The organism is Rhodoferax sp., from assembly GCF_034520025.1.
Lineage (GTDB): Bacteria > Pseudomonadota > Gammaproteobacteria > Burkholderiales > Burkholderiaceae_C > Allorhodoferax.
Window position 1 is genome coordinate 56,153 of sequence record NZ_JAXHNZ010000002.1, and the last position, 114,256, is coordinate 170,408.

Below are 114,256 nucleotides of genomic sequence, written 5' to 3' on the forward strand. Positions count from 1 at the left end.
CAGGTCGACAAACACCACGTCGCCCAGCGCATCTTGCGCGTGGTGGGTGATGCCGACAGTGGCGATATCGCCTTCGATCTTCAGCCATTCGTGATCGGCTGTGTATTTGATGGACATAACGTTCTCCTGAAAACTATTGCAATGAGGGATTGAGGGGGTAAACCACCGGAACTTGAACCTGCCAGCCCAGACTGTAGCGGCTGAAACTACGGTTTTCGGCTCCGGGGTGTCTCGTATCAGCCGCGGTAGTAGTTCGTGGGCACAAAGGGCATGGCGCTCACCACCATGGGCACCGGTTTGCCACGGACGATAGCTACTACCTGAGTCCCTGGAGCCGCTAGCGATGCGTCAACGTAGCCCATGGCCACGCATTGGTTGATGGTGGGGCCGAGCAGGCCGCTGGTGACTTCGCCGATACGGTTGCCGGCGCTGTCTTGTAGCTCGGTGTGCTCGCGCACCGGAATGCGCTCCTGCGCAATCAGGCCCACCCGCTTTTTGCTGCCTTTTGTGCCGCTAGCGCCCGTGGATTCTGCGAGAGCAGCTAGGATTTTTGTAGCGCCAGGGAATCCGCCTGCACGCGCACCACCGGTGCGGCGCACTTTCTGGATGGCCCAGTTCAGGCTCGCTTCGACCGGTGTGGTGGTGGTGTCAATGTCGTTGCCATACAGGCACAGGCCCGCTTCCAGACGCAGGGAGTTGCGGGCGCCCAGGCCGATAGGCTGCACCTCGGGCTGCGCCAAGAGTGCGCGGGCCAGGGCTTCGGCATGATTGTTGTGGACCGAGATCTCGAAGCCGTCTTCGCCGGTGTAGCCGCTGCGGGTGAGGAACACCTCGATTTTTTGGGTGCCGGTGTCGACCGTGAAGTCGCCACCGGTCATGAACACCAGCTTTTCCACGCCGGGCGCCAAGCGAGCCAGCGCCGTCACCGCTTGGGGGCCTTGCAGGGCCAGCAGAGCATAGTCGGGCAGGGGGGTGACCTGACAGCGGCTGCCAATCTGGGCTTGGATGTGGGCGATATCCCCCGCCTTGCAGGCACCGTTGACGATGACCAAGAGTTCGTCTTGCGCCTTTTTGAAGAACATCAGGTCATCGATGATGGTGCCTTCTTCGGTCAGCAACAGGCCGTAGCGCTGCTTGCCCACGGGCAGGTCGATCACGTCCACCGGCATCAGGCTCTCAAACGCCGCGCAGGCGTCCAGGCCGCTCAGGCGCAGCTGGCCCATGTGGGACACGTCAAACAGGCCGGCGGCATTGCGGGTGTGGTGGTGTTCGGCCATCAGGCCGGCGGGGTACTGAACCGGCATGGAGTAACCGGCGAACGGCACCATGCGGGCGCCCAGCTCTAGGTGAAGTGCATTGAGCGGCGTGGTCAACAAGGTCGTGTCAAAAGCGGACATGGCGGCGATCCAAACAATCCCGGCGCGAGGCGCCGGAGGGGCAATCCAAACCCGGATGTACGCAAACTTGCGCCCATCCGGTGCTGCCCCCGCTGTCCGCTTTACCTGAGAGATTCGCCGGGTCTGCGTGCACCGTGTGGGGTGCGCAGACTGCGGGTTGCTCCTTCGGTGGTTTGCAGGCCGCTGTGCGGTGCAAACTCTCTCCAGTGGGGTGTCGTCAATGGCCAAGCCACTAACGGATGTCAGTCCTTTTGCCTGAGCGTTCAGACCGCTGCAATCAGCCGTCCTGCGCCTTCGGCGGCCCCGTGAAAGGGCTCTCTCCTGAACGGGGTGGATTCTAAACCAGCCATGGTCATCGGGAAACGACTTGTTACCATTCGCTAGGCATTTGCCACATTTCACCTCCTTCGCATGCTCTATCTTTTACGGCTGGTGCTCATCAGCATTCAGTTTTTATTGGCCTCTGTGGTCAACCTGCTGATCTGTTTTTCGCGGCCTTTCAATCCCGACAATTCGCGGCTCTCCGGATACACGTTTTCAGTCCCGGCGCTGAAGATACTGGGCCTGAAGATGCGGCTGGAGACCGCAGACTTTCAATCCCAGCCCAACCCGTTTGTTGTGGTGGCCAACCACCAGTCCAACTGGGACTTGTTTGTATTGGGTTGCTCCGTGCCGCGCCGAACGGTGTCGCTAGGAAAGAAGAGCCTGAAGTGGATTCCCTTTTTCGGCCAGATTTACTGGCTGGCCGGCAACATCCTGATCGACCGGGGCAATGCCGTGAAGGCCAAAGCCGCCATGCTGCACACCACCAAGGTTATGCAGGAGCAGGACACTTCGATCTGGGTGTTTGCCGAAGGCACCCGCAACCTCGGCCGGGGCATGCTGCCGTTCAAAAAGGGCGCCTTCCAGATGGCCATTAACGCTGGCGTGCCCATCGTGCCGCTGTGTTGCAGCAACTACAAAAGCACCATGCGGCTTAACCACTGGAACAGCGGCAACATCATTATCAAGACGCTGGAACCCATTCCCACCACTGGCATGAGGCTAGACGATATGCCTGCCCTGATGGATCTGTGCCGGTCGCGCATGGAAGCTTGCATCGCCGAGCTGGACGCCCGCGCCGCCGCTCTGTGAATTCAGCGGGCAGTCTGGTGTTCGCCGAACCAGGTCAGCACGTCGTCCCATAAAGGCCGTGCCTGTCTGCGGAAGTAGCCCATATGGCCGATGGGTCCCATGCCCAGCTGACCGGGGTGGATGTCTACCTTGCGCACCGTGGTGTTGCTATAGCCGGCCATAAAGGCATTGCGCGAAGCGGGTGGCGCCCAGAGGTCGTCGGTCGCATTGGCCGCGATGATGGGGGTGCGCACCCGCCCGAACAAACCGGCTACATGCGGCAAACCGGGGTCGTCAAAGAAATAGCGTGGAAACTTGCACCAGCGCTTCCAGTCCCGGTACACGCCCAAGGGCAAGTCCTCGCCCATCTGGAGCTTGCTCCAGGCCAGGTAGCCTTTCCAGCGGGTGAGCAGCGGGCCGATCACGTGCCACATCAGCAGCACCTTGAGTTGCTCGGCGCGTGGCATCCAGCCGTGCCAGCCCGCCCCGGTGGCAAAGGTATAAAACCGCGCGACCTTGTCGTGGTTGGGGAGCAGGCCGAAAGCATGGCCGCCGAACGAGTGCCCCACCATGAAAAGAGGAACGGTGTCATCAGCCATCGCGTCCACTGCGGCCGCAACATCATGAAAAGCCCAATCCAGGAAGTTCATCTCAAAGCCGCGCAGCTCTGCGGGTTTAGAGAGACCAATGCCGCGGTAATCCACCGTGAGGGTGGTGTAGCCGTGTTGCGCGGCAAAGAGTGCGAAGTATTTGTAAAACAGCTGCGGCACACCGGTGGCACCCGCCACCACCAAATGCCCGCGCAGAGGACCTGTTGCGGGGTAGCGCAAGGCCTGCAAGGCGTAACCGTCTCGGGTCGTGAGGGTCAGGGCCTCTGGAATATTCATGGGCTGCCTCGAGGTCTAAAAAAACGGGACCCTGAGGTCCCGTTCGTACTTGCCAGCGTGTCTTACATGCCCGCGTAGTTGGGGCCGCCGCCGCCTTCGGGCGTGACCCAGACGATATTCTGGGTCGGATCCTTGATGTCGCACGTCTTGCAGTGCACGCAGTTCTGGGCGTTGATCTGCAAGCGGTCGGTGTTGTCTTCGTTCTTCACGTACTCATACACGCCTGCGGGGCAGTAGCGAGCTTCGGGGCCAGCGTACGTGGCGAGGTTGATGCTCACCGGCACCGAGGCGTCCTTGAGCGTCAAGTGGGCGGGTTGCTGCTCTTCGTGGTTGGTGTTGCTGATGAACACGCTGCTCAAGCGGTCGAAAGTGAGCTTGCCATCCGGCTTAGGGTAGACAATGGGTTTGCACTCAGCCGCAGGCTTCAGGTAGGCGTGGTCGGGCTTGTCACGGCGCAGGGTCCAGGGGATGTGTCCGCGCAGCACGAATTGCTCGAAACCGTTCATCAGCGTGGCGGTGGTCAGGCCGTACTTGAACCAGTTTTTGAAGTTGCGGTCTTTGTTCAGCTCGGTGTGCAGCCAGCTCTTCTCAAAGGCTTCGGGGTAGGCGCTCAGCTCGTCATGCTGGCGGCCGCCCACTACGGCATCAAAAGCAGCCTCAGCGGCCAACATGCCAGTTTTGATAGCGGCGTGGCTGCCTTTGATACGGCCCACGTTCAGGTAACCGGCGTTGCAACCAATCAGACAGCCGCCGGGGAATACGGTTTTGGGCAGGGCGTTGATGCCGCTCGCATTGATCGCGCGCGCGCCGTAGCCCAAGCGCTTGGCCGTGATTTCACCTTTCTCGTTTTCGAAGTAGTAGCGCACGTTCGGGTGGGTCTTCCAGCGCTGGAACTCTTCAAACGGGCTGAGGTAGGGGTTGCTGTAGCCCAAGCCGGTGACAAAGCCCAAGGCTACTTTGTTGTCTTCCAGGTGGTACAAAAACGCGCCACCGTAGGTGTCCGATTCCATGGGCCAGCCGGCGGTGTGCATCACAAAGCCGGGTTTGTGGCGGCTGGGGTCGATTTCCCACAGCTCTTTGATGCCGATGCCGAAGCTCTGCGGATCGCGGCCCTCGTCAAGCTTGTACTTGGCGATGACCTGTTTACCCAAGTGACCGCGAGCGCCTTCAGCAAACACGGTGTATTTGCCCAGCAGTTCCATCCCGAGCTGGAAGCTGTCCATCGGCTCGCCGTCTTTGCCCACACCCATGTTGCCGGTGGCCACACCTTTGACTGATCCGTCGTCGTTGTACAGCACTTCAGCGGCGGTAAAGCCCGGGAAAATTTCTACGCCCAAGCTCTCTGCTTGCTCGGCTAACCATTTGGTGACAGCGCCCAGGCTGATGATGTAGTTGCCATCGTTGTGCGCGAAGGGCGGCAGCACCATGTTGGGCACACGGAAGCCGGATTTTTCACTCAGAAAAATATAAGCGTCGTCGGTCACCGGCTGGTGCAGCGGGGCACCCAATGCCTTCCAGTCGGGAATCAGTTCGGTCAGCGCTTTGGGGTCCATGATGGCGCCGGACAAAATGTGTGCGCCGGGCTCAGAGCCTTTTTCGAGCACAACTACCGAAACATCGGTGCCTTTTTCCGCGGCGAGTTGCTTGAGGCGGATCGCCGTTGCCAAGCCGCCGGGGCCGCCGCCAACGACGACCACGTCGTATTCCATGGATTCACGGGGGCCGAATTGAGCCAGTATTTCCTGGTTTGTCATGGGGTGTCTCGCTTAATAATGGGTGGTCTTCTTGTCAGCGTTCGCGCGCCAGAGCGCACGCGAGCGGCACCAGATTTTATTCGCTGATTTTACAAAAAAGAACGACCGTTCTTTTTTAATTTGTGGAGGCACTCTAAATGGCTTACAGCATCGATCTTTCCGGGCGAATTGCATTCATCACCGGTGCATCTGGCGGGCTGGGGGCTCAGTTTGCCCGCACCTTGTCGGCCGCAGGTGCGGCGGTGGTGCTGGCCAGCCGCCGCATCGACAAGCTCAAGGACTTGCGTGCCGAAATCGAAGGGCAGGGCGGCGATGCCCATGTGATTGAACTGGATGTGACAGACCACGACTCGATCAAGTCGGCAGTAGCCCACGCCGAGACCGAGGTGGGATCCATCGACATCCTGATCAACAACTCTGGAGTGAGCACCACGCAGCGACTTCAAGACGTTAGCCCTGAGGATTACGACTTCATTTTTGACACCAACGTCAAAGGTTCGTTTTTTGTAGCCCAAGAGGTCGGCAAGCGGATGATTGCGCGCGCCAAAGGTGCTGCACCCGGCAGTTACACCGGTGGGCGCATCATCAACATCGCCTCGATGGCAGGCCTGCGGGTCTTGCCCCAAATCGGGGCCTATTGCATGAGCAAGGCTGCCGTGATCCAAATGACCAAAGCGCAGGCGCTGGAGTGGGGCAAGTTTGGTATCAATGTCAACGCACTCTGCCCGGGCTATATCGATACCGAGATCAATCACGAGCATTGGCATACCGATGCAGGGCAAAAACTGGTGCAGATGTTGCCGCGCAAGCGGATTGGTCGCCCGGCAGATCTGGATGCCATTTTGGTGACCTTGTGCTCTGATCAGAGTCACTTTATCAATGGAGCAGTCATCGCGGCTGACGATGGTTTTGGAATTTGAGCGGCGTTTGACAAGTGGGTTTGGGTTGCCGGTTTTGGTGAAGTTTTGCTGAGCGGGGTGATGGCCGGCCTGGCGGCGGGCGCCTTGTGGGGTTTGGTCTTCGTAGCGCCGGCTTTGGCGCCCGGGTTGTTGCCTGTTGATCTCGCAGCGGGCAGGTTTGCGGTTTTTGGACTGGTTTCGCTCTTGATCGTCAGCGTGGGCTATTTCCGGGGCCGCTCTCGGATGCCAACGTGGCGCCAAGCCGGAACCGCAGCCTTGCTCAGTGCACTCGGCTTTTCCGGCTATTACTTGCTGTTGGTTTATGCCATCCGTGATGCAGGTGTAGCAGTGCCCACCATGATCATTGGCACCGTTCCGGTGTGGGTGATGTTGCTGGGCAAGCCGGTTGGTCTGCGGTGGCGGGGGTTGGTTCCGGGTTTGTTGCTCACACTGATGGGCGTTGCTTTGATGATGGTGGCTGATAGCGCAAGCAGCACTGACGCGCGGCCACATGGCTGGGTGTTTTGGCGTGGGGTGTTGTACGGCTTGCTGGCTATGGCGAGTTGGGTCGTTTTCGCGATTCTCAACTCCGCTTGGTTGAAGCGGCATACCGGGGTCCCGCTTGCTGATTGGACCAGTTGGATGGGGGTGAGCTCAGGTGTCGCCGCGGTGGCCCTCTGGGGGCTGATGGGTACCCCGCTGGAATTGCTTCTGGCCCACACGGATATTGTGCGAGCAGCTATGGTTTGTATAGCAACGGGAGTCGGCTCCGCATGGGTTGCAACCATGCTGTGGAACTTTGCGAGTCGTCGCTTGAGCGCGGGCTTGTGCGGTCAACTCATCGTGTCGGAAACGCTTTTCGCACTCTTTTACGCATTTCTCGTGCACGGTGACTGGCCGCACACTTTGCAGTGGTGGGCCAGTGGTATTTTCTTGTTGGGTCTGGTGGCTTCGGTACGTGCGCATCGCTAAGGTGCGGCGCCCTTTGGACGTCGCACCCGTTTGAGTGATGGGCTGGCTTTACTTCGGAGCGAGTCGGATCGCGCCGTCCAAGCGGATCACCTCGCCGTTGAGCATGTCGTTCTCAAAAATATGAACGGCTAATTTGGCGTAATCCTGCGGAGTGCCCAAGCGCGAAGGAAATGGAACACCTGCTGCCAGCGCGTCTTGCACATCTTGGGGCATGCTGAACAACATCGGCGTGCCGAAAATCCCGGGGGCAATGGTCATGTTTCGGATGCCGTTGCGGGCGAGGTCGCGTGCAATGGGCAATGTCATACCCACCACGCCGCCTTTGGAGGCACTGTAGGCTGCTTGACCGATCTGTCCGTCATAGGCGGCCACGGAGGCGGTAGAAATCATGACGCCGCGCTCGCCGGTTGCTTCAGGTTCGTTTTTGCTCATGGCCTCGGCGGCGAGGCGGATCATGTTGAAGCTGCCGATCAAATTGACGGTGATCGTTTTGCTGAAAGATGCCAGCGCATGCGCGCCGTTCTTTCCCACCGTCTTTTCGGCAGGAGCAATGCCCGCGCAGTTCACCAAGCCCATGAGCTTGCCCATGGAGACTGCTTGGGCCACGACGGCTTGCCCATCAGCTTCGTTACTGACGTCGCACTTGACGAATGCGCCGCCCAGTTCCCGGGCAATGGCCTCGCCTTTTTCTGCCTGCATGTCTGCTATGACGACTTTGCCGCCTTTGGCTGTCAGCATGCGGGCAGTGCCCTCGCCGAGGCCAGATGCGCCGCCGGTCACGATAAAGACTTTTCCTGCGATTTCCATGGAGTGCTCCTTGTAAGGGGATGGATTGACGTTTACGTAAACGTCAATTATGGCGCAGCGGTCTTTTGATCTATTTGAACTTTTTTCGGGCTTTTTCAAAAGAAGCGCATTTTTATGCTGCTATACTTTGGCCTCTAGGATAAATGTAGGCGCATAGCTCAGCTGGTTAGAGCACCACCTTGACATGGTGGGGGTCGTTGGTTCGAGTCCAATTGCGCCTACCACATTTCTCCTCCAAGGCTTCATCTAGGGTATTCCTAGGTCGGCGCCAAGCGGTCTCTCTCTAGAATGTGCTGCACTGCAACACTTACTTGGCTCACACACCCGGTGCAGAGCGATCGACATGCAAAAAACTTCCAGTAAAGACTCCAGGGCTTCTCAGCGGGTCATCAAAAAATACCCCAACCGCCGTTTGTACGATACCGACACGTCGACGTACATTACGCTGGCGGAAATCAAGCAGCTGGTGATGGACAGCGAGTCTTTTGCAGTGGTCGATGCGAAATCGGGTGAAGACCTGACGCGAAGCATCTTGCTGCAAATCATTCTGGAAGAGGAGGCCAATGGGTCTCCAATGTTCACCGCGCCCGTGCTATCCAACATCATCCGTTTTTATGGACATGCCATGCAGGGAATGATGGGTGGTTACCTTGAAAAAAACATGCAAGCGCTGATGGATATGCAGGCGCCCATGGTGCAGGGCGTAATGGGCAACAACATGTTCCAGCAGATGCAGGAACATATGCAAAAACAAACTGAGCAATTCCTCGGTAACTTCGGAATCAAGCGTTAAGCTGGTTGGCGGCTCTCTGAGGGGCGGGCTCTGGAACTTCACACTATGACTGAAATTTTGAACTCCGTCTCGGCCACGAATGCCGCCCCCAAGGTAGGTTTTGTGAGTTTGGGTTGCCCCAAGGCGCTGACAGACTCCGAGCTCATCCTGACCCAATTGAGTGCCGAGGGGTATCAAACTTCAAAGACCTTCCAGGGCGCTGACTTGGTCATCGTCAATACCTGCGGATTTATCGATGATGCGGTGAAAGAGAGCCTGGACACCATCGGAGAGGCGCTGGCGGAAAACGGGCGCGTCATCGTGACGGGTTGCCTCGGTGCCAAGACCACTGAAGGTGGTGAGAACATGGTGCGCCAGATGCACCCGAAAGTGCTCGCGGTGACCGGTCCCCATGCGACCCAGGAGGTGATGGATGCTGTGCATACCAATCTGCCAAAACCGCACGACCCATTTTTGGATCTGGTTCCGCAATCTTTTGGTGTGGCGGGCATCAAGCTTACGCCGCGCCATTACGCGTATTTGAAAATCAGCGAGGGTTGCAATCACCGTTGCACCTTCTGCATCATCCCCAGTATGCGCGGCGACTTAGTGTCCCGCCCGATTGGCGATGTTCTGAATGAAGCGCGCGCCTTGTTTGAGGGGGGCGTGAAAGAGCTGTTGGTGATCAGTCAAGACACTTCGGCGTATGGTGTTGACGTCAAGTACCGCACCGGATTTTGGGCTGGCAAGCCCGTGAAGACCCGTATGTTGGAGCTGGTGCAGGCGCTTGGTGACATTGCGGAGCCTTATGGCGCCTGGGTCCGGTTGCACTATGTCTACCCATACCCCAGTGTGGATGAAATTGTGCCTTTAATGGCGACAGGCCGTGTGCTGCCTTACCTGGATGTTCCTTTGCAACATAGCCACCCTGATGTGCTGCGCCGGATGAAGCGGCCTGCCAGTGGTGAAAAAAACCTAGAGCGTTTGCAGCAGTGGCGCGAAGCTTGCCCGGAGTTGGTGGTGCGCAGTACCTTTATTGCAGGCTTCCCTGGTGAGACTGAAGAAGAGTTTGAGCACCTGCTCGACTTTGTGCGAGAAGCCCAGATTGACCGTGCAGGTTGCTTTGCATACAGCGCAGTAAATGGCGCAACCGCCAATGACTTGCCCGGCATGTTGCCAGTGGAAGTTCGCGAGGAGCGTCGCGCCCGATTCATGCAGGTTGCTGAAGAGGTATCTGCAGCTCGTTTGCAGCGCCGTGTCGGCTCTGTGATGCACGTGCTAGTGGATTCTGCGCCAGCGTTGGGTCGCAAGGGTGGGGTGGGGCGCAGTTACGCGGATGCTCCAGAAATTGATGGCGTGGTGCGTTTGTTGCCACCCGAGAAAATCAGCAAGACACTGAAAGTGGGTGAGTTCACCAAGGCGCGAATTGTGAGTGCGCAAGGTCACGACTTGGTTGCACTTCCCATCTGATTTTTAGCCACTGACCGATGCATCTAGCGGTCAGTGGCACGAATCACACAGGCAAAAAAAAGCCGCTGTTTTCACAGCGGCTTTTCATTAACTACATTACCATTATTGGTGCCCAGAAGAGGACTCGAACCTCCACGATGTTACTCGCTAGTACCTGAAACTAGTGCGTCTACCAATTCCGCCATCTGGGCATCTCAGGAAAGGGAGTAGTATATCAAACATTTAGGCCAAAACAGCAATTTGCTGGAAGAAGTTGAAGGAATTGTTCAAGGGCATCGGGATGGACATGGTTTTGTGTCCCGCGACGACGGTGCTCCTGATATTTATCTTCCCCCTAACGAGATGCGGGCTGTGCTGCACAAAGACCACGTCAAGGTTCGTATCGTGCGCAGTGACCGCAAAGGTCGCCCCGAGGGGCGTGTTGTTGAAATCACCGAGCGCTCTAACCAACCGATCATTGGCCGCCTGTTGCAGGAAAGCGGTGTTTGGCTGGTTGCGCCAGAAGACAAACGCTACGGTCAGGATGTTTTGATTCCGAGGGGTGCTACCGGTGTGGCAAAACCCGGCCAGGTGGTGGTCGTTGAACTAATTGAGCCGCCTGCGCTGTTCGGACAGCCTGTGGGGCGCATCAAAGAAGTACTGGGTGAAGTTGATGACCCCGGTATGGAAATTGAAATCGCCGTGCGCAAATACAGCGTGCCGCATGAGTTTTCTGATGCTTGTGTTGCGATGGCGCGCACATTACCGGACAAGGTGCGTCCGCAAGACAAGCTGCAACGTATTGATTTGACAGACATTCCGTTGGTCACCATCGATGGTGAAGATGCCCGAGATTTTGATGATGCGGTGTATTGCGAACCCGCAACCAAAGGGCGTGGCAAGACGGCGCTCAAAGGTTGGCGTTTGTTGGTGGCAATTGCCGACGTTAGTCACTACGTGGAAACGGGCAATGCCATCGATGTGGATGCCTATGACCGAGCCACCAGCGTGTACTTTCCGCGCCGTGTCATTCCTATGCTGCCGGAAAAACTGTCTAACGGGCTGTGCTCGCTGAATCCGGAAGTCGAACGGCTGTGCATGGTGTGCGATATGTTCGTCACCGAGGATGGCGAGGTTGATGCCTACCAGTTTTACCCTGCAGTCATGTGGAGTCACGCTCGGTTTACTTACACCGAAGTGGCGGCCATTCTTGGCAATACACGGGGGCCTGAAGCTAGCAAGCGCAAAGAGCGTGTGCAGGATCTCTTGAACTTGCATGGTGTTTACCAGGCATTACTCAAATCCCGCCACAAGCGGGGTGCGGTGGATTTCGAGACTACGGAGACACAGATTGTTTGTGATGAAAACGGTCGGATCGAAAAGATCGTGCCGCGTACTCGCAACACAGCGCATCGGTTGATTGAAGAGGCCATGCTCGCAGCGAACGTCTGCAGTGCAGATTTCATTGCCCAGAACAAGCATCAAGGTCTGTTCCGTGTGCACGAAGGCCCAACGCCTGAGAAGCAGGAAATATTGCGTAGCTATTTGAAGGCTAGTGGCATTGGCATGACGATCAGTGACAACCCCGCACCGGGGGAGTTTCAGACGATTGCTGAGGCGACTAAAGACCGACCCGACGCGCAGCAGATCCACTCGATGCTGTTGCGCTCCATGTCTCAGGCCATTTACACGCCGATCAATAGCGGACATTTCGGCTTGTCGTTCGATGCCTACACTCACTTCACCAGCCCGATCCGGCGCTACCCGGATTTGTTGGTGCACCGTGTGATCAAGGCCATTCTTGCCAAGACCAAATACCAACTCCCGGCACTACCTACGCCCGGTGAGGCGCATGCCAAGCTTGCAAGACGTCTGGAAAAAAATCTGGCTTCGAGGGTGAGCAATCCGGAAACCAAGCCCAAGAAGCTTAATGCGGAGGGTACCGCTTGGCAGGCGGCTGGTCTGCATTGCAGTGCCAATGAGCGCCGGGCGGATGAGGCTAGTCGAGATGTGGAGGCGTGGCTCAAGTGCAAGTACATGCGCGAGCACCTGGGTGAGGAGTATTCAGGGGTTGTGTCATCGGCGACCACGTTTGGTTTGTTTGTGACGCTCGATGCTATGTATGTAGAGGGCTTGGTTCATATCACCGAGTTGGGTGGAGAGTATTTCCGTTTCGATGAAGCCCGGCAGGAGCTGCGCGGCGAGCGGACAGGTATTCGCTATGCGATCGGTACCCGGGTTCGTATCCAAGTGAGTCGTGTGGATTTGGACGGTCGCAAGATCGATTTCCGATTGGTCCAAGAAGGTCAGGGTCCTCTCCCCAAGGTGCCCGCCGACAAAGGGCATTCCCGTGATTCAAAATCGGGACGCGCTGAATTCGGTGATCGCCCAGATCTGGATCCGCCGCACTCGCCGATCTTCAACGGCAAAGTCAGGCAGCAACGGTCAGCGGCAAAAGCGACCAAGAGTAGCCGTTCTGCAGACAAAACAGCACCCTCGGTAAAAAAGACAGCGAAGAAACGGCGATAAGAGCTGCAATCAAAACTGCTATAAAAATGAGAGCTGCTAGTCCCTGTTAAATGGGGGCTAGCAGCTTTTTTTATAGGTGTTCGATCAGGCGACTGGCAGTCAAGGTTGTTTGCTGTGGCCATTGGTCTGCCAACAGCCCATGGATATAACAAGCTTCTGACGCAGCTTCCCAAATTGTGCTGCGCTGTGACCAGAGTGTGCCGGTCAGGCCCGCAAGTACATCGCCCGTTCCACCGATGGCGAGACGGCCATTTCCTGTGGGGTTGATGCGTGGCTTTCGACCAGGGGTTGCGATCACACTGCCAGACCCTTTCAGTATGACCGTGCATTGAAACGTTTCCGCCAATCTCTGGGCCGCGTCGAGCCGGTTGGCTTGAATCTGGGTGGTCTTGCACCCAAGCAAGCGCGCTGCTTCCAGCGGGTGTGGCGTTATCACCGTGGTGTCGGCGCGGCGCTGGACAAGTGCCTGTGCAAGGTCTGGTCTGATTGCAATAGCATTCAGTGCGTCAGCATCGATGACCAAGCGCTCTGCAAGCTCTAGCCAGTGGGGTAACTGGTGGCTGATGTCGTGCCCACCCCCGCAGCCCGCAACGACGGTAAGGCCTTGGTGTGGCAGCGTGTCGGGGCTGCGCAGCATGATATCGGGCGGAATACATAGGCCTTGCAGTCCTTGGCTGTTCAAGAAAGCGAGAAAGACCCGGCCGGCACCCGCGTGCAAGGCGGTGCAAGCCGCCAACACTGCGGCACCTTGCATGCCAAGTGCCCCGCCCACGATCGCGACATCTCCAAAGCTTCCCTTGTGACTTGCGTGGGGTCTGGGGAGGGGCTTGGGTGTCGGGTTCAATGTGCACCGGATGTGTTCAGTCGTGCTCTCCGTCCCTAGTTTGTGCAGCCAGATGTCACCACATACATCCCGACCTTGGTGGGTAAACAGTCCCGGTTTCAACCCAACGAGGCTCAAAGTGGCAGACGCTTGCACCACCGGTTCGAACGTAGAACCGGTGTCGGCATTCAGGCCGCTCGGGACGTCAATCGCAAAGGTGGGCTTTGCTGCTTGATTGATGCGTTTGATCCACTCCGCATAAGGTGGCTCAGGGGGGCGTTGAAGTCCGATGCCGAGGAGGGCGTCTATACAAACATCCCAGCTGTCTGGCGCCTCATGGTGCACTGCGATGCCTTCAGCGACCAAACGGGTCCAAGCCCTGGACGCATCGGCAGGAGCGCTTTTTGGGCTTTTGACAGCACTTACATAGACGGTTTTGCCCCAGCGATGGAGATGGATGGCAGCTTCAGCGCCATCTCCACCGTTATTGCCGTTGCCGCATGCGATCCAAAAAAATTGCGCGTGTGGGGCTTGAGCGAGCACCCAGCGCGCAATCGCTAGTCCGGCTTGCTCCATCAAGCCGGGTTGGCCGATGACCGGCTCGGCAGATGCTTCGATAGCGCGTATACCCGCGCTGGAGAGCAGAGGTATTTCTGTGGTCGGTTTGGCGCTTTGGTGGCTTGCGATCCACTCAAAACTCATAGGTATCACCTTCGCGAGCCAATCGTATGTCAAGCCCTTGTTGGGGTGCGCCGTGTTGGCTCAGTGCTTTTGCGAAGGCGCTTTCCAGCGCATCATCGCTACGAGTGGGTTCGTGATGGGTACAGAAAAGCACTTGGACGCCAGCCTGCTGGGCGAGTTCAATGCTCGTGGCGAAGGTGCCATGCCCCCAGCCTTTTTTTGCAGGGTATTCCTCTGCGGTGTACGAGGTGTCTGCGATCAGCACATCGACGCCGCGAATGGCCTCGACGATTGCACGGTTCTTTTCGTCCACAAGGCTCTGATAGGCCGCATAGCCTTCATCTTGAGGGTCGTAGATGTTGTAGGGGGGTTCGTGGTCACCGGTAAAAAAAACCGATTTACCGTTGCAGTCGATTCGATAGCCGAAATCCACTACCGGGTGATTGAGAAGACAAGGCGTTACCGTCGCGCTGCCGACTTGTACCGGCTCCCCCGGGGACAGGGTCACGTATTCAATCCGCCCTTTCATTTCCTCCTCACGGACAGGAAAATAGCTGTATTGCAGCTGAACAGACATCACTTGCTCAATGCCTTTGCCCGATACGGGGTCAAAGCCGCCGTGAAGGCGCAGTGTGTTCCCGGGGATGAAATTCGGGATAAAGAAGGGCAGCCCCTGGATGTGATCCCAGTGTGAGTGGGTAATCAGCACGTTGGCCGTTATCGGCATTTCGGCTAGCAGGGTTTGGGACAAGGGGAAGATACCGGTGCCCGCATCCAGAATGATCAGCTCATTGTTGTCGGTGCGAATTTCAATGCAGGTGGTATTCCCGCCGTAGCGCACTGTGTGAGGACCCGGCGAGGCAATGCTTCCCCGCACGCCCCAAAACCTGACTTTCATACGCGAGTCCTTTTACAACGTTGCGAACACTTGCGCTTCTTCGAAGATCACCCTCGGGTCGCCTAATGACGCTATGACTTCATCCAGTGTTCCACCCAGACGCTCTTGCAGCGCTATGGGAAGTTCATCGATACGGTGGTTTCCTGCAAATCCAAAGGCCAAGCACTTGCTGATCTGGTTGGCAGCAAATACACAAGCAATCATGTCAGTGTCTTTGAAGTCGTGGGGCGACAAATGCCTGATTGTTTCAACCAGCTCCGGGGCGAAGCGCCATTTCTCTGCCAGCATGGCGCCTACGATGGAATGGTCTGCCCCGATCGTGGCTTGCAATGCGGTATGCAATGAAGAGCCATCATTTGCACTTCGCTCCAAACCGAGTTTGAATTCTTCGGGCATAAACTGCGCAAAAACCACTTTCCCAAAATCGTGCAGCAGGCCGGCGATAAAGCAATCCATAGGATCAGCGTCCTGAACCCTGCTGGCGAGTTTCTTTGCGAGACCTGCCGTCGCAAGTGAATGGAGCAGGTAAGCCTGCGCATCAAACCCCGCCTTATTTTCTTGTGGAAGCATTCCGATGGCCGCAATGCTGAGGGCAAGGTTCTTGATCGTGTTGAAGCCTAAGTAGACGACCGCATGCCCGATGGAGGTCACTTGACGAGGCAGGCTGTAGTACACCGAGTTCACAACCTTCAGGACCTTAACGGTAACAACCGGGTCTTTGTCGATGACATCAACCAGATCCTTCGGTGTGCTGTCCACGTTGCGCGTAAGCACCAGGATTTTTTCTACGCTTTTTGGGAATGCGGGCATTTTGTCCACAGCCGCAGTGAGCTTTTGCGTAAGTTCCGGGCTCATGCGTTTCCCCTATGGTGTCTGTCTTGTTTAGAGAATGGAGGCAATCGATTACCGGTTGAACCTCAGCGGGTGAAGGAAATCGCCCGAAAGGCTGGCTGGACGCCCCTCTATTTGTTCGCATAGTAATCGAGCGGAACCGCTTGCCATTCCCCAGCCATTGGCACCGTGCCCCAGGTTGATCCAGAGTCCCGGTGCACCTGCGTCCCCAACCAAGGGGAGACCGTCTGGTGTGTATCCGCAACTTCCGCGCCATACCTGACTGCCACCCGCATAGTTTGCGGCTCCAGGGAAGTATTGGTCCAGCGCGTTAAAAAGTCGTGCAATCACCCGTTTGTCATGGTCGCCCGCGCTGCCCCGATTGAGCTCTGCACCACCGCAAACGCGCAAGCGTTTGCCGAGTCTGCTGATGGTGATTCCCGTCTTATGGTCCTGTACCGCACTTTTCGGCGCGTTCAGTGGCTCTCGAATGCCAACGCTCAGGGCGTAGGCACTGAGCTCTGCAATGGCGCTGATTGCTGGTGTTCTCAGCGTGATCTTGTTTCGCGCAGTGGACGTGCACAACACCACCTGATCGAACGCATGCTGCTCACCACTAGCCAGCCGGACTATCGGTTGGGCTCCTGCGACTACTCCCGTGACCTCGCTTTGGAATGCGAGTTTGCCACCAGCTTGGGTGAATTGCTGCTTGATGGCCAAGACAAACTGCCGACAGTTCATGACGCGGTCTGTGGGCAAGCGGATGGCTTTGCGGATGTGGCCGTGGTTCTGTAGCGAGGGCTCGGCAACCTCAAGTTCAGATACCTCTAGCACTTGGAACGGCATCTCCAGCGCTTTCATGCTGTCCAAAACTCGGTGGAATGTGTTGAGCTCTTCGTCATTGCGCAGAAGAATCAATTGCCCATCACTTTGTTCCAGCTCTAGCATGCCGTCTTTGATCGTGGCGTCGTTGATTTCAATGCTGCTTTGAATCAATTGTTGAGCGAACCGGATGCGACTGGTAACCGTTTCTTCGGACCCATGGCTGGAGGCCTGCCACAACCAGCGCAAGTCCGGTAATGAACCTTTGCGGAGTCGGGTGAGCTTTCGGGTGAGTTGGCTAAACCTGCTCAAGTGGTTCCCCGAAACTCGCACGCCTGAAAAAGGAAGCGCGTACGCCGGACTGCAAATGCCGCCATTCGCAAAGGTGCTGCCTTCACCCGCGGCTCCGCTTTTGTCAAAAACGGTAACTTCGTGTCCCCGATTGCAGAGCTCATGCGCTGCTGCGAGGCCAACCACACCTGCTCCCACTACCGCAATTTTCATTTCAGCTTTCGACTTGTAAATCTCTTGTCCAGATCCTGTATTTTTTCATAGCTTTACTGAATTTTCCGCTGCAAATGCCGCCAAATTACGATCGTTCTCACTGCTGTTCGCACAGGGCGCGCAGGCTATTCATGGGTGCTGCATGCTATACTCGTCAGCCTTAAGGGGTAAGTGCCCACTAAGTAATCACAAATCGCCCCCCAAAGGTGTTGTGCCAGCGAGTAGCTGCGCAATCAGCGGGGCGGATTTCAGACCCAACCTTCGGAGTTAAATATGGCAGTCACAATGCGCGAAATGTTGGAAGCAGGCGTCCACTTTGGTCACCAAACCCGCTTCTGGAACCCCAAGATGGCACCGTTCATCTTCGGTCACCGTAACAAAATTCACATCATCAACCTGGAAAAGTCTTTGCCGATGTTCCAGGAGGCAGCGAAGTTCGTTCGCCAATTGTCCGCAAAGCGTGGCACCATTTTGATGGTTGGCACAAAGCGTCAAGCTCGTGAAATTGTCTCCGCAGAAGCTCAGCGCGCTGGCGTTCCCTTTGTGGACCAGCGTTGGTTGGGCGGTATGTTGACGAACTTCAAAACCGTCAAGACTTCCATTAAGCGCCTGAAGGACATGAAAGTCCAGCAAGAAGCCGGTTTGGACAGCATGAGCAAAAAAGAGCAGTTGATGTTTGCTCGTGAGCTGGAAAAATTGGAAAAAGACATTGGCGGTATTCAAGAAATGAATACCTTGCCAGATGCGATTTTTGTGATCGACGTTGGTTACCACAAGATTGCTATCGCGGAAGCTCGCAAGTTGGGCATTCCTTTGATCGGCGTTGTGGACTCCAACCACTCCCCCGAAGGCATCGACTACGTGATTCCCGGTAACGACGACTCTTCGAAGGCGGTCACTTTGTACGCCCGCGGAATCGCTGACGCGATTCTGGAAGGCCGTGCAAATGCCGTGGACGACGTGGTCAAGGCCGTTGCCGCTGAAGGCAATGATGAGTTCGTTGAAGTGAGCGAAGCTTCCGCTTAAGCCCTTCTGCACCCGGAAAAGGGGGCTTTGTTGCCCCTTTTTTTTAGCCTTCATTTAAACTGTTTAGATTCGGAGAATACAAATGGCAGCAATTACAGCGAGCATGGTGGCAGAACTGCGCGGCAAGACCGATGCTCCAATGATGGAGTGCAAAAAAGCACTGACTGAAGCCGAAGGCGATATGGCCAAGGCGGAAGAAATTTTGCGCGTCAAGTTGGGTAGCAAGGCTGGTAAAGCCGCTGCCCGCGTGACAGCTGAAGGCGTTGTTGCCTCCAGCATTGCCAATGGCGTTGGCGCGTTGATCGAAGTGAACTGCGAAACTGACTTTGTGACCAAGAACGACAGCTTCTTGGCATTGGCTTCGGCCGCAGCGGCACTCGTTGCTCAGCATAACCCGGTTGACGTGGCTGCATTGAGCGCTTTGGCTTACGAGCAAGACGGCTTTGGCCCCACACTCGAAGACGTCCGCAAAGGCTTGATCGGCAAGATCGGCGAAAACATGACCTTCCGTCGTTTCAAGCGATTCGACGGCTCTGCTAAGCTAGCTTCCTACCTGCACGGCACCCGTATCGGTGTGGTTGTTGAGTTCGATGGCGACGAATCCGCCGCGAAAGATGTGGCGATGCACGTAGCTGCCATGAAGCCCGTGTCCTTGTCTGCAGACCAAGTTCCTGCTGAGCTGGTGGAGCGTGAGCGTTCCGTGGCAGCTGCGAAGGCTGCAGAAGATGCTGCAGTCGCAACTGCAGCAGGCAAACCTGTTCAATCTGCAGAAATCGTGGCCAAGCGCATCGAGGGTGGTGTTCAGAAGTACCTGAAAGAGGTCTCTTTGTTCAACCAGCCTTTTGTCAAAAACGACAAGCAAACTGTGGAGCAGATGTTGAAGTCCATCAATACAACTGTGAAGGGTTTCACGCTGTACGTAGTGGGCGAAGGCATTGAGAAGAAGGTCGATGACTTTGCTGCAGAAGTTGCAGCGCAAGTTGCGGCTGCCAAGCAGTCCACTTAATTCCACAACACGAATCGTCCACCGAACGGGAGTCATCTATGAGTCAATCCAAACCTGCTTACAAGAGAATTTTGCTTAAGCTGTCAGGCGAGGCCTTGATGGGTGACGACCAGTTCGGTATCAATCGCGACACCATCGTCCGCATGGTGGATGAGATTGCGGAAGTGACGCGCTTGGGTGTTGAAGTGGCCGTTGTGATTGGCGGGGGTAATATTTTCCGTGGGGTAGCTGGTGGTTCGGTCGGCATGGACCGCGCAACAGCTGATTACATGGGGATGCTTGCTACAGTGATGAATGCATTGGCCTTGGGCGATACCATGAACAAAGCGGGTTTGACGGCGCGCGTGATGTCTGCGATCGGGATCGAGCAGGTTGTTGAGCCTTACGTTCGTCCAAAGGCGTTGCAATATCTCGAAGAGGGCAAAGTCGTCATTTTTGCTGCTGGTACAGGTAATCCCTTCTTCACAACCGATACTGCGGCTGCGTTGCGCGGCGCGGAGATCGGAGCTGAAATGGTCTTGAAGGCGACGAAAGTGGATGGTGTTTACACCGCCGATCCGAAAAAGGATCCGGCCGCAACGCGCTATTCCAAAATCACCTTTAACGACGCGATGACCCAAAATCTAGGGATTATGGATGCTGCAGCGTTTGCCCTGTGCCGTGATCAAAAACTGCCAATCAAAGTCTTCTCAATCTTCAAGCATGGCGCGCTTAAGCGTGTTGTGATGGGCGAAGACGAAGGCACCTTGGTGCACGTTTGAGCATCGGGTTGTAGATAGATACTGAGCGAGGAAAAAATGTCCGTTGCTGAAATCAAGAAAACGCTGGATACCAAGATGGAGCAGTCCATCGCAGCTTTGAAAAACAACTTGACCAAAATTCGCACCGGGCGTGCGAATCCTGCGTTGTTGGATACGGTCCATGTGGACTACTACGGCTCCATGGTGCCGCTGAGCCAAGTTGCCAACTTGTCTCTCATTGATGCTCGGACTATCAGCGTGCAGCCTTGGGAAAAGAACATGGCCCAGAAGATCGAGAAGGCGATTCGTGACAGCGATCTCGGATTGAACCCTTCCAGTTTGGGTGAGTTGATTCGCGTTCCCTTGCCGGCGATGACGGAGGAGCGGCGCAAGGAACTCACCAAGGTCGTGCGCGGAGAAGGCGAGGCGAGCAAAGTTGCTATCCGCAATCTGCGCCGTGACGCCAACGAAGCAGTGAAAAAGCTAGTGAAAGACAAACTTGCTTCCGAAGATGATCAAAAGCGTTGCGAAGCCGATGTTCAAAAGGTGACAGACAAGCACATCACGGAAGTCGACCGTTTGGTAGCATCCAAAGAGCAAGATTTGATGGCCGTTTAAGGCCTTGCAGATGTCATCACCCGGAAATCCATCTGGACTCCATGTCGCCATCGTGATGGATGGAAACGGCAGATGGGCATCGAAGCGTTTTTTGCCGCGTTTAGCAGGCCACAAGCAAGGGGTAGAGGCGTTGAAGCGCATAGTCCGGGCTTGTCCATCACGAGGCATCGCGGCACTGACAGTGTTTGCGTTTTCCTCAGAGAACTGGAGTCGACCCGCTGATGAGGTTTCCGGCTTGATGGACATTCTCGTCGGTGCGCTCACCCGCGAGGTCGCTCAGCTGAGTGCAGAGGGCGTTCGAATCCGTTTTGTTGGAAGTCGCGCTGGTCTCTCTGAGAAGGTTCAGCACGGCTTGAGCCAAGCGGAATCGGACACCTCGGGCAACAACTCACTGGACCTCAACATTTGCTTCAACTACGGCGGGCGATGGGATATCGTGCAAGCGGCGAATGCCTTGGTTGCCCGTGGTGCCGCAATTACGGAGCAAACTCTGGGCGAGGCCATGGCATTGGCTCCGTCAACTGACCCGGACTTGCTTATTCGGACCGGCGGTGAATTCAGGATTAGTAATTTCTTGTTGTGGCAGTCCGCCTACTCCGAGCTCATCTTCAGCCCGAAGTTATGGCCTGATTATGCGGAAGCGGATTTGGACGTCGCGCTGGAGGAGTTTGCCTCCAGAGAGCGTCGTTTCGGCAAAACCTCGGCTCAGATTGCGTAGTCTCTAAGCCTCTCTTACCAGGGTACCTATGTTGCGCCTACGCATTTTTACGGCAGTAGCGTTACTTGCTGTGCTTCTCCCTGCGGTTTTTTATCCTAATCCCGCAGCGTTTGCCGGGGTCGCAGGTGTCCTGATGGCCTGTGGGGCATGGGAATGGTTTCGGCTGAATCAATCTTCTGATTCGGGGGCTCTTGTAGCGGGCGTCGTCTTTGCTGCGGTTTGTTTCTTATTCTGGTCCTTTCCATTGCCGGCAAAGACCATGAGCGTTATTTGGTCGGTGTCGGCGCTTGCATGGGTGGTCGGTGGTGGCATTTTGCTGATGGCGGGTGTTCCTGCGTGGCCTTTGATCCCATCGGCATTGCGTCAGCTGTTGGGTTTCGTGCTTTTGTGGTTTGCATGGCTGGCTGTCGTCAATGCCAGGGCTCTTGGCATCAACTTCTTGTTTTCTGCAATGGCTCTCGTTTGGGTCGCTGACATTGCTGCTTACTTCGCGGGCCGCAGATTCGGTGGACGTTTCTTGTCCGATAAGTTGGCACCAGGCATCAGTCCCGGGAAAACGCGCGAAGGTGCTATCGGTGGCTTGATTGGTGTGGTGCTCCTCGCCTTCGGCTGGTGCATGGCTGACCAGCATTTCTTGATGGACTCCAAAAGCATCTTTTCGATATTGGCCGAGCGTCATTGGCTGTTTATGCTGCTGGGCGCTATTTTCTTGGGGTTGATGAGTATCTGTGGTGACTTGTTGGAGTCGCTGGTCAAGCGTTCTGCAGGTGCCAAAGACAGCAGTCAGCTGTTGCCTGGCCACGGAGGAGTTCTGGACAGAGTCGACGCACTTCTGCCAGTCATTCCACTTGCCATGCTTTTGCAAGCGTTTTAGTTCGGGGCTTCCATGCAACAGGTTTCAGTTTTGGGGTCGACCGGTTCAATTGGTGTCAATACATTGGACGTTTTGCGCAGACACACTGACCGGTTTCAGGTTTTTGCGTTAACAGCATCCACGCGCGTAGACCAGATGGTGGAGCAGTGTCTGGAATTCCGGCCGCGCTACGCTGTGATGGTGAATTCCTTGAGTGCCACTACTTTGCAGTCACGCTTAAGGGCTGAGGGCATGAGCACGGAGGTGTTATCAGGCGCCCATGCTTTGAGTGAAGTGGCATCTCACCCAGACGTTCACATAGTCATGGCCGCAATTGTGGGGGCGGCAGGACTAGAGTCTTGCATTGCTGCTGCGCTTGCTGGTAAGCGGCTGTTGCTGGCGAACAAAGAGGCCTTGGTAGTTGGCGGCAACGTCTTTATGTCAGCGGTAGAGCGAGGCGGCGCCACATTACTACCGATTGACAGCGAACACTCCGCGATTTTCCAGTCCTTGCCGGCTGACAAAAGCCTCTGGAAAGCGTCGGTGGACAAACTCATATTGACAGCGTCAGGTGGTCCTTTCAGAACATGGTCACCCTCACAGATCGCAGCAGCAAGCCCTGAGCAGGCCTGCGCGCACCCCAACTGGGTGATGGGGCGCAAAATTTCGGTGGACTCCGCCACCATGATGAACAAAGCCCTAGAGGTGATCGAGGCTAAATATTTGTTCAATGTCTCGCTTCGTCAAATTGATGTCTTGATTCATCCTCAAAGCGTAATCCATTCCATGGTTCAGTATGTGGACCACTCCGTGGTTGCCCAGTTGGGTACTCCGGATATGCGCGGGCCGATAGCCTACGGTTTGTCGTGGCCAAAGCGCGTGGAGTCGGGAGCGGCGCCCTTGGACTTTTCGACCATGTCGTCGTGGACGTTCGAATCGATTCGTGATGAACAGCACCAAAGCCGCTTTCCCGGACTTTTCTTGGCCTGGGAAACTTTAGAGGGGCAAAGTGGCTCAACAGCTGTACTGAATGCTGCCAATGAAGTCGCCGTCGCTGCATTTTTGAACCGTGAAATACGCTTTGATCAGATTTATACGGTAAATCGTGCAACCCTTAACACTTTGTCGTACACATCACCAGACGATTTGGCTGCGCTTTTGGCGCTTGATGCTGAAGCACGTGCGGTGGCTACCCAGCACTGCCGCGCAGTCTCGACCTGAAATAAGAGGAAATCCATGCAAACCATAGTCGCCTTCCTTGTTGCGATAGGCCTATTGGTTGCGGTGCACGAGTGGGGACACTACATTGTTGCGCGGGCCTGTGGGGTCAAGGTTTTGCGGTTTTCAATCGGCTTCGGTCCCAAGCTCTGGAGCAGAGTGAGTTCTCACAGCGGTACGGAATTCGCTGTGAGCCTCATTCCTTTGGGCGGATACGTAAAAATGCTCGACGAGCGCGAAGCAGAAGTGGATGCAGTGGATCGCCATCGAGCATTCAACACCCAGTCCCTCAGCAGGCGAAGCGCCATCGTGGCTGCAGGTCCGTTGGTTAATCTGGCCTTCGCAGTATTGCTGTACTCCCTGCTGAATTGGCAAGCGACTCCGGCAGCTGCGCCTGTCTTGCCAGTCCCGGTCACGGGTTCTCAAGCAGAGATGGGGGGGTGGACTGGCGGCGAGCGCGTATTACGTGTTGGGGCCTCACCGGATGCGTTAGAACCAGTTCAAACTTTTGATGAATTTCGCTGGCAGCTGACATCGGCGGCACTGGGGCAATCGACGCTTTATATTGAAACCGTACCGGGTCAAGAAAAAACATCTGGCTCACCTGTTGTCCGGTCGCTCAGTTTTGCGCAAACATCGACCAACGCAGCAGATGCGTCTATGTTTCAGAGAATTGGGTGGGTATCTCCTTTTTCCAAGCCGGTATTGGGGGATGTGGCGCCTGATTCGCGCGCAGCTTTGGCGGGTTTGCAGTCCAATGATTTGGTCACATCGGTCAATGGCGCTTCCATTGCTGATGCATCTACCTTGCGTGCAATGATTCGGTCCTCGCCTGAAAAGCCGATGGAGTGGGTCGTCGTCCGAGGCTCTGAAAGCTTGCGCCTGTCCGTTACTCCTGCGTTTGATCGCTCAGGCGGGCAAACCATCGGGAGGGTGGGGGCCTTTGTGGGCTCGATACCTGAAATGGTGGAGGTACAGTACGGGCTCTTCGAGGGCATATGGCGCGCCGTAAGAAAGACCGGCGATATCGCATGGATGTCGCTCACAACCATGGGTCAAATGCTGACGGGGCAGGTATCGCTGACCAACCTGAACGGCCCCCTGGCAATTGCGGACTATGCGGGTAAGTCAGCTGCATTGGGTTTTGTCTCTTTTGTAGGCTTTCTCGCTTTGGTGAGCATCAGCTTGGGGGTGCTCAACCTACTACCCCTGCCTGTCTTGGATGGTGGTCACCTGATGTATTATCTTTGGGAAGGCGTCACCGGTCGTCCGGTGCCTGAAAAGTGGTGGGAACGACTGCAACGACTCGGAATTGCGTTGTTGTTGGTGATGATGTCGGTTGCCTTGTACAACGACATCCAACATATCTTGGGTTAGGCCACCTTCATGGCAACCTAGACCCTCGGAGATTCAAATTGAAATTAATGAAAACAAGCAGTCGCAAGGTCCGTTTTGCGGCCGTTGGTGGTCTTTTGACGTTCCTGATTCAGAATACATGGGCCATCAACCCTTTTCCCGTGAAAGACATTCGTGTCGAGGGCTTGCAGCGTGTTGAGGCCGGTACCGTTTTTGCGTCTATCCCGGTCCGAGTGGGGGACACCTACACTGATGAAAAGGCAGCGGCGTCCATCAGGGCGTTGTTCGCCTTGGGCTTGTTTAAGGATGTCCGCATCGAGAGCGACAACGGCGTAGTCGTTGTGATTGTCGAAGAGCGTCCCAATGTGGCGGACGTCGATTTCTCTGGGAATCGGGAGTTCGACAAGGATGTACTCAAACGCGCCTTGCGCGATATTGGGTTGTCGGATGGTCGCCCCTTTGACAAGGCGCTTGTTGACCGCGCAGAGCAGGAGTTGAAACGGCAGTACATCAGCAAAAGCATGTATGCCGTAGAAATTGTCACCACAGTCACGCCGATTGAGCGCAACCGGGTAAACGTGAGCTTCGCTGTCACTGAAGGTGAAGTTGCCAAAATCAGCGAGATTTCGTTCGTTGGCAATAAATCGTTTTCTTCGAGCACGCTGCGTGGTCTGTTTGATTCAGACACGGGTAATTGGCTGAGTTGGTATACCAAATCCAACCGCTACACGCGCACCAAATTGAACGCGGATGTAGAGACACTCCGTTCATATTATTTGGCGCGTGGTTTTTTGGAGTTCAAGGTGGACTCTACCCAGGTGGCCATCTCGCCGGACAAAAAAGACATTGCGATCACGCTCAGCATGACCGAAGGAGAGCAATTCGCGGTATCCAACATCAAGTTGGCGGGTAATTTTTTGGGTAAGGAAGCCGAATTTCAGTCCTTGGTAACGATCAAGGCGGGTGAGCCTTACAACGCCACAGACGTGGCTCAGACAACAAAGGCGTTTACTGATTATTTCGCGAATTTTGGCTATGCCTTCGCGCGCGCTGAGGCTCGCACAGAGATCGATCGCACCACGAATCGCGTGGAAATCACCCTCGTGGGCGAGCCATCACGCCGTGTATACGTGCGGCGTATCAATGTTGCGGGTAACGACCGGACTCGCGACGAAGTGATTCGCCGCGAATTCCGCCAGCTCGAAGCTGCTTGGTACGACGGTGAAAAAATTCGCTTGTCCCGAAACCGCGTAGATCGGTTGGGCTACTTCACTAATGTCGGCATCGAAACCCAAGAGGTAGCCGGCGCTCCCGATCAGGTCGACCTCACCATTTCTGTGGTGGAAAAGCCCACTGGGAGTATCAGTCTTGGGGCAGGTATTTCAAGCGCTGAGGGCCTAGGATTTTCCTTCGGATTTAAGCAAGATAACGCCTTCGGGTCGGGTAATTCTCTCGGAATTGAGGTAAATACCAGCAAAGCCAACCGTACCGTAGTCCTGAGTACTTCAGATCCGTACTTTACGGAAGATGGCGTATCTCGAACTTTTGATCTTTATCAGCGAACCACTCGTCCTTTTGACGATGTGAATACCTACGCGATTGAAACGATGGGCGTAGGCGTTCGTTTCGGAGTGCCGTTTTCTGACTCAGACACGGTGTTTTTCGGGGCTGGCGCAGACAAGACACGAATCATCCCGGGTACACTTTTGCCCGTAGTCTATGAGGACTACGCTCGAGAATTCGGTTTTACCGCAACAGCTATTCCGCTGACGATCGGTTGGTCCCGCGATACCCGTGACAGTGCCCTTGTACCTAGCACGGGTCGAGTGATCCGTGCCAATGGCGAATGGAGCGTCGGCGGCGATATGCGATACGTTCGAGGAACAGCACAGTATCAGCAGTTTGTTCCTATCAATCGCAAAGTTACAGCGGCTTTCAACAGCGAGTTATCAATTGGAGCTGCGACCGGTTCCAGTTCTTATCCGATTTTTAAAAATTACTACCTGGGTGGACTCGGCTCGGTCCGTGGCTTCGAGCAGGGAAGTCTCACTACCGCAGCTCAACGTGCCGCATCCCTGACTGCAACAGGCGGTGCGAAGAAAGTAGTGTTCAACGCGGAGCTATTGTCTCCCTTGCCCGGTGGCGGGAATGACCGTACCTTGCGCGGCTTTGCCTTCGTCGACGCGGGTGGCATCTACGCGCCTAATGAGGCTATTCAGCTCTCTGAAATGCGTTCTTCTTTCGGTGTGGGTATCAGTTGGATTTCCCCGGTTGGACCTTTGCGTTTGGCTTTTGCCCGGCCATTATCCAAATTTGACGCAGATAAAATGCAGTCTATTCAATTTCAAATTGGAACCACTTTTTAATGAAAACAGCACAAATCAAATGGGCGTTGGTGGCTGCGATGGCTTTGACGGCCACCAGCGGTTTTGCCCAAGAGTCCAAGGTCGGTTACATCAATACACAACGTATCACGACAGAGTCTGCGCCAGCGAAGGCCGCACAGGCGAAGTTGGAGGCGGAGTTTTCCAAGCGTCAGAAAGATCTCGCGGACGTTCAGCAATCGCTGAAGTCCATGAGCGACAAGTTCGAGCGTGACGCGCCCGCGATGTCCGAAGCTCAGCGGACCACACGTCAGAAAGAATTCGCAGAGCAAAATCGCGACTTCCAGCGCAAGCAGCGTGAATTCCAAGAAGACTTGAATGGCCGTCGTAATGAAGAGTTGCAACAAGTCTTGGACAAGGCGAATAAGGCAGTGAAACAAGTTGCCACGGACGAAAAGTACGACATCGTGATCCAAGAGGTGGTCTACAGCAGCCCACGTCATGACATCACCGAAAAGGTACTGAAAATCCTCAACCAAAGCGCCAAGTAAACTTTGTCGCAAGCGTTATCTCATGTGAGTTCCCATTCGCTTTCCTCCTTGGTATTGAACCTTGGTGGAGAGCTTATCGGTCCAGGCGATGTCATGATTTCAGGCCTTGCGCCTCTGGAGTCAGCCACGGCGCAAGACATCAGCTTTCTTAGTAATCCGAAATACCAGCAACAGCTGTCTGTGAGTCAAGCAGGCTGCGTGATCGTGAGCCCGGCCATGGCGGCTGACGGCGCCCGTCGTGGCCCCTGTATCGTCACGCCCAATCCTTATCTGTATTTCGCGCGATTAACGCAGCTTTGGCGGCAGTTAAAAGCGCGCCCAACCGGTATTGAGCCGCTGGTTCACCCCAGCGCAGTAGTGCACCCAGAGGCCTGCATTGCAGCAACAGCCCGCATCGGCCCTTTGTGCGTTATTGAGGCGGGTGCTCGTGTCGGCGAACACACAGTGTTGAAGTCCCGCGTCACAGTAGGCGAGGATTGTCAGATTGGTGATCGTTGTATCGTGCATTCGGGCGTGGTCATTGGTGCTGATGGTTTTGGCTTTGCTCCTGACGGTGCTCGCTGGGAAAAAATTGAGCAGTTGGGCGCGGTGAGAATCGGCAATGACGTTGAAATCGGCGCCAACACCTGTATTGACCGTGGCGCCCTGCAAGACACGGTGATTGAGGATGGTGTCAAGCTGGATAACCTGATTCAGATTGGCCACAACGTCCGTATCGGCGCACACACAGCTATGGCGGGTTGCGTTGGCGTCGCTGGCTCAGCCACTATCGGCTCGGGCTGCACGGTGGGTGGAGGGGCGATCATCCTCGGCCATTTGTCTTTGGCTTCGGGCGTACATGTTTCTGCAGCCACTGTAGTGAGCAAGTCGATTCACAAGCCGGGCCAATACACGGGGATATTCCCGCTAGATGAAAACGCGAATTGGGAGCGCAATGCGGCTTCATTGAAGCAACTGCACAGCCTGCGCGATCGAATTAAAACCCTGGAAAAAGAGAAGAAGCCATGATGGATATCCATAAAATTTTGAAGCAATTGCCGCACCGCTATCCCTTTTTGTTGGTGGATCGCGTGCTGGAGTTGGACAAAGGTAAAACCATCAAGGCGCTGAAGAACGTCACGATCAACGAGCCGTTTTTTGAGGGGCATTTCCCTCACCGCCCCGTGATGCCGGGTGTGTTGATGTTGGAGGCACTGGCCCAAGCTGCTGCCTTGCTGGCTTTCGATGCGCTGGATACCTCTCCTAACGACCAGATGGTCTACTACTTTGCAGGGATTGACGGCGCACGCTTCAAGCGCCCGGTAGAGCCGGGCGACCAGCTCACGCTCAACGTGGAAATGCTGCGTATGAAAGCCGGAATCTTTAAATTCAAAGCCAGTGCCATGGTCGGGAATGAGTTGGCCTGTGAGGCCGAGTTGACCTGCGCCATGCGCGCCATCAGCTAAGGGCCTGACGTGTCAAACGTACATCCCACTGCCATCGTTTCGACCGGTGCTGAGCTCGATAGTTCGGTGACGGTAGGTCCCTACACCGTCATCGGACCGCATGTGCGTATTGGTGCTGGCACGACGGTCGGCCCGCATTGCGTGATTGAGGGGCACACCACGATCGGGCAGGACAACCGGATCTTCCAGTTCAATTCCTTGGGCGCGATACCGCAAGACAAGAAATATGCGGGTGAGCCTTGCGAACTGGTGATCGGTGACCGCAACACGATTCGCGAGTTCTGCACCTTCAATATCGGTTCTCCGGGTGATGCCGGTGTGACCCGCGTGGGCAATGACAACTGGATCATGGCCTATGTGCACCTTGCGCACGACTGTGCGGTGGGCAATCACGTGATCTTCGCCAACAACTCCCAGCTGGCAGGTCATGTGCACGTAGACGATTGGGTCATCTTGGGCGGGTTTACCGTGGTCCACCAGTTTGTGCGTTTGGGTGCTCATAGCATGAGCGCTATGTGCTCGTTGTTGTTTGCCGATTTGCCGCCTTTCGTAATGTGCCAAGGGCAACCGGCCGCGGCGCGTTCGATGAACTTTGAAGGTTTGCGCCGCCGGGGTTGGACACCGGAGCGTATCTCCGGGATCAAAGCGATCCACAAAGCGCTCTACCGCGATGACCTCACGCTAGAGCACGCCAAGGAACGTATTGCGCTCATGGCCGCAGAACGCCCTGAAACGGCCCCTGACGTCGCCATGATGAACACCTTCCTCGCTGGCGTGTCCGCGCAGCGCGGTATCGTGCGCTGAGCGCGTTTTTTGCTGGATGGCCATGGCGAGGAGTGCGTCCCCCGGTTCAGAGCCATCCCTCGCGCTCGTCGCGGGCGAGGCTTCCGGCGATCTGCTAGCAGGCCTGCTGCTTGCCGGCATGCGTGCGCGCTGGCCTGACGCCACGTCGAGTGGAATTGGTGGCCCGCAGATGGCTAAGCAAGGCTTCGACGCCTGGTGGCCGCACCACAAGTTGGCGGTACACGGATTCAGCTGGGAGTTGCTGCGGCGCTACCGCGAGATCGTGGGGTTTCGTGCAGCTTTGGGTGATCGATTGCTGGCGGACAAGCCGGATGTATTCATCGGTGTCGATGCCCCCGATTTCAACCTGGCCCTCGAAGCCCGGCTCAAACAGCACGGTGTCAAAACGGTGCATTTCGTTTGTCCCTCGATCTGGGCCTGGCGGCCGGAGCGGGTGGAAAAGCTGCGCCAGAGCACAGACCATGTGCTGTGCATCTTTCCGTTCGAGCCTGCACTGTTGGCGTCCCACGGCATAGCATCTACCTATGTGGGGCACCCGCTGGCGAACGTCATTCCCATGGAGCCTGACAAGGCCGCCGCACGACACGCCTTGGGTTTGCTGCCGGAAGATGAGGTGGTGGCTATCTTGCCGGGTAGCCGTCAATCCGAGATCCGCCACCTCGCCTTGCGGTTCTTTAAAGCTGCGGCCCTTATGCTGAATGCGCGAGCTGCTATTAAATTCATAGTACCTGCGGTACCCGGCTTATTACCTGAAATCACAGCTATTGCAGAGCGCAGCGGCATCGGCAGCCGCTTGCAGTTGTTGACCGGTCAGAGCCACATCGCGCTGGCTGCATGCGACGTCACCTTGATTGCCAGCGGTACCGCCACCCTCGAGGCCGCTCTGTTCAAGCGGCCCATGGTGATCGGCTACCACATGTCCTGGTTGTCGTGGCAAATCATGCGGCGCAAACGCCTGCAGCCATGGGTGGGTCTGCCCAATATTTTGTGCCGGGATTTCGTGGTGCCAGAGCTCCTGCAAGACGACGCAACCCCGGCTGCATTGGCGCAGGCCACGCTGCAGTGGCTGGACGCAGCCCGCAGCGAGCCTGCCAAAATAGCGGCCCTCCAATCCACTTTCCACACGCTGCACACTGAATTGCGGCGTGACACCGCCGCCCTTGCGACCGATGCCATCCAAAAAGTCCTCCAAAGCTAAAGTTGCTGTGCCCGGGGTGCAGCAAGTAGCCTTCAGTTGGGACCTCCCCGGGCTTATGGCGGGTGTGGATGAGGCCGGCCGCGGTCCGCTGGCAGGGCCCGTGGTCGCTGCTGCCGTTATCCTGGACGACTTGCGTCCTATCGCGGGGTTGAATGACTCCAAAAAACTGACCGCAGCGCGCCGCGAAAAGCTGTTTGACGAAATCCGCGCCAAGGCGCTGTGCTGCTCGATTGCACAGGCCTCCGTCGAGGAGATCGATGAAATCAATATCCTGCAAGCCACCTTGCTGGCCATGCGCCGAGCGGTAGAGGGCTTGCGCTTGAAGCCTGCCAAAGTGCTGGTCGATGGCAACCGCTTGCCGGTCCTTGACGTGTTGGCTGAAGCGATTGTGAAGGGGGATGCAACTGTGCCCGCGATTTCAGCCGCCTCCATCCTCGCCAAAGTGACCCGTGACCGTTGGTGCGCTGAGCTGGACGCACAGTATCCCCAGTACGGTTTCGCCGCCCATAAAGGGTACGGGACTGCGGTGCATCTTGCCGCTCTTGAGGCCCATGGTGCGTGTCCCGCGCACCGTAAAACTTTTGCGCCGGTCACCCTGGTGCTGTAAACCGCTATGACCGAACCTGTATTCATTAGCTCCCGTGAGAACGCACTTCTTAAAGAATTGCGCAAACTCAGCACCGACAACACCACCTATCGCAAAGCCGGGCGATTCTGGATCGAGGGAGACCACCTGTGCGGAGCCGCCTTGACCCGTGGTGTGAAGCCTGCAGTGTTGGTGGCTTCTGAGTCATTTTGGCCTCTAGCCCCCGTCGAATATGCGCGAGCAGCTATCAAAATCGTAGTGATTCCGGATGGGCTGTTCCGCGAAATCAGTGGCTTGGAGTCGCCGGCCCGTGTTAGCTTTGTGGTCGATTTGCCGGCCGCTGCCGTGATAGACCCCGATGCCGCTACCGTCATCCTCGACCGGGTGCAAGACGCCGGTAATGTGGGCTCCATCTTGCGGAGCGCGGGCGCATTCGGCTTTCGCCAAGTGTTGGCGCTCAAAGGGGCGGCCGCTTTATGGAGCCCCAAAGTTTTGCGTGCTGGCATGGGTGCGCATTTCGGACTCCAATTGCACGAAGGCTTGGAATTGGCAGCCTTGGATTCCCTGCGTGTGCCCTTGGTGGTGACCAGCTCACACCAAGGGGATTTGGTGCAGCGCCTTGATTTGCCGCATCCCTGTGCTTGGGCCATGGGGCATGAAGGGCAGGGCGTTTCTGAGGCTCTGATGGCGCGCGCCAGCGTGTTTGCCCGCATTGGCCAGCCGGGGGGCGAGGAGTCTCTCAATGTGGCTGCAGCAGCAGCCATTTGCCTGCATGCCAGCAGTTTGAAGCTTGCCTGAAACTGAATTCGGGTTTGCCCTCGGTTATACTCAGAGGCTTTCCAGAAAACAGCCGTCCCAAGCGCAACTCTGCACATTCCCTCGTAAAAAGCATCCGCAAGGACTCACCTCCTGCGCGGCACCCGCCAAGAGCCTGTCTTGAGCGCGTTTGGGCGTACCCGTAAAACATTCGGAGAAACCAGTGCTTTTGTCTCTCAAGGGAACTACCCCACCCGCCATCCTGGCGCTCGCAGACGGCACGGTCTATGTTGGCAATTCCATTGGGGCCGCAGGCTCCACGGTCGGCGAGGTTGTGTTTAACACCTCCATGACCGGCTATCAGGAAATCCTCACGGATCCTAGCTACTGCCAGCAGATCGTCACCCTCACTTACCCCCACATCGGCAACTCCGGTGTCAACCCCGAAGACGTGGAGTCCCACAAAGTCTTTGCGGCGGGTTTGATCATCAAAGACCTGCCCCTGGTGGCCAGCAACTTCCGCAAGACCCAGACGCTGACCGAGTACTTGGTGGCAGAGGGTACGGTGGCGATTGCCAATATCGATACCCGTCAGTTGACCCGTCAACTGCGCACCCAGGGTGCGCAAAACGGCTGTATCATGGCGCTGGCGGCCGGCGAATCGGTCACCAAAGAGGCCATCGAAAAAGCCGTCGCTGCGGCCAAAGGCGCGCCCAGCATGGCTGGCTTGGATTTGGCCAAAGTGGTCTCCAGCCAAGTGAGCTATGGCTGGACCGAAGCCGAGTGGACGCTGGGCCAAGGCTATGGCCAGCAAACCGCCCCCAAATTCCATGTGGTGGCCTACGACTTTGGCGTCAAGAAAAACATTCTGCGTATGTTGGCCCAGCGGGGTTGCAAGGTCACGGTCGTGCCGGCGCAAACGCCAGCAGCCGATGTGCTCAAACTCAACCCCAACGGCATTTTCCTGTCCAACGGCCCCGGTGATCCGGAGCCTTGCGACTACGCGATCGCAGCAGCCAAAGAGTTGATCGAAACCGGCACGCCGACCTTCGGTATCTGCTTGGGCCACCAGATCATGGCGTTGGCCAGCGGTGCCAAAACCTTCAAGATGAAGTTTGGTCACCATGGCGCTAACCATCCGGTCAAAGACATTGATAGCGGGCAAGTCTCTATCACCAGTCAAAACCACGGTTTTGCGGTGGATGAAAAAACCCTGCCTGCCAACCTGCGTGCCACCCACGTCAGCCTGTTTGACGGAACCTTGCAAGGCTTGGAGCGCACCGACAAACCAGCATTCTGTTTCCAAGGGCACCCCGAGGCCTCTCCAGGTCCGCACGACATCGGGTACCTGTTTGACCGCTTCATTCGCGAGATGGAAAAGAAAGCAGCCTAAGCACCATGACTTTCTACGGCGTGACTGACCTCTGGACCTATGTGGTGGGCGCTTTGGGCATTATTTTGTTGCCCGGGCCTAACTCATTGTTTGTCTTGTCAGTCGCGACCGTGCGGGGCATCAAAGCCGGTTATCAGGGCGCCATGGGCGTTTTCGTGGGCGACACCATATTGCTGTTGCTCACGGCGCTTGGCGCTGCGAGTTTGTTGCGTACTTATCCCGCGCTGTTCATGGTGGGGAAATACGCCGGTGCCGCGTATCTCACTTGGGTCGGGGTGAATCTGGTGATCGCCGCGATCCGCAAGTGGCGCAGCCACCAGCCGATGCAAGCGGCTGCCGATGGTGCTGTGGCAGAGGCCGCGGCCCATTTGCAGCAGCCGTTCAAGCGGGCGTTGGTCATCAGCCTGCTGAATCCCAAGGCGATTCTTTTTCTGCTGTCGTTTTTTGTGCAGTTCATCGACCCCGCTTACGAAACGCCTGCAGTGCCTTTCTTGATATTGAGCGCCATCATCATGGTGTTCAGTGCTGTGTATCTTTCTGCCCTGATTTTTGCAGGTGCCCGACTGGCCCAGAGTTTCAGCCGCCGCAAGCGGCTGAGTGCCACCCTGTCCAGTGCCGTGGGCGGCCTGTTTGTCTGGTTCGGTGCCAAGCTGGCGACAGCCAGCCTGAACTGAATCCGATTGATTTGATTAAAAACTAAAAAGCCCTAAAGCTAAGAGTCCACCATGCCAAAACGTACCGACATTAAAAGCATTCTCATCATCGGCGCCGGTCCCATCATCATCGGGCAAGCCTGTGAGTTCGACTACTCCGGCGTGCAAGCGTGTAAAGCTTTGCGTGAAGAGGGCTACAAAGTCATTCTGATCAACAGCAACCCCGCGACGATCATGACCGACCCTGCCACCGCCGATGTGACCTATATCGAGCCCATCACTTGGCAGACGGTCGAAAAAATCATCGCCAAGGAAAAGCCCGACGCGATTCTGCCCACCATGGGTGGCCAGACTGCGCTGAACTGTGCGCTGGACCTTTGGCACCACGGCGTGCTGGACAAATACAAGGTTGAGCTGATCGGTGCAACGCCCGAGGCTATCGACAAGGCGGAAGACCGCTTGAAGTTTAAGGACGCCATGACCAAGATCGGCTTGGGCTCTGCGCGCTCCGGCATTGCCCACAGCATGGACGAAGCCTGGGCCGTGCAAAAGACGTTGGGTTTTCCCACTGTGATCCGCCCCAGCTTCACCTTGGGCGGCACCGGCGGCGGTATCGCCTACAACTCCGAGGAGTTTGAGACTATTTGCAAGCGCGGCTTAGAGGCCTCGCCCACCAACGAGCTGCTGATCGAAGAATCGCTTTTGGGCTGGAAAGAGTACGAGATGGAAGTAGTGCGCGACAAGGCGGACAACTGCATCATCGTGTGCTCGATCGAAAACTTGGACCCTATGGGCGTGCACACCGGTGACTCCATCACTGTTGCACCAGCACAGACCCTGACCGATAAGGAATATCAGATCCTGCGTAACGCCTCTTTGGCGGTGTTGCGTGAAATTGGCGTGGACACTGGCGGCTCTAACGTGCAGTTCTCCATCAATCCCAAAGACGGCCGCATGGTCGTTATCGAGATGAACCCGCGTGTGTCGCGTTCTTCCGCTTTGGCCTCCAAAGCCACAGGTTTCCCGATTGCCAAGGTCGCAGCCAAGCTGGCCGTGGGCTTCACTCTGGACGAACTGCGCAACGACATCACCGGTGGTGCTACCCCTGCGTCGTTCGAGCCTTCCATCGATTACGTGGTCACCAAGATTCCGCGTTTCGCGTTCGAAAAATTCCCCGCAGCCGACAGCCGCTTGACCACCCAAATGAAGAGTGTGGGCGAGGTGATGGCCATGGGTCGTACCTTCCAGGAGTCTTTCCAGAAAGCCTTGCGCGGCCTGGAAGTGGGTGTGGACGGCATGAACGAGAAGACCCAGGACCGCGAAGTGCTGGAAAAAGAGCTGGGCGAGCCCGGCCCCGAGCGTATCTGGTACGTGGGTGACGCGTTCGCCCAAGGCATGAGCGTGGACGAAGTGTTTGCGCTGACCAAAATCGACCCTTGGTTCTTGGTGCAGATCGAGCAGATCGTGAAGCTCGAGCTCGAAATCGAGCGCCTGCCCCAACCCGCCAGCGGCTCTGCGCTGGACAAGATCGATGCGCCCACATTGCGCGCATTGAAGCAAAAAGGCTTCTCCGACCGCCGCTTGGCGCGCCAGTTCAAGACCACCGACAAGGCGGTACGTGAGAAGCGCCGCGCCCTGGGTGTGCGTCCGGTCTACAAGCGCGTGGACACGTGCGCCGCCGAATTTGCGACCAACACGGCTTACATGTATTCCACCTACGAGGCCGATGGCTCCGAGTGCGAAGCTGCGCCAACCGATAAGAAAAAGATCATGGTGCTGGGCGGTGGCCCCAACCGTATCGGCCAGGGTATTGAATTCGACTACTGCTGTGTTCACGCCGCCTTGGCCATGCGCGAAGACGGCTACGAGACCATCATGGTCAACTGCAACCCTGAGACCGTGTCGACCGACTACGACACCTCTGACCGCCTGTACTTCGAACCCCTGACGCTCGAAGACGTGCTGGAAATTGTCGACAAAGAAAAGCCGGTCGGCGTGATCGTGCAGTACGGTGGCCAAACGCCTTTGAAGTTGGCGCTCGACCTCGAGGCCAACGGCGTGCCCATCATTGGCACCACGCCTGACATGATCGATGCAGCTGAAGATCGTGAGCGCTTCCAAAAGCTGCTGCACGCCCTGAACCTGCGTCAGCCGCCGAACGCGACCGCCCGCACAGAGCCTGAGGCGCTGGAAAAGGCCGCTGCCTTGGGTTACCCCCTCGTAGTGCGCCCCAGCTATGTGTTGGGTGGCCGTGCGATGGAAATCGTGCACGAGCAGCGCGACCTGGAGCGCTACATGCGCGAGGCCGTCAAGGTCAGCAACGACAGTCCTGTTCTGCTTGATCGCTTCTTGAACGATGCGATCGAGTGCGATGTGGACTGCATTCGCGATAACACCGATGACACCTTCATTGGTGGTGTGATGGAGCACATTGAGCAAGCCGGCGTGCACAGCGGGGACTCTGCCTGCTCGCTGCCGCCTTTCAGTCTGCATGCGGACACGGTCGCCGAGATCAAGCGTCAGACCAAGGCTATGGCGGGTGCTCTGAATGTGGTCGGCTTGATGAACGTGCAATTCGCCATCCAAAACGTAGACGGCAAGGATGTCATCTACGTGCTGGAAGTGAACCCCCGCGCCAGCCGCACCGTGCCATTTGTTTCCAAGGCCACCGGCATTCAGTTGGCCAAGGTCGCTGCGCGCTGCATGGCCGGCCAGTTACTGGCAAGCCAAGGCATCAGCAAGGAAGTGACTCCGCCTTACTTCAGCGTCAAAGAAGCGGTATTCCCCTTCGTGAAGTTCCCCGGTGTGGACACCATCCTCGGACCTGAGATGAAGTCCACCGGCGAAGTCATGGGCGTGGGCAAGACCTTTGGCGAAGCTTTTGTGAAGAGCCAACTCGGCGCAGGCGCCAAGCTTCCACGCGGCGGCAAAGCGTTTATCTCGGTAAAACAAGCGGACAAGCCCCGTGCGGTGGAAGTGGCGCGCAAGCTGGTCGGCCTGGGCTTTGAAGTCGTGGCAACTAAAGGCACCGCAGCGGCTATCAACGCCGCGGGTGTGGCCTGTGGCGTGGTGAACAAGGTCACCGAAGGTCGCCCGCATATTGTGGACACCATCAAAAACGAAGAAATTTCGATGGTGGTGAACACGGTGGAAGAGCGCCGCAATGCAATTGCAGACTCTCGCCTGATCCGCACCTCTGCCTTGCTGGCCCGTGTCACCACGTACACCACGATTGCCGGTGCAGAAGCAGCCGTCGAAGGCATGAAGTACCTCGACAGCCTGGGTGTGATTTCTGTGCAGGAGATGCACGCAGAACTCCTGGCCTAAAAGCCCCCAATCGTTGGCATAATCGTGCCAACCGTATAGGACAGTGCCGCGCGCAAGCGCCGCACTGTCCTTGTACTTTGAGGCTCTGTAAAACCTAGCTAGAGACACCATGGCAACCTATCCCATTACCAAGCGCGGCGCTGAAATGCTCAAAGCCGAACTGCACAAGCTCAAAACCGTGGAGCGTCCTTCGGTGATCCAAGCCATCGCTGAGGCCCGTGCCCAAGGCGATTTGAGCGAAAACGCCGACTACGACGCTGCCAAAGAGCGCCAGGGCTTTATTGAAGGTCGTATCCAGGAAGTGGAGGGCAAATTGTCCGCCGCGCAGGTGATTGACCCCGCATCGATCCAGGCGGATGGTCGTGTCGTTTTCGGTGCGACCGTGAAGTTGGAAGATGAAGAAAGTGGCCAGCAGGTCAAGTACCAGATCGTGGGTGAAGACGAGGCGGACCTCAAGCAGGGCCTTATCAACATCAGCAGCCCTATTGCCCGTGCCTTAATCGGCAAAGAGGTGGGTGACACCGCAGTAGTACTCGCACCCGGTGGTGAGCGTGCTTACGAGGTCGTGGCCGTCGACTACATCTGATGCTGCAACTCCCTGTCTGGTTGGCGGCTGCGTGGGCCATGAGCCTGAGCATGTTGGGCTTGCTGGTGGTGCCCATGCTATTTGTGCACTTGCCCACTCCCGCCATGGCCGGGCAAATGGCGGCTAAGTTATTCAGCGCCCAGACATGGATCTCCGTGGCCTGTGGTGCGATGTTGCTGATTGCATTTCGGTCAAATCGGCGCCTGGTGCCCGTGGAGTCTGCGCAGGTTGCTACGCTTTTTGTAGTGGGCGGTATTCTCTTGGCACTCATGGTCGAACTGGCGATTGCCCCGCGCATCGTGGCTCGGGAGAACCTTGCCCTGTGGCACCGGTTGGGCACTGGGCTGTTTGTGGTCCAGTGGCTTTGCGCCTTGGTCGTCTTGCGCCAAATGGTCTCTGCACTGTCGAGCAGCAACGATACACGGGACGCGCAGGTATAAAAAAACCGGAGCTTGAGGCTCCGGTTGTCAGTTTTTCTTTCGGTATCAGGTCTGGCTGCGTTTTTTGACGCTGGTCTGTGGCTTCGGCTTGGCGCGCTTGATATTGCCGCCGGGCGTGAGGCGCTGGTTGCCCAGAACGCGCAAGGTTTTGACTTCAGGGCGGGTGCCGGGACGGCCCAACTTCAACACCTTGAAGTCCCGTGGACCGGGCATGCGGTCTTCGTCAACCGCTTTTTCCTTGGTGGCCTTGGGGCGCCAGAGCACCAGCAATTTGCCGATGTGCTGGATGGGTGCAGCATTGAGCTCATCCGCTAGGGTTTTGAACATCTCGTCGCGGGCTACGCGGTCGTCCGAGAACACGCGGACTTTGATCAGTCCGTGGGCATTCAAGGCGGCATCGATTTCTTTTTTTACGTTGGCAGTCAGGCCATCGCCACCGACCATAACAACAGGGTCAAGGTGGTGGGCTTCAGCGCGGTGATCTTTGCGCTGAGCGGGTGTCAATTGGATTTGAGGCATGTAGGTATTATCAACGCAATGAAAACGCAGAGCAAAAGTAACAAGCCCGATAACAAGGCCGGCAACAAAAAGGTCAATAAAGCGTGGTTGCACGACCATATTAACGACCCCTATGTGAAATTGGCCAACAAAGAGGGCTACCGCGCTCGCGCAGCCTACAAGCTCAAAGAGATTGATGAAACCCTGCATCTGGTCAAACCGGGGCAGCTGGTGGTCGACCTCGGGTGCACGCCGGGCGCTTGGAGCCAGTACTTGCGGCGGCGTATGTCGCCTCAGGGTGCGGCGGCAGGGGCACTGAACGGCACCTTGATCGGCTTGGATTTGCTTCCGATGGAGCCGATCGAAGGGGTGACCTTCATTCAAGGCGATTTCCGGGAAGCCGAGACTTTGACGCAGCTGGAAGCCGCCTTGGGCGGGCACAAGGCGGATCTCGTGGTATCGGACATGGCTCCCAACCTGTCGGGCATTTCATCTGCGGACGCAGCCCGTATCGAGTACCTCGTTGAACTGGCGATTGAATTTGCCCAAAACCACATGAAACCCCAAGGCGCACTCGTCGCCAAAGTGTTCCATGGCGGGAGCTATAACGCCGTGGTTCAAAAGTTCAAGGAGGCTTTTGTCACCGTGAAGCCTCTGAAACCCAAAGCATCAAGGGACCGGTCTTCTGAAACCTTCCTGATCGGGATGGGCCTGAAAGGCTTTTGAGACTCAGTTGATCAAACCCATGCTCTTTCTATGGATGTCCGCAAGCAAAAAAGCATGCGGCATCCTTGAAAGGCCTAAAATGATCTACATGTATGCGGGGCAAGGGCCCACGCGTCCTGAATGGAGCTTCGCTTGAATAATCAGTGGTTTTCTAAAGTGGCAGTTTGGTTGGTGATCGCCCTGGTGCTGTTCACCGTGTTCAAGCAATTTGACACGCGCGCCTCTGCGTCTGGCATGGTCGGCTATTCCGACTTCCTGGAGCAGGTCCGCAACAACCAGATCAAAAGCGCCATCATCCAAGAGGGGCAGGGCGGCACAGAAATTCTGGCCATCACCTCTGACGATCGCAAAGTCCGCGCAACTGCGACTTATCTTGACCGCGGCCTGGTGGGCGATCTGATTGCCAACAACGTCAAGTTCGATGTCAAGCCCCGCGAAGAAGGCTCCCTGCTTATGACTTTGCTGGTCAGCTGGGGCCCCATGCTGCTGTTGATCGGCGTGTGGGTGTACTTCATGCGCCAGATGCAAGGTGGCGGCAAGGGCGGAGCGTTCAGCTTCGGCAAGAGCAAAGCCCGTTTGCTCGACGAGAACACCAACACTGTGACCTTTGCCGACGTGGCAGGTTGCGACGAAGCCAAAGAAGAAGTCAAGGAAGTAGTTGACTTCTTGAAAGACCCCAGCAAGTTTCAGAAGCTAGGTGGTCGTATTCCCCGCGGTTTGCTGCTGGTCGGCCCTCCGGGAACCGGTAAAACGCTCTTGGCTAAGTCGATCGCCGGCGAAGCCAAGGTGCCGTTCTTCAGTATTTCCGGTTCCGACTTTGTCGAAATGTTCGTGGGCGTGGGTGCATCCCGCGTGCGCGACATGTTCGAGAACGCCAAAAAGAACGCGCCTTGCATCATCTTTATCGATGAAATTGACGCTGTAGGCCGCCAACGCGGTGCGGGCTTGGGCGGCGGTAACGACGAGCGCGAACAGACCCTGAACCAGATGCTGGTTGAGATGGACGGCTTTGAGACCAATGTCGGCGTGATCGTGGTAGCGGCTACCAACCGCCCAGACATTCTGGATGCTGCTTTGCTGCGCCCCGGCCGTTTTGACCGCCAGGTGTATGTGACACTGCCCGATATTCGTGGTCGTGAGCAGATCCTGAACGTGCACATGCGCAAAGTGCCCTTGGGCCAAGACGTCAGCGCCAGCGTTATCGCTCGTGGCACTCCCGGCATGAGCGGTGCGGATCTGGCTAACTTGTGCAACGAAGCGGCCCTGATGGCAGCCCGCCGGAATGCGCGTTTGGTGGAAATGCAGGACTTTGAGAAGGCCAAGGACAAGATCATCATGGGGCCAGAGCGCAAGTCCATGGTCATGCCCGAGGAAGAGCGCAAGAACACGGCCTACCACGAAGCCGGCCACGCCCTGATCGGCAAAATGCTGCCCAAATGCGATCCGGTGCACAAAGTGACCATCATTCCCCGCGGCCGGGCCTTGGGTGTGACCATGAGCCTGCCCTCGCAAGACCGCTACTCGTATGACAGCGAATTCATGCTGAATCAAATCAGCATGTTGTTCGGTGGCCGTATTGCCGAAGAAGTGTTCATGAATCAAATGACCACCGGCGCGTCGAACGACTTTGAGCGCGCTACCTCGATCGCCCGTGACATGGTGACCCGTTACGGTATGACCGACGCCTTGGGCCCGATGGTGTATGCCGAGAACGAAGGCGAAGTGTTTCTGGGTCGCAGCGTCACCAAGACCACCAGCATGAGCGAGCAGACCATGCAAAAGGTGGACTCTGAGGTGCGCCGCATCATCGACCAGCAATACACCCTGGCACGCAAGCTGATTGAAGACAACCAGGACAAGATGCACGCTATGGCCAAGGCGTTGTTGGAGTGGGAAACCATCGATAGCGACCAGCTGGACGACATCATGGCCGGGCGCGAACCCCGTCCACCGAAGGACTGGACCCCTCGCACTCCGCCCAACAGCGGCGGTGGCGGTGGTGCAGCAGCAGTTGCTACGGAACCAGCGCCAAACGCGGCGTAACTAAATCGCGTTTGTGTGAAAAACAGGGCCCTCTGAACTGCACCCCAAAGGTTGGACATCAATCCAACCGATGGGGTGTTTTTCATGACGAAACACAGTGAGAGCTTCAAGCTCGAAGTTGTTCAAAAGTATCTGGACGGACCGCTGGGCCACAAGGCTTTGGCCAAGCAGTACGGGATAGGTCGTAACAGCATCGCGAACTGGGTGCACCGCTATAAGGCCCATGGTCTGAATGGACTGCACAGAAAGCCGGGGGGCTACTACAGCGCAGAGTTCAAGTTGAACGTACTGCGCCAAGCCAAGCTTCGGGAGTTGTCGAACACGCAAGCGGCCACGCTCTTTGACGTGCGTGGCGGTGGAGGCATCGTGGGTTTGTGGCGGCGCCAGTACGATGAGGGTGGCCTGCAAGCGCTCCACCCCAAACCCCGAGGCCGCCCTCCCATGAAGTCCCCCAAGCCCAAATCCGCGCCAGCCGCCCCCGCGCAGAAGGACGACAAGCGCTCGCTGCAAGAGTTGCACGAGGAGAACGAGCAACTACGTACGGAGGTGGCCTACCTAAAAAAGTTGGAGGCCTTGGTTCGAGCCAATCGGCAAGCTGCGCTGAAAAAGTGCAAGCCGTCCTCGAACTGAGGCCACAGTTCCTGCTGCGTCGACTACTGCAGTCCGCAGGCCTGTCGCGAAGCACGTTCTACTACCAAGCCAAGGTGCTGCAGGCTGGCGACCGATACGCCGGATTAAAGGGCAGCATTCAAGCTGTGTACGAACGCCACAAGGGGCGCTATGGCTATCGGCGCATCACGGCCGAGCTCGGACGCAGCGGCCAAATAGTGAATCACAAGACGGTGCAGCGTCTGATGCAGAGCCTGGGCCTGAAGTCGCTGGTGCGACCCAAGAAATATCGCTCCTATCGGGGCGAGATGGCCTCGACGCCCAACCTACTCAATCGTCGGTTTGAGGCCGAGCGTCCGAACGAGAAATGGGTGACCGATGTGACCGAGTTCAATGTGCGCGGCGAGAAGCTGTACCTGTCGCCCGTGATGGACCTGTTCAACGGAGAAATCGTGGCGTATGAAATGAACGAGCGTCCGCTCTTCCAGCTGGTGGGAAACATGCTCAAGAAGGCGCTGTCGCGACTCACTGCGCAGGAGGCTCCGATGATGCACTCAGATCAAGGCTGGCAGTACCAGATGGAGGCCTACCGACAGCGGCTACTCGAGCGAGGCCTGACGCAAAGCATGTCCCGCAGGGGTAACTGCCTGGACAACGCAGCGATGGAGAGCTTCTTCGGCACGCTGAAATCGGAGTTCTTCCGTCTCAACAAATTCGACAACGTCCAGCAGCTACGACAGGGACTAGGCCGCTACATCCACTACTACAACCACCAGCGTATTAAGCTCAAACTAAAAGGCCTGAGCCCGGTGGAGTACCGAACCCAGGCCTTGGGCGCCTAGCTTCCAACCGTCCAACTTCTTGGGGTCAGTTCACTCGGGCCCTGTTTTCATTGGGGATAATGGTGTTCTATGCATTGGCAGACCTCCCGCTTTTCGATTGACCTCAGCCGTCCCCGTGTCATGGGGATTGTCAACGTCACCCCGGATTCGTTTTCGGATGGGGGTCAACATGCCACCAGCTCTGCAGCCATGGCGCACTGCGAAGCGTTGCTCCGGGATGGGGCGGATATTCTCGATATCGGCGGCGAGTCCACCCGCCCGGGCGCGCCACCAGTGAGCCTGGAGGAAGAGCTTGCCCGGGTATTGCCGGTCGTCCGCCATGCAGTCACTTTGGGTGTCCCGGTGTCGGTAGATACCTACAAGCCAGCGGTGATGCAGGCGGCGTTGGACTTGGGTGCAGACATCATCAACGACGTGTGGGCTTTGCGTTGGCGTGGTGACGCGAGCGGCAAGACCGGACAAGACGTGGTGGCGGCTCACCCGAACTGCGGGGTGTGCCTGATGCACATGCACCGCGACCCGCAGACCATGCAAGTGGCGCCGATGGCGGGTGATGTCGTTCCCCAGGTGCTCTTATTTTTGCAGCAGCTCGCGCTTGATTTAAAAGGGCTGGGAGTCGATTCGACACGTATTTGTCTGGACCCGGGCATAGGCTTTGGCAAGACAGTAGCCCAGAATTTTTCACTGCTCGCACGCCAGGCGGAGGCCGTGCCGCAAGGCTATGCGGTGCTGGCGGGCTGGTCGCGCAAATCGTCACTGGTGGCGGTGACCCAAACGGGTTCGCCGCAGGGGGCAGGGCTTGGTATCGAACAGCGCCTCGCACCCAGCGTGACGGCGGCGGTGCTGGCAGTCCAAAACGGCGCGCATGTGGTGCGGGTGCATGATGTGCGCGAGACCATCAGCGGACTCCGGGTGCTGGCTGCCATGCAGGCAGAGCAGGTTCCATGCGCTAGCCCGGGACCTCGATAGCTAGTCCATTCATTTTTCACTGGCATTCCTCACAGGCAAATGCCGGTGGCTGATTCATCAATTACAAAACCAACAGAAAGAACCTATGGGAAGAAGATATTTCGGCACTGACGGCATTCGAGGCACAGTGGGCCAAGCGCCCATCACCCCCGATTTCGTGTTGCGCCTTGCGCATGCGGTGGGCCATGTGCTCAAGGAGACCGAGGCGCGCCCGACCGTGCTCATTGGCAAGGACACCCGGATTTCCGGCTACATGCTGGAGAGTGCTCTGGAGAGTGGATTTAACTCAGCAGGGGTGGACGTGGTGCTCTTGGGCCCGCTGCCGACGCCGGGGGTGGCCTACCTGACCCGCGCCCAGCGCGCGTCCTTGGGTGTGGTCATCAGTGCCAGTCACAACCCGTTTGCGGACAACGGCATCAAGTTCTTTAACGCCAAAGGCAGCAAGTTGCCCGACGCTTGGGAGCTGGCAGTGGAGGCGGAACTCGAGAAACCACCTGTGTGGGTGGACTCTGCCAGTCTGGGCAAAACCCGCCGCTTGGAAGACGCTGCCGGCCGCTACATCGAGTTTTGCAAAAGCACCTTTGCCAACGACCTGACCCTGAAGGGTATGAAGCTCGTGGTCGATGCAGCGCACGGCGCGGCGTATCACATTGCACCCAAGGTGTTCCACGAGTTGGGTGCTGAAGTGATTGCGATCGGCTGCGCCCCCGATGGCCTGAACATCAACAAAGGTGTGGGCGCCACCCACCCCGAAGCGCTGGTGAAGGCGGTCCAAGAGCACAAGGCCGACTTCGGCATTGCGTTGGACGGCGACGCTGACCGCCTGCAACTGGTGGATGCCGGTGGCCGCCTCTACAACGGGGACGAGTTGCTGTACCTGATGGCCGACGACCGCTTGGGCCGTGATGAGCATGTGCCCGGCGTGGTGGGGACGCTCATGACCAACATGGCAGTCGAAGTCGCCCTCAAGTCCCGCGGCGTGCAGTTTGTGCGCGCCAAGGTGGGTGACCGTTATGTGCTGGAAGAGTTGGAAAAACACCAATGGATCTTGGGTGGCGAGGGCTCTGGTCACTTGCTCGCGCTGGACAAGCACACCACCGGCGACGGACTGGTATCCGCCTTGCAGGTGCTGCAAGCTTGCGCGCGCAGCGGCAAGACCATGGCCGAGTTGCTGGCCGGCGTGACCCTGTTCCCCCAGACCCTGATCAATGTGCGCCTGACCCCCGGTCAGGACTGGAAGAGCAACATCCGCATGGCCGAAGAAACCAAGGCCGCCGAAGCTGCACTGGGCGATAGCGGCCGTGTGCTCATCCGTGCAAGCGGCACCGAGCCTTTGGTGCGCGTGATGGTGGAGGCCCGCGATGCCACCATGGCGCAAAGTTGCGCGCAGCGCATTGCTGACACCTTGAAAGCCTGAGGCCATGAGCACAGCCATTCGATTGACGCAGGCGGATTACGCCAACCCGGTGCATGCAGCCGCCTTGGTCATGCTGCTGGACGCCTATGCCAGCGACCCCATGGGCGGTGGCGAGCCCTTGAGCGACTTTGCCAAAATGCACTTGGTGCCCTCGCTGGCCGCGCGTCCGCAGGCCTACAGCGTGTTGGCGTTTGCCTCTGTAGACGATTCGGTGCCTGTGGGCTTGGTTAATTGCATTGAAGGGTTTTCCACCTTCAAGTGCAAACCGCTGGTCAATGTGCACGATGTGGCGGTGTTGGCGGGCTACCGAGGTCAACGCATCGGTGAGCAGATGTTGGCCCTGGCCGAGACCATCGCACGCGAGCGCGGCGCCTGTAAGCTGACGCTGGAAGTGCTTTCGGGCAATACCGGCGCCGAGAAGCTGTATCGCCGCGTGGGCTTTGCCTACTACGAGCTGGACCCCGCCATGGGGCAGGCCGGCTTCATGCAAAAGTGGCTGGACTGAGCGGCCCAGCGCTGTACTGACGAGGGATCCCCATGTTCAAAATCTACTGGACCGACACCGAAGGTCAATCCCACGGTGTAGAAACCGCAGACTTGGTGCACGCCCTGCAAATCACCAAAGAAAAGCGCGATGCCGGTCACACCTTTGTCACCATGGCCAGCGAGAACCCGCAGAACGTGGGTAAGCAGGGGGTGGACGCCGTGGTGGACGGCAAAACCCCGGATGGGCAGGACTACGACTGGTCCAAAGCCGGCCGCGCGGGCAAGCCGCGCAGGGGCGACAAGGTCATCACGAACAAAGACCACTAAGGGCCGGGGCTGCATTTTCGTGGAATCATGAACTTACTGTTTGCCCTCTACACCCTCGCCAGCCTCACGCACTTTGCGCATAACGCCGAATACATCGCGTTCTATCCTGGCTTGCCAGTGTGGATGACGCGGGAGTCGGTGTATCTGGCGTGGTTGGCAGTAGCCGCAGTGGGTGGCCTGTCCTTGATCGCCAGCCGCCTGGGTTGGTCTCGGTCGGCAGCTGTTTTGTTGGTGGCTTATGGTTTGCTGGGCGCAGACGGACTGTTGCACTACACCCTGGGCCTGTGCTCGGAGCACACGCTGGCAACCAACCTCACGATCTGGGCGGAAGTGCTGCTGGGCGTCACATTGGCTTGTGCATCGGCTTTGCGCTTGAAGCGACTGGGTTTCCGCAAGGTAGCTGCCAAGTTTTGAATAGAAACTGCCTCTGGCGCCCGTGGAGTATGCGCGAGCAGCTACTCTTTTGATAGCGTAGTCAACGCTCCCAGCGCAGCAAGTCCTACCGGGCGCTCGGCCATCCAGGGCACGACATAGCTGTGCTGTGAGAGCCCGTGGGCAATCCGGTCCATTTGTTTTTCTTCTCCAGCCAGTCGTGCCGCCAGCAGCGGATCGTGGGTGCCGGCCGCGGCCATGCTCTTGTTGATCACCCACGCGTAGGGCTCAATTTTGGCGCGTCGCAGGTCGTCCTGCAGCGCGGCCGCTTGCGACACCGGGGTGATCTCGGGCAGCGTGACCAGCACGACCTTGGTGTGGTTGGGGTCTTGCAGACGCATCAGCGGGGTGACCAAGCGGCCGGGGTTAGCGTCGCCGTACTCACGCAGCATCTGGCGGTGATAGGCGCCGGTGGCGTCCATCAGCAGCAAGCTGTGGCCGGTGGGTGCGGTGTCCAGCACTACAAAGGTACTGCGCGCCTCACTCACGATGCGCGAAAACGCTTGGAACACGGCCACCTCTTCAGTGCAGGGCGACTGCAAGTCTTCGCGCAGCAGGGCAATGCCCTCCGCATCCAAGCCGGGTGACTTGGCGGTCATTACCTTGGCGATGTATTTCTCGGTCTCTGCATTGGGGTCTATGCGGTCCACTTTCAGACCGGGCAGGCTGCCATCCACTGTGACCTGTAGGTGGTCGGCGGGGTCGGTGGTGCTTAGGTGCACCGAGTGACCGCGTTGTATCAGCCCTGCGGCGATGGCAGCGGCAATGGTGGTTTTACCCACGCCGCCTTTGCCCATGACCATGATGAGCCCGCGGCCCGGTGCTGCCAGGGCATCGGTGAGTGCGGACAGGGTATGGGTAGGGAGGATGCCTGCATGCACCGCGGCCGGTTGCACCTGAGCTAGTGGCTCTTTGGTGGACAGCAGTGCGCGCAGAGCAGACAGGCCCACGGTGTCAAACGTCCGCAGGGCAATGCGGTCTTGCGACAAGGCCTGCAAGTGCGCGGGCATCGCGGCCAATGCCTGGGCACCCAGCGCTTCGAAAGCAGTAGCGATCGCATCGCCCGCCACGCTGGCATGAAACACGCCGTTGATAGCCAGTCGCTGGTTGTGAAGGCCCAGTTCATTAAGTTCCAGCGAGGTGCGCGCGGCCTCGGCAATCGCACCCACATCCGGCCGCGTGACGAGCACCACGGTGGTTTGCGCCGGGTCGCTCAAGGTCTGTAGCGCTTGGGCAAAACGCGCCTCTTGCATCTTCAGGCCCGAGTGCGGCCCCAGGCAAGACGCGCCGCGGTCGTTATCCGCCAGAAAGCCGGTCCAGGCCTTGGGCAGACTCAAGAGGCGCAGGGTATGACCGGTGGGCGCAGTGTCAAACACCACATGGTCAAAGCCTGCAGCGTCGCCGCTGAGCAGGTTGGCGAATTCGTCAAACGCGGCAATCTCGGTGGTGCAGGCGCCGGACAACTGCTCTTGCACTTCGCTGCGCTCGGCCTCGGTACTGGCTGGGTCCATCTGCGCCAGCACCCGCGCGCGGTAGCTTTGGGCCGCGTTGTCGGGGTCGATGTTGAGCACCGACAAGCCTGGCACACCGGGCACAGGCACCGGCGTGTTGGCCAGGGTGATGCCCAGCATCTCGTCCAAGTTGCTGGCGGCATCGGTGCTTACCAGCAGCACCTGCTTGCCGCTGTCGGCCAGGGCAATGGCGCAGGCGGTGGATAGTGAGGTTTTGCCCACGCCGCCCTTGCCGGCGAAGAACAGATGGCGGGTGGGGTGTTGCAGCAGGTTCATGGTGGGTCGTTTGGTGCAGTCAAATACAGTTATGGTGTGAGCAGAGGCGTCACGTAAAATTCAACGCATGTTCTGTTCATGCAAGCCCTTTTATTCCGGTATCGATTACCGCGCCTCGAGCCTGCCACGCGGCTACTTCAATTCAGTGACGCCGCCCTAAGGCGGTTTGACATCCGCCAGGTTTTTTGCCTGCGCTATCTCCTGCGTTTCCACTTTTGTGATTCCTTTGCCATTGGCCCAGGAATCATGCCATCGAACTTTTTGAAGGGGTGCCTGCTGCGGCGCCCGTTCCTTGATATGAATCTACAAATCCTGAAACAACATTGGTTTTTCAATATCCGCAACGACGTACTCGCCGGTCTGGTCGTCGCACTGGCCTTGATACCTGAAGCCATAGCGTTCTCCATCATTGCGGGTGTGGATCCCAAGGTCGGCCTCTATGCTTCGTTTTCGATTGCCACCATCATCGCCTTTGCGGGCGGGCGTCCCGGCATGATCTCTGCAGCCACAGGTGCCATGGCCTTGGTCATCGCGTCCTTGGTCAAAGAGTATGGCTTGCAATACTTGCTGGCAGCTACCGTACTCACGGGCGTTTTGCAGATCGTGGCGGGCTGGGTCCAGTTGGGGGCACTGATGCGCTTTGTGTCTCGCTCGGTAGTCACCGGATTTGTGAACGCACTGGCCATTCTGATCTTTATGGCGCAATTGCCCGAGTTGACCAACGTGGGTTGGCAGGTCTACGCCATGACAGCGGCAGGCTTGGTCATCATTTATGGCTTGCCACACCTGACCAAGGCAGTGCCGTCTCCGCTGGTCACCATCGTGGTGCTGACCGGCGTGTCTATCTATTTGGGTCTGGACATTCGTACGGTGGGTGACATGGGCGAGCTACCCAACAGCCTGCCGGTATTCCTGATGCCTGATGTGCCGCTGAATTGGGAAACGCTGCGCATCATCCTGCCGTATTCGGCCACGCTGATGGTGGTGGGCCTGTTGGAGTCATTGATGACCGCCACCATCGTGGACGACATGACCGACACCAAGAGCAACAAGAACCGCGAATGTGTGGGCCAAGGCGTAGCCAACATCGCCACCGGCTTTATTGGTGGCATGGCGGGCTGCGCCATGATTGGCCAGTCCGTCATTAACGTGAAATCCGGTGGACGAGGGCGTTTGTCCACCCTGGTCGCGGGCGTGGTGCTGCTGATTTTGGTTGTGTTTCTGGGTGACTGGGTCAGGCAGATTCCCATGGCAGCGCTGGTGGCGGTCATGATCATGGTGTCCATCGGCACCTTCAACTGGGCCTCTTTCAAAAACCTGCGCGAGCATCCTAAAAGCTCCAGCGTGGTGATGCTGGCGACCGTAGCGGTGACGGTGTACACCCATGACCTAGCCCGTGGCGTGCTCACAGGCGTGCTGCTGTCCGGCTTCTTTTTTGCCCACAAGATCGGGCAGATTCTGTTGATTGAGGCCAAGACAGATGACGACGGCCACACCCGCACTTACGCAATTTACGGCCAAGTTTTCTTCGCCTCCGCAGACCGCTTTATTGATGCCTTTGACTTTGATACTGCGCTGGCCAAGGTGCGTATTGACCTCACGCACGCGCACTTTTGGGACATCACTGCAGTGAGTGCGTTAGACAAAGTGGTGATGAAGTTCCGCCGCAAGGGCTTGGTCGTCGAAGTTGTGGGACTCAATGCAGCCAGCGCGACCTTGGTGGACAAATTTGGTGTCCATGACAAGGATGAGGCAGATCAGATGTTGATGGGGCATTGACTGCGCGCCGTTTGGCCCAGTGCTAGTCGCAGGTCTGCGGGCTTTCGGTGCTTGCATCCGGCACCCACATGACCGGGGCAAAGCTGCCGCCCTCGGTGCGAAAGTGGGTGGTCTGGCCGCTGTAGGCGCGCAGGTCAAACTTCAGATCGGTGGCCGCATCGCCCACCTGCATGGCGCGCAGCGGGGGCGGTGCCAGCGCCTGGGCGATGCAGTCGCCCTGCTGGATCTGCTCCCACACCAATCGCGAGGTCTGTGGGCAGAGCGCCGCTGTAGAGCACACCGTCGCGCAGTTGCAGGCCGGCGGGGTCCGTCACCACGGCCCACATGCCATGGCGCTGAAACAGGGAGACCTGGTGCGGATGCGTCTGTGCCAGCGTGCTCGCCACATCGCGCAGGCCCGCATCGCGCACCAGTTCGCGCTGCAGTTGCGCTGCATCCAGGGGCTGGCAGCGGCAGCCATGGTTCAGTGCGTCGGCCAGGGCGGTGGTGTTAGTGGGGGTGCTCGTCATGGCGCTCGTTAGTGGATGGGTCACAAAGAGTACCCAAGGCTTTGCCGCTGATCTGCAAGGTCACATGGGTGATTTCAAACAGGTCGTGCAACTGGGTCGTTGCCAACGCCAAAAAGTCATCCCCACCTCGGTCCTGCGGCATCACTAGGTGGGCCGTCAGTGCGATATCGGTTGTACCCATGGCCCAAATGTGCAAGTCGCTGACTTGGGTGACACCGGGCAAGTCCAGGAGGAATGTCCGCACCGCCAGCGGGTCAACACTTTCGGGTACGCCGTCGAACAGCAGGTGCAAGGACTGCTTGAACAGGTTCCACGTTCCCGCCACGATGATCACCGCAATGGCCAGGCTCATTACCGGGTCGATCCACGCCCAGCCCCGCCACAGGTAAAGCGCGCCGCCAATCACCACGCCCAGCGAGACCAGGGCGTCGGCCGCCATGTGCAGGAAAGCACCGCGAATGTTGAGGTCACCCTTGCGTCCGCGCATGAAGAGTAGGGCGGTGGCAGTGTTGATGACAATGCCCACGCCCGCCACGGCGATGATGGTCCAGCCCTCGGTGGCCTCGGGCGAACCCAGACGGCCAATCGCCTCCCAGCCCAGCGACCCCATGGCCACCAACAGCAGCAAGGCGTTGATGAACGCCGCGAGTATCGAGGCGCGTTTCCAGCCATAGGTGTGCCTAGCGTCCGGGTGTAGCTTGCCCGCCAGGGCGCCGCCCCACGCCAGCACCAGCCCAGCCACATCGCTCAGGTTGTGCCCTGCGTCGGCCAGCAGCGCCAGCGAGTTGATCTTCCAGCCATAGAAAGCCTCCACGGCGACGAAGGCGATGTTGAGGGCGATGCCAATGGCAAACGCCTGGTTGAATTCTGCGGGGGCATGAGAATCTTCAGATCCGTGCCCGTGGTCGTGTCCGGCGCTCATGGCGGTTCCCTGAAAAAATGGACTATTTGCGGCGCAGTACGCCCGCCAAATCGGTGCCAGGTGCAACCGTATTGAACACGGTGCCATACTTTTTGACGTTGTCGTGCAGCAGGTTCAGCCGCTGGTCCGACTCATCGGTGTCGACCACGATTTCGTAGCGGATGGACTCCATCTTGGGCGGCACATCCTGGCGCACTCCGTGCACATGCACCTCTACCCCGCGCAGTTCAAATTTCAGGATGGGTGTGACGCGTTCTATACCTTTGATGATGCAGGCCGACAGCGCCGCCAGCAACAGTTCGGCCGGGTTGAACGCATCGCGCCGGCCCGCCATGTCGGTGTCGAGCGTGATGCTGCTGTCTTTGCAGTGCGCTAGGCTGCCGTGGGCGTCGATGCGCTCGGCCTTGACGGTGAAGGTCAATTTTTGTTTGTCAGTCTTATGCATTTCGTTGAAGTGAGCCAGCCGGTTCACCACAGTCTAGGGGGTGAACCACTGCGCAATCTTGTCGCGGCTGGGCACGCCACCTGCGTGCACCACCTTGCCGTTGACTACCACGCCGGGCGTGCTCATGACGCCGTAGCCGATGATGTCGCGCAGTTCTTCTACCTTCTCTAGCTTTACTGTGACGCCTTTTTCTTTGGCGATCTGGTCAATCAGTGCGATGGTGGTTTTGCAGTTGACACAGCCTGTGCCGAGTACTTTGATGTCCATGGTGGTTTCCTTGGGGTTGGTTAAAGGGAGAAATGAGTAGGGTGCTTACAGCACCGCGTTAAACACAAAGCCGACCAGCAAGATGCCAGTGGCTACCACCGCCACAAAAGTGGCGATCAGCCGGATCTTGAGCACCTTGCGCAGAATGATCATCTCGGGCAGCGATAGCGCAATTACGCTCATCATGAAAGCCAGCACCGTGCCCAGCGCCGCGCCCTTGGCCAGCAGTGCCTGTACGATGGGGATGACACCCGCTGCGTTGGTGTACATGGGCACACCCATCAGCACCGCCAGCGGCACCGACCACCAGGCTTCCTTGCCCATAAAGCTGGCCATAAAGTCTTCTGGCACATAGCCGTGGATCAATGCGCCCAGCGCAATGCCGCCAAGGATGTAAGGCCAGACCTTGCCCACAATCTCGCGCACCGCGGCAAAGCCACCCTCGATGCGTCCTGCCAGTGTGACGCCGGTGTCCTCAAACTGGGCGGACATTTTTGGCATATCGCGTACCCAGTCTTCCAAGTGGTCTTCCATCTTCAGACGGCCAATGATCCAGCCGGAAACAATGGCGACACTCAGGCCCAGACCCAAATAGAGCAGGGCGACTTTCCAGCCAAACATGCCAAACAGCAGTGCCAGCGCCACCTCGTTGACCATGGGAGCGGAGATAAGAAACGAGAAGGTCACGCCTAGCGGCACACCGGCTTGCACAAAGCCAATGAACAGCGGCACGGCCGAGCAAGAGCAAAACGGCGTGACGATGCCCAAGCTGGCCGCCATCAAGTTGGCCAAACCTTCAGTGCGACCGGCCAGCAGCGCACGGGTGCGCTCGGGCGTGAAGTAGCTGTTGACCATGCCCATGACAAACACCACGCCAGTCAGCAGCATCAGCACTTTGGGCGTGTCGTAGAAGAAGAATTGCAGCGCGCCGCCCAGGTGGCTGGCGCGGTCTACCGGCAGGGTGGCGACCAGTGCCTCTGAGGCCGGTATCAGCAGTTGGTACAGGCCGATCCAGACAAGGGCGGCTACAACGAGAAAGGCAAGCGGCTGGCGTAAGGGCCAGGGCTTTTGCGGGGCAATGAAGGTGTTCATGCCTGTGAAGACGCCGCCGCCGCCCAAAAGACGCACGAATCTCTGGGAAATGTGCAATTTAGTGCCAAAAGTGGCTGTGGCCTCCGTTGAATAAGCGCGAGCAGCTATCAAAGAAAGAGCAAATATGGCAAACCCTCCACGCGGCGGGCCAGCTTTACACCCCGCTCAATCAAACATCCGGCCGCTGCATTTGACTCGTCATCGCAAACACCATGTCCCCTACAAACCGCTTGAACGACTCGTTCTCGACAAACTGTTTGTAAATCTGCGTGTCATCCCGCAGCAAGATTTGCATCTCCCGGCCCAGTGCCTGGTCGTGTGCCATGCGGGCGGTGTGGGGTGTGTTTTCTTTGGCGTTTTGATAGGCCGCGTCGGCTGCCACTTTTGGGACGATGTCGTCGCGGATACGCTTTGCCACCCGGTCAGCATCGGTAAACAGCGTGCCAAAGTTATCGTTGAAGGTCTTGAGGATGTTGCTCAGCCGGTCCAGCTCCGGCTGGGAACGGCCTCCGCCACCCTCTTGCGCCGGGTCAATCTCTGCATCGACATCGGCCAACACAATTTTCATCGTCGCTTGCTTGTCGGCCCGGTAGCTGCTCATGTCGATGGCATCGATGATGCCTTTGGCCAAGTCATCTTCTTTGGGTGACGGCAGCTTGGCTACCAACAGGTTCAGAAAGATAGACAACTTCTCCCAGCCCACGTTGTGGCTGGTGGTGATGGAGGCCAAAAAGTCGTAGGTGCGGCAAAACGCCTTGGCGCTGCCTTTGAACTCCACTTGCTGGTCTTCGTCCAGTGTGTTTTGGTACATCATTGAACAGGCATCCAGAATCGGGTCGAACTGGTCGCGCTCTGCGCCTTCCAGAAACAGCTTCACAAACGCGTCTACCTGTTCGGGCGAGTACACCTGCGCGTCGTCCAGCGTTTTTTTCAGGTCGTTGAGCTTGTTGAGGTCTGTCTCTTCGGCCAGGATTGTGGTGCGGTAGTAATCCTGGAACGACAGCTTGATGCCTTCAATTTCATTTTGAAAGTCCAGCACAAAGCAATCCCGCTTTTGCGGATGCGCCCGATTCAAACGCGACAGCGTTTGCACCGCCTTGATGCCCGAGAGCGCCTTGTCCACGTACATGGTGTGCAACAGCGGTTCGTCATAACCGGTCTGAAACTTGTCGGCGCAAATCAAAAAGCGGTAGGGGTCGTCTTGGATTTTGTCGGCAATGTCTTTACTGGCAAACCCGTTCAGCGATGACTCGCTCACCTTCACCCCGCCAAATTCGTGCTCGCCAGAAAACGCCACTATTGGTAGATACGGACTTTTGCGCTCCGCCAGATAGGTTTGAAACGCTTTGAAATACTGAATGGCCCGCTCGATGCCACTGCACACCACCATGGCCCGCGCCTTGCCGCCAATCTTGCCAGCGGCCAGCACCTGCGCATGAAAGTGGTCCACCATGATTTCCGCCTTCAGTTTGATGGCGTGATCGTGGCTCTCTACATACTTGCGTAGCTTTTTGTTGGCCTTTTTCTTGTCGAACAGCGGGTCGTCTTCTACCTTTTTCACAAGTCCAAAGTAGCTAGCCACCGGCGTGTAGTGCTCCAGCACATCCAGAATGAAGTGCTCCTTCACTGCCTGCTTCATGGTATCGGTGTGAAACGGCTTGTGTTTGATCTTGCCCTCTACGTCCGGCGGCAGCGGCTCACCAAACATCTCCAGCGTTTTGTTCTTGGGCGTGGCGGTGAAAGCAAAGTAGCTGGCGTTGCTCATCATCTGGCGCGCGGCCATGCGCTTCTCCAGCGCGTCGTTGATGATGTCTTCGGGGTCAACCTCAGAATCTCTGTCCTCATCGACCTCACTTAGCGTTGCGCTCATCGACGCCGCCGTCTTGCCGCTCTGGCTGGAATGCGCTTCGTCAATGATGATGGCAAAGTGCCGCCCCCTGTGTTCATCGCCAATCACCTTCAAGACAAACGGAAACGTCTGAATAGTGGAAATGATGATCTTCTTGCCCTCAGCAATAAAGCCGCGCAACTGCTCGGTCTTGGAGCTGGCGTCGCCTGTGACTGCCCCCACAGTAGAACCCACCTGCATGAACTGCTTGATGGTCTTCTGAATCTGATCGTCCAGAATGCGCCGGTCGGTCACCACAATCACCGAATCAAAGACCGCCTTGTCATCGCGCCGCACGCCAATGAGCTGGTGCGCCAGCCAGGCAATGGAGTTGGACTTGCCGCTGCCCGCCGAGTGCTGAATGAGGTACTTGTGCCCCACGCCGCGCTCGCGCACATCGGCCAGAGCTTGGCGCACCACCGCCAACTGGTGGTAGCGCGGGAACAACTGGCTGCGCTTGATCTTGCCCGTCTTGGGGTGTTTGATCTCCACGATCTGGGCGTAGTTCTCCAGAATGTTGGTCAGACTCTCGGGCGTCAGCAGCTCTTTCCACAGGTAATCGGTCTTAATCCCCAGCGGGTTGGGCGGGTTGCCAGCACCATCGTTAAAGCCCTTGTTCAGCGGCAAAAACCAAGACGCTTTACCAGCCAACTGGGTGCACATGCGCACCTCGTGGTCGTCCACCGCCAGGTGCACCACGCAGCGGCCAAACTCAAACAGCTTTTCGCGCGGGTCGCGGTCGCGCTTGTACTGCTCTACCGCGTCTTCCACGTTTTGCTTGGTCAGAGTGTTTTTCAGCTCAAAGGTGGCAATAGGCAAGCCGTTGATGAATAGGCCCAGGTCCAGTGCGCGGCGCTTCTCGTCCATGCTGTAGGCAAACTGGCGCGTCACCACAAAGCGGTTTTGCGCGTGCAGTGCTTGGGCCTTGGCATTGCCCTCAGACGGTGTGCCGTAAAACAAATCGAAATGCCCCGCCGGGTGGTGCTCAATGCCTTTGCGCAGCACGTCAACCACCCCGCGCTTGCCCACCTCGCTGGACAGGCGGGTTAAAAACTTCAGGCGGTTGATGTCGCGCGCATCGTGTTCGTCTTGCAGGGCCAGCTTCTTGAAGGCATCGGGCTGGGTGGCCTTCAAAAAAGCAAAGAGCTGGTACACATCCAGCGCCTGGGCGCGGTCATAGTCTTTTGGGCTGCCCGCCAGGTAACCGGTGCCGCCCAAGGGTGCAGTCGGCCGTGCTGCCACATCGGTGGTTGGGCCAGTGCCAGTGCCCACCGGTGCCATGGGTGGCAAGCCATCGGTGCCGGTCATGTGCCGCACGATCAGGGTTTCAAGCCCTTTTTCTGATAGGTCGGTTGCCATCTTCAATGCCCCTGTGCCAATGCAAATTGCACCACCCTTTCGCTCAGCCAAATACCTTGGTCGCGCATGTTCTGCACGGCATTGGGCATGGAGAGCGGAAAACCCAGCCGCCGGGCTTTGATCAATACGCCAATGGCACCGGTCAACTCCAGACCACATAGGCGGGCAACGCGCCGCCCCAGGGTCTCGTCGATGCAAACCAACGGCAAGCCCAAATTCATGGCAGTTTGAATGACGGAGGCTTCACCCAGATCGAGCGAATTGCGCAGATAAGGTTGCAGCACCACCGGCTGGGGCTGAATCTCCAGCCAATGTGCGGCCTCGAAAGCATCCACGCCGAAGGCGTGCTGGCCGCCAGCGCGTATCTCGGTAGCCACTTCCAGCGGCACAATAACCCGCGCATAAAGCGTTTTCAACACATCCAGGCTGCCCGTTGCCGCCGCCAAGGCAATCAGCGGCGTGGTGTTGGTCACCAGCACGGGGCTGCGCTCACGCATTGTCAATATCCTGTGCCAGCTCATCCTCACTTAGGTCGATCATGGGCACACCAAAGCGGTGTAGTTGCGCCAGAAAAGTCACCCGGTCCAGGCCAATCAGGCTGGCGGCCATGCCGGAGGACAGGCGCTTCATTTCAAACAACTTGGCTGCCATAGCCAACTTGGCCTCTTGGGCAAAGTCCTCCGGAGCGCGGTGCAGCACATCCAGGTAGTTGTTGGGAACATCAACAATGATTTGCATGGAGGGGCCTTTCGATTAATCGGGGCAATGGCTTGGGTGAATACATCTTATGCGTGAAAGCGCAACGGGGTTGGCGTCACTCTTCCAACTCGGCTTCGGCATCACTGGCGTCCAGCGGGTCCGGGGCTTCGGGCTCCACGGCGGCGTCCAGTTCGTCTTGCGACAGCCGGGCGGCTGCTTCGCGCACGTCGAGCTTGCCAGTCACCACGTCGGCGACCAAGCGGGTGCGGTATTCGCGCAGGAGGTCAATTTCGCGATTAAATTTGTCGATTGTCGTATCCGATTTTTTACTTTCGCGATCAACGAATTGCCAAATTTCTTGCTGCTCGTCCAACGGTGGAAGTGGTATCCGCTGTCGCGCGACCGTTCCGGCATTCAAATTGGCCATAGTCGCGCCAATTGAAGACTGGTTTAGCATTTCCGATATACCGCTAGAAGAGAATACCGAGGCAAAGTAGGCAGGCAACACCATTCCTGTTTTACACCTGAGTAACAGACTGCCAGTGCCGCAAAGCCAACCGTCTTCTGCTTCGTTGACCAACGCGCACCTACCGAGTTCCCCACGTCGCGCAGCGACCACATCTCCCAAACAAAGCCGGTGCCGTTCGAGTTCTTTGAACTTGTTGTCGCTGACTGTTACGTCAAGTGACGGAACAATTTTCCCGTCTCGCATGTGTGACGGATTGACTATCGGTATCCCCGCAGTCACGTACTCATGTGAATGCAATTGGCTTCCAAAAGGTCCTGTTTGAATCATCGATAGTGAGTTGCCAATCGTTACCACACTCCAATGCGCCGGAATGTCCCCCAGCCATGCAATGCCAGACGGCTTGAGCGGTACGGTGGGGTCCAGGCCGCGGGTGACGGCGCGGTGGATGATGGCCTGCTTTTGCTCGGTGAGCAGCGCAATCACCCGGCGCTTGGCGCGGATGGTGCGCTCCAGCCGGGCGTTGGCCCAGTCCAGGAACTTGACGATGGCGGCTTGTTCGTCGGGTGGTGGCAGCAAGGACTCGATGCGAAACAGATCGTCGGAATACAAGCGAAGGCGGCTTTCAACCACGCCGGTGGACATTGCCTTGATGCGGGCCTTGTAGGCAGGCGACCTGAACAGGTGGTGAAAATACCAAGGTAGTGCACCTTGGTTGAACCGGTAGACGCAATACGCTGGGCTGGCAATCCCGGCAAAGCGGGACACACCCATGCTGCCGTTCCAAGCCAGCATGATGTTGATGACCAGTTCATCGGGCTCAACCCGTTTGTACCCAACCAAGGAAGCTGCGCGGGTGTCTTGCCCGTCTTGCCCTTCTAGTTTCAGCCGCCGCGTCACCCCCGTGAATTGGGACACGCGCAAAAGTTGCTCTTCGCCCGTTTTTGACCGGGCATCAACCTCCTGCACGATGTATTTGATGCGCCGCACCGTCCAGTGAGCGGGTACGTTGCCAAGCCATTCGCCTTCCGCAAGTCGATACGCCGGATACGGCTTCAAATCCGCAATCACGCGCCGCTCCCGGCTATCACGCATTGGAAGCGCTGCAAGCGCGGGTCGCTTGACGTGCTATCAAAAACGAAGCTGCTTGCGCATATTCCACGGCGGCTAAAGGCCAATTTCATACTAAATCCTCCGGCGCATCGTCCACCCGGCTCTGGGCCAGGTCGGCCAGCAACTGCTGCTCACGCACCAGCTCGGCACGCAGTTCGTCTTCGGTCGGCAAGACCACTTTGTATTTGGCGGCAAAGAGTTGCTCGTTGCCGTGCAGCACCGAGAAGCGCACCACCGATTGGTCTTTGCGAGCGCACAGGATGATGCCGACGGTGGGGTTGTCGTGCGGGCTGCGGCGCAGCTCGTCGTACATGCGCACATACATATCCATTTGCCCAATGTCCTGGTGGCTGAGTTCGCCGGTTTTTAGCTCAAACAGCACAAAGCACTGCAGCAGGTAGTTGTAAAACACCAGGTCGATGTAGAAGTCTTTGGACTCGGTGCTGATGCGCTGCTGGCGCGCCACAAAGGCAAAGCCTTTGCCCAGCTCCAGCAAAAAGGATTGGAGGTGGCCAATCAGGGCGTCTTCCAGGCGCGACTCCAGCAGCCTGCCGGTGTTGGGCAGGCCCAAAAACTCCAGCATGACGGGGTCGCGAATGAAGTCGCGCGGGGTTTGGGGCAGCGCCGCTAGGTTGGCTGCGGCCTCGGCGCGCAGGGGCTGGCGGTCTGGGCTGGCCAGCAGGCGCTCGTAGTACAGGGTGCTGATTTGCCGGTCCAGCGCGCGGGTGCTCCAGTTTTGGTCGGCGGCTTCGTTCATGTACCAGGTGCGGGCACCTGCGTCTTCCACGCGCAGCAGGGCGCGGTAGTGCGTCCAGCTCAATTCGGTACGCAGTGCGTTCCAAATTGGATAGCCGGTGTAAAACGCCCGCATGTGGCGCAGGTTGCGTTCGTCAAAGCCCTTGCCAAACTCTGCCGTGAGGTGTGTGGCCAACTCTGGCAGCAGGCGCTTGCCGTAGGCGGCGCGGCTGGCACCGCCTTGCTCAAACTCCACAATGTGCTGGCCCACGGCCCAGCAGGTTTGCACCTGCACCAGATCGACAGCGCGCAGGGCTTGCTGGCGGGCGCTGTGGATGGCCGCACGCAAGCTGCCTAGCAAAGCGCCCAGATCGGCTGCGGGAGCGGGGGGCGCTTGGATCGTTATCTTGCGAGGCATTACTTAACGCCTTTCAGCAGCCCATCCAGCAGGCCATCGGCTTCTTTCTCAATGGCCACAATGTCGGCGGCTATCTCGTCCAGCGTGCGCAGGGGTTGGGGTTTGTAGAAGTGGCGAGTAAAGCTGACCTCGTAGCCTACCTTGGTGGCATCTTGCTTTACCCACGCATCAGGCGTGTAGGGCAGCACTTCGCGCCCGATGAAGGCGGCTATGCCGCCGTCTTCCAGCAGGGGCACCTGTTCGGTGTCGCGCAGCTCGGGGTCAGGCTCGTATTCCACTAGCACGGGTTTGCCGTCTAACACCGCGTCATAGAGGCCATGCAAGGTGTCGGCTGTGGGTGCTGACTTGGCTGTGGCTTTGCTCGGCTTGTGCACCTTGGCGCGTACGGGTGGTGCGGATTCGTCGCGCCAGCTCATGGCTTTGAGAATGGTTTTAAGGTCTGGGGCGGAGAGTTTGGTTTGGCTCTGCTTGAGGTGGGCGGCCACTTGGTCGCGGAAGTCGTTGTAGTCTTCAAACAAATGGCTGCCCAAGGCAGCGCCCAGTTCGCTGGCCACTTGGTGCAGGCGGGCATCACGCGCCCAGGTGGTGGAGTCCAGCAGCTTGCGCTTGGTTTTTTCGGGCAGACCTTTTTTTACCTTGGCGTTGCTGTCGCCATCGTCGTCTTCACTGTCGCTTTCGTCCGCGTCGTCTTCGGCATCGTCATTGCCCCATTCGGCCAGGCGCTTTTCCAGCGCCTTTTCGATCTTGGCGAAGTCAGTGAAAAGGGCGTCACCAAATTCATCCTGCAGCGCGCGGCGCAGGTCTTCGTGGCAGCTGGCAAAACGCAGAGCGTCGATTAGCTGGGGCTTAAGCTGGCTGTGCAGGCGCAGCGGGCGCTCCACCACCAACTTCCAGTAGCCAAACGCGGCGTTGGGAAATAGCTTGGACTCGGGCGTTTCTTTGAAGTCGAAGAAGCTTTGGGTAATGCGGTCAATATCGTCTGCGCTGAGTTCGCAGTTTTTCTTGCCCAGGTTTTTGCGCAGGGGTTTAAACCACTGGCTGGCGTCAATCAACTGAACCTGGCCCTTGCGGTACGCAGCTTTGCGGTTGGACAGCACCCAGATATAGGTGGCAATACCGGTGTTGTAAAACAGGTTGAGGGGGAGTGCGACGATGGCCTCCAGCCAGTCGTTTTCAATAATCCAGCGGCGGATGTTGCTTTCGCCTTGGCCCGCGTCGCCAGTAAAAAGCGAGCTGCCGTTGTGCACCTCGGCAATGCGGCTGCCCAGTGCAGATGTGTGGTTCATCTTAGCCGCCATGTTGACCAAGAACAGCATTTGGCCGTCGCTGGAGCGGGTGACCAAAGACAATTCTTCGCCCTGGTGTGTGACCTTAAAGCGTGGGTCGCGCATGCCGTCTTTGCCGCCCATGGCCTCGAGGTCTTTCTTCCAGCTTTTGCCATAGGGTGAGTTGGCCAGCATGAAGTCGAACTCTTGCGCCGGGAATGCGTCTTTGGCCAGAGTGGACCACTCGGCACCGCCCACAATGTGGTCGGCGTTTTCGCCTTCGCCTTTGAGCAGCATGTCGGCTTTGCAAATGGCGTAGGTCTCGGGGTTGATCTCTTGCCCGTAGAGGTGGCTTTTGATCTGCAAGCCGCGCTTGGCGGCAATTGCGTCCAACGTTTCTTCAGCCACGGTGAGCATGCCACCCGTGCCGCATGCATCATCAAACAGCAGGTAGCTGCCGGATTTGAGCTGTGATTCGATGGGCAGGAACACCAGGTTGGCCATCAGCCGCACGGCGTCGCGCGGGGTCCAGTGTTCACCGGCTTCTTCGTTATTTTCTTCGTTGAACTTGCGCACCAGTTCTTCAAACACGGTGCCCATGGAATGGTTGTCAATGCCCGCTGGCGACAGGTCAATGTCGGGGTCTAAAAACTTGTTGATCAGCGTGCCCAACGCATCGGCCTTGGATAGGGTGGAGAGCTGGTTGCGAAACTTGAAGTTCTCGATGATGTCCAGCACGTTGGGCGAAAAGCCGTTGAGGTAGTCCTCAAAATCGGCCAGAAGTAGCTGCTGGCTGCCGCGCGATTGCAGGTCGCGCAGGGTAAAGCGCGAGGTGTTGTAAAACGCCTGGCCCGCAGCGTCGCACAGGGCGGCGCGCTGTTCGGTAATGCCCGCATCGTCCAACAGTTTTTTGGTGTCCAGCACGGCTTGCTTGGTGGATTCGAGCACGGAGTCCATACGCCGAATGACAAACATGGGCAGGATGACATCGGGGTATTTGCCGCGCCGGAACAGGTCGCGCAGCACGTCGTCTGCAATGCCCCAGATGAAAGAGACGATTTTATTGATGGTTGAGGGGTCCACGGGCTGATTCGCTGGTTGGGTACTGAGGGTGAGGCGTCGTCATTGGCACAGACTGAGCTCCGATGCGCGCTTGTATAGGGCATTCTAAAGAGCTCAGCATCCAACAAAATCCATGCTGTCTAAGGACTCCTCACCACTTTATGGTGAGGACTAAAAAACTATAAAAAAGTGGCTTTGGGCTATGTTGGGTTTGGGCAGTGAGCTATAAAAAATATAGCAATTACAGCGTCTTGCGGGGCACAAAGTCCTGCACATGCCCTGCCGTGTCTAGCTGCACTTGGCATGCCGTGGTCAACTGCTGCTTCATGCGCATGCGCGCCCGCTGCACACGCGACTTAGCGGCGCTCAGCGTGATGCCTTTGGCCTGGGCGTAGCCGGCTTGCGGCAGGCCCTGCAGGTCGCACAGGGTGATGGCCTCGCGGTCTTCGATGGACAGTTCTGAGAGCACCCGTGGCAGGCAAGCAGTCAGGGTATCGACCGGGTCGGCAACTTCAACGAGGCTGACCACGTCATCGGGCAGTTCGACCGTGTTGCGCGCCACCCGCAGCCGGTCGGCCAGGGTGTTGCGGGCGACTTCAAACAGCCAGGCTCTGGCGTTGTGCACCGAGCAAAAACGTTCGCCCTGGCGCAGCCCCTTCAGAAACAGGTCTTGCAGCAGGTCTTCCACATCAGCCGCGTTGTGCAGGCGATGGCGCGCCCAGCTGCGCAGCTCAGGTGCGTGTTGGGTCCATGCTTGGTTGAGGCAGTTCATGGCTTAGATGCTGCGCTGGTTTACCCGCTTCATCAGCTGTTCGGCCGACTCCTTGCGCTCGCTATAGCGGTCCACCAGATACGGCGACACGTCGCGCGTGAGCAGGGTGAACTTCACCAGCTCTTCCATCACATCCACCACGCGGTCAAAGTAGCTGCTGGGCTTCATGCGGTCGTCGTCGCCGAACTCCATGAAGGCTTTGGCGACCGAACTTTGGTTGGGGATGGTGACCATGCGCATCCAGCGGCCCAGCACGCGCATTTGGTTCACGGCGTTAAAGCTCTGCGAGCCGCCGTTCACCTGCATCACCGCCAGTGTTTTGCCCTGGGTGGGGCGCACAGCGCCACTGTTGAGCGGGATCCAGTCGATCTGCGCCTTCATGATGCCGGTCATCGCGCCGTGCCGCTCGGGCGAGGTCCACACCATGCCTTCGGACCATTGCGTCAGTTCGCGCAGCTCTTGCACCTTGGGGTGGGTGTCGGGCGCGTCGTCGGGCAGGGGCAGGCCGCTGGGGTTGAAGATGCGGGTTTCGGCCCCCATAGCTTGCAGCAGGCGGGCGGCTTCTTCGGTCAGCAGCCGGCTAAACGACCGTGGCCGAAGCGAGCCGTAGAGCAGCGCAATGCGGGGCGCATGGGTGGATGGGGCCGGGCGCAGCGCGGCGGCGTCCGGCAGGCGGAAGTGCTCGGCCTCCAGCTGGGGCAGGGTGTTCAGCAAATCAGACACGTTGGCCTTTTTCATTGATGACGACTTCGCCATCTTCTTTAGTGAATGCACCGCGTTGGGCGTCGGGCAGGATATCCAAAACCAACTCGGACGGACGGCACAGGCGCGTGCCCAGCGGCGTGACGACGATAGGTCGGTTGATCAGAAGTGGGTGGGCCAGCATGAAGTCCAGCAGCTCGTCGTCGGTCCACTTTTCGTTTACCAGATCCAGCTCGGCATAGGGCGCGCCCTTCTCGCGGAGCAATGCGCGCACGGTGATACCCATGGCAGCAACCAACTCTTGCAGCCGCGCTTTGGTGGGCGGTGTTTTCAGGTACTCAATGACCTCTGGCTCGACGCCAGCGTTACGAATCATCGCCAGGGTGTTGCGCGAGGTGCCACACGCGGGGTTGTGAAAGATGGTGATCATGGTCTTGCCTGGTTGGGTTCAGTTTGCGGTTGCCACGCATTCACCATGGCCACCAAGGACAGCATGACGGGCACCTCTACCAGCACACCCACCACCGTGGCCAGTGCCGCACCCGAGTGCAGGCCAAACAGGGAAATAGCCACGGCAACAGCTAGCTCAAAAAAGTTAGACGTGCCAATCAGGCAAGCAGGCCCGGCCACGTTGTGCGGCAGTTTGAGCCACTTGGCACCCCACCAGGCGATGAAAAATATGCCATAAGACTGCAGCACTAGCGGCACCGCAATCATGGCAATGACCAGTGGCTTGGCCAAAATGGTCTCGGCCTGAAAACCAAAGAGCAACACCACGGTAGCGATCAAGCCCACCACAGACCAGGGCTTGAGCCGGGCCACGACATCGCCCACCGCTGTGGCAGAGCGGCGCTGCAGCAGGTGACGGGTGACCATGCCGGCCGCTAGCGGCAAGACTACATACAAAACGATAGATAGCAACAGCGTCTGCCAAGGCACCGCAATATTCGTCACACCCAGCAAAAACGCGGCTATGGGCGCAAAGGCCACCACCATGATGAGGTCGTTCACCGACACCTGCACCAGCGTGTAGTTGGCGTCCCCCTTAACCAGTTGGCTCCACACAAACACCATGGCCGTGCAGGGTGCCACCCCTAGCAAAATCATGCCGGCAATGTATTCATTGGCGGTCTGCGGATCGACCCACGGCGCAAACACATATTTGAAAAACAGCACACCCAAGGCCGCCATGGTGAAGGGCTTGATGAGCCAGTTGACAGCCAGCGTCAGTACTAAGCCGCGGGGCTTTTTGCCTACATCGCGTACGGCACCCCAGTCGATCTGGATCATCATCGGGTAAATCATTACCCAGATAAACACCGCCACCACCAGGTTGACATGGGCCCACTCTAAAGCGGCCACGGCCTGAAAGACTCCGGGCACAACCAGGCCCAGGCCCACGCCCGCCGCAATGCCCAGCGCAACCCAAATAGACAAATAGCGTTCAAACAGTCCCATGCTGTTGCTCTCTTTTATTCTGCGGTGACCTTGCCAATGCTTTGCAGCTCTTTGAGCAGTGACAGTTTTTCCAGCTTTTCAAACGGCAGGTTCAAAAAGAGCGCGATGCGCCGCTGCAGCACCATGAAAGCGTCGTGGAAGGCTTTGTTGATCTGTTCGGGCGTACCCGTTGCGCCTGCAGGATCTTCCACGCCCCAATGCGCCGACATCGGTTGGCCTGGCCATACGGGGCAAACCTCGCCAGCCGCTTTGTCACACACCGTCAGCACGAAGTCCATTTGCGGTGCGTCGGGCGCGGCAAACTCATCCCAGTTCTTGCTACGCAATTCACCGGTCCGAAAGCGGTTGCGTTCCAGCAGTTCCATGGCCTTGGGGTTCACAAAGCCTGCAGGTTGGCTGCCTGCGCTGTAGGCGCGAAAGCGGCCACCGCCCAGTTGGTTCATCAATGCTTCGGCAATGATGCTGCGAGCGGAGTTGCCGGTGCAGATAAACAAGACATTCATATGAGTTTTGGACATGGAGGCTCCTGAAAAGGGGATGGTGATGGGTTCGGGTAGGGCGCGAATGTTGGTCTTAGCAGGTGGTGCAGGCTGGCGCATCCATCGCCACTTCACAGGCTTGACCTTCGCAGCAGTTCGCAGTCAAAAAGCCCAGTAGCTCGTTCATGGTGGCAAAAGCGGCTCGGTAAATCAGATTGCGACCGTCCCGCTCTTGGGTGATGAGGTTGGCGTTGGTGAGTTCTTTGAGGTGGAAGGACAGGGCTGTCCCCGGTACTCCCAAGGCTTCGCTCAAGCGGGTAGGCGTCATGCCCTCGGCACCTGCCACCACCAGTTTCCGGAAAATTTGCAATCGCGACTGCTGCGCCAGTGCGGCCAGAGCGCGCACCATGTCTTGTTCGTTCATGGGGCTATTCTTTCCACGGGTTTGACAACGGGTAAAGCCAGTGTGATGAGCCAGCAGGCGACCAGCATGACCGCAGAGCCGACCAGGGCATACAGCAAACCGCCCCACTGGTACAGCAAGCCTGACAGCAGCGTGCCCAAAAAGCGGCCGACCGCGTTGGCCGCGTAATAAAAGCCCACGTCTTCGGCGGCTTTCTCGGAGCCTGCATAGGCCAGCACCAGGTAGGAGTGCACAGAAGAATTGATGGCAAAGGCGAAGCCAAAGAGTCCGAGGCCGCCCACTACCAGCCATTCCAGATTCGGCGGGTTCATCACCACCACGACTGCCAACGCTATCGGAATAATAGCTAGCAGCGCAGACCAGGTGCGCGCAGCGGGCACTTCTGAGCTCAAACCATCGGTACTGCGGCGCACGATCATGGGCGCCATGGCCTGCACTACGCCATAGCCAATTGTCCACAGTGCCAAGAAGCCGCCCACCATGGGGCGGGACCAGCCAGACGCGTACAAGAACACCGGCACGCCCACCACAAACCACACATCCCGCGCGCCAAATAACACCACACGCGCGCCAGCCAACAGGTTGATGCCGTTGTTCTTGGCGAACAGTTCTTTGGCCGATTCGGAGGCTTTGCTTTTGCCCATGAGCTTGGGCACAAAAAGCACCACACCCATCAGTACAACGGCGAGTAGCCCCGCCATGACCCACAGCGACATGCGAAAGCCCAGCACCTCCAGCAGCACACCACCCAGAAAAAAGCCAATGCCCTTCATAGCGTTTTTACTGCCGGTGAAGAACGCCACCCATTTGAAAAGTTGCCCCGATGCCTCACCCGCCGTCAGTTTGATGGCGGACTTGCTGGCAGTCTTGGTCAAATCTTTGGCGACACCGCACACGCCTTGCGACAGCACCACCCAGGCGACCGACAGGGTGGCGGTCCAGTCGGGCGACAGAGCCGAGAGCAGCAGGAAGCCCGTGATTTGTGTGGTGAGACCCACGGTCAGCATGCGCGCTATGCCGTAGCGTGTGGCCAGCCAGCCGCCGATCAGGTTGGCCGCAATGCCAGCCGCTTCGTACAGCAAAAAGAGAAACGCCAACGCAAATGGCGAATAGCCCAACTTGTAAAAGTGCAGCAGCACCAGCATGCGCAGCGCGCCGTCGGTGAGCGTAAAGCCCCAGTACGCGCTGGTGACAATGGCGTAGTTGCGTGCCCCGTGGTTCATGTCAGATTCCCACGGTTTCCATATGGCAGGCCAGGTCTACCATGCGGCAGGCGTAGCCCATTTCGTTGTCGTACCAGGCGTAGACCTTGAGCAGCGTGCCGTCGGTCACCATGGTGGACAGTGCATCCACGATGGAGCTGCGTGTGTCGCGCGCATAGTCGGCGCTGACCAAGGGCCGGGTTTCAAAACCCAGTATCCCAGCCAGCGAGCCTTTGGCAGCCTCGGCAAATAAAGCGTTAACTTCTTCAACAGTGGTTTCGCGCTGCATCTCGAACACGCAGTCAGTCAGCGATGCATTGAGCGCCGGTACCCGCACCGCATGTCCATTGAGCTTGCCTTTGAGCTCAGGGTAAATTAGTGCAATGGCCGTAGCGCTACCCGTGGTGGTGGGGGCTAGGCTCATCATGGCGCTGCGGGCTCGGCGCAGGTCTTTGTGCGGCGCATCGACGACAAGGTTGGTATTGGTCGGGTTGTGCAAGGTGGTGATCTGGCCGTGGCGGATGCCAATAGCGTCATGCACCACCTTGACAACCGGTGCCAGGCAATTGGTTGTGCAGGAGGCTGCGGTCACGATGAAGTCTTTGGCCGGGTCATACAGCGTGTGGTTCACTCCCACCACGATGTTCAGCACATTACCTACCTTCACGGGTGCCGCCACGATGACACGCTTTGCACCGCGGTCTAGGTGACCCTGGATGGTCTCGGGCGTCAAAAACTTGCCGGTGCATTCCAGAACCACATCCACCCCCAAGTCGCCCCAGGGAATGTTGGCGGGGCTCGCGTGCGCACTGAAGGAAAGCTGGGTGTCGCCGATGGCGACAGTGCCGTCGTCCACAGCTCGGATGTTTTCGCGCCATTTGCCTTGCACGGTGTCAAAGGCCAACAGGTGCGCGGTGGCAGCTGCACCACCTTTGAGTTCGTTCAGGTGCACCACCTCCAGTCGGTTGCCCGCACGGGGGTCGTCTGACTGCCGCTCTGCTGCACCCATGGCCGCCCGCAAGGCCAAACGGCCAATGCGCCCCATTCCGTTGATACCAATCTTCATTTCGAAATCTCCATAATTCAATAACTATTGAAATATTCTAGCGTTTGTTGAAAACATTGAAGCAACCTCCACGACGTACTTCGTCTAAACCCTGATTCAGCTATCGCTTCATGCAGGAGTGTTGATGGTTCATGTGACGTCTTGATGACTACCGAGAGCGGCTGACGATGTTGGAGTTGCGGGGCGTCGCACGGCGGGCTTGTTTTGTCACAAAAACTTCACGTGTCTGCCATGTGAGGGTCACAGGGGCTCCCCACACTTCGCGATCAGTGCAATCACGCTCATGGAAGGGGACAAGAATGCCAACAACATCCGCAGCTACCTTGCCAACACTGGCCGCACCCACACTGCACTCCACTGAGGTACAAACCAGCAGCCCCTCGCAGGCAGCGCCCGAGCGCAATCGCATTGGCGTGTCTTGGGCACGCCACCAGGATGAAGTGCGCGCGGCCCAACGCCTGCGGTTTGATGTGTTTGCCGGCGAAATGGGCGCCCGCTTGAACACCCCATTGCCCGGCCACGATGTCGATTTGTTTGACAACTACTGCGAGCATTTGCTGGTGCGCGACCAAGCCACCGGTCAGGTGATTGGCACCTACCGGGTGCTCACGCCTACCCAGGCCAAGCGCGTGGGCAGCTTCTACAGCGATACCGAGTTCGATTTGACCCGCCTGCGTTCTTTGCGTGAGCGCATGGTCGAGTTGGGGCGCAGCTGTGTGCACCCGGATCACCGCCATGGCGGCGTGATCATGGCACTCTGGGGCGCATTGGCTGAGTTCATGGTGCGCAACCAGCTCGACACCATGATCGGCTGCGCCAGCATCCCCATGCTGCACAACGGAGTGGTCACTGGTGATGTGGCAGCCAGCATCTGGCGCCAAGTGCAGGCCACGCACTTGGCACCAATTGACTTCCATGTGCGCCCGCGCCTGCCACTGCCGATCGATCAGCTCGACAGCACCCTCGATGTGGAGCCACCCGCACTGATCAAGGGCTACCTGCGCTTGGGAGCCAAGGTGCTGGGCGCTCCCGCCTGGGACCCGGATTTCAATACCGCCGATCTGCCGATGCTGATGCGCATTGCCGACCTGCCAGCCCGCTATCGCAAGCACTTTCTGGGGGCATGATGCGCAGCACTTTCGACGCCATGGGAGCCAACATCCACGGATTGGTGACAGGCGCCGAAGGCCCTGACACCGATGACGATGTGGGCCACCGCCGCTACCGTGCGGTGTTTGTGTCCGATATTCATCTCGGCACCGCGGGTTGCCAGGCCAAGCCGCTGCTGGACTTTTTGAAGCACCACCCCAGCGACCACCTGTACTTGGTGGGCGACATCATCGACGGCTGGCAACTGCGCCGCCGCTGGTTCTGGCCGCAAGCCCACAACGACGTGGTGCAAAAACTGCTGCGCCGCGCCCGCAAAGGCTGCCGTGTGGTGTTTATCCCCGGCAATCATGACGAGTTTGCCCGTGCATTCGTCGGGCAGCAGTTCGGCGGCATTGAGGTGCACGACGACACGGTGCACACCACCGCCGATGGCCGCAGGCTGTGGGTCACCCACGGCGACTACTTTGATGCGGTCATTCAGCGCGCCAAATGGCTGGCCTACACCGGCGACTACGCCTACGAGTTCACCCTGCGGATGAACCGCCACTTGAACAACTTTCGCGCCCGGCTAGGGTTGCCGTATTGGTCGCTCTCGGCCTACCTCAAACACAAGGTCAAGATGGCGCTGAACTACGTGACCGACTTTGAAAAAGCGGTCGCCCAAGAGGCCCGCAACCGCGGCCACGACGGGGTGGTGTGCGGCCATATCCACCGCGCCGAAATGCGCACTATCGACGGTACCCTGTATTGCAACGATGGCGATTGGGTGGAGAGCCGCACAGCGCTGGTCGAGCACCTCGATGGCCATCTGGAGCTGGTGCACTGGGGAACCCAGCCTGCACAACCAGCAGCCGCTTTGCTGCCCGCTTCTTTGCAGGAAACCCACGTATGAAACTGGTACTCGTGACCGACGCGTGGCTGCCGCAGGTCAATGGCGTGGTCACAACGCTGGTTGAATTGGTGCGCGAACTCGAGGCACTGGGCCACACCGTGCAAGTGATTCACCCCGGCTTGTTTCGCACCCGCCCGTGCCCCGGCTATGCGGGCATCGACATCGCGGTGCGTCCGGGCAAAATCCTGGCGACTTTGCTCGATGTGTCGGGCGCGGATGCGATCCACCTAGCGACTGAAGGGCCCCTGGGCTGGGCGGCGCGCAGCTACTGCCGCAAACACCAGCTGGCGTTCACCACCGCGTATCACACGCGCTTCCCCGAGATACTGAGGGCAGCCTTGCATACCCCGCTGTGGATCGGCTACGGGCTGTTCAGGCACTTTCATAAGCCGTCTGCTGCGGTAATGGTGCCGACTTCGAGCATGCTGCGTTTGCTGCATGGCAAGGGCTTTGCCCGCTTGCGCAGCTGGACCCACGGGGTTGACACGCACTTGTTTCAGTACGCTGAGATGCCGCAGCCGTACCCTGCGTGGGGTCCCTTGGCGCGGCCGGTGTCGTTATTTGTGGGGCGGGCGTCTTACGAGAAAAACATCGAGGCTTTTTTGAAGCTGGATGTCCCCGGTACCAAAGTTGTCTGCGGCGTTGGGCCGCTAGAGAAAGACTTGCGCGAGCGCTACCCCACGGTCCGATGGCTGGGGGTGTTGCCGCGGGCCGAGTTGGCGCAGGTATACGCCGCTGCTGATGTCTTTGTGATGCCGAGTCAGCACGAGACTTTTGGCTTGGTCATGCTCGAATCCATGGCCTGCGGGACCCCGGTGGCGGCCTATCCAGTAGAGGGGCCGACCGAGGTGATTGGCGTGCCGGCCGAGGGCGGTGTGACCGATTCGGACCTGCACAAAGCGTGGTACCGTGCACTCAGTGTGCCGCGCCACGAGGCCCGCCAACGCGCCATGCAATTCAGCTGGTCCTATGCCAGTTTGATGTTCGCAGGCCACTTGGTGCCAGCCCGCCCGGGCGCGTCGTTCCAGACCATGCGCACTGCGGAGCAGAATGTCATAAATGCGTCATCTGCGTAGTCAAGAATCTGACATCGATACGTCATCATTGAGACTTTATGTGGACATCTTTTCAGGATCGGGCCTCCCTGGCTGACCCTCGCCTGCTGGATCGGGATCTCAGCCTGTTGGCATTCAATGAGCGGGTGTTGGACTGGGCGGTGCGCGAAGACGTGCCGCTCTTGGAGCGCCTGCGTTTTCTGTGCATTGTGTCCAGCAACCTCGACGAATTTTTTGAGGTGCGGGCTGAGCCGCATTTGAGCGCTGCGCAGGCCAAAGACAGCAAGGGCCAGTACTCGGTGGCCAGCTTCGAGCGCTTGGCCGTCGCACTGCACAAGTTGGTGGAGCGGCAGTACACGCTGTACAACGAGCAACTGATGCCGGCGTTTGAAGCCTTGGGCATTCATATCTTGTCGCACGGGGAGCGCAACTCCGCCCAACGGGCCTGGGTGCAGCAGTACTTTGAAAAAGAAGTGCGCCCTCTGTTGATTCCGGTGGGGCTGGATCCGTCGCACCCGTTCCCGCAGGTGGCCAACAAATCGCTCAACTTTATTGTGCGGCTCAAGGGCAAAGATGCCTTCGGCCGCGAGAACGATATCGCCATCGTGAAGGTGCCCCGGGTTCTGCCGCGGCTGATACGCTTGCCGGACAAACTGGCCGGCGGCAAGGCCCTGTTTGTGTCCTTGTCCAGCGTGATCCGCGCGCACTTGGCTGAGCTGTTCAGTGGCCGTGAGGTGTGGCAGTTCTCGCAGTTCCGCGTCACACGGCACTCGGATCTGGCGGTCGATGAAGACGATGTGCAGAACCTCCGCATGGCCTTGCGCCAAGGGCTGGAGCACCGGCATTACGGGCAAGCTGTCCGCCTTGAGGTGTCTGCAGGGTGCTCAGAGTATTTGTCAGAGTTTTTGCTCAAGCAGTTCGGCCTGCCCGCGCGGTCTTTGTACCGGGTGCACGGCCCGGTGAACCTCGTGCGCCTGACGCAGCTGATTGACTTGGTGAACCGGCCGGACCTGTGCTTTGTGCCGTATGTGCCGAACTTTCCGGTGCAGATGCACCCGGGCCGTTCGGTGTTTGAGCAGCTGCAAGAGCGCGACATCCTGATCCACCAGCCCTATGAGAGTTTTGACGGCGTGTTGTCCTTCCTGCGGCAGGCGGTGCACGACCCCAAAGTACTGGCTATCAAGCAAACCATTTACCGCACCGGCGCCGACTCTGAGTTGATGGAGTTATTGCGCGAGGCGGTGCGCAGGGGTAAAGAAGTCACCGTGGTGGTGGAGCTCAAGGCCCGCTTTGATGAAGAGGCCAACATCAATTGGGCAGAGATGCTCGAGTCCATCGGCGCGCAAGTGGTGTACGGGGTGGTGGGCCTCAAGACCCACGCCAAGATGATGCTGATCACTCGGCGCGAGGGCAAGTCGCTCAAGCGCTATGGGCACCTTTCAACGGGCAACTACAACCCGCGCACAGCCAAGCTGTACACCGACATCAGCCACCTGACGGCGGATGCAGGTATCACGGCAGAAATGGACCAGGTGTTTGTGCACTTGGCCAGCCAGAGCAAGCTGCCGCGCATGCGCCATTTGTGGATGGCTCCGTTCCACTTGCATCGCAATTTGATTGCCAAAATCGATGCGCTGGGTCGCGCTGCAGCGGCGGGCAAAGATACCCGCATCGTGGCCAAAATGAACTCCCTGACCGACGAGGCCTTGGTCCGCAGCCTGATTGCTGCGGGGCAGCAGGGCGTCAAGATCGATTTGATCGTGCGCGGAGCCTGCGTACTGCCTGCGCAAGTGCCGGGGTACACCGACAACATCCGGGTGCGCTCGGTGATCGGGCGCTTGCTCGAACATTCGCGGGTGTTTTACTTCCGCTTGGAAGAGTCCGACGAGCTGTACCTCTCCAGCGCAGACTGGATGAACCGCAACATGGTCCGGCGCGTGGAGCTGGCTTGGCCGGTCACCGATGCCGGCTTGCGCCAGCGCTTGGTGGACGAGTGCTTGGTGGCCTACCTGCACGACGGTATCGATGCCTGGGACATGGGCGCAGGCGGCGCGTATGCGCATGTCGCCCCCAAAGAGCATCAGGTAGCCCATGGGGCCCAACGGGCCCTGATGGAGCGCTACGGCCGTTTTGAAAAACGCTAGGGGAGAACCAAGCCATGGACTTGATTTTGTGGCGGCACGCAGAGGCCATTGACGTAGAGATGGTGGGCGACGATATGCTGCGCTCACTCACTGGCAAAGGGGAGAAGCAGGCCGCTCGCATGGCGGCTTGGTTGGACCGGCAGTTGCCGGAAGGGGCCAAGATTTGGGCGAGTCCGGCATTGCGCACTGAGCAAACCGCCAAGGCCCTGCAACGGAAATTCAAAACCCATGCGGCATTGGCCCCCTTGAGCGGGGTGGATGATTTGCTGGGCTTGGTGCAGTGGCCGAATGTCAAAGGCTGCGTGGTTGTCATTGGCCATCAACCGACGTTGGGGCAAACCATTTCCAAGCTGCTGGGCCTGAGCGAGAGCGAGTGCGCCGTGAAGAAGGGCGCACTCTGGTGGCTACGCTACCGCGAGCGCGATGGCATCGGGCAAACCGTGGTGGTAACGGTCCAGTCGCCAGAGGTGTTGTAAAGCCTCCGGGAGGAGGCCCGACATCAGGCCTTCTTGCCTTTTGCAGGGCGGCCTGTTTTCAGGCTCGGCACTGCCGCCAGAGCAGCCTTGAGCGCGGCATCGGTGAATGCAGCAATCGCCTTCATGCCGGCGCGGACCAATTCGGTCTTTTTCACAGGCAAACCCATTTTCGCGGCGCGCAACTTCAAGGCAGCGAGCACGTCGTATTCATTTTTGGGGATGGTGAAGCTGTCGCGCACCATCTTTGGCTTCTTCGCTTTTTCGACCTTGGCTGCGACCGGCTTGGCCACCGTTCTTGCAGCAGGCTTGGCGATGGTCTTGGCTGCGGGCTTGGCGGCTGGCTTCGCTGCGGCTTTCACTGCAGGTTTGGTGACTGCGCTTTTGGCTTTTTCTTCGGGCTTGGGTGCGGCTTTCGGTGCCGCTTTGGCTGCGGGCTTGGCGGCTGGTTTGGCAGCTGGTTTTGCGGCAGCCTTTTTGACAGGCTTTTCGGCCTTGGCAGCGGTGCTTGGCTTTTCGCTGGCGGCGGCAGGTGCTGTTGCTGCAGGTTTGGCCACGGCCTTGGCGGCTACCTTGCTCTTGGCTTGTGGTGCGGGTTTGGCCGCTGGCTTGCTGGCGGCGGATTTGGTCGCTGTGGCTGCGCTCGGCGCGGGCGTTGTGGCAGCAGGCGCGGCAGCTGCCACGGTGGTTTCAGGGGTGTCGGTGGGGGTCGCGGTATTGGGCAAGAAGGTCACTCCTTTTGTTAAACGGTATATATAGTTTATACCGTTTAAATTTTGCAGATTTGTGTCATTTAGATGTCATAAAAAATCGGCACACTTGCGCTCCTTTTTGTCGTTTGGAAGCTCGCCATGTCATCAATTCCTTTGAGATTGGTTCAGGGCAGTGTGCCTAAAAGTAGCGGGCCAAGACCCCTCGAGGCAGTATTGCGGGCCAGGTCGCTGTACCCGGTTTTTCAACCCATTGTCAAACTCGACGATGGCTCGGTGTACGCCCATGAAGCTCTGATACGCGGCCCGCAAGGCACTGCGCTTCATACCCCCGACGCTTTGCTACGCGCCGCAGACGAGGAGGGCTTGGGCTATGCATTTGAAACTGCCTGCGTGAGGGCTACCCTGCGTTCGTGGGGTCGCTTGCAAACGGCCGGTCGCTTGTTTGTGAATATTAGTGCAGAAGCCTTGATTACTGCCTACGAGCGGCGTGGGCATCAAGGCTTGCTGGAGTGGATTCATGACTTCCATGTCACTCCCCGTATGCTGGTACTCGAGATTACCGAGCACGAGCGGGTGGACAACATGGATCGCCTTGCCGAGGTGGTGCAAGAGGTCCGCGCCGCCGGTTTGGCACTGGCACTGGATGATTTTGGGGATGGCCGCTCCAGCTTGCGGCTTTGGTCGCAGATTAAGCCAGAGGTGGTGAAGATCGACAAGTACTTCACCCGCAACATCAGCGCCCACGGCGACAAGCTCAAAACCATTCAGGCCCTACAGCACATTGCCACCATCTTTGGTACCGCGCTGGTTGCTGAGGGTATTGAAACGGCAGAGGACCTGCGGGTGTTGCGCGATGTGGGCATTGAGTATGGCCAAGGTTATTTTCTGGGGCGGCCGGATGCTGTGCCCCTGCAGTGGCTGCCGGCACTGCCCAAACAGGTGCTGCAAGAGCGCCAAGTGGCGGTCTTCCCGGAGCTGGGTCGCTTGTCGCAAGGCGGGCATTTGCGCAGCCTGTCGCTGGTACGCGCACCCACGGTGAGCCCTGAAACCCACAATGACACGCTGGCTTGGATTTTTCTGGACAACAGCGCCTTGCACGCGGTCGCGGTGGTGGAGGGGGAGCGCCCGGTGGGCATCATCAATCGCGCGCATTTCATGAACGAATACAGCAAGCTCTATTACCGTGAGGTGTGGGGCCGCAAGCCTTGTGTGGTGCATGCCAACATGGAGCCCCGCCTGATTGAGCGTGAACACAGTGTGGACGAGTTGGTCGGCATTCTGACCTCGCAGGATCAGCGCTACCTAAGCGACGGATTCATCGCCACAGACAATGGCCGCTATGTGGGGATCGGTACAGGGGACCAACTGGTCCGGTCGGTCACCGAAACCCGGATCGAGGCAGCCCGCCACGCCAATCCCCTGACGTTTTTACCGGGCAACATTCCCATTACCCAGCACATCGAGCGCTTGTTGAAAAAGCAGGCGTGCTTTGTGGCGTGTTATGCCGACCTGAACCATTTCAAGCCGTACAACGACTATTACGGGTACTGGCGGGGCGACGAGATGATCCGCCTTCTGGCACGCATTGCCATGGAGCAGTGCGATGCCCAGCGCGACTTTCTGGGCCATGTGGGCGGTGACGACTTCATCCTGCTGTTCCAAAGCGAGGACTGGCGGGCTCGCTGCGAGCGCTTGGTGGCCGAATTTGAAGAGCGCGCCCGCGCCTTGTTTGATGAAAACGCGCGTCAAGCGGGGGGCATTGAAGCCGAAGACAGGCACGGCGTGCGCCGCTTTTTCCCTTGCACTACCTTGTCGATCGGTGCGGTGGTGGTCGATGGCCACCAGTTCACCCGTGCGGAAGATGTGGCCAACCTGGCGGCCATGGCCAAGCATGACGCCAAGTTGTCCCCCACCGGGTTACACGAAACAGTGCTGGCTTAAATCCCGCTGATATGCAGGGTCCACGGGGCCTTTTGCCACGCCAGCTCTTCTTCCCGCAAAAGATGCGCGCTCTGAGGGTAGGCGACTGCCCAGCTGGTGCGGCAGGCCAGATGCAGGCGGTGTGTGCCCTGCGGGCCGGTGGTGAGCGCCATGCCCTTGAGGTCGGGGTCCCGCCGCGCATGGCACAAGATGACTGCCAGGCGCAGACAAATCAGTTGCAGTACCAGATCGTCTTGGCTTAGCACCGATTCCAGTTTGCGCAATTTGCCCCGGTGCCCCAAAACCAGCAAGCTCAGGCGGTGCATTTCTGAGAGCGAGAAGCCCGCAGCGTCTGCGTTGTCCAAAATGTAGGCCCCATGTTTGTGGTAGTCGCTGTGGGCAATATGGCTGCCGATTTCATGGAGCTCAGCCGCCCAACCCAGCTTACGCATCAGCCGCTCGGGGTCTGTGGTTTCGTGGCTGCTCAGCACTTGTTTGAGCAGGTGGGTTGCCACCTTACTGACGCGCGCGCTTTGGACCAAGTCCACGGCAAATTTGGTGGCCAGCCGCTGCACGCTCTTGGTGCGCAAATCACCATAGTCGCGGGCGCCGCCTGTCAGGTCGCAAATCAGGCCGTGGCGCAGGCCGCCGCTGGCTTGTTGCATCTCGGTAATGCCCAGCAGGCTGAAAATAGCCCGCATCACGCTCAGGCCACCGCCGATGATGGCGCGGCGGTCTTCCCGCATGCCGGGCATGCGGACACGGTCTGCGCTTTGGGCGGCAATCAGGCGTTCAAGGAACCAGTCCAGCCCCTCTTGCGTCAAAACCCCCTCGGGCCAGCCGGCCGCAACTAGCACATCGCCGATGGCGCTTACGGTGCCCGCAGAGCCATAGGCCGTGTCCCAGAGGTCGGGGTGATAGGCATCAAACGCCTCATCGAGGACCGCTTTGGCCGCGACCTCTGCAATCTCGAAGGCCTTGGCGGTGAATTGCCCGTCCGGGAAATACCGCTTGGACCAGGCAATACTGCCGACCCGGTACGACTCCATGGTGCCGGGCGTCAGGCCTTGCCCCAAAATCAGCTCGGTCGAGCGGCCACCCACATCGATCACCAAGCGGCGCTCTGTGGTCACCGGCAGCATGTGCGCAACGCCTTGGTAGATCAGCCGGGCCTCTTCACGGCCGGAAATGACGTCGATCGGAAAGCCCAATACTGCGTTGGCTTTCTCTAAGAAAACATCGCGGTTGCGGGCTTCGCGCAGGGTCTGGGTGGCGACGGCCTTGACCTCATGCGGCTTGAAGCCGGCCAGGCGCTCGCCGAAGCGGGCCAGGCATTCCCAGCCCGACTGCATGGCGGCCGGTGTGAGGTTGCGGTCTTCGTCGAGGCCGCCGCCTTGGCGTACGGTCTCTTTGAGGTACTCGGTGCGTTGAAATTCGCCGTGGTCTACCCGCCCGATTTCGAGCCTGAAGCTGTTGGACCCTAAGTCCACGGCAGCTAGGCGGTTTCCATGTGTCATGTGTGTGTCAGGTGAGAAGTTGTTCGGCTCAGGCTGCATGGTACCCCCGCAGCCATCGGGGGCTTCGGCTTACCCCACTATTTTGCCGTCTGCGCCGAGCATGCTTTGGGTCACCAGCACACTGGTGCGCTTGCGCGTGTCGGGGTTCAGGCGCAGCCCTGCGAGATCGATGGCATTCCGTTTGCTGAAGGCTAGCATGGCATTGTTGCGGGTGATGTTGCCCTCTACGCCCTGCAGTACCTCCGCGCAGTAGCGTGCCGAAACAAAGCCGGCCAGGCTCTGGGCGGTTGGCGGCTCGTCATACAGGCGCCCCATGACCTCGCGGTACGCCCGCACCAGCGGGAGGTTGCTGTTCACGGGCGGCACACTTTGCGCAGAGATGACAGGGCTGAAGCGCGAAACGCCGAGCTGCTGCAGGGCCACCACATTGACATCGGACATAGCAATCAGGTAACGCTGGGCGGCCTGCTTTTCGATACCCTGCGCAAATTGCGCTAGCTCGGGCGTACCACCTAAAAAAATCAGAATCCGGGGGCTTTGGGCGTTCAAGGTGCCTGCGAGTTTGTCGAGTGAGGTGCTGGGCGAATAGGTGTGCAATTTGAGCTGCAGCGCGGTCGCTGCGCGGTCCATGTCTTCGCGGTACAGCGCCATTTCGAGGGGGTTGGCGTAGACGGCACCAACCTGCTGCACCCCTATGACGGCGAGGGACTTGATGGCATAGGCGATTTGCTCTTGGCGGGTCGCAAAAATGCCGAAGGTGTTGTCACTGCCATCGCCCGGGTTGTGTAGCCAGGGGGCGACATGGGGGAGCTCGGGCATTTCGCGCCGCAGGATGGCGGCCAACTGACCGGCTGTTTTGTCGCCCACGGTGCCCACTGCTGCGACACATTCGGGCATGGCCTTGAGGGTGTCTGCGACCCCGCGGAGGGCCTTGGGGCTGCCATCCACTTCAAGGACCAGATGCCGCACCGGCTTGCCCCGCAGGCCGCCGCGGGCATTGAGGTCTTGCCACGCCGCACGCGAGCCCACCAAAAAGTCTTTGGACACGTCGATTTGTGTGGGCGACGTATCCACGATCTGCACCACGGTGGCTCCGGCCGCCGCTGCGCCCGCTTTGCCCGTCTGGCAAAACGCGGGCGTGGCACTTAAGGCGAAGCCACCCCATGCGAGTTGGCGAAGCGTGGTCCGGCGGGTTTGGCACAACGACGTGAAGGGCATGGTGTTTTTTGTAATGCTATAAAAATAATAGCTGCTAGCGCACTATTTACGAGCGCTAGCAGCTAATTTGATTGAATTTTTGGAGTGCTTACTTTTTCGGGGCAGGTGGCAGCAGGACGGTGTCCACCACGTGCACGACGCCGTTGGTTGCAGAGATGTCTGCGGTGGTGACGGTGGCTGTTTCCACGATCACAAAGGTACCGGCCTTGGCGAGGGCCAGGTTGGATCCCTGCACGCTCTTGACGTTGCTGTTTTTGACGTCGGCGGCCATCAGTTTCCCGGGGACTACGTGGTAAGCGAGCACCGCCTTGAGCTTGTCAGGGTTGGCTGCCAGTTCGTTGAGGGTTTTGGCGGGAACTGCTTTGAACGCCTCGTTGCTGGGCGCGAATACGGTGAAAGGGCCTGCGGACTTCAGGGTCTCGGTCAGGCCTGCTTTGGTGACCAGGCTGTTCAGGGTGCTGAGCTCGGGTGTGCGGGCAATGGTGTCGGCCACATTGGTGGGTTGGGACACGGTGGCGCAGCCACTCAGCGCAGCTACCAGCGCAGCTGCGACCAACAGAGAACGGCGGGGATGTGCAAAAGCAGACATGGTGAACTCCAAGGTTGAAAACGGCAAAGCGTAAGAATTTTTTATGACGGAAATATGACAAATTTGTGCAAAATACCGTGCCAGTTGGTGCCGCCAGCCCTTCTTGGATTGGCGTCACAAACCTGTCACAAAAGGTTCTTAAAGTTCAACCTGTCTGAGTTTTCCCAAACCTGCTTTTAAAGGCTTTCCATGACAATGACTTTCCACCGAATCGCTCTGGCAGTCGCTGCCGGCACCCTGCTGACCACCGCTGGCGTCGCCTCGGCCCAAGAAATCACCGGCGCGGGCGCCACATTCCCAGCCCCAATCTACGCTAAGTGGGCGTCCGATTACAACAAGGCCACTGGTATCAAAGTGAATTACCAGTCCATCGGCTCCGGTGGTGGTATCAAGCAAATCGACTCCAAGACGGTGGATTTCGGCGCTTCTGACATGCCCCAGACCGACGAAGTGCTGAAGAGCAAGGGTCAAATGCAATTCCCCACCGTGATGGGTGGCGTGGTCCCGGTGATCAACGTGAAGGGCATTGAGCCCGGCCAGTTAAAGCTGACAGGTCAAGTGTTGGGTGATATCTTTTTGGGCAAGGTTGCCAAGTGGAACGATCCAGCGATCAAGTCGTTGAACCCTGGCCTGAACTTGCCTGACGCACCGATCGCACAAGTGCGCCGCGCAGACGGCTCCGGCACTACCTTCATTTTCACCAACTACCTGAGCAAGGTGAATGCGGAGTGGAAATCCAAGGTGGGTGAAGGTACAGCCGTGAACTGGCCCGTGGGTGCCGGTGGCAAGGGTAATGAAGGCGTTGCTGCATTTGTGGCCCGCTTGCCCAACTCCATGGGTTACGTCGAGTACTCGTACGTCAAGCAAAACAAAATGAACTACGCGGTCATGCAAAACTCTGCGGGCAACTTTGTGAAGCCGGAAGACGACTCTTTTAAAGCTGCAGCTGCTGGCGCAGATTGGAATAGAACTTTCTATCACATCCTTACGAACCAGCCCGGCAAAGACGCGTGGCCCATTAGCGGTGCAACCTTTATCTTGATGCACCTAAAGCAAGACAAGCCCGCCAGCGCGACAGAGGCCTTGAAGTTCTTTAACTGGGCCTATGCGAACGGTGACCAAGCTGCAACTGCGCTTGACTACGTTCCTATGCCTGATTCTGTTGTCGCTGCGATCCAAAAGTCTTGGGGTGAAATCAAAGACGGCGCTGGCAAGCCCGTCGCGTTCAAGTAAGCCTTTGTTGAATCGATCTTGACGGAGGAAATCCCCATGTCATCTACACTCGTTCGTGGGGATTCCCCGAGTCAAACGATTGTTCAACCGCCTACTCGCGCCATGACCACACCACCATCGATAAAGAGAGCCCGCTCAGGCCCCATGGCAGACCGTTTATTTGGCTATGCAGCCAAAGCGTCTGCGCTAGTTACCCTGATTCTGCTTGTGTCCATTCTCGCCACCCTCACCATGAGCGCGTGGCCGGCTATCAGCAAATACGGCTTGTCTTTTCTGACCAGTACCACTTGGGATCCTGTGCAGGAAGAATTCGGTGGCTTGGTCATGATTTACGGCACGGTAGCAACCTCTTTGATTGCGCTCCTGATTGCGGTGCCGGTCAGTTTTGGTATCGCCCTGTTTTTGACAGAGTTGTCGCCTGCTTGGCTCAAGCGCCCTCTAGGTACCGCTATTGAACTGCTGGCTGCTGTGCCATCGATCGTGTATGGCATGTGGGGCCTGCTGGTGTTTGGCCCAGTGCTCGCCACGCATGTGCAGCAACCAATCCAGGCGATGACTGCAGGCGTGCCTTATTTGGGCGCGTTCTTCTCAGGCCCACCGGTCGGTATCGGCATTCTGTCGGCCGGCATCATCTTGGCCATCATGATCATCCCGTTCATCGCTTCGGTGATGCGTGACGTGTTTGAAGTGACACCACCCATGCTCAAAGAGTCTGCATATGGCTTAGGCGCTACGACCTGGGAGGTTGTCTCCAAGGTGGTGTTGCCCTATACCAAGACAGGCGTCATCGGAGGCATCATGCTAGGTCTGGGGCGCGCGATTGGTGAAACCATGGCGGTCACCTTCGTGATCGGCAACTTCAACCAACTGGATTCGGTCAGCCTGTTCCAGGCAGCAAACAGTATTACCTCTGCACTTGCTAACGAGTTCGCGGAAGCCGGCGAGGGGCTCCACCAGGCTGCTCTGATGTACCTCGGCTTGGTACTGTTCTTCATCACCTTCGTGATTTTGTCGTTGTCTAAAGTTCTTTTGGCGCAGTTGCGCAAATCGGAAGGTGCCAAGTCATGAGTGCCACACTCGCCCAAACCCGCTCCGCACGTTTTGCCCAGCGCAAGCGCGTCAACGTGCTGGTCACTGGCCTCGCGCTGGCCGCCATGGCATTCGGACTGTTCTGGTTGTTCTGGATTTTGTGGGAAACCGTTCGCTTGGGTCTCGGTGGCTTGTCTATTGCCACGCTGACCCAAATGACCCCTCCGCCGAATGAAGCCGGTGGCCTGGCCAACGCAATTTACGGCTCGTTTTTGATGGTGTTTCTCGCCACCTGCTTGGGTACGCCCATCGGTGTGATGGCTGGTATTTACCTTGTCGAGTTCGACAACAAGAGCTGGCTGGCAGCCACCGTGCGGTTTGTGAACGACATTCTGTTGTCTGCACCTTCCATCGTGGTCGGTTTGTTTGTCTACGCTGTGGTGGTGTCGCGGTTCAAATCTTTCTCCGGGTACGCTGGCATTTTGGCGCTGTCCCTAATCGTGATTCCGGTGGTGATCCGGACCACGGAAAACATGTTGCAGCTGGTGCCTGCCGGATTGCGCGAAGCGGCCTACGCATTGGGTGCCCCGAAGTGGAAGGTGATCTTGAGCATCACCCTTAAGGCGGCCCGTGCTGGTGTGATTACCGGCGTGTTGTTGGCTGTTGCCCGTATTGCTGGTGAGACTGCGCCGCTGCTGTTTACTGCTTTGAGCAACCAGTTCTGGACATCGTCGCTGAGCGAACCTATGGCCAGCTTGCCGGTCACGATCTTCAAATTTGCCATGAGCCCGTATGAGAACTGGCAGCAACTCGCCTGGGCAGGGGTCTTCTTGATTACCCTGACTGTGCTCGGATTGAACATTCTGGCGCGGGTATTGACCCGTTCCAAGGCCTGATGCGCGCAGCGCACTGACGTTTAAAGGATTACTTGTATGTTGAACACACCTAGCGCCCCGACCAAGTCCAAGATTTCCGTCAAGGACCTGAACTTCTACTACGGCAAGTTCCACGCCCTCAAAGGCATCAACATGGAAATCCCCGAGAAGCGCGTCACCGCCTTCATCGGCCCCTCCGGTTGCGGCAAGTCCACTCTGTTGCGTATCTTTAACCGCATGTTCGAGTTGTATCCCGAGCAGCGCGCTGAGGGCCAAATCCTGTTGGACGGCCAGAACCTGCTGACCAGCAAAGAAGACGTGGCCTTGTTGCGTGCCAAGGTCGGCATGGTGTTCCAGAAGCCGACACCGTTCCCGATGTCCATTTACGACAACATTGCCTTCGGTGTGAAGCTGTTCGAAAAGCTCAGCGCAACCGATATGGAAGAGCGCGTCGAGTGGGCGCTACGCAAGTCGGCACTGTGGACTGAAGTGAAAGACAAGTTGCACCAGAGCGGCTCCAGCCTGTCGGGCGGCCAACAGCAGCGTTTGTGTATCGCCCGCGGTATCGCGATCAGGCCTGAAGTCTTGCTGCTCGATGAGCCTTGCTCGGCGCTCGACCCGATTTCGACTGCGAAAGTGGAAGAGTTGATCGTCGAACTCAAGAACGATTACACCGTCTTGATCGTGACCCACAACATGCAGCAAGCCGCTCGTTGCAGCGACTACACCGCTTACATGTACCTGGGTGATCTGGTGGAGTTTGGCCCGACAGAGCAGATGTTCTTTAAGCCGACACGCAAAGAAACAGAAGACTACATCACCGGCCGTTTCGGCTAAGCAAGGAGAGGACGATATGCCCGATAAACATCTTTCTACGCAGTTCGACAGTGAACTGACTTCGGTTTCCTCGCAGGTGATGGAGCTTGGTGGCTTGGTGGAGTCACAAATCCGCCAAGCGATTTACGCCTTGTCCCAATTCAGCGTGGAGGTTGCCGATGAGGTGACTGCTCGCGAGGCTCGCGTCAATGCAATGGAGTTGGAGATTGACCGTGACTTGTCCAGCATCATTGCGCGTCGCCAGCCGACGGCCCGTGATTTGCGCTTGTTGATCGCTATTTCCAAAACCACCGCCAACCTGGAACGTGTGGGTGACGAGGCGGAAAAAATCGCCCGTATGGTGCGCTCGATCATTCACAGCGGAGCACCGCGTTCCCTGCCCTCGTTGGAGTTGCGGGTGGCTGCCGATTTGGCCTCCGGTTTGCTCAACAAGGCGTTGGACGCATTCGCGCGCTTGGATGTGAACGCAGCGGTCTCTATCCTCAAAGAAGACGACTTGATCGATGCGGAGTTTGATGGTTTCGTCCGCAAGCTGGTGACCTACATGATGGAAGACCCCCGCATGATTTCGCCAAGCCTGGACTTGCTGTTCCTGGCCAAGGCTATTGAACGCATTGGCGACCATTCCAAAAACATTGCAGAGTTCATCATCTATGTGGTGAAAGGCGAGGATGTGCGCCACTCCACGATGGAGAAAATTGAGTCGGTTGTGAAATGAAAAATATGCCCGCCGTGCTGGTGGTCGAGGACGAGTCGGCCATCGCTGAATTGATCGCCGTCAACCTGCGACATAACGGGTTCCGCCCGCGATGGGCGATGGACAGTGACTCTGCTCAGCGCGAGATCGATGACGGAGTCCCCGATCTCATTTTGCTGGACTGGATGCTGCCCGGTGAGAGTGGCCTGGTGTTGGCCAAACGCTGGCGCGCGGATCCCCGGACCAAAGAAGTGCCCATCATCATGCTGACAGCGCGTGGCGACGAGGCAGATCGGGTTGCCGGTCTGGATGCGGGTGCTGACGATTACATTGCCAAGCCATTTTCAACCAAAGAGTTGCTGGCGCGGGTGCGTGCGGTCTTGCGTCGTCGCACTCCCGAGAGCACGGGCGAGGCGCTGACCATTGCCGGTTTGACCCTGGATTCATCGACCCATCGTGTGTCTTTTGAGGGCGCGGCGCTGAAGCTTGGACCCACGGAGTTCAAGCTGTTGCATTACCTGATGGGGCATGCCGAGCGGGTGCACAGCCGTGCCCAGTTGTTGGACAACGTGTGGGGCGATCACGTCTACATCGAAGAGCGCACCGTAGACGTTCATGTGAAGCGTCTCCGGGAAGCCTTGTCCCATGCCGGCGTAATGGTGGAAACCGTGCGGGGTGCCGGTTATCGCTTGACTGCCAAGCCTGCAATGCCGATTGTCTCTTCACAACCCTCAGCTGATCGCGCCAGCGCCTGAGGCGTCACGGTTTCTGCATGTTTCTTCGTTTCGCTTCTTTCCTGTTATTGCAGGGGCTGGCTGGTATTGCTGGCTATTTTTTAGTACAACGGTTCGAGCCGCTCTGGGGTGCTTTGGCCGGGGCGCTCGCAGGCGGTTTCCTGTGGATGCTCTTGGACTCCGCGCGCGGTTTTCGCCTGATGCGTTGGTTACAGGCGGGTGAGTCGACCGAACTGCATTTGGGTTTTGGCTTTTGGGGCGAAGTCGCGGACCGTACGCGCCGGCAAATGCGCTCACGCGAGCGCCGCGTCGCTGAAGGCGATACCAAGCTCCAGGATTTTCTGGCCGCGTTGCAGGCCTCTCCCAACGGGGTGGTGTTGTTAGATGCTGCCGGCCGTATCGAATGGTTCAACCAGATGGCAGGCCAACACTTCGGTTTTGATGCTCGCCGTGACATGCTGCAGCATTTCGGCAATCTGGTGCGTGACCCCGGCTTTGCTAGCTATTACGCTGGGCAAGAGTTTAGCCATGGTCTGGTGATGCCCGGGCGTGAAAACACAGGATCCAAGCCTGTTCAGTTGTCGGTGCACTTGCACCCTTACGGCGAGGGGCGCAATCTGCTGTTGTCACGTGACATTACCGCCTTGGAGCAGGCGGAGGCCATGCGCCGAGATTTTGTGGCCAACGTATCGCACGAGATTCGCACCCCCTTGACTGTCTTGGCAGGGTTTGTAGAAACGCTTCAGACCTTGCCCTTGGACGAGGCTGAGCAGGGGAAGTACCTCGGCTTGATGTCCCAGCAGGCCACGCGTATGCAGAGTTTGGTGGACGATTTGCTCACACTGTCACGCTTGGAAGGAAGCCCCGCACCTTCGGGAGCTGATTTGGTCGACATGGTGCAGCTCTTGCAGCAATGCAAGCAGGAAGCCCACAATTTGTCGGTATTGCTGTGGGGCAGAGCTCAGGACATCCAGTTCACAGTTGCGGATGCAGTGGCCGTGACAGGTTCTGCCACCGAAATTCATAGCGCGGTGTTCAACTTGATCGGCAATGCGGTCCGGTATACCCCCGCAGACAAAACCATCGTGGTGCAATGGCGAAAAACCGGCGACGGGGAAGCCGAGCTGTCAGTGCAGGACACCGGCCCCGGCATTGCGCCTGAACATCTGCCCCGCCTGACCGAACGTTTCTACCGGGTGGACCGGAGCCGTTCACGCGACACGGGCGGCACGGGGCTGGGCTTGGCCATCGTGAAGCACGTGGCCCAGCGGCATGGCGCAGAGCTCTTGATTGAAAGCGTGCCGGGCCGTGGTTCTACATTCCGATTGCGTTTCAAGGCAGCCCGTTTACGCATGCACTGAGTGGGCCGCATCCCTCGGTTTCATTGCCGTTTCAGAATCCAGAACATCTCGGAACTCGCGACCGGATGCTGCACCAAGGTGTGAGCACCCCAAATAGTGCGATCAACGCCTGCGGGCATTTCTGAATTTCGGGCGGGTTCGGTCAACATCCATTGACAGGTTTTGGTGGTGTTGATCGGCTGGAGATCGATGCCACCATACCAACCCAAGGCGGCGGTTTGCGCTGGGTCCAGATTCAAAACGATGGCACATTCCCCTGCTTGAATCGTGGCTCGCGTCTGTTTCACCATGGTCTTGGCACTTTGCGCATAGTCAAGCAAAGGCATCCAGAGGGTCATCAGCAACAGCCAGCACAGGGATGCTCCGCTTGCTGGCAGGACGAGACTTTTCCAGATGGCAGCGCGGTGCCTACCGGCGCGCCACCGCACCAGCCAACCCCAGGCCAAGGTGGCCAACACGGCAAAGGCAAAGGGCAAGATCTGGAACTCGGCTTCATAGCCCGGCGCCAACCGGGCCACGTTGGCTGCCGGTTGTGGCGGAGTACTTGTTTGCATGGCGATCCATACGACCCAGATCACAATGCCGCAGCCGGTAAAGAACAAGAGGGTGAACCAGTCAATCAGGGCGGCGACTTGGCGACGCAGGGTGGGCAAAGCGAATGCCGCCATTGCCGCAAAGGCCGGCAATGCCAAAAGTAGCGTGCGGTCGGGTGCGCCGGAGAGCAACATAGTGCCTACGCTGGTCACAATAAACCAAGCTGGCAAGGACAAATGGCGGCTGATGTTCAGGTTGAACAGCTGCTTGCGCCAGCGCCACGCACTGTAGAGCGCCAGAGGCCATGCGGGCCAGGTAAACCAAAGCAGCAGCTGAATATGGCCGTTCCAGTAGTCCCAAGTCAGGGTGGGCCACTCGACTTTCCACACCCACAAGCCCAGAATTTTTGCGATCCGAGCGACTGCAAGGGCCATCAACAGCAACAGGGCTGCGTCTAGGGTCTGATGGCGGAGCGGGTCGCCTTCATCATTCGCAGAGCGACGGTCCACACCGTGGATGCAAGCGCCGCCAACGCCGAACATCAGGGCGAGTGCTGGTGCTCCGCTCAAGCTCATGCCCAGCATCCCCAGTCCCGCGCAGAACAAGGGTGCGGTCCGGTGGTACGGCAATGCACTCAGCGCATAAAACAGGAGCGCACTGAACCCCAACTGGGCCAATGCGGGGGTGGTCTCGTGACTGAGTTGTGCCAGTCCCAGCGAAGCCATGAAAGCGAGCAAGCCGCCGTCTGCCATGGCGCGGGCATAGTCGGTGGGGTGGGCTTCGCCGCCAAAGGCGAAAGCCACCGGTTGGGCCGCAGGTGTGCGGGCGAGGTAATAGCTGCCGTACCAGGTGCTGACAAAGGCCAGTGTCAGCAAAAGAATAAAAGGAATACGGACCCAGAAGTCTGAGTTGACGCCCGGCGGTGCGAGTTGCAACGCCCATGCGCCCAACCAATAAGGCAGCAGCGAGGGGAAGTCAGGGGCAACTCCCAACATCGTGGGATACCACCAGGAGGCTTCACCACGGCTCAGGGCGGCCATAAAGCCCAGTGTACTTAGATCCGCGCTTCGCCATGCGTCCCGACCGATGAAGCCCGCTGCAATGAACGCAAGACATAGCAGCAGCAACGCGAGGCGGGGAAGGCGCCTGACAGAGGTTTGCGCCACGATAGCAGGTGTCGGATGGTTCACGCGGATCTTGAGAGGTTGAGAACAGTGATCAAAAAAAAAGCAGCCCGGATGTCCGTGCTGCTTTTATACCAACCCAGGCCAAAGCCTGAACGGCGATTACTTCGCTGCGGTCTTGCCGAAACGGTTGCGGAACCGTTCCACGCGTCCACCCATGTTGTCCACCGACTTTTGGGTGCCGGTATAGAAGGGGTGGGATTCGCTGGTGGTATCGAGCTTGAAGAGGGGCAGCTTACGGCCGTCTTCCATGTCGATCATTTCCTTGGTGTTTGCGCAAGAACGTGTCACGAACTTGAAGCCGTTGGACATGTCCTGGAAGCAAACTTCGCGGTAGTTGGGGTGAATGCCTTCTTTCATACTCTTCTCCATCAGTTGCGCTAGCCGCGCCGGTCCTTGCGCAAACCCTGCGCAATATAAAAACTCGGCGTACTTGTCGCGAAAACCCTAAATTATAGCCTATCGACTTCAGCCGCCCCGACGCATCATGTCGAAGAACTCGCTGTTGTTCTTGGTGGCCCGCATTTGCTTGAGCACCATCTCCATGGATTCGATTTCATCCATGTTGTAGAGGAACTGGCGCAGGATGCGGGTCTTTTGCAGAATTTCCGGTTGCAGCAGCAACTCTTCACGGCGGGTACCGCTGCGGTTGAGTTGGATGGACGGGAAAATTCGCTTCTCATAGAGGCGACGGTCCAAGTGCACTTCGCTGTTGCCTGTGCCCTTGAACTCTTCAAAAATCACTTCGTCCATGCGGCTGCCGGTATCGATCAGCGCAGTGGCAATGATGGTGAGCGAGCCACCTTCTTCCACATTGCGGGCTGCACCGAGAAAGCGCTTGGGGCGCTGCAACGCGTTGGCATCGACACCGCCGGTCAACACTTTGCCCGAGGAGGGCACCACGTTGTTGTAGGCGCGGGCCAGTCGGGTGATGGAGTCCAGCAGGATGACCACATCCTTTTTCAATTCCACCAAGCGTTTGGCGCGTTCAATCACCATTTCGGCCACGTGTACGTGGCGTGCAGCTGGTTCGTCGAACGTAGAGGCAATCACCTCGCCCTTCACGGTGCGCTGCATCTCGGTCACTTCTTCGGGGCGCTCATCCACCAGCAAGACCATCATGTGGCTGTCAGGGTAGTTGGCAGAAATGGCGTGGGCGATGTGCTGCATCATCACGGTCTTACCGCTCTTGGGCGGTGCGACCAGCAAAGCGCGCTGGCCTTTGCCGATAGGCGCAATGATGTCGATCACCCGGCCGGTGATGTTTTCGTCGGTCTTGAGGCCATCCTGCTCGAGGCGCATCTGCACCTTGGGGAACAAAGGCGTCAAGTTTTCGAACATGACCTTGTGCTTATTGCCTTCAGGGGGGCCGCCGTTGACCTTGTCGAGCTTATTCAGTGCAAAGTAGCGCTCGCCGTCTTTGGGGGTGCGCACTTCGCCTTCAATCATGTCACCTGTGTGCAGGTTGAAACGACGTACCTGGCTGGGGCTGATGTAAATGTCGTCGGTGCTGGCGGTGTAGCTGGTGTCCGGGCTGCGCAGGAAGCCGAAGCCATCCGGGAGGATTTCCAAAACACCGTCGGCAATGATTTGCTCGCCGGCACGCGCCCGCTTCTTGATGATCGCGAACATCAACTCCTGCTTGCGCATGCGGCCCGTGTTTTCGATCTCAAGTTCTTCAGCTTGCTTGAGCACTTCAGACACGTGCAGTGCTTTAAGTTCGTTTAAATGCATGGAGTGGGTCCCGTCAGGGCGTTAACCGGAAATCGGCAAAAAACCAGAGTGGTCTAAAAATTCAGGGGAGTGGGGATTGAGGCAAGACCGTGAGCTTGGCCTCGGTGTCCTGAGCCTGATCTGGCTGACCGCCTTCAATCCGGCGGGTGGACACGATGATTATGACAGGAAATTGCAACCGCACTGCAGCGGCGCGGTTGCAATGGTTTACGGGCGGATCAGGCCAGTTGCTGGTCGATGAAGGCAATGAGCTGAGCCTTGCTCAACGCACCTACCTTGGTGGCAGCCAATTGGCCGTCCTTGAACAGCATCAAGGTGGGGATGCCGCGGATGCCGAATTTGGCAGGAATGTCGCGGTTTTCGTCCACATTCATCTTGGCGATCTGGAGCTTGCCTTCGTAGGCGGCGGATACCTCATCGAGAATCGGGGCGATCATTTTGCAGGGGCCGCACCACTCTGCCCAGTAGTCCACCAGAATGGGTTGTGCAGATTGCAGAACGTCGGCTTCGAAAGTCGCGTCTGTGACGTGTTTGATGAGTTCGCTAGCCATGGTGATTCCTTTGGAAGAGTGCTAATGCAGCTAAAGTTGCGGCATTGTGACAGAAACCAAGCCCCCCCATGATGCCCTGCCGGCTATCGAATCCATAGCCAAAAACGATGCAGCCCGAGGGCTGCGGGCCTTTTCTTATCCAACGACCCATCCGGCTATGGCCCTGTGGTGCGCGCCTGAGACGGGCTTGTTGGACCGCCTCGCCATCTGGATGCAGGCCTGTAGCGCCCACCCTGGCCGCACGCTGGTCTTACTGCCTTATGCCCAGCTCTTGCCGCTCGCGCGGCGCTTGTGGTCTGACCGTTATCCCCAAGGCTTCTCGCCCCGGTTTGAGACCACATCGAACTGGCTGGCCTCTTTGGGCGTGGCAGAGCTGCAAGCCACCGACATCAGCCACGACACGGCGCTCGACAGCCTGACCGCCCAGCAGCTCTTGGTCCACAGCGGCATGGCCGACCGCGCGTCTTTGGCGGGCTTGCTGGCCCAGACCGCCCAGCAGCTAGCCCCTTGGGCGGCAGCTGCGGGTCCGCAAGGTCGATCGGCGTGGGCGGCCGGTGCCCGCAGTGCGGTCGGGATCGGTATGGAGTCCCAGGCCGTGGCCTGGGAGGCACAGGTCATGCGGGTGGCGGTGGAGTGGGCCGCAGTGTCGGCCTATCCCACCGACGCACTGTTCGCCCCGGATGTTCTGGAGCCATGGGACGCGGTGGCTTGGGTGCAAGGTATTTCAGCCGACCCATTGGCGGCCGCCTTGCAGGCACATTGGGGCGACAAAGCGCAGCTCTTCCGGCTGGACGAATCGATCCACGACGAAGCGGCTCAAGGTAGCGCGATACCGCAGGCCGACAGCCTGTGGCAGCTGCATGCCTGTGCCGATGCAGAAGACGAGGCCCAGCGCGCCGCGGCGTGTGCAGTGGCTCACGTGCTCGCCGATCGCTACCCCGTTGCCCTGGTGTCGTCTGACCGGGCCTTGACCCGCCGCATGCGCGCCATGCTGGAGGCAGCTGGCATTGCCATGCGCGATGAAAACGGTTGGAAGCTCTCCACCAGTCTGGCTGGTGCTGGGCTGATGGCTTTATTGCGCGCAGCGGCCTGGAATGCAAGCACGGACGAGGTGCTGAACGCTTTCAAGCTGGCCCCTGCCTTTGCCCCAGAGATGCCGGCGCTGGAGCAGGTGCTGCGCCGCGCCCAGATCCGCGACTGGCGGCACGCGGTGAACTGCTTGCAGGTGCAAAAAGTACCTGCATTGCAGGGCTTGTGCAGCCGTATCGAAGCGGTGCGCAGTACCTTGTCGGGCAGTCGCTCATTGCCGGCATGGCTGGCCGCACTGCAGGCAGCGCTCCACGCCACCGACGCGTGGAACGCGTTGCAAGCCGATGAAGCCGGCGCCGTCATGCTGGCCGCCCTTCGCTTGCTACCTGCGGAGCCGCAGGCGTGGGCTGATTATTTGGATGCCGCCTTGTGGGCCGGCAACCGCTTGAATGCCAGCGACTTCACGGCCTGGGTAAATCAGGTTCTGGAGTCGCAAAGTTTTCAGCCGGCCTACCCGGACGAAGAGCAGGTCGTCATTCTCCCGATGAGCCAGATGCTGGCGCGCCCGTTTGCTGCCGTTGTGTTGGCTGGTTGCGACGAGGTGCGCTTGAACCCTTCCCCCGAACCGCCCGGGGTCTGGACGCCTGCTCAGCGCGAGGCTTTGGGCTTACCCTCCCGCGCAGTGCTGGAAGCCCGGCTGCGCGCCGCCTGGTGGCAGGCTTTGCGGGCGCCGGTGTGTGATGTGCTCTGGCGCACCAGTGACGACGCCGGCGAGCACATGGCACCCAGCGCGCTGGTGCAGTGCCTTTCATGGGCCGGCGAGGGGGCAGCCCGGACTGCCAGCGACCCCCGGCTCGACCAGCGGATCGCCTTGGCCCCCTTGTCGCCGCCGCAGCCCCAGGGGCAAGCGCTGCCCTTGAAGCAGCTGTCTGCTAGCGCCTATGAGGACATGCGCACCTGCCCTTACCGGTTTTTCGCGTTGCGCCAATTAGGTTTGAGTTCGGTTGATGAGCTGGAGGCCGAGGTGGACAAGCGCGACTTCGGCGTCTGGCTGCACGCGGTGTTGGCGGTCTTCCACGCCGAATTGCAGGCTGCTCCTACCGAGGATGTTGCGCAGCGCAGCGCACTGCTGCAGTCGGCCGCAGATGCGGTGACCACATCGATGGACCTCCCAGACGGCGAGTTCTTGCCCTTTGCGGCCGCTTGGCCTGCCGTGCGCGATGGCTACCTCGTCTGGTTGCGCAAACACGAGGGCCAAGGCTGGGCGTTTGCAAGTGGTGAGACCTCGCACACCCAGGCCGTGGGGCCGGTCACCCTGGCGGGGCGTATCGACCGCACCGATACCCGGCCGGAGGGCGCTATCTGCGTGTTGGACTACAAAACCGAACCTTTGGGGAAAACCAGGGAGCGGGTGAAGAACCCGATGGAGGACACACAAATCGCCTTCTACGCTGCCCTGTTGCCGCATGACACGGTGCATGCGGCCTACATCAATATCGGCGAGCGCGAGGGTACGCAGCCCCAAGTACAGACCCATATTGTGGAAGCGCGAGATGCCTTGATCGAAGGTATTGCCCATGACATGCAGCGGGTGGCCGAGGGCCATGCGCTCCCCGCCTTGGGCGATGGCCCGGCCTGTGACTATTGCCAGGCACGGGGCCTCTGCCGCAAATTTTTTTGGAGTCCCTTATGACGGCGCGGATGGATGCAGCCTACGAAATCAACGGCCGCCACGTCGACCGGGCTGACTTTTATGCAGTGGCCTGCGACCCGCGACGCAGCGTGGCTGTCGAGGCCTGTGCCGGTGCCGGCAAGACCTGGATGCTCGTGTCGCGCATGGTGCGTGCCTTGTTGGATGGGGCCGCCCCGCACGAGATTCTGGCGATCACCTTTACTAAAAAAGCGGCCGGTGAAATGCGCGAGCGATTGCAGGAGTGGCTGCGCGACTTCGCGCAGGCCGACGATGCCACCTTGCGCCGCGAGCTGCAGCTGCGCGGCGTCCGCACCGAGATCACCGAGGCCCAGCTCCAGACCCTGCGTGGCCTGCACGCTGCGCTGCTGACCACCGGCCGGCCGGTGCAGGTGCGCACCTTCCACAGCTGGTTCGCTGCTTTGTTACGCAGCGCCCCTCTGGGCTTGTTGCACCAGCTGGGCTTGCCCACCACCTACGAGCTGCTGGAAAACGATGCCAAAGCCATTGCCCAGGTGTGGCGCCGGTTTCACACGCGGATTGCGCAAGATCCGGCAGCGCGCGCCGACTATCTCGAGGCCGTAGCCGTCTACGGCAGGCACGGCACCCTGAAGGCCTTGGAGGCCGCCATCCACAAGCGCACCGAGTTTGCGCTGGCGGACGCGCAGGGCGTGATCGATGCGTCGGTAGCGCATTTCACGGTGCAGCTCCCGGCCATGGCCGCGTGGGCGCACCCCGATGACCGGCTCCAGAGCGAGCCGGTGCAGGCCTTGCTTTGGGCCAGCGCCAAAGCCTTGGGCGGGAGTACGCTCAAAACCTGTGTGGAAGCCGGTGTGGTGCTGGAGCAGGCACTCAGCGCTGCAGATACCGCGGGCATCTACAAGGCCCTGTTTACCGAGAGCGGGAGCCCACGAAGGCTCAGCGAGAAAGTGGTGGGCATCGCCACGGTGCGCGAGGCCCAGGCCCTGCTGGCCGACACCCGGGCTGCGCTGGAGCAGCATCAGGCCTGGCTGCACCAGCAGCGCATGGCCCGCCTCAGCCGCGGGCTGCTGCAAGACTATGCGGCGCTCAAGCGCGAGCGCGGCTGGATTGATATGGCCGACCTCGAGCAAACCGCCTTGCGCTTGCTCTCTGATGAGGCCGTGTCCGGTTGGGTGCAAGAGCGGCTCGATGCGCGCATCAAACACCTGCTGATTGACGAGTTTCAAGACACCAACCCCTTGCAGTGGCAGGCCCTGTTTGCCTGGCTGGAGGGCTATGGCGGCAACGGCGCCAAGCCTGGGGTGTTTGTAGTGGGGGACCCTAAGCAAAGCATTTACCGCTTCCGGCGTGCCGAGCCGCAGGTGTTTGAAGCGGCCAAGAATTTTGTCCGCGACGGCTTGCAAGGCGATGTGCTCAGCTGTGACCACACCCGCCGCAATGCGCAGGCCATCATCCAGCTGGTCAACACCGCCATGCTGGGGGCCCAGGCGGCGGGCGAGTTCAGTGACTACCGGACCCACACCTCCGAGTCTGCGGACACTGGCGCAGTGCTCAAGCTGCCGCGCATTGCGCGGGCCGCCAAGACAGCAGAGGGCGAGGAGGATGCGTCCAGCGAATGGCGAGACAGCCTCAGCACCCCACGCCACGAGGCCGAAGACACCATCAAAACCCTGGAGTGCCGGCAGGCCGCAGCCTGGTTGGCAGGGCAGTTGGTGGCGCAAGGGGGGCCTTGGCGGCCGCAAGACATCATGGTGCTGGCGCGTCGCCGCGAGCGCCTGGGGCTGATGCAGCAAGAGCTGGCCGCTTTGGGCATTCCCGCCCAGCAACCGGAAAAAAATGAACTCGGCGACATGCCCGAGGTGCAAGACCTGGTGGCGCTGTTGGATGTGTTGGTATCGCCTGCCCATGACTTGTCGTTGGCGCGGGTGCTCAAGTCCCCGGTGTTCGGAGCGACCGATGCTGATCTGGTAACACTGGCCCTAGCGCATCGCCGCGCCCGCAGCGAAGCCCGCGCCACGGACCCCGAGGCGGCGGCCCCTGCTTGGCTGGCCGTGCTGTGCCAGTCACCGACGCCTTGGCCCGCAGACAGTCTGCTCGCCGCCGCAGCCGTGCAGTTGCAACGGTGGCAAAGCCGCGTGCTCACCCAACCGGTGCACGATGCGCTGAGTGCCATCTTTGAGGAAGGCAGCGTGCTGGCCCGCTACGCGGCTGCCAGCCCGCCGGTCCTGCGCGAGAGTGTGCTGGCCAATGTGCGAGCGCTGCTCAACGCGGCGCTGCAAGTCGATGGCGGGCGCTACACCACCGCTTACAGCCTGGTGCGGGCCTTGCGGCAAGATGGAAACAAAGCGCCGGTCCGTGCCGACGCTGCTGCCGTGCGCTTGCTCACCATCCATGGCGCCAAAGGGCTGGAGGCCCCACTGGTGCTGATGCTCGACACTGATGCCGAAAGCGCCCGCCCCGAGAGCATGGGCATCCTGGTCGACTGGCCCGGTGAAGACGCCTACCCGCGCAAGCTGGTGTTTATGGCCAGCGAGTCGCGCCCGCCTGCGTGCGCAGCCGCGACGCTGGCCATCGAGCAAGCCGCCCGGCAGCGCGAAGAACTCAATGCGCTGTATGTGGCGCTGACCCGTACCCGCCAGACCCTGGTGCTCTCCAGTGTGGAGCCCCACCGTGAGCGCGAAGGCAGTTGGTGGAAGCGCCTCGAGGCCTTGTCCACGGCCTGCACCCTGCCCGAGCCGGGTGTGGCCGCTGCGCTGCCAGGCGAAACTGGAGAGGAGTGCGCGCAGCCCAAGGAGGTCTTGCTGAAAGTAGTTCCGTCGCTGGGTTTTCAGCGAAATATGCCTGTAGCGCCCGCTAATAGTGCGCGACCAGCTATACATTTGGTAGCAAAACCAGCGGCAGAGGTGACTGACTCTTTCGAATCCCGGGTCGGCCAGGCTATGCACCGGCTGCTGGAGTGGGTGCCGTTGCAAGACGGTCCCCAGCGTTCGGAGTCGCTGTGGTCTGCTGCCCAACGCGCCCAGGTCGCGCGCGCTTTTGGGCTGGGCCCGGATGATGTAGCCCGCGCCGAGCGCATGGCGCAAGGCATACTCACAGGCGAAGCTGCTTGGGCGTGGCAACGGCCGTCGGTGGTGTGGCACGCCAACGAAGTGGCGCTGGCACACGCCGGGCGCACCTTGCGGCTGGACCGGCTGGTGCAACACCGGGCGACCCAGGCGTGGTGGGTGCTGGACTTCAAGTCCACCGCCACGCCACAAGACCAGCCCGATCTGTGCGATCAGCTGCGCGAGTACCGCACCGCACTGCAGCTGATCCAGCCAGGCAGCCAGGTGCACATTGCCTTTTTGACGCCGCAAGGCCGACTCATTGAACTTTTTGATTGACTACTTTGACTGAACTGAATTCTTCCGCCGCTCCTGTTACTGCTCTGCCTCCCTTGACGGTGGATGTGGCCATCATCGGCGGTGGGCCGGCCGGCCTGATGGCTGCGCAGGTGCTGTGCGATGCCGGCGTTGCCGCCCATGTGTTTGACGCCATGCCCTCGGTGGGCCGCAAGTTCCTGCTGGCGGGCAAAGGGGGGCTGAACCTGACCCACTCCGAGGGGGCAGATACCTTTGCCGGCCGCTATGGAGCGCGCCGCAGCGCCATTGAATCTTTGCTAGCCGGACTGGATGCCAGCGGCTTGCGCGCCTGGGCCGAGTTGCTGGGGGTAGAGACATTTGTAGGCAGCTCCGGCCGGGTGTTTCCGGTGGACATGAAAGCGGCGCCCTTGCTGCGGGCTTGGTTGCACCGGCTGCGCCACCCGGCAGAGGGCCGCGGGGTGCAGTTCCATATGCGCCACCGCTGGACAGGTTGGGCCGATGCAGCAGCAGGCCAGGCCACCTCTGCGCTGGTGTTTGAGACGCCGTCTGGGCAGCGCTTGGTGCACGCCCGTGCCGTGGTGCTGGCCTTGGGCGGCGGCAGCTGGGCGCGGCTGGGTTCCAACGGAGCCTGGGTGCCCTTGTTGGCCGCTAAGGGTGTGGCGGTTGCGCCGTTGCTGCCCGCCAACTGCGGCTTTGATGTGCAAGGCGGTTGGACCCCGTTTTTCAGCGATAAGTTTGCTGGCCAGCCGTTCAAGTCGGTAGCCATTTCGGTCCACCATGCGAACGGTGTCGCGTTTCAGCGCAAGGGCGAGTTTGTCGCCACTGCTACTGGCGTGGAAGGCAGCTTGATCTACGCTGCCTCGGCTTTGCTCCGCGACGAGATATTGCGCACCGGCAGTGCCACGATCCATCTCGATCTGTTGCCCGATATGTCTGCCGAAAAGGTGTTGACTGAGGTGCGCCACCCGCGTGGCACCCGCTCCCTGAGCAGCCACCTGAAAAGCCGCTTGCACCTGGAAGGCATCAAGGCCGCCATGCTGTACGAGCGTCTGGGCAAAGAGGCGGTCAACGATCCTGTGCAACTGGCGGCTGCCATCAAAGCGCTGCCGATTACCCTGCAGGCAGCACGCCCCATCGACGAGGCCATCAGCACCGCCGGTGGTGTGTTGTTTGAGGTGCTGACACCGCAGCTGATGCTGGAGCAACTCCCCGGCGTGTTCTGCGCTGGCGAAATGCTGGACTGGGAGGCCCCCACCGGCGGCTATCTGTTGCAAGCCTGCTTTGCCAGCGGCAAGGCAGCGGGGCAGGGCGTGGTGGACTACCTGCGTTCAGCATAAAAAGTGCCGCTGGCGCCCGATTTACGAGCGCTGGTAGCTCCTGATTTGATAGCGATTTGCGCGGTGTCTGTGGCTGGGGCTCAGACCGCGTCAATGGCCTCGGTCTTGCGCAGTCGCGGTGACGCGGCCCGCACACAGTTGCGGCCGCTGTGCTTGGCCTCGTAGAGCGCGCGGTCCGCATCGCCCACGAATTGAGAGGGCGTGAACAGCATGTCGGGGACTGCACTGGCGACGCCAAAGCTGGCGGTGAAGCGCAGGGTGCGGCCTTCAAACGGTACCTCCAACGCCGCAATATCTGCCCTGAAATCTTCGGCCAGCTCTAGCGCGTCGCCCAGGGTGCTGTTGATCAGTAGCACCACGAATTCTTCGCCGCCGTAGCGGGCCAGCAAATCGCCGGCGCGCTGCACCTGTTGCCGCATAAGCCGCGCCAGCGCCTGTAAGCAGGCGTCACCGGCGGGGTGGCCATAGGTGTCGTTGATGGCTTTGAAGTGGTCAATGTCCAGCAGAACCAAGGCCAGTGGTTGCTTCAGGCGGCTGGCGCGCTTGTGCTCGGTGACCAGAGATTGGTCGAAAAACGCCCGGTTGCCAACCTGGGTCAGGCTGTCTGTCATGGAGAGGCGCTGCAGTTGCTCGTTGGCCAGGCGTAGTTGGTCGAGGGTCAGGTTCAGCTCGGTGGTGCGCTCGCGTACCCGCTCTTCCAGCGCACGGTTTGCGTCGGCTGTGGCATCCAGCAAGGCTTGCTGCGAGGCACGGGCTTTTTTGGCATGCGCGAGCGCTGCGCCTTGGGCATCGATGCGCAAGCTGCGGTCGGTGTTAATCCGGTCGGCCAGGGTGAGTGACAGCAGCAGCACCAGCATCAAGATGCCGATTTGCGACGCGTTGCCGATGAGAAAGTGACTCGGCAGCCAGCCGAATTTACTGATGGTCAGCACGCTAACGCCCACAAAAAGTGCGGTCCACGACATGCAATAAAAGCGGGCGAATCGTGCGCCCAGCCACCAGCGCCAGTAGCCGATTGAGAGTGCAGCTACGGACACCACCAGGATGAAACCCGACGTGATCCGGATCACCCAGCTGTAGGGCAGCACAAATGCGCTCAATATCAGGCCTACGCTGGTCCAGGCCATGCCCATCATGACCCGATGGGCAGTCGGCGAGAAGCGCTCCAACTTCAAAAAGCTCACGGCAAACAGGCTGGCCGACAAGCAAGCACTCGCAATGGCCACCGGAACTGCCACGCTGTTCCAGCGAATCGCTTCGGGCCACACATAGGCAAATGCATAGCCATTGAGCGTGCCCCAAAACACTAGGTAGCTGGCCACAAAGAAGATGTAGTGCAGGTAGCTCCGGTCCCGGGTGGAAAGATAAACAAACAAGTTGTAAACAATCATCACCACCAACATGCCGAACACGGCGCCCGACATCAGGTTGGTACGGGCCGATGCTTCATAAAATGCGGCCGGCTGCCAAAGGCGCAACGGGGCTTCCACCGTGCCGCTGGAGGCGATCCGCAGCACCACGAGGTTGCGCCCGGGCTCCAAGTTCAGCGGCATCACAAAGTTTTGGTGCTGGACCGCCCGTTGCGCATAAGGCTGCTCATCGCCCAGCGCATAGCGGGTGACCATGCGGCCCTCCAACAGGTGAAACAACCGCACATCATCCAGAAATGGGCGTGGCAGTTCCAGAACGCGGGCCATGGGTTTGGCCGTCTGGTTGTCCAGTACCAAGCGGAACCAGTACGCGTGATTGGTAAAGCCGAAGTTCGGGTTGGTGCGGGCCACCGGCATCCAAGGCTGGCCTTCTGCCATGGCTTGCTCGAGTTGGAGCTGGCGGCTGTCATCCAGCAGATAGGCCACATTCGCGCCGATGTCCACGGAGGTCGGGCTGTCGGCAGTGAGGGTAATAACAGGGAGCGTGGCAGAAACGCCGGCAGGTTGGGCACCTGCAGACCCGCTCAGTACAACACAAAGGGCCAGGGCCCATCGCAGGAAACCCAAAACCATGGTGGCGTGGCCGACTGAGTTTAAGAAAGGGGAGTTGACGAGCCTGACCCCGGCACTGGCTCCACAGTTAGGGCTGCTTGGTTCCCCACCTGACCCGGTTGGCCGCTTCACCATGCGGGAAGGCCCGTCAACCACTATTGTAACCCTGCCGAGACCTTAGAATCCTCGCATGTCTTATCTCGTGCTCGCCCGCAAGTACCGCCCCCGCTTTTTTCAAGAAATGGTAGGGCAGGACCACGTGGTGCAGGCCTTGACCAATGCACTGACGACGCAGCGTCTGCATCACGCGTATTTGTTTACCGGCACGCGTGGTGTGGGCAAAACTACCGTTTCCCGCATTCTGGCCAAATCCTTGAATTGCCAAGGTGCAGACGGGCAGGGCGGTATCACGGCGACCCCGTGTGGCGTGTGCCAAGCATGTACCGATATTGATAGCGGCCGCTTTGTGGACTACACCGAGCTCGACGCGGCGTCCAATCGTGGCGTCGATGAAGTGCAGGCCTTGCTGGAGCAAGCGGTTTACAAACCGGTGCAAGGGCGCTTCAAGGTCTTCATGATCGACGAAGTGCACATGCTCACCAACACCGCGTTCAACGCGATGCTGAAAACGCTCGAAGAGCCGCCCGAATACCTCAAGTTTGTATTGGCCACGACCGACCCACAAAAAGTGCCGGTGACCGTGTTGTCGCGCTGTCTGCAGTTCAACCTGCGCCCCATGGCGCCGGAAACCATCCGCGAGCACTTGACCAAAGTGCTGGATGTCGAGCAAGTGCACTCCGAAACCCAGGCCCTGCGCTTGTTGGCCCGCGCGGCGCGCGGCTCCATGCGTGATGCTCTGAGTCTCACCGACCAAGCGATTGCATTCGGCTCCGGCCAGTTGCAAGAGGCTGCGGTGCGCCAGATGTTGGGCAGCGTGGGCCGCTCGTACGTCTTCCGCCTGATTGAGGCGCTGGCAGCGGGTGACGGTAAAACGGTGGTCGACACCTGCGAAACCCTGCGGATGAATGGATTGAGCGCGGCATCTACCCTGGAGGAAATGTCCTCGGTGCTGCAGCGGATGGCGGTGGCACAAGCCACCGGGCACTCCGGCCTGGACGATAGCGATCCGGAGGCTGCAGAAACTGCCCGTCTGTCCCAAGCAATGCCGGCGGACGAGACTCAGTTGCTCTACAGCATGTGCCTGCACGGCCGTGCTGACCTGGGCTTGGCCCCCGATGAATACGCGGCGTTGACGATGGTCTTGCTCCGTTTGTTGGCCTTCAAGCCCGCGGCTGAAAAAAAAACTCTAGCGATTCCTGAGCGCCCGGCTGCGACAGTGCCTGCAGCCGCAGCTGTAGTGGCATCCGTAGTGTCTTCGGTACCTGCCGTCTCGGTAGCACCGGTGCCTGCTGCTGTGGCGCCTGCAGCATCCCCGGCTGCTGAATTACCGCCTGGCCGACCCGTAACTTCTCTTCCAAGCAAGGTGGTTGTCCAGCCTTGGGAGGATGCGCCGGTACCGGCTCATTTGCCTGCATTGGAGCCTGCGGAGGCGGCTCCAGCCTCTGCAGCTCCCGCAGCAACGCCCCCAGTGATTCCCCCGGGGCAGGTGCTCGCGGTGCGTGACAGCAGCCCCGTATCTGCGACAGCCGATTCCCCGGATCACGAAGACATCGTGGACATAGACCCCGCGGAGGACGATGCCTATGAGGCACCGTGGGTCGATGATGTCGACGAAGATTATGAGCAAAATAGGCCTCTGGCCCCCTTGAATAGTGCGCCGGTAGCTACAAAAATTGTAGCAATACCTGTGCAGGAGATACAAGAAAGCTCTCTGGATGAGCCGCCGGCCGCGGTCGGCTTTGAGCCGACCGAAGAGGGTGATTTCTGGCATCAGACGGTGCAGCACTTGATTGCGACGGAGGCGATCACCGCGATGGTGCGGGTCCTGGCTTTGCAGTCGCAACTGATCGCGCGTGACACCGACCAGTGGCACCTCCGGCTCGAGCGGGAGTCTTTGAACCAGGCCAGCACCCGGGAGCGTTTGACCCAGGCCTTGCACACCGCCGGCTACCCGGTGCAACTTGCAATCGAGGTCGGCCGCGTCGTGGATAGCCCCGCGCGGCGCAACGCGGTGGCCACGGCGGAAAAGCAACAGGCCGCAGAGCAGATAATCCTGCAGGAACCATTTGTACAGGCCATGATGCGCGACTTCGGCGCCAAGATTGTGCCCGGCTCTATCAAGCCGCTGTAAGCGGCCTCCCTATTTTTAATCCCACTCTTTTTAAGGAAAACCATGTTCAACAAAGGACAACTCGCGGGCCTGATGAAACAAGCCCAGACCATGCAAGACAACATGAAAAAGGCCCAGGACGAGTTGGGCAATATCGAGGTGACCGGCGAGTCCGGAGCTGGGCTGGTCAAGGTCACCATGACTTGCAAGCATGACGTGAAGCGCATCGCGATTGACCCCAGCTTGCTGGCGGACGACAAAGACATGCTCGAAGACCTGGTGGCTGCCGCCTTCAATGCCGCAGTGCGGAAGGCGGAAGAAACGTCCGCTGAAAAAATGGGCAAGATCACGGCCAGCATGCCCGGTTTGCCCGGCGGCATGAAATTCCCGTTCTGATCACCGGCTCCGCACCGCATGTCTGATCTGAACGCCCTCGACACCTTGATCCAGGCCCTGCGCGGCTTGCCGGGCGTGGGCGTGAAGTCAGCGCAGCGCATGGCTTTCCACTTGTTGCAGCACGACCGGCCTGCAGCGCAGTTTCTCTCCAGGGCCTTGAAAGAGGCAGCGGACGCGGTGCACCACTGCGAGCGGTGCCATACCTTCACGCAAGATGCAGTGTGCGCCACCTGTCTCGACGAACGCCGCGACCGCACGCAGCTCTGCGTGGTGGAAACGCCTGCAGACCAGAGTGCGATGGAGCGCACCGGCGCCTACAAAGGGCTGTACTTTGTGCTGATGGGCAAGCTCAGCCCCCTGGATGGCGTAGGGCCCAACGACTTGGGTTTTAAAAAGCTTTTTGACCGTGCTTGTGATGGCTTGGTGCAAGAGGTGATCTTGGCGACCAACTTCACCGCGGAGGGGGAGGCTACCGCCTATGTGATCGCCGAAGGACTCAAGGCTCGCGGCTTGCGCCCGACTCGGCTGGCACGCGGTGTACCGGTGGGTAGTGAGCTGGAATATGTGGACCTAGGCACCATCGCCCACGCGCTGGTAGACCGACGCTAGTGCATTTTTAAATTCATTTGAAAGACAGTTTGTTCATGCAATTCGCCCACTTCACCGTCGCTTATTGGTGTGTTCTGATTGCGGCGCTTTTGCCCATCGTGTGTGCCGGGATTGCCAAATATGGCCAAATCGGAGTGTCCCGCAGCAAAGGCGGCTACGACAACGTGAATCCCCGCGAGTGGTTGGCGCGCCAGACCGATTGGCGGGCCCGTGCCAACGGCGCCCAGGCGAACAGCTTCGAAGCGCTGCCCTTTTTTATTGGCGCGGTCATCATTGCCCACCAACTCGGCGCTCCGCAAGCCCGATTGGACGTGCTGGCATTTCTGTTCATCGTGCTGCGCTTGCTCTACATCATGATGTACGTGGCCGGCATGGGCAACTTGCGCTCAGCGGTGTGGTTTGCCGCCTTGGCAGTGAACGTCGGTATCTTGTTGGTCGGCTACCGCTAAGCGTTCATCCCTGCTTTTTGCTCGGGGCCTTTGTGGCCCCTTTTTTTGCGGGTGCGCTGGGCTTGGCGGCCTTTTGGGCGCTGCTTGCTTTGGATTTCAACGCAGAGGACTTTGTGGCCTTCGAGGTCCTAGGCGTTGCTTTGGCACTTTTTGATCTCGGTGGCAGCATCAAGATGACGGCTTGCCCCGGCTTGAAGCGAGCACTGGCAGCTACCTTGTTCCACTCTGCCACCTGAGCCGGATTGGTTTTGTAGCGGCGGGCTATGCTAGCCACTGTATCGCTTTTGCCAGCTTTCACCGATACCCGACGAAGGATTACTTCAGGCGAGACCGACAGTTGACTGTTATCTGCGACTTTGATCGGCACGTCCGGCATCTGGTGGCTACGCGGTACTAACAGGGTGGAGCCTGCCCGCACCACCATGCGGGGCGGGATGTTATTCATGGTGCGCAGATCTGACTCGCTCATGCCCACTTTTTTTGCAACCTCTGCCGGGCGCATAGTGCTCGGGACCACCCATGCAGTCCAACTAGCCAGACGCCCGTTATAACTCTCTAAATTGGATTGGAAAACCTCTGCATTGTCCCAAGGAAGGAGAATCTGAGGCGTACCTGCCGCCAGGATTACGGGTCGATTCAAAGATGGATTCAAGGCTTTGAAGTCGTCAATGCTGACCTCGGCGAGTTTGGCTGCCAGGGCTATGTCGATATCGCGCCGGATCGTGACGCTTTGGAAATACGGGTGGTTTTCAATCAGCGGAAGCTTGGAATTAAATTGCGCCGGGTTCGACACAATGTTCTTTACCGCTTGCAGTTTGGGCACATAGAAGCGGGTTTCCATGGGCATACTCAGGTCTTCGTAGCCCGTTGGCAAACCGGCGCGCTTATTTTTCGCAATAGCCCTTGACACGCTGCCCTCGCCCCAGTTGTAGGCAGCGAGCGCCAAGTGCCAGTCGCCGAACATCCGGTGGAGCTTTTGCAGGTAGTCCAACGCAGCGCGTGTGGAGGCGAGGACGTCGCGCCGGTCATCTCGGAAGCTGTTTTGCTTCAGTTCGAAATACTTGCCGGTAGCAGGCATGAACTGCCACATACCAGCCGCTTTGGCGCTGGATACGGCCTGGGGGTTGAAGGCGCTTTCAATAAATGGCAACAAGGCCAGCTCCGTCGGCATATTGCGCACTTCCAGCTCCTCAACGATGTGGAACAGGTATTTTTTGGAGCGTTCTGTCATCCGGAAGATGTAGTCAGGGCGCCGTGAGTACCAGACTTCCCGGTCTTGCACCAGTTCGCTTTGGAGGTCAGTCATACCGTAGCCGCGCCGGATACGCTCCCACAGGTCTACAGGAGGTGCAACTGCAGCCACGCTCCGGGAGCTTTTTCCGAGCTCCATCGACGTCAGCGGAACTGTCTCACCCGGCCTCGCGGCGCTAGTAGCTGGCGGCGCCTTGATGGGTGCGACGGGTCGTGCAATTTCTCGGCTCGGACGCAGGGTCAGGCTGTTTGGATCGTTAGGGGTAGCTTGCGCAGCACTACTGGCGGCAGGAGATGGGGCTGGTGAGTGCAGCCCGTCTTGTGGTGTCGGGCTGTTGAGTGTGCCTGCACATCCTGATAGGAGGGCGACTACACCTACGGCAAAGAGGCGAAAACGGGTCATTGAAAATTGTTTTTCCATTGGCGCAGAGTGGCGAAAACGCCCTCGGCGGACACTCTTTGGGCGTCATGCCTGATGACTTCGTGCATGACGCTGTCCAAGTGAGTGCGTAAAAAAGGATTGATCAGTTGCTCCCGGGCAATGGTGCTCGGGAGTGTGGGCTGACCGGCGTTGCGCAATTGCTGGCAATGGGTTTGGTACTCTGCAGTCGCCTTGTTGTCAGGTTCGACAACCCTGGCAAATCGCAAGTTACTCAAAGTGTATTCGTGGGTGCAGCAAACCCGTGTCTCGGGTGGCAAGTCTGACAGGCGACCCAGAGACTCCAGCATTTGCTCGGGCGTTCCTTCGAACAAGCGACCGCAACCTGCGCTGAACAAAGTGTCGCCACAAAACAGCAAAGGAGGTTCGCCGCGAGGATTGGCGAAAAAAGCGATGTGCCCGCTGGTGTGCCCGGGTACATCCATCACTGTGAAATCCATCCCCAGGGCGGACACTTGATCACCGTCGCTCATGCGTTGAACCGGCTCCGGTATTTTTTCATGCGCCGGCCCGTAGACGCGGGCTCCGGTAGCTTCGCGCAAAACATTCACGCCGCCGGTATGGTCGGCATGGTGATGGGTGACTAGAATGCAGTGCAACGTCAGGGAGTTGCGTTGCAGGGCATCCAGTACAGGTTGAGCGTCCCCCGGGTCTACCACCAGTGCGTCATGCCCGTTGTGCAACATCCAGATGTAGTTGTCAGTGAAAGCGGGTAGTGGTAGCAAGGTCATGAGCGCTCAAATTATAGGTTTGCAGGAATGGTTCAAGTCTCCGGCAGGCCGCTATCTGCTGGAATGGGAACAGGCGCAGCTGGATGACGCAGTTGCCGACCTTTTTGGCTACCATGCTTTGCAGCTTGGGGTGCCAGAGCTGCAGGCATTGCAGCTCAATCGCATGCCGCATCGCTGGCTTGCCACTGCAGGGCCGGATCCCCGATATGGTGTCGTCTCGTTTCACGCCGACTTTACCGCCTTGCCTTTCCCAGCCAACAGCCTTGATCTTGTGATCCTGCCCCATGCCTTGGAGTTCAGCCCGGATCCACATGCCACTCTGCGTGAGGTGGAGCGCGTTTTGGTCCCGGAGGGCAAAGTAGTGATTTGCGGCTTGAATCCTGTGAGTCTGTGGGGCTTGCGCCAACGGCGAAGCAGCTGGTACCACCGCGCGGGCTGGGGTCAGGTTTTTTTACCTGAGTGGGGTGATTTGATTGGCTACTGGCGTTTGCGGGATTGGTTGCGCTTGTTGAGTTTTGAGGTGGAGGTCGGCCGATTTGGTTGCTATCGGCCTGCGGTGGAGTCTGAGGACTGGCTGCGCCGGTTTGCCTGGATGGACCGCGTCGGGCCGAGGTCATGGCCGATTTTTGGCGCCGCGTATTTCGTGGTGGCCACCAAGCGAGTGCGCGGCATGCGGCTGTTGGGAGCGCATTGGAAGTTGTCGACCAAGCGCAGCGTCGCCGCAGTGCCGGTGGCGCAGCAAACGCATGCCTCGGTGAATAAAAGAAATGGGAAGGAAACTGTGTGACAGAGTTGATGGCGAAAGTGGTGATTTACACCGATGGTGCCTGCAAGGGCAATCCGGGGCCCGGGGGTTGGGGCGTGCTGCTCCGGTCTGCCGACGGCACCGAAAAGGAGCTGTCAGGCGGCGAACTGGGTACGACCAATAACCGCATGGAAATGATGGCGGTGATCGAGGCATTAACCGCACTGAAGCGACCCTGCGACGTGACCTTGCATATTGACAGTCAATACGTCTTGAAAGGCATCACGGAGTGGCTGCAAGGCTGGAAGGCCAAGGGCTGGAAAACAGCTTCTAAGCAACCGGTTAAAAATGTGGATTTGTGGCAGCGCTTGGACACTTTGGTGAGTACGGCAGGCCACAAAATTGATTGGCGCTGGGTCAAGGGGCACGCCGGAGACCCGGGTAACGAACGTGCCGACGGACTGGCCAACCGTGGCGTAGAGCAGGCGCTGCGCCAGCGGAGCTAGCCGCCGATATAGCTCATCTCAACGCGGCGGGTGGCCGTACCGGCCCCTTTGGGCTCGGCCCCCCGTTGTGCGGAGTACTGGTCTTCTCGCGCGCCCCACACACGGGCAATGGCGCCTTGCAGCTGCTGGTCATCCGCTCCGGAGCGCAAAAGTGAACGCAAATCATGGCCTTGGCCGGCAAAAAGACAGAGGTAGAGTTGCCCTTCGGTAGACAAGCGGGCCCGGTTGCAGTCCCCGCAGAACGCTTGCGTCACGCTGCTGATAAAGCCCACCTCACCAGCTGTCGGGTCGTGCCGCCCGGCGGCATCTGTGTAGCCCCAACGCTGCGCGGTTTCGCCCGACTGTGTGCTCTCTAGGGCGATGAGGGGCATCTCTGCCCGAATTCGCTTTAGCACTTCGCTGCTCGGCACTACCTGGTCCATTTGCCAGCCATTGGTTGCACCGACATCCATGTATTCGATGAAGCGGAGTGCGACACCTGTGCCTTTGAAGTGCCGTGCCATAGGCAGGATTTCTTGTTCATTGGTGCCGCGCTTGACCACCATGTTCACTTTGATGGGGCCCAAGCCCGCTTTTTGCGCTGCTTCAATGCCCAAAAGGACATCCCGGACCGGGAATGCCACGTCATTCATGGCTTGGAAGACTTTGTCATCCAAGCCATCGAGGCTCACGGTGACTCGTCGCAGGCCTGCACGCTGGAGCGAAGCGGCTTTCTTTGCAAGCACAGAGCCATTGGTGGTGAGGGTAATGTCCAGGGGCTGGCCCGATGGAGTGGGTATGGTCGCCAGTTGTTCGATCAGCGCTTCGAGATTTTTACGCAAGAGCGGCTCCCCGCCCGTCAGGCGGATCTTTTGAACTCCCAGAGCTACGAACTGTCGGGCGACTCGCGTGATCTCTTCAAAACTCAGCAGATCCTGGTGAGGGAGGTAAGGGTAGTCTTTGTGAAATACTTCCTTCGGCATGCAATAGCTGCATCTGAAGTTACAGCGGTCAGTGACGCTTATTCTCAGGTCCCTCAAGCGTCGCCCGAGGGTGTCCAAGGTCGGTGCTGCGGTCGCCGACCTCGGGGTGCCTGCGGGTTGCGATGTCATGGGAAACCCGAGGGTTCGTCTGTCAATCAGTGGGAAAACGCGTTGGATAGAGCTTGCCATGCGGTTTGTAGGAATGTTCGTCAATGTCGCCGTAATCAGGGCAAAATCTGCTGCAGAAAGAATAGCAATCGTTGTTGGATCGAACACCATGAAGCCATCTATCACCGTAATGTTACTGACATTGGTATCTCCTTGGGTTGCTGCAGAGCAAACTGGACCCGTGGCGGTGTCCGAACGTGATTTCATGAGTGACATTCCGGTCGTTTTATCGGTTTCCCGTCTCGCACAACCGGTAGACGAAGCTCCCGGCGCAGTTACTATCTTCGACCGCCACTTCATCCGTATTTCGGGTGCGCGTGACATTACGGATTTGCTACGCCTCGTTCCCGGTTTTCAGACAACGACGTCGTTTGAAACGGATGCGCCCATGGCCAGCTACCACGGTCGCAATAACGACTGGGCCAACCGCATTCAGGTACTGATAGACGGCCGTTCGGTGTATTCGGGCCACCTGCTAGGCTCGGCAGGGCTCGGTCTGCAAGCATTGGCAATGGACGATATTGAGCGCATTGAGATATTGCGGGGTTCCAATTCCGCCGCCTATGGCGCGCGCGCCTTTTTAGGCGTAATCAACATTATTTCTCGCGATGTTCGCGAAACAACCGGATCACGAGCGAGGGTGAGTGCCGGGGATAGCGGTGTGGCAGACGTATTTGTCAGCACCGGTTGGGGGGATTCAGACCATGCCTATCGGGTGTCGGCGGACACGCGGGGTGACATGGGCTTGCGGTCAGCCTACGGGGTGAACCGGGTCTCGCTGGTGAATGTCACTGGTGCGCTTGCTCTTGAAAGCGGTTTGGAGCTGGAGTTACGAGCGGGCAGTGCGGGAATAGATGCCGGACGCGGAAATGCGGACTCACCTGGAAACCCTGAGCGCAGTCGATTTATTGGGGCGCAATTTGTGCAAGCAGATTGGCACAAAATTTTGACACCTGAGCAGGATTTGAAAGTTTCGCTTTCCCATACTGAAAACACCCACAGGGATGTTTTTCCTTACCTCAGTAACAACGCGGGCACTAATTACTTCGGGATTCCGGTGGACTTTAGCGGGCACGAAGTAAACCAAGCGGTCTCCCTGCAACACACCACGGTGTTGAATCCGCAATGGAGATCGGTGTGGGGGGCTGAGCTGCGCAAAGAAGTTTTGACATCCCCGTCGACCTTTGATGGCAGGGGACGCGTCACTACAGACTTCCAACGCCTGTTTGGCAATTTGGAGTGGAGGCCTTTGCCGGCGTGGATTCTCAATAGTGGCGTGATGCTTGAGCAAAGTGAACTGGTCGGGAAGACCGTGTCTCCGCGATTGATGCTGAATTGGCATGTATCTCAGGGGCATACCTTGAGGGCCGGCGTGTCCACTGCGTTCAGGCCTCCCAGTGCTTTTGAGAAATATGCTGCCGTTCGATACTATGACCAAAGCGGTAAAAACCCGATCACTACCGTATTGAGCAGCGGCAATGTGGGGCCTGAGAAAATTGAGAGCCGTGAACTTGGATACAACCTGGCACTGCCTGCACACGGTTTGTCTGGAGACGTGAGGATTTTTGATGAGCGGATTACCGACGGTATAGAGCGGCCAAGGCGGATCGATCAACCGGATGACTTCGTCAGTCCCAACGACCATCAGAATATCCAAAACTATCGTATCCAAGGTTTGGAGCACCAGCTTCAATGGAAGCCATCGGCCCCCTCCCTCCTGATGGTGACGCAGACCTGGACCCATATTTCCGGGGTAGAGCAACTGCGGGTCCTTCGAGGTGCTGCACGGTATGCGATGTCTTTGACCGGGAGCTACGCCTTCAACAACGGATATGTGGTCTCACTGATGCACGCCCAGTCAGAAGATATTGCCCTGATGTCGGAGAACAAGCTGCTCTACAACATTGCCCGCACAGATCTTCGGATTGCAAAACCCTTCCGCCTGTCCGGCCGCAAGGCCGAACTGTCGCTGGTGATCCAAAACTTGGATCAGCCGGTTCGTGACGGCGACAAAAAATTCTTCTTCGATCGTCGCGCGTTCGTAACCTTGAAAGCCGAGCTCTGAACCAATGGGTTTGCGCGCTATTCACTTTATCGTTGGCTGGGTCCTATCGATCAGTGTGTTCGCGCAGGTGCAAGCGGCCGATTTGGTCATCGTCAGCAGCGAAAAGACGGCAGGCCACGTAGAAACTGCCCAAACCATTGCCCTTGAATTTACGCGCGCTTACCCTGAGCGCGCACAGCCGTCGATTACTTATCTTAGCGATAGCCGCCTCCAAAAGGCTGAGCTCCTTCAAGGTGCACGGGTTGTCATGACGTTGGGCAGTGATGCATTGGCTAGCGTTTTGGCGCTCGATGTGCGGGTGCCGGTGGTGGCCTCGCTGATTCCGCGCGCTGGCATGGAGCGTATTTTGCGGGAGGCACCCTCCAAATCGCAAACCTCTGTCAGCGCGGTGTACCTGGATCAGCCTTTCAGTCGTCAAGTCGAATTGATGCGTCTTGCGCTCCCCAGTACAAGAAGGGTGGGCGTTTTGTTCGGTTCGGAGTCCAATCAACAGAGCCCGACACTGCAGTCGGCTCTGCAATCAAAGGGCATGGAGTTGGTCAGTGGTCACGTTGGTGGCTCAGGGACCCTGTTTTCTGCTTTGAAGGCGGTCTTGGACGATACCGATGTGCTGTTGGCAGTTCCTGACTCCAAGGTTTACAACGGATCTACCATATCTAATGTGTTGCTTGCGACCTATCGGGCTCGTGTGCCGGTCATCGCCTTTTCACCGGCCTATGTGCGGGCCGGGGCACTCATGTCTTTGAACAGCACGCCAAGGCAAATCGGTATTCAAGCTTTTGCAATCGCTAGGACACATTTGACGGGCAACACGGGGATTTCACTGCAATATCCGACGGAGTTCACTGTGGTGTTGAACGAGCAAGTCGCCCGTTCGCTGGACCTGGTGCTGGACGAGCGCTCTTTGACAGAGCGGCTCAAGCGTTCGGAGCGTCGCCCATGAGATTCCAGGGGATCCGCTTTCGCATGTTGCTGGCGGCCATTACACCGGTGTTTTTGGTGGTGCTGGCCTTGATGGCCGTTTTCTGGACGACCCGTGTCTCTGATCTGGATTCGGCGCACACCACGCGTGCGCGATTGATCGTTCAACAACTGGCGCGGGCCAGTGAGTATGGTTTGTTCTCGGGGAATGCTGCGAGTCTGCAAGCCATCGCAAGCGGTCTGAAAACAGAGTCGGATGTGCGCTCAATTGCCATTTTCAATGGCAACGGGCAGGTCTTGGCGAAGGCAGGTGAAACCCGTTACGCAGAGCTGCCCGAGGCGATGGGGCCCAATTACATTGCGCGCCAGAAGCGGCTTGGGGTCGATGTGTACTGGGAGCGAGTGTGGACCAGCAATGTTGCGTTGGATGACTTTTATTCTGCGCCCACCCAAGGGTTGAACAGCAACGTTTTGGGATATGTGGTGCTGGAGGTGTCACGGGATCGACTGGATCAAAGCGGGCAAGAGACGTTGCTGGTCGCACTCGGTATCGGGCTGGTGGGGCTGATGTTGGGCGGATGGTTGGCCTCCCGGCTCGGGGAGGGAGTGATCGGGCCCGTAATGCGGGTATCGCGCGCGATTGAGCGCATTGGCGAGGGTGATTTGAATCCGAGCTCTGAGGCGCTGCCTTCAGACCCTTTGTTTGATTTGCAGACCCGTCTCAACCAAATGGCCCAGCGTTTGGCATGGGGGCGCGAGGAGTTGGAATACCGCGTGGAAGTCGCGACCCGCGAGTTGCGCCTCAAAAAAGAAGAGGCGGAAAGCGCCACCCTTGCCAAATCGCGTTTTTTGGCCGCAGCAAGCCACGACCTGCGCCAGCCTACGCACGCTTTAGGTATGTTTGTCGCCCGCTTGGGTCAACTTCCCTTGGATAGTTCTGCCCGCCAGGTCGTGGACAGCCTCGAAGCGTCGGTGTCTTCCATGCAGGATTTGTTGGATGGGTTGCTCGATGTGTCCCGCTTGGACGCAGGGGCTGTGCAGGTGCACCGCACTGAGGCACCTTTGGACAAGCTGTTTCAGGCAGTGCACAAGGCGTTGGTGCTTCTGGCCAGTAGCAAAGGGCTGCGCTTGCGCATCCGGTCCACGCAGGAGTGGTTTCTCAGCGACCCTGTTCTATTACAGCGGGTGGTCATGAACCTTGCTAACAACGCGGTGCGCTACACCGAGCAAGGTACGGTGTTGGTGGCATGCCGTGTGATCGATGGCGGTACCAGTTTGCGGATTGATGTGGCAGACAGCGGTATCGGTATTTCGCCTGAGCACCAGCAAGAAATCTTCCGGGAGTTTTACCAAGTCGGTAATAGCGGCCGCGACCGTACACAGGGCTTGGGCCTCGGCCTGAATATTGTGGAGCGTACCGTCAAGCTACTGGGCCATAGCATCAGCCTGCGCTCTGATTTAGGTTGCGGGACCCGGTTTTCCATCGTGTTACCCAGGGCTCTGCCGCAAGAGTTTTCAGCACCTGCGCCATTAACGCTTTCGCCCCAAGGCGGTGAGCTCGAGGGGATGCGAATCCTGATTGTTGAGGACGATGGATTCGCATTAGAGGCGCTGCAGAGCTTGCTCCAATCCTGGGGCTGCGTGGTCAATGCCGCAGCCAACGTTCAGCAGGCCTTGGATTTTGTCAACGCCTATCCGGCCCCTGACTTGGTACTCTCGGATTTCCGCTTGGGAGAGGATCGCAACGGGATGGACGTTATCGATATGGTCCGCGCACACTCTCGCAGGCCGATTGCCGCTTGCCTCATGAGTGGCGATACCGACGCCAATTTGTTGCATGCAGCCAAAGCCCGCAACTTGACGCTTTTGCACAAGCCCGTTCGGCCGGCTAAGCTTCGCAGCTTGATGCGTCGTTTGGCGATCAGCAATGCCTCGGATGCCGAGGCCCACACTCAAGAGCTGGTGGCAGGGCGGTAACCGCTGCGAGCTGCGGCAACGACAGCTTGCG

Annotated in this window: 105 protein-coding genes, 2 tRNA genes, 1 other RNA gene and 2 riboswitches (2 of these 110 cut by a window edge); of the genes, 62 read left to right on the top strand and 46 right to left on the bottom strand. The window is 58.6% G+C overall.

Features of this window, described 5'->3' with window-relative positions; all coding sequences use genetic code 11:
* Positions 1-117: the beginning of a glycine cleavage system protein GcvH gene (gene gcvH / locus U5L73_RS08595; RefSeq protein ID WP_322561998.1), read on the bottom strand. 255 nt of this gene lie to the left of the window's left edge; 117 of the gene's 372 nt are visible here — the first part of the coding sequence; it begins with the start codon at positions 115-117; its stop codon lies beyond the left edge, outside the window.
* Between the two features lie 119 nt (positions 118-236).
* Entirely contained in the window at positions 237-1,397 is a 1,161-nt protein-coding gene (gcvT, locus tag U5L73_RS08600) for a glycine cleavage system aminomethyltransferase GcvT (protein ID WP_322561999.1), read from the bottom strand.
* An 82-nt stretch (positions 1,398-1,479) separates the two neighbouring features.
* A riboswitch (glycine riboswitch) is annotated at positions 1,480-1,614 on the bottom strand.
* A gap of 16 nt (positions 1,615-1,630) precedes the next feature.
* Positions 1,631-1,731, bottom strand: a riboswitch (glycine riboswitch).
* 77 nt (positions 1,732-1,808) lie between these two features.
* Between gcvT and U5L73_RS08605 the strand changes: the two genes are divergently transcribed.
* Positions 1,809-2,531 (top strand): 1-acylglycerol-3-phosphate O-acyltransferase, encoded by a 723-nt coding sequence (locus tag U5L73_RS08605; RefSeq protein ID WP_322562000.1) that lies wholly within the window; start codon positions 1,809-1,811, stop codon positions 2,529-2,531.
* A 2-nt stretch (positions 2,532-2,533) separates the two neighbouring features.
* On the opposite strand, the gene U5L73_RS08610 is transcribed toward U5L73_RS08605, so the two are convergent.
* Entirely contained in the window at positions 2,534-3,397 is an 864-nt protein-coding gene (locus U5L73_RS08610; protein ID WP_322562001.1) for an alpha/beta fold hydrolase, read from the bottom strand.
* A 62-nt stretch (positions 3,398-3,459) separates the two neighbouring features.
* Positions 3,460-5,151 carry an electron transfer flavoprotein-ubiquinone oxidoreductase gene (locus U5L73_RS08615; RefSeq protein WP_322562002.1) on the bottom strand — a complete coding sequence of 564 codons (1,692 nt, stop codon included), beginning with the start codon at positions 5,149-5,151 and terminating at the stop codon, positions 3,460-3,462.
* Between the two features lie 137 nt (positions 5,152-5,288).
* Here U5L73_RS08615 and U5L73_RS08620 point away from each other — a divergent pair, with 137 nt between their 5' ends.
* On the top strand, positions 5,289-6,071 hold the full coding sequence (locus U5L73_RS08620; protein ID WP_313875779.1) for an SDR family oxidoreductase: 783 nt from the start codon (positions 5,289-5,291) through the stop codon (positions 6,069-6,071).
* A 60-nt stretch (positions 6,072-6,131) separates the two neighbouring features.
* Complete coding sequence (locus U5L73_RS08625) at positions 6,132-7,022, top strand: DMT family transporter (RefSeq protein ID WP_322562003.1); 891 nt, start codon at positions 6,132-6,134, stop codon at positions 7,020-7,022.
* A 48-nt stretch (positions 7,023-7,070) separates the two neighbouring features.
* Here U5L73_RS08625 and U5L73_RS08630 read toward each other — a convergent pair whose 3' ends face one another.
* On the bottom strand, positions 7,071-7,829 hold the full coding sequence (locus tag U5L73_RS08630; protein WP_313880990.1) for a 3-hydroxyacyl-CoA dehydrogenase: 759 nt from the start codon (positions 7,827-7,829) through the stop codon (positions 7,071-7,073).
* 147 nt (positions 7,830-7,976) lie between these two features.
* Between U5L73_RS08630 and U5L73_RS08635 the strand changes: the two genes are divergently transcribed.
* The 3 genes from U5L73_RS08635 to rimO all read left to right on the top strand — a co-directional run bounded on the left by U5L73_RS08635 (position 7,977) and on the right by rimO (position 10,071).
* Positions 7,977-8,053, top strand: a tRNA-Val gene (locus U5L73_RS08635).
* A 119-nt stretch (positions 8,054-8,172) separates the two neighbouring features.
* Positions 8,173-8,622 carry a polyhydroxyalkanoate synthesis repressor PhaR gene (gene phaR, locus U5L73_RS08640; RefSeq protein WP_322562004.1) on the top strand — a complete coding sequence of 150 codons (450 nt, stop codon included), beginning with the start codon at positions 8,173-8,175 and terminating at the stop codon, positions 8,620-8,622.
* A gap of 45 nt (positions 8,623-8,667) precedes the next feature.
* Positions 8,668-10,071: a 30S ribosomal protein S12 methylthiotransferase RimO gene (gene rimO / locus U5L73_RS08645; protein ID WP_322562005.1), complete on the top strand. Its 1,404-nt coding sequence runs from the start codon at positions 8,668-8,670 to the stop codon at positions 10,069-10,071.
* Between the two features lie 106 nt (positions 10,072-10,177).
* On the opposite strand, the gene U5L73_RS08650 is transcribed toward rimO, so the two are convergent.
* Positions 10,178-10,262 (bottom strand) — tRNA-Leu (locus U5L73_RS08650).
* A gap of 49 nt (positions 10,263-10,311) precedes the next feature.
* Between U5L73_RS08650 and rnr the strand changes: the two genes are divergently transcribed.
* On the top strand, positions 10,312-12,579 hold the full coding sequence (rnr, locus tag U5L73_RS08655) for a ribonuclease R (protein WP_322562006.1): 2,268 nt from the start codon (positions 10,312-10,314) through the stop codon (positions 12,577-12,579).
* 70 nt (positions 12,580-12,649) lie between these two features.
* Here the strand turns inward: rnr and U5L73_RS08660 are convergent, their stop codons facing one another.
* From U5L73_RS08660 to U5L73_RS08675, 4 genes are read right to left on the bottom strand one after another with little or no spacing between them, the layout of a single operon-like run.
* Positions 12,650-14,104 (bottom strand): NAD(P)H-hydrate dehydratase, encoded by a 1,455-nt coding sequence (locus U5L73_RS08660; protein ID WP_322562007.1) that lies wholly within the window; start codon positions 14,102-14,104, stop codon positions 12,650-12,652.
* Positions 14,094-14,981, bottom strand: a complete 888-nt coding sequence (locus U5L73_RS08665; protein ID WP_322562008.1) for an MBL fold metallo-hydrolase — start codon at positions 14,979-14,981, stop codon at positions 14,094-14,096. Before U5L73_RS08665 ends, U5L73_RS08660 begins: the two co-directional genes overlap by 11 nt.
* Before the next feature lie 12 nt (positions 14,982-14,993).
* Entirely contained in the window at positions 14,994-15,836 is an 843-nt protein-coding gene (locus U5L73_RS08670; protein WP_322562009.1) for an HDOD domain-containing protein, read from the bottom strand.
* A gap of 48 nt (positions 15,837-15,884) precedes the next feature.
* Positions 15,885-17,138, bottom strand: a complete 1,254-nt coding sequence (locus U5L73_RS08675) for an FAD-dependent oxidoreductase (protein ID WP_322562010.1) — start codon at positions 17,136-17,138, stop codon at positions 15,885-15,887.
* A 273-nt stretch (positions 17,139-17,411) separates the two neighbouring features.
* On the opposite strand from U5L73_RS08675, the gene rpsB reads away from it, so the two are divergent.
* The 21 genes from rpsB (at position 17,412) to U5L73_RS08780 (ending at position 38,736) form a co-directional block, all read left to right on the top strand.
* Complete coding sequence (rpsB, locus tag U5L73_RS08680; protein ID WP_313875787.1) at positions 17,412-18,164, top strand: 30S ribosomal protein S2; 753 nt, start codon at positions 17,412-17,414, stop codon at positions 18,162-18,164.
* Between the two features lie 82 nt (positions 18,165-18,246).
* Complete coding sequence (gene tsf, locus U5L73_RS08685; RefSeq protein WP_322562011.1) at positions 18,247-19,170, top strand: translation elongation factor Ts; 924 nt, start codon at positions 18,247-18,249, stop codon at positions 19,168-19,170.
* Between the two features lie 38 nt (positions 19,171-19,208).
* Positions 19,209-19,931: a UMP kinase gene (gene pyrH, locus U5L73_RS08690; protein ID WP_313875789.1), complete on the top strand. Its 723-nt coding sequence runs from the start codon at positions 19,209-19,211 to the stop codon at positions 19,929-19,931.
* A 36-nt stretch (positions 19,932-19,967) separates the two neighbouring features.
* Complete coding sequence (gene frr, locus U5L73_RS08695) at positions 19,968-20,528, top strand: ribosome recycling factor (protein WP_313875790.1); 561 nt, start codon at positions 19,968-19,970, stop codon at positions 20,526-20,528.
* Positions 20,529-20,538: 10 nt separating this feature from the next.
* On the top strand, positions 20,539-21,246 hold the full coding sequence (uppS, locus tag U5L73_RS08700; protein WP_322562012.1) for a polyprenyl diphosphate synthase: 708 nt from the start codon (positions 20,539-20,541) through the stop codon (positions 21,244-21,246).
* Between the two features lie 28 nt (positions 21,247-21,274).
* A complete protein-coding gene (locus tag U5L73_RS08705) occupies positions 21,275-22,120 on the top strand; it encodes a phosphatidate cytidylyltransferase (RefSeq protein ID WP_322562013.1) in 846 nt (281 codons plus the stop codon).
* A gap of 12 nt (positions 22,121-22,132) precedes the next feature.
* On the top strand, positions 22,133-23,320 hold the full coding sequence (gene ispC, locus U5L73_RS08710) for a 1-deoxy-D-xylulose-5-phosphate reductoisomerase (protein WP_322562014.1): 1,188 nt from the start codon (positions 22,133-22,135) through the stop codon (positions 23,318-23,320).
* A 15-nt stretch (positions 23,321-23,335) separates the two neighbouring features.
* On the top strand, positions 23,336-24,694 hold the full coding sequence (gene rseP, locus U5L73_RS08715) for an RIP metalloprotease RseP (RefSeq protein ID WP_322562015.1): 1,359 nt from the start codon (positions 23,336-23,338) through the stop codon (positions 24,692-24,694).
* A gap of 47 nt (positions 24,695-24,741) precedes the next feature.
* On the top strand, positions 24,742-27,039 hold the full coding sequence (gene bamA / locus U5L73_RS08720) for an outer membrane protein assembly factor BamA (RefSeq protein ID WP_322563474.1): 2,298 nt from the start codon (positions 24,742-24,744) through the stop codon (positions 27,037-27,039).
* Entirely contained in the window at positions 27,039-27,548 is a 510-nt protein-coding gene (locus U5L73_RS08725) for an OmpH family outer membrane protein (RefSeq protein WP_416221285.1), read from the top strand. Before bamA ends, U5L73_RS08725 begins: the two co-directional genes overlap by 1 nt.
* A 24-nt stretch (positions 27,549-27,572) precedes the next feature.
* Positions 27,573-28,556 carry a UDP-3-O-(3-hydroxymyristoyl)glucosamine N-acyltransferase gene (gene lpxD, locus U5L73_RS08730; RefSeq protein WP_322563475.1) on the top strand — a complete coding sequence of 328 codons (984 nt, stop codon included), beginning with the start codon at positions 27,573-27,575 and terminating at the stop codon, positions 28,554-28,556.
* Complete coding sequence (fabZ, locus tag U5L73_RS08735; RefSeq protein WP_322562016.1) at positions 28,553-28,993, top strand: 3-hydroxyacyl-ACP dehydratase FabZ; 441 nt, start codon at positions 28,553-28,555, stop codon at positions 28,991-28,993. The genes lpxD and fabZ overlap by 4 nt, the downstream gene beginning before the upstream one ends.
* A 9-nt stretch (positions 28,994-29,002) precedes the next feature.
* Positions 29,003-29,797 carry an acyl-ACP--UDP-N-acetylglucosamine O-acyltransferase gene (gene lpxA, locus U5L73_RS08740; RefSeq protein ID WP_322562017.1) on the top strand — a complete coding sequence of 265 codons (795 nt, stop codon included), beginning with the start codon at positions 29,003-29,005 and terminating at the stop codon, positions 29,795-29,797.
* A 22-nt stretch (positions 29,798-29,819) separates the two neighbouring features.
* Entirely contained in the window at positions 29,820-30,995 is a 1,176-nt protein-coding gene (gene lpxB, locus U5L73_RS08745) for a lipid-A-disaccharide synthase (protein WP_322562018.1), read from the top strand.
* A 55-nt stretch (positions 30,996-31,050) separates the two neighbouring features.
* On the top strand, positions 31,051-31,602 hold the full coding sequence (gene rnhB / locus U5L73_RS08750; protein ID WP_416221328.1) for a ribonuclease HII: 552 nt from the start codon (positions 31,051-31,053) through the stop codon (positions 31,600-31,602).
* A gap of 6 nt (positions 31,603-31,608) precedes the next feature.
* The gene (locus U5L73_RS08755; RefSeq protein WP_322562020.1) at positions 31,609-32,379 is read left to right on the top strand and encodes an RNA methyltransferase; all 771 of its coding nucleotides are present in this window, start codon (positions 31,609-31,611) and stop codon (positions 32,377-32,379) included.
* 181 nt (positions 32,380-32,560) lie between these two features.
* On the top strand, positions 32,561-33,730 hold the full coding sequence (gene carA, locus U5L73_RS08760) for a glutamine-hydrolyzing carbamoyl-phosphate synthase small subunit (RefSeq protein ID WP_322562021.1): 1,170 nt from the start codon (positions 32,561-32,563) through the stop codon (positions 33,728-33,730).
* A gap of 5 nt (positions 33,731-33,735) precedes the next feature.
* Entirely contained in the window at positions 33,736-34,404 is a 669-nt protein-coding gene (gene leuE, locus U5L73_RS08765; RefSeq protein WP_322562022.1) for a leucine efflux protein LeuE, read from the top strand.
* 51 nt (positions 34,405-34,455) lie between these two features.
* Positions 34,456-37,710 carry a carbamoyl-phosphate synthase large subunit gene (gene carB, locus U5L73_RS08770; protein WP_322562023.1) on the top strand — a complete coding sequence of 1,085 codons (3,255 nt, stop codon included), beginning with the start codon at positions 34,456-34,458 and terminating at the stop codon, positions 37,708-37,710.
* Between the two features lie 109 nt (positions 37,711-37,819).
* Positions 37,820-38,296 carry a transcription elongation factor GreA gene (gene greA, locus U5L73_RS08775; protein WP_313875802.1) on the top strand — a complete coding sequence of 159 codons (477 nt, stop codon included), beginning with the start codon at positions 37,820-37,822 and terminating at the stop codon, positions 38,294-38,296.
* Entirely contained in the window at positions 38,296-38,736 is a 441-nt protein-coding gene (locus tag U5L73_RS08780; RefSeq protein ID WP_322562024.1) for a DUF4149 domain-containing protein, read from the top strand. Before greA ends, U5L73_RS08780 begins: the two co-directional genes overlap by 1 nt.
* A 45-nt stretch (positions 38,737-38,781) precedes the next feature.
* On the opposite strand, the gene U5L73_RS08785 is transcribed toward U5L73_RS08780, so the two are convergent.
* Positions 38,782-39,255: a YhbY family RNA-binding protein gene (locus U5L73_RS08785; RefSeq protein ID WP_322562025.1), complete on the bottom strand. Its 474-nt coding sequence runs from the start codon at positions 39,253-39,255 to the stop codon at positions 38,782-38,784.
* 18 nt (positions 39,256-39,273) lie between these two features.
* On the opposite strand from U5L73_RS08785, the gene U5L73_RS08790 reads away from it, so the two are divergent.
* The 8 genes from U5L73_RS08790 (at position 39,274) to U5L73_RS08825 (ending at position 47,067) form a co-directional block, all read left to right on the top strand.
* On the top strand, positions 39,274-39,960 hold the full coding sequence (locus tag U5L73_RS08790; RefSeq protein WP_313876258.1) for an RlmE family RNA methyltransferase: 687 nt from the start codon (positions 39,274-39,276) through the stop codon (positions 39,958-39,960).
* 132 nt (positions 39,961-40,092) lie between these two features.
* Positions 40,093-42,003 carry an ATP-dependent zinc metalloprotease FtsH gene (gene ftsH, locus U5L73_RS08795; protein WP_322562026.1) on the top strand — a complete coding sequence of 637 codons (1,911 nt, stop codon included), beginning with the start codon at positions 40,093-40,095 and terminating at the stop codon, positions 42,001-42,003.
* Between the two features lie 84 nt (positions 42,004-42,087).
* A protein-coding gene (locus tag U5L73_RS08800; protein WP_322560488.1) for an IS3 family transposase occupies positions 42,088-43,454 on the top strand; the annotation gives its coding sequence in 2 pieces (ribosomal slippage) (positions 42,088-42,577 and positions 42,577-43,454; 1,368 coding nt in all).
* A 69-nt stretch (positions 43,455-43,523) separates the two neighbouring features.
* On the top strand, positions 43,524-44,423 hold the full coding sequence (gene folP, locus U5L73_RS08805) for a dihydropteroate synthase (protein ID WP_322562027.1): 900 nt from the start codon (positions 43,524-43,526) through the stop codon (positions 44,421-44,423).
* An 85-nt stretch (positions 44,424-44,508) separates the two neighbouring features.
* Positions 44,509-45,840, top strand: coding sequence for a phosphoglucosamine mutase (gene glmM / locus U5L73_RS08810; RefSeq protein ID WP_322562028.1), 1,332 nt, complete (start codon positions 44,509-44,511; stop codon positions 45,838-45,840).
* A 4-nt stretch (positions 45,841-45,844) separates the two neighbouring features.
* On the top strand, positions 45,845-46,345 hold the full coding sequence (locus U5L73_RS08815; protein ID WP_322562029.1) for a GNAT family N-acetyltransferase: 501 nt from the start codon (positions 45,845-45,847) through the stop codon (positions 46,343-46,345).
* A gap of 32 nt (positions 46,346-46,377) precedes the next feature.
* Entirely contained in the window at positions 46,378-46,653 is a 276-nt protein-coding gene (locus U5L73_RS08820) for a hypothetical protein (protein WP_322562030.1), read from the top strand.
* Between the two features lie 27 nt (positions 46,654-46,680).
* Positions 46,681-47,067, top strand: a complete 387-nt coding sequence (locus U5L73_RS08825) for a hypothetical protein (RefSeq protein ID WP_322562031.1) — start codon at positions 46,681-46,683, stop codon at positions 47,065-47,067.
* 41 nt (positions 47,068-47,108) lie between these two features.
* On the opposite strand, the gene arsA is transcribed toward U5L73_RS08825, so the two are convergent.
* Complete coding sequence (gene arsA / locus U5L73_RS08830) at positions 47,109-48,872, bottom strand: arsenical pump-driving ATPase (RefSeq protein ID WP_322562032.1); 1,764 nt, start codon at positions 48,870-48,872, stop codon at positions 47,109-47,111.
* Positions 48,873-49,169: 297 nt separating this feature from the next.
* Between arsA and U5L73_RS08835 the strand changes: the two genes are divergently transcribed.
* Positions 49,170-50,651 (top strand): SulP family inorganic anion transporter, encoded by a 1,482-nt coding sequence (locus U5L73_RS08835; protein WP_322562033.1) that lies wholly within the window; start codon positions 49,170-49,172, stop codon positions 50,649-50,651.
* A 22-nt stretch (positions 50,652-50,673) separates the two neighbouring features.
* On the opposite strand, the gene U5L73_RS08840 is transcribed toward U5L73_RS08835, so the two are convergent.
* The 20 genes from U5L73_RS08840 to U5L73_RS08935 form a co-directional block, all read right to left on the bottom strand.
* Positions 50,674-50,823: a hypothetical protein gene (locus U5L73_RS08840; RefSeq protein ID WP_322562034.1), complete on the bottom strand. Its 150-nt coding sequence runs from the start codon at positions 50,821-50,823 to the stop codon at positions 50,674-50,676.
* The gene (locus tag U5L73_RS08845) at positions 50,786-51,160 is read right to left on the bottom strand and encodes a hypothetical protein (RefSeq protein WP_322562035.1); all 375 of its coding nucleotides are present in this window, start codon (positions 51,158-51,160) and stop codon (positions 50,786-50,788) included. The genes U5L73_RS08840 and U5L73_RS08845 overlap by 38 nt, the downstream gene beginning before the upstream one ends.
* Positions 51,141-52,082 carry a cation diffusion facilitator family transporter gene (locus U5L73_RS08850; RefSeq protein ID WP_322562036.1) on the bottom strand — a complete coding sequence of 314 codons (942 nt, stop codon included), beginning with the start codon at positions 52,080-52,082 and terminating at the stop codon, positions 51,141-51,143. The genes U5L73_RS08845 and U5L73_RS08850 overlap by 20 nt, the downstream gene beginning before the upstream one ends.
* A gap of 22 nt (positions 52,083-52,104) precedes the next feature.
* Positions 52,105-52,527 (bottom strand): OsmC family protein, encoded by a 423-nt coding sequence (locus U5L73_RS08855; protein ID WP_322562037.1) that lies wholly within the window; start codon positions 52,525-52,527, stop codon positions 52,105-52,107.
* A gap of 33 nt (positions 52,528-52,560) precedes the next feature.
* The gene (locus U5L73_RS08860; protein ID WP_322562038.1) at positions 52,561-52,794 is read right to left on the bottom strand and encodes a thioredoxin family protein; all 234 of its coding nucleotides are present in this window, start codon (positions 52,792-52,794) and stop codon (positions 52,561-52,563) included.
* Between the two features lie 45 nt (positions 52,795-52,839).
* Positions 52,840-53,886: a permease gene (locus U5L73_RS08865; protein WP_322563476.1), complete on the bottom strand. Its 1,047-nt coding sequence runs from the start codon at positions 53,884-53,886 to the stop codon at positions 52,840-52,842.
* A gap of 169 nt (positions 53,887-54,055) precedes the next feature.
* Positions 54,056-57,133, bottom strand: a complete 3,078-nt coding sequence (locus U5L73_RS08870; RefSeq protein ID WP_322562039.1) for a type I restriction endonuclease subunit R — start codon at positions 57,131-57,133, stop codon at positions 54,056-54,058.
* 2 nt (positions 57,134-57,135) lie between these two features.
* Positions 57,136-57,630 (bottom strand): DUF3368 domain-containing protein, encoded by a 495-nt coding sequence (locus U5L73_RS08875; RefSeq protein ID WP_322562040.1) that lies wholly within the window; start codon positions 57,628-57,630, stop codon positions 57,136-57,138.
* Positions 57,623-57,871, bottom strand: coding sequence for a UPF0175 family protein (locus U5L73_RS08880; protein ID WP_322562041.1), 249 nt, complete (start codon positions 57,869-57,871; stop codon positions 57,623-57,625). Before U5L73_RS08880 ends, U5L73_RS08875 begins: the two co-directional genes overlap by 8 nt.
* A 76-nt stretch (positions 57,872-57,947) precedes the next feature.
* Complete coding sequence (locus U5L73_RS08885; protein WP_322562042.1) at positions 57,948-59,393, bottom strand: restriction endonuclease subunit S; 1,446 nt, start codon at positions 59,391-59,393, stop codon at positions 57,948-57,950.
* 85 nt (positions 59,394-59,478) lie between these two features.
* The gene (locus U5L73_RS08890; RefSeq protein WP_322562043.1) at positions 59,479-60,564 is read right to left on the bottom strand and encodes a PDDEXK nuclease domain-containing protein; all 1,086 of its coding nucleotides are present in this window, start codon (positions 60,562-60,564) and stop codon (positions 59,479-59,481) included.
* Entirely contained in the window at positions 60,564-62,912 is a 2,349-nt protein-coding gene (locus U5L73_RS08895; RefSeq protein ID WP_322562044.1) for a class I SAM-dependent DNA methyltransferase, read from the bottom strand. Before U5L73_RS08895 ends, U5L73_RS08890 begins: the two co-directional genes overlap by 1 nt.
* A gap of 220 nt (positions 62,913-63,132) precedes the next feature.
* Entirely contained in the window at positions 63,133-63,663 is a 531-nt protein-coding gene (locus U5L73_RS08900; protein ID WP_322562045.1) for a sigma-70 family RNA polymerase sigma factor, read from the bottom strand.
* A gap of 3 nt (positions 63,664-63,666) precedes the next feature.
* On the bottom strand, positions 63,667-64,401 hold the full coding sequence (gene arsH, locus U5L73_RS08905) for an arsenical resistance protein ArsH (protein WP_322562046.1): 735 nt from the start codon (positions 64,399-64,401) through the stop codon (positions 63,667-63,669).
* A complete protein-coding gene (gene arsC, locus U5L73_RS08910; protein WP_322562047.1) occupies positions 64,379-64,795 on the bottom strand; it encodes an arsenate reductase (glutaredoxin) in 417 nt (138 codons plus the stop codon). Before arsC ends, arsH begins: the two co-directional genes overlap by 23 nt.
* The gene (arsB, locus tag U5L73_RS08915) at positions 64,792-65,823 is read right to left on the bottom strand and encodes an ACR3 family arsenite efflux transporter (protein WP_322562048.1); all 1,032 of its coding nucleotides are present in this window, start codon (positions 65,821-65,823) and stop codon (positions 64,792-64,794) included. The genes arsC and arsB overlap by 4 nt, the downstream gene beginning before the upstream one ends.
* A 14-nt stretch (positions 65,824-65,837) precedes the next feature.
* A complete protein-coding gene (locus tag U5L73_RS08920) occupies positions 65,838-66,341 on the bottom strand; it encodes an arsenate reductase ArsC (protein WP_322562049.1) in 504 nt (167 codons plus the stop codon).
* Positions 66,342-66,396: 55 nt separating this feature from the next.
* Complete coding sequence (locus tag U5L73_RS08925; protein WP_322562050.1) at positions 66,397-66,726, bottom strand: metalloregulator ArsR/SmtB family transcription factor; 330 nt, start codon at positions 66,724-66,726, stop codon at positions 66,397-66,399.
* Positions 66,723-67,949 (bottom strand): organoarsenical effux MFS transporter ArsJ, encoded by a 1,227-nt coding sequence (gene arsJ, locus U5L73_RS08930; RefSeq protein WP_322562051.1) that lies wholly within the window; start codon positions 67,947-67,949, stop codon positions 66,723-66,725. Before arsJ ends, U5L73_RS08925 begins: the two co-directional genes overlap by 4 nt.
* A gap of 1 nt (position 67,950) precedes the next feature.
* A complete protein-coding gene (locus U5L73_RS08935) occupies positions 67,951-68,994 on the bottom strand; it encodes an ArsJ-associated glyceraldehyde-3-phosphate dehydrogenase (RefSeq protein WP_322562052.1) in 1,044 nt (347 codons plus the stop codon).
* 299 nt (positions 68,995-69,293) lie between these two features.
* Here U5L73_RS08935 and U5L73_RS08940 point away from each other — a divergent pair, with 299 nt between their 5' ends.
* From U5L73_RS08940 to U5L73_RS08960, 5 genes are read left to right on the top strand one after another with little or no spacing between them, the layout of a single operon-like run.
* Complete coding sequence (locus U5L73_RS08940; RefSeq protein ID WP_322562053.1) at positions 69,294-70,121, top strand: GNAT family N-acetyltransferase; 828 nt, start codon at positions 69,294-69,296, stop codon at positions 70,119-70,121.
* Entirely contained in the window at positions 70,121-70,996 is an 876-nt protein-coding gene (locus tag U5L73_RS08945; protein ID WP_322562054.1) for a UDP-2,3-diacylglucosamine diphosphatase, read from the top strand. The genes U5L73_RS08940 and U5L73_RS08945 overlap by 1 nt, the downstream gene beginning before the upstream one ends.
* Entirely contained in the window at positions 70,993-72,072 is a 1,080-nt protein-coding gene (locus U5L73_RS08950; protein ID WP_322562055.1) for a glycosyltransferase family 1 protein, read from the top strand. Before U5L73_RS08945 ends, U5L73_RS08950 begins: the two co-directional genes overlap by 4 nt.
* A gap of 38 nt (positions 72,073-72,110) precedes the next feature.
* Complete coding sequence (gene ppk1, locus U5L73_RS08955) at positions 72,111-74,195, top strand: polyphosphate kinase 1 (RefSeq protein ID WP_322562056.1); 2,085 nt, start codon at positions 72,111-72,113, stop codon at positions 74,193-74,195.
* 14 nt (positions 74,196-74,209) lie between these two features.
* Positions 74,210-74,671 carry a SixA phosphatase family protein gene (locus U5L73_RS08960; protein ID WP_322562057.1) on the top strand — a complete coding sequence of 154 codons (462 nt, stop codon included), beginning with the start codon at positions 74,210-74,212 and terminating at the stop codon, positions 74,669-74,671.
* 23 nt (positions 74,672-74,694) lie between these two features.
* On the opposite strand, the gene U5L73_RS08965 is transcribed toward U5L73_RS08960, so the two are convergent.
* Positions 74,695-75,393, bottom strand: a complete 699-nt coding sequence (locus U5L73_RS08965; protein ID WP_322562058.1) for a hypothetical protein — start codon at positions 75,391-75,393, stop codon at positions 74,695-74,697.
* Positions 75,394-75,519: 126 nt separating this feature from the next.
* Between U5L73_RS08965 and U5L73_RS08970 the strand changes: the two genes are divergently transcribed.
* Positions 75,520-77,322 carry a phosphodiesterase gene (locus tag U5L73_RS08970; RefSeq protein WP_322562059.1) on the top strand — a complete coding sequence of 601 codons (1,803 nt, stop codon included), beginning with the start codon at positions 75,520-75,522 and terminating at the stop codon, positions 77,320-77,322.
* On the opposite strand, the gene U5L73_RS08975 is transcribed toward U5L73_RS08970, so the two are convergent.
* The 3 genes from U5L73_RS08975 to U5L73_RS08985 all read right to left on the bottom strand — a co-directional run bounded on the left by U5L73_RS08975 (position 77,319) and on the right by U5L73_RS08985 (position 80,625).
* Entirely contained in the window at positions 77,319-78,818 is a 1,500-nt protein-coding gene (locus U5L73_RS08975; RefSeq protein ID WP_322562060.1) for a Ppx/GppA phosphatase family protein, read from the bottom strand. The two genes, U5L73_RS08970 and U5L73_RS08975, sit on opposite strands and share 4 nt — an antisense overlap.
* A 69-nt stretch (positions 78,819-78,887) precedes the next feature.
* On the bottom strand, positions 78,888-80,036 hold the full coding sequence (locus tag U5L73_RS08980; RefSeq protein WP_322562061.1) for an ABC transporter substrate-binding protein: 1,149 nt from the start codon (positions 80,034-80,036) through the stop codon (positions 78,888-78,890).
* Between the two features lie 88 nt (positions 80,037-80,124).
* Positions 80,125-80,625 (bottom strand): fasciclin domain-containing protein, encoded by a 501-nt coding sequence (locus U5L73_RS08985; protein WP_322562062.1) that lies wholly within the window; start codon positions 80,623-80,625, stop codon positions 80,125-80,127.
* A 189-nt stretch (positions 80,626-80,814) separates the two neighbouring features.
* On the opposite strand from U5L73_RS08985, the gene pstS reads away from it, so the two are divergent.
* The 7 genes from pstS to phoR are packed head-to-tail and all read left to right on the top strand — an operon-like array spanning position 80,815 to position 87,391.
* The gene (pstS, locus tag U5L73_RS08990) at positions 80,815-81,858 is read left to right on the top strand and encodes a phosphate ABC transporter substrate-binding protein PstS (protein WP_322562063.1); all 1,044 of its coding nucleotides are present in this window, start codon (positions 80,815-80,817) and stop codon (positions 81,856-81,858) included.
* A gap of 36 nt (positions 81,859-81,894) precedes the next feature.
* Positions 81,895-82,926 carry a phosphate ABC transporter permease subunit PstC gene (pstC, locus tag U5L73_RS08995; RefSeq protein ID WP_416221286.1) on the top strand — a complete coding sequence of 344 codons (1,032 nt, stop codon included), beginning with the start codon at positions 81,895-81,897 and terminating at the stop codon, positions 82,924-82,926.
* On the top strand, positions 82,923-83,783 hold the full coding sequence (gene pstA / locus U5L73_RS09000) for a phosphate ABC transporter permease PstA (RefSeq protein ID WP_313875826.1): 861 nt from the start codon (positions 82,923-82,925) through the stop codon (positions 83,781-83,783). Before pstC ends, pstA begins: the two co-directional genes overlap by 4 nt.
* A 36-nt stretch (positions 83,784-83,819) precedes the next feature.
* Entirely contained in the window at positions 83,820-84,599 is a 780-nt protein-coding gene (gene pstB / locus U5L73_RS09005) for a phosphate ABC transporter ATP-binding protein PstB (RefSeq protein ID WP_322562064.1), read from the top strand.
* 16 nt (positions 84,600-84,615) lie between these two features.
* On the top strand, positions 84,616-85,317 hold the full coding sequence (gene phoU / locus U5L73_RS09010) for a phosphate signaling complex protein PhoU (protein WP_087497078.1): 702 nt from the start codon (positions 84,616-84,618) through the stop codon (positions 85,315-85,317).
* Complete coding sequence (gene phoB, locus U5L73_RS09015; protein ID WP_313875828.1) at positions 85,314-86,051, top strand: phosphate regulon transcriptional regulator PhoB; 738 nt, start codon at positions 85,314-85,316, stop codon at positions 86,049-86,051. The genes phoU and phoB overlap by 4 nt, the downstream gene beginning before the upstream one ends.
* A 17-nt stretch (positions 86,052-86,068) precedes the next feature.
* On the top strand, positions 86,069-87,391 hold the full coding sequence (phoR, locus tag U5L73_RS09020; protein WP_322562065.1) for a phosphate regulon sensor histidine kinase PhoR: 1,323 nt from the start codon (positions 86,069-86,071) through the stop codon (positions 87,389-87,391).
* A 20-nt stretch (positions 87,392-87,411) separates the two neighbouring features.
* Here the strand turns inward: phoR and U5L73_RS09025 are convergent, their stop codons facing one another.
* From U5L73_RS09025 to trxA, 4 genes are all read right to left on the bottom strand, one after another.
* Complete coding sequence (locus U5L73_RS09025) at positions 87,412-89,115, bottom strand: hypothetical protein (protein WP_322562066.1); 1,704 nt, start codon at positions 89,113-89,115, stop codon at positions 87,412-87,414.
* Between the two features lie 96 nt (positions 89,116-89,211).
* Positions 89,212-89,469 (bottom strand): type B 50S ribosomal protein L31, encoded by a 258-nt coding sequence (locus U5L73_RS09030; protein ID WP_105259666.1) that lies wholly within the window; start codon positions 89,467-89,469, stop codon positions 89,212-89,214.
* Between the two features lie 108 nt (positions 89,470-89,577).
* Positions 89,578-90,843 carry a transcription termination factor Rho gene (gene rho / locus U5L73_RS09035; protein ID WP_313875831.1) on the bottom strand — a complete coding sequence of 422 codons (1,266 nt, stop codon included), beginning with the start codon at positions 90,841-90,843 and terminating at the stop codon, positions 89,578-89,580.
* Between the two features lie 218 nt (positions 90,844-91,061).
* Entirely contained in the window at positions 91,062-91,394 is a 333-nt protein-coding gene (gene trxA / locus U5L73_RS09040; protein ID WP_313875832.1) for a thioredoxin TrxA, read from the bottom strand.
* A gap of 157 nt (positions 91,395-91,551) precedes the next feature.
* Here trxA and U5L73_RS09045 point away from each other — a divergent pair, with 157 nt between their 5' ends.
* From U5L73_RS09045 to U5L73_RS09055, 3 genes are read left to right on the top strand one after another with little or no spacing between them, the layout of a single operon-like run.
* Positions 91,552-94,116, top strand: a complete 2,565-nt coding sequence (locus U5L73_RS09045; protein WP_322562067.1) for a PD-(D/E)XK nuclease family protein — start codon at positions 91,552-91,554, stop codon at positions 94,114-94,116.
* A complete protein-coding gene (locus U5L73_RS09050; RefSeq protein WP_322562068.1) occupies positions 94,113-97,478 on the top strand; it encodes a UvrD-helicase domain-containing protein in 3,366 nt (1,121 codons plus the stop codon). Before U5L73_RS09045 ends, U5L73_RS09050 begins: the two co-directional genes overlap by 4 nt.
* A gap of 5 nt (positions 97,479-97,483) precedes the next feature.
* Complete coding sequence (locus U5L73_RS09055; RefSeq protein WP_322563478.1) at positions 97,484-98,794, top strand: TIGR03862 family flavoprotein; 1,311 nt, start codon at positions 97,484-97,486, stop codon at positions 98,792-98,794.
* Between the two features lie 80 nt (positions 98,795-98,874).
* Here U5L73_RS09055 and U5L73_RS09060 read toward each other — a convergent pair whose 3' ends face one another.
* Complete coding sequence (locus U5L73_RS09060) at positions 98,875-100,797, bottom strand: diguanylate cyclase (RefSeq protein WP_322562069.1); 1,923 nt, start codon at positions 100,795-100,797, stop codon at positions 98,875-98,877.
* Positions 100,798-100,830: 33 nt separating this feature from the next.
* An RNA gene (ffs, locus tag U5L73_RS09065) (signal recognition particle sRNA small type) lies at positions 100,831-100,926 on the bottom strand.
* A gap of 40 nt (positions 100,927-100,966) precedes the next feature.
* On the opposite strand from ffs, the gene dnaX reads away from it, so the two are divergent.
* Genes dnaX through U5L73_RS09085 form a run of 4 tightly spaced genes read left to right on the top strand, consistent with a single transcriptional unit; the run spans position 100,967 to position 104,460 of the window.
* Positions 100,967-103,027, top strand: a complete 2,061-nt coding sequence (dnaX, locus tag U5L73_RS09070; protein ID WP_322562070.1) for a DNA polymerase III subunit gamma/tau — start codon at positions 100,967-100,969, stop codon at positions 103,025-103,027.
* A 42-nt stretch (positions 103,028-103,069) separates the two neighbouring features.
* Positions 103,070-103,402, top strand: coding sequence for a YbaB/EbfC family nucleoid-associated protein (locus U5L73_RS09075; RefSeq protein WP_313875837.1), 333 nt, complete (start codon positions 103,070-103,072; stop codon positions 103,400-103,402).
* Between the two features lie 18 nt (positions 103,403-103,420).
* Positions 103,421-104,011, top strand: a complete 591-nt coding sequence (gene recR, locus U5L73_RS09080) for a recombination mediator RecR (protein ID WP_322562071.1) — start codon at positions 103,421-103,423, stop codon at positions 104,009-104,011.
* A gap of 35 nt (positions 104,012-104,046) precedes the next feature.
* On the top strand, positions 104,047-104,460 hold the full coding sequence (locus U5L73_RS09085; protein ID WP_322562072.1) for an MAPEG family protein: 414 nt from the start codon (positions 104,047-104,049) through the stop codon (positions 104,458-104,460).
* Between the two features lie 4 nt (positions 104,461-104,464).
* Here the strand turns inward: U5L73_RS09085 and U5L73_RS09090 are convergent, their stop codons facing one another.
* Both U5L73_RS09090 and gloB read right to left on the bottom strand, forming a co-directional pair.
* Positions 104,465-106,114: a transglycosylase SLT domain-containing protein gene (locus U5L73_RS09090; RefSeq protein WP_322562073.1), complete on the bottom strand. Its 1,650-nt coding sequence runs from the start codon at positions 106,112-106,114 to the stop codon at positions 104,465-104,467.
* Positions 106,111-106,881 (bottom strand): hydroxyacylglutathione hydrolase, encoded by a 771-nt coding sequence (gloB, locus tag U5L73_RS09095; protein ID WP_322562074.1) that lies wholly within the window; start codon positions 106,879-106,881, stop codon positions 106,111-106,113. The genes U5L73_RS09090 and gloB overlap by 4 nt, the downstream gene beginning before the upstream one ends.
* Here gloB and U5L73_RS09100 point away from each other — a divergent pair.
* Positions 106,880-107,668 carry a class I SAM-dependent methyltransferase gene (locus U5L73_RS09100; RefSeq protein WP_322562075.1) on the top strand — a complete coding sequence of 263 codons (789 nt, stop codon included), beginning with the start codon at positions 106,880-106,882 and terminating at the stop codon, positions 107,666-107,668. The genes gloB and U5L73_RS09100 overlap by 2 nt on opposite strands.
* A gap of 8 nt (positions 107,669-107,676) precedes the next feature.
* Positions 107,677-108,132: a ribonuclease HI gene (gene rnhA / locus U5L73_RS09105; protein ID WP_322563479.1), complete on the top strand. Its 456-nt coding sequence runs from the start codon at positions 107,677-107,679 to the stop codon at positions 108,130-108,132.
* Here rnhA and moaA read toward each other — a convergent pair.
* The gene (gene moaA, locus U5L73_RS09110) at positions 108,129-109,223 is read right to left on the bottom strand and encodes a GTP 3',8-cyclase MoaA (protein WP_416221287.1); all 1,095 of its coding nucleotides are present in this window, start codon (positions 109,221-109,223) and stop codon (positions 108,129-108,131) included. The genes rnhA and moaA overlap by 4 nt on opposite strands.
* Before the next feature lie 58 nt (positions 109,224-109,281).
* Here moaA and U5L73_RS09115 point away from each other — a divergent pair, with 58 nt between their 5' ends.
* From U5L73_RS09115 to U5L73_RS09125, 3 genes are read left to right on the top strand one after another with little or no spacing between them, the layout of a single operon-like run.
* The gene (locus U5L73_RS09115) at positions 109,282-111,327 is read left to right on the top strand and encodes a TonB-dependent receptor plug domain-containing protein (protein ID WP_322562076.1); all 2,046 of its coding nucleotides are present in this window, start codon (positions 109,282-109,284) and stop codon (positions 111,325-111,327) included.
* Between the two features lie 4 nt (positions 111,328-111,331).
* Positions 111,332-112,270: an ABC transporter substrate-binding protein gene (locus tag U5L73_RS09120; protein ID WP_322562077.1), complete on the top strand. Its 939-nt coding sequence runs from the start codon at positions 111,332-111,334 to the stop codon at positions 112,268-112,270.
* Entirely contained in the window at positions 112,267-114,225 is a 1,959-nt protein-coding gene (locus tag U5L73_RS09125) for an ATP-binding protein (protein WP_322562078.1), read from the top strand. The genes U5L73_RS09120 and U5L73_RS09125 overlap by 4 nt, the downstream gene beginning before the upstream one ends.
* On the opposite strand, the gene U5L73_RS09130 is transcribed toward U5L73_RS09125, so the two are convergent.
* Positions 114,201-114,256, bottom strand: partial view of a response regulator transcription factor gene (locus tag U5L73_RS09130; RefSeq protein ID WP_322562079.1) — the 3' portion only. It continues 583 nt past the right edge of the window; only the last 56 of its 639 coding nucleotides appear in the window; the start codon falls outside the window, past its right edge; it ends in the stop codon at positions 114,201-114,203. The two genes, U5L73_RS09125 and U5L73_RS09130, sit on opposite strands and share 25 nt — an antisense overlap.

Coding starts and splice junctions, on each gene's coding strand:
- gcvT (WP_322561999.1), bottom strand. CDS start 1,397: ATGTCCGCTTTTGACACGACCTTGTTGACCACGCCGCTCAATGCACTT.
- U5L73_RS08605 (WP_322562000.1), top strand. CDS start 1,809: ATGCTCTATCTTTTACGGCTGGTGCTCATCAGCATTCAGTTTTTATTG.
- U5L73_RS08610 (WP_322562001.1), bottom strand. CDS start 3,397: ATGAATATTCCAGAGGCCCTGACCCTCACGACCCGAGACGGTTACGCC.
- U5L73_RS08615 (WP_322562002.1), bottom strand. CDS start 5,151: ATGACAAACCAGGAAATACTGGCTCAATTCGGCCCCCGTGAATCCATG.
- U5L73_RS08620 (WP_313875779.1), top strand. CDS start 5,289: ATGGCTTACAGCATCGATCTTTCCGGGCGAATTGCATTCATCACCGGT.
- U5L73_RS08625 (WP_322562003.1), top strand. CDS start 6,132: ATGGCCGGCCTGGCGGCGGGCGCCTTGTGGGGTTTGGTCTTCGTAGCG.
- U5L73_RS08630 (WP_313880990.1), bottom strand. CDS start 7,829: ATGGAAATCGCAGGAAAAGTCTTTATCGTGACCGGCGGCGCATCTGGC.
- phaR (WP_322562004.1), top strand. CDS start 8,173: ATGCAAAAAACTTCCAGTAAAGACTCCAGGGCTTCTCAGCGGGTCATC.
- rimO (WP_322562005.1), top strand. CDS start 8,668: ATGACTGAAATTTTGAACTCCGTCTCGGCCACGAATGCCGCCCCCAAG.
- U5L73_RS08660 (WP_322562007.1), bottom strand. CDS start 14,104: ATGAGTTTTGAGTGGATCGCAAGCCACCAAAGCGCCAAACCGACCACA.
- U5L73_RS08665 (WP_322562008.1), bottom strand. CDS start 14,981: ATGAAAGTCAGGTTTTGGGGCGTGCGGGGAAGCATTGCCTCGCCGGGT.
- U5L73_RS08670 (WP_322562009.1), bottom strand. CDS start 15,836: ATGAGCCCGGAACTTACGCAAAAGCTCACTGCGGCTGTGGACAAAATG.
- U5L73_RS08675 (WP_322562010.1), bottom strand. CDS start 17,138: ATGAAAATTGCGGTAGTGGGAGCAGGTGTGGTTGGCCTCGCAGCAGCG.
- rpsB (WP_313875787.1), top strand. CDS start 17,412: ATGGCAGTCACAATGCGCGAAATGTTGGAAGCAGGCGTCCACTTTGGT.
- tsf (WP_322562011.1), top strand. CDS start 18,247: ATGGCAGCAATTACAGCGAGCATGGTGGCAGAACTGCGCGGCAAGACC.
- pyrH (WP_313875789.1), top strand. CDS start 19,209: ATGAGTCAATCCAAACCTGCTTACAAGAGAATTTTGCTTAAGCTGTCA.
- frr (WP_313875790.1), top strand. CDS start 19,968: ATGTCCGTTGCTGAAATCAAGAAAACGCTGGATACCAAGATGGAGCAG.
- uppS (WP_322562012.1), top strand. CDS start 20,539: ATGTCATCACCCGGAAATCCATCTGGACTCCATGTCGCCATCGTGATG.
- U5L73_RS08705 (WP_322562013.1), top strand. CDS start 21,275: ATGTTGCGCCTACGCATTTTTACGGCAGTAGCGTTACTTGCTGTGCTT.
- ispC (WP_322562014.1), top strand. CDS start 22,133: ATGCAACAGGTTTCAGTTTTGGGGTCGACCGGTTCAATTGGTGTCAAT.
- rseP (WP_322562015.1), top strand. CDS start 23,336: ATGCAAACCATAGTCGCCTTCCTTGTTGCGATAGGCCTATTGGTTGCG.
- bamA (WP_322563474.1), top strand. CDS start 24,742: ATGAAAACAAGCAGTCGCAAGGTCCGTTTTGCGGCCGTTGGTGGTCTT.
- U5L73_RS08725 (WP_416221285.1), top strand. CDS start 27,039: ATGAAAACAGCACAAATCAAATGGGCGTTGGTGGCTGCGATGGCTTTG.
- fabZ (WP_322562016.1), top strand. CDS start 28,553: ATGATGGATATCCATAAAATTTTGAAGCAATTGCCGCACCGCTATCCC.
- lpxB (WP_322562018.1), top strand. CDS start 29,820: ATGGCGAGGAGTGCGTCCCCCGGTTCAGAGCCATCCCTCGCGCTCGTC.
- rnhB (WP_416221328.1), top strand. CDS start 31,051: ATGGCGGGTGTGGATGAGGCCGGCCGCGGTCCGCTGGCAGGGCCCGTG.
- U5L73_RS08755 (WP_322562020.1), top strand. CDS start 31,609: ATGACCGAACCTGTATTCATTAGCTCCCGTGAGAACGCACTTCTTAAA.
- leuE (WP_322562022.1), top strand. CDS start 33,736: ATGACTTTCTACGGCGTGACTGACCTCTGGACCTATGTGGTGGGCGCT.
- carB (WP_322562023.1), top strand. CDS start 34,456: ATGCCAAAACGTACCGACATTAAAAGCATTCTCATCATCGGCGCCGGT.
- greA (WP_313875802.1), top strand. CDS start 37,820: ATGGCAACCTATCCCATTACCAAGCGCGGCGCTGAAATGCTCAAAGCC.
- U5L73_RS08780 (WP_322562024.1), top strand. CDS start 38,296: ATGCTGCAACTCCCTGTCTGGTTGGCGGCTGCGTGGGCCATGAGCCTG.
- U5L73_RS08785 (WP_322562025.1), bottom strand. CDS start 39,255: ATGCCTCAAATCCAATTGACACCCGCTCAGCGCAAAGATCACCGCGCT.
- U5L73_RS08790 (WP_313876258.1), top strand. CDS start 39,274: ATGAAAACGCAGAGCAAAAGTAACAAGCCCGATAACAAGGCCGGCAAC.
- folP (WP_322562027.1), top strand. CDS start 43,524: ATGCATTGGCAGACCTCCCGCTTTTCGATTGACCTCAGCCGTCCCCGT.
- glmM (WP_322562028.1), top strand. CDS start 44,509: ATGGGAAGAAGATATTTCGGCACTGACGGCATTCGAGGCACAGTGGGC.
- U5L73_RS08815 (WP_322562029.1), top strand. CDS start 45,845: ATGAGCACAGCCATTCGATTGACGCAGGCGGATTACGCCAACCCGGTG.
- U5L73_RS08820 (WP_322562030.1), top strand. CDS start 46,378: ATGTTCAAAATCTACTGGACCGACACCGAAGGTCAATCCCACGGTGTA.
- U5L73_RS08825 (WP_322562031.1), top strand. CDS start 46,681: ATGAACTTACTGTTTGCCCTCTACACCCTCGCCAGCCTCACGCACTTT.
- arsA (WP_322562032.1), bottom strand. CDS start 48,872: ATGAACCTGCTGCAACACCCCACCCGCCATCTGTTCTTCGCCGGCAAG.
- U5L73_RS08835 (WP_322562033.1), top strand. CDS start 49,170: ATGAATCTACAAATCCTGAAACAACATTGGTTTTTCAATATCCGCAAC.
- U5L73_RS08840 (WP_322562034.1), bottom strand. CDS start 50,823: ATGCAGGTGGGCGATGCGGCCACCGATCTGAAGTTTGACCTGCGCGCC.
- U5L73_RS08845 (WP_322562035.1), bottom strand. CDS start 51,160: ATGACGAGCACCCCCACTAACACCACCGCCCTGGCCGACGCACTGAAC.
- U5L73_RS08850 (WP_322562036.1), bottom strand. CDS start 52,082: ATGAGCGCCGGACACGACCACGGGCACGGATCTGAAGATTCTCATGCC.
- U5L73_RS08855 (WP_322562037.1), bottom strand. CDS start 52,527: ATGCATAAGACTGACAAACAAAAATTGACCTTCACCGTCAAGGCCGAG.
- U5L73_RS08860 (WP_322562038.1), bottom strand. CDS start 52,794: ATGGACATCAAAGTACTCGGCACAGGCTGTGTCAACTGCAAAACCACC.
- U5L73_RS08865 (WP_322563476.1), bottom strand. CDS start 53,886: ATGAACACCTTCATTGCCCCGCAAAAGCCCTGGCCCTTACGCCAGCCG.
- U5L73_RS08870 (WP_322562039.1), bottom strand. CDS start 57,133: ATGGCAACCGACCTATCAGAAAAAGGGCTTGAAACCCTGATCGTGCGG.
- U5L73_RS08875 (WP_322562040.1), bottom strand. CDS start 57,630: ATGCGTGAGCGCAGCCCCGTGCTGGTGACCAACACCACGCCGCTGATT.
- U5L73_RS08880 (WP_322562041.1), bottom strand. CDS start 57,871: ATGCAAATCATTGTTGATGTTCCCAACAACTACCTGGATGTGCTGCAC.
- U5L73_RS08885 (WP_322562042.1), bottom strand. CDS start 59,393: ATGCGTGATAGCCGGGAGCGGCGCGTGATTGCGGATTTGAAGCCGTAT.
- U5L73_RS08890 (WP_322562043.1), bottom strand. CDS start 60,564: ATGCCTCGCAAGATAACGATCCAAGCGCCCCCCGCTCCCGCAGCCGAT.
- U5L73_RS08900 (WP_322562045.1), bottom strand. CDS start 63,663: ATGAACTGCCTCAACCAAGCATGGACCCAACACGCACCTGAGCTGCGC.
- arsH (WP_322562046.1), bottom strand. CDS start 64,401: ATGAAAAAGGCCAACGTGTCTGATTTGCTGAACACCCTGCCCCAGCTG.
- arsC (WP_322562047.1), bottom strand. CDS start 64,795: ATGATCACCATCTTTCACAACCCCGCGTGTGGCACCTCGCGCAACACC.
- arsB (WP_322562048.1), bottom strand. CDS start 65,823: ATGGGACTGTTTGAACGCTATTTGTCTATTTGGGTTGCGCTGGGCATT.
- U5L73_RS08920 (WP_322562049.1), bottom strand. CDS start 66,341: ATGTCCAAAACTCATATGAATGTCTTGTTTATCTGCACCGGCAACTCC.
- U5L73_RS08925 (WP_322562050.1), bottom strand. CDS start 66,726: ATGAACGAACAAGACATGGTGCGCGCTCTGGCCGCACTGGCGCAGCAG.
- arsJ (WP_322562051.1), bottom strand. CDS start 67,949: ATGAACCACGGGGCACGCAACTACGCCATTGTCACCAGCGCGTACTGG.
- U5L73_RS08935 (WP_322562052.1), bottom strand. CDS start 68,994: ATGAAGATTGGTATCAACGGAATGGGGCGCATTGGCCGTTTGGCCTTG.
- U5L73_RS08940 (WP_322562053.1), top strand. CDS start 69,294: ATGCCAACAACATCCGCAGCTACCTTGCCAACACTGGCCGCACCCACA.
- U5L73_RS08945 (WP_322562054.1), top strand. CDS start 70,121: ATGCGCAGCACTTTCGACGCCATGGGAGCCAACATCCACGGATTGGTG.
- U5L73_RS08950 (WP_322562055.1), top strand. CDS start 70,993: ATGAAACTGGTACTCGTGACCGACGCGTGGCTGCCGCAGGTCAATGGC.
- ppk1 (WP_322562056.1), top strand. CDS start 72,111: ATGTGGACATCTTTTCAGGATCGGGCCTCCCTGGCTGACCCTCGCCTG.
- U5L73_RS08960 (WP_322562057.1), top strand. CDS start 74,210: ATGGACTTGATTTTGTGGCGGCACGCAGAGGCCATTGACGTAGAGATG.
- U5L73_RS08970 (WP_322562059.1), top strand. CDS start 75,520: ATGTCATCAATTCCTTTGAGATTGGTTCAGGGCAGTGTGCCTAAAAGT.
- U5L73_RS08975 (WP_322562060.1), bottom strand. CDS start 78,818: ATGACACATGGAAACCGCCTAGCTGCCGTGGACTTAGGGTCCAACAGC.
- U5L73_RS08980 (WP_322562061.1), bottom strand. CDS start 80,036: ATGCCCTTCACGTCGTTGTGCCAAACCCGCCGGACCACGCTTCGCCAA.
- U5L73_RS08985 (WP_322562062.1), bottom strand. CDS start 80,625: ATGTCTGCTTTTGCACATCCCCGCCGTTCTCTGTTGGTCGCAGCTGCG.
- pstS (WP_322562063.1), top strand. CDS start 80,815: ATGACAATGACTTTCCACCGAATCGCTCTGGCAGTCGCTGCCGGCACC.
- pstC (WP_416221286.1), top strand. CDS start 81,895: ATGTCATCTACACTCGTTCGTGGGGATTCCCCGAGTCAAACGATTGTT.
- pstA (WP_313875826.1), top strand. CDS start 82,923: ATGAGTGCCACACTCGCCCAAACCCGCTCCGCACGTTTTGCCCAGCGC.
- pstB (WP_322562064.1), top strand. CDS start 83,820: ATGTTGAACACACCTAGCGCCCCGACCAAGTCCAAGATTTCCGTCAAG.
- phoU (WP_087497078.1), top strand. CDS start 84,616: ATGCCCGATAAACATCTTTCTACGCAGTTCGACAGTGAACTGACTTCG.
- phoB (WP_313875828.1), top strand. CDS start 85,314: ATGAAAAATATGCCCGCCGTGCTGGTGGTCGAGGACGAGTCGGCCATC.
- phoR (WP_322562065.1), top strand. CDS start 86,069: ATGTTTCTTCGTTTCGCTTCTTTCCTGTTATTGCAGGGGCTGGCTGGT.
- U5L73_RS09030 (WP_105259666.1), bottom strand. CDS start 89,469: ATGAAAGAAGGCATTCACCCCAACTACCGCGAAGTTTGCTTCCAGGAC.
- rho (WP_313875831.1), bottom strand. CDS start 90,843: ATGCATTTAAACGAACTTAAAGCACTGCACGTGTCTGAAGTGCTCAAG.
- trxA (WP_313875832.1), bottom strand. CDS start 91,394: ATGGCTAGCGAACTCATCAAACACGTCACAGACGCGACTTTCGAAGCC.
- U5L73_RS09045 (WP_322562067.1), top strand. CDS start 91,552: ATGGCCCTGTGGTGCGCGCCTGAGACGGGCTTGTTGGACCGCCTCGCC.
- U5L73_RS09050 (WP_322562068.1), top strand. CDS start 94,113: ATGACGGCGCGGATGGATGCAGCCTACGAAATCAACGGCCGCCACGTC.
- U5L73_RS09060 (WP_322562069.1), bottom strand. CDS start 100,797: ATGGTTTTGGGTTTCCTGCGATGGGCCCTGGCCCTTTGTGTTGTACTG.
- dnaX (WP_322562070.1), top strand. CDS start 100,967: ATGTCTTATCTCGTGCTCGCCCGCAAGTACCGCCCCCGCTTTTTTCAA.
- U5L73_RS09075 (WP_313875837.1), top strand. CDS start 103,070: ATGTTCAACAAAGGACAACTCGCGGGCCTGATGAAACAAGCCCAGACC.
- recR (WP_322562071.1), top strand. CDS start 103,421: ATGTCTGATCTGAACGCCCTCGACACCTTGATCCAGGCCCTGCGCGGC.
- U5L73_RS09085 (WP_322562072.1), top strand. CDS start 104,047: ATGCAATTCGCCCACTTCACCGTCGCTTATTGGTGTGTTCTGATTGCG.
- U5L73_RS09090 (WP_322562073.1), bottom strand. CDS start 106,114: ATGACCCGTTTTCGCCTCTTTGCCGTAGGTGTAGTCGCCCTCCTATCA.
- U5L73_RS09100 (WP_322562075.1), top strand. CDS start 106,880: ATGAGCGCTCAAATTATAGGTTTGCAGGAATGGTTCAAGTCTCCGGCA.
- gloB (WP_322562074.1), bottom strand. CDS start 106,881: ATGACCTTGCTACCACTACCCGCTTTCACTGACAACTACATCTGGATG.
- rnhA (WP_322563479.1), top strand. CDS start 107,677: ATGGCGAAAGTGGTGATTTACACCGATGGTGCCTGCAAGGGCAATCCG.
- moaA (WP_416221287.1), bottom strand. CDS start 109,223: ATGACATCGCAACCCGCAGGCACCCCGAGGTCGGCGACCGCAGCACCG.
- U5L73_RS09115 (WP_322562076.1), top strand. CDS start 109,282: ATGCGGTTTGTAGGAATGTTCGTCAATGTCGCCGTAATCAGGGCAAAA.
- U5L73_RS09120 (WP_322562077.1), top strand. CDS start 111,332: ATGGGTTTGCGCGCTATTCACTTTATCGTTGGCTGGGTCCTATCGATC.
- U5L73_RS09125 (WP_322562078.1), top strand. CDS start 112,267: ATGAGATTCCAGGGGATCCGCTTTCGCATGTTGCTGGCGGCCATTACA.